We start from the raw sequence: 111,290 nt of genomic DNA, 5'->3' as shown, positions 1-111,290 counted from the left end.
ACTCGGACTCCTCGGCATCGGCCCAGTCCCAGCCGGACACCACCGGACCACCGCACTGGGGCGGGAGCGAGGCCGCGATGCTGCCGAAGCAGGCCCTGGGGTCCTGACCGTCCTCCTGCAGGATCATGGCCTGGCCGGTCAGGTCCTCGGACGAGGTCGGCTGGGGCAGCTCGGTTGCAGTACCCGGTTCAGCGCCCGGTGTGGTGCCGCCGTCCTGCAGCGCGGACTGCACGGCCACAACGCCCGGGCCGAACTGCTCGTCGAAGAATTTCTGCACCGAACCGTCATCGTAGATGACCGACACCCAGAGGTAGCCGTTTCCGGTCCAGCTGGACAGGATCGGCGCCTCGGACCAGTCGGTGAAGGTGCCCGGGTTGTAGTCCGCGGCGTTCAGCTGGTCGTGCAGCCGCGACAACGTGTCCGCATCGCTCGCCCCGGAGTTGACCGGATCGAGTCGGGGGTCGAACCGGGCGAGCGGGTCGTAGAGCGAGAGCGGCACCGGAGGCTGAGTCACGGTGAACGCGGTGGCATCCCAGGTGCCGGTGACGGCGTAACTGCCCCAGGTGACGCCGGATGCGCTCTCGGCCTGCGCGGCGGACGCCCAGTCCCAGCCCAGGATCGGTGGGCCGCCGCACAGCGGCGGGTACGAATCCGCAACCGCGCCCAGGCAGAGCTGGGGCTCCTCACCCTCTTTCTGCAGCACGGTGCCCTGCGCGAGCACCTCGCCGGCAGCGGCGGGACGGGGGAACTCGCCTGGGGACGCGGTGGACGCGCCGCCCGGCGCGGGGTCGCCGGCGCATCCGCTCAACGACACCAGGCCGGCGGCGGCGCAGGCGAGCAGGATGAGGCCTCGGCTTCTCATGACCGCAGTGTGACAGGCGACCGCGCGAAGCGCCAGTATCCGGCCCGCCACGGGCGCTGTGGGCTCGGTATCGTGAGCAAAAATCCCCTATGGTCGATCCATGACTTTCAACGACGACGCCAAGTACTCCGGCAAGGGTGTACGCAAATCCGGCCGCCGCACCGGCCTCGCCGTCGGCGGCGGAGGCATCGGCCTCGTCGCCATCGTGCTGCTCTCCCAGCTGCTCGGCGTGGACCTCACCGGGCTGGTCGGCGGCGGCACCGACACCAGCAGCCAGGGCGAGGGCACTGCGCTGACGAACTGCGAGACCGGCGCCGACGCCAACACCGACGTGGAGTGCCGGGTCGGTTTCACCCGCGACTCGCTCGAGGACTACTGGGCCGAGCAGGCGCCCGCGATGGGCATCAGCTACTCCTCACCCACCATCAACCTGTTCACCGACGGGATCGACACCGGCTGCGGCGCGGCCACGAGCGCCGTGGGCCCGTTCTACTGCCCGGCCGACCAGCAGATCTACCTCGACACCGCGTTCTACGACACCCTGCGCACCCAGTTCGACGCCACCGCGGGCCCGCTGTCGCAGCTGTACGTGGTGGGTCACGAGTGGGGCCACCACATCCAGAACCTCGCCGGCACGTTCACCAGCGCCGACACCTCCCAGACCGGTCCTGCCTCCGACGCTGTGCGCCTCGAGGTGCAGGCCGACTGCTTCGCCGGCGCCTGGCTGGGCTCGGCGACCGAGACGACGGATGCCGACGGCAACCGTCTGCTCGACCCGATCACCGACGCCCAGATCGCGGATGCGCTCAACGCGGCGTCCGCGATCGGCGACGACCGCATCCAGGAGAAGACCCAGGGTCAGGTGAACCCGGAGACCTGGACCCACGGCTCGAGCGAGATGCGCCAGAAGTGGTTCCAGACCGGCTACACCGGCGGCGCGGAGGCCTGCGACACGTTCGCCGTGGCCGACGCCGACCTGTAGTCGCGCTGGCGAACCGCTACTTCGGTTCGGTGAGGTCGACGACGCGGCCCTTGGCATCCGCCTTGACGATCTCGATGCCCTTGAGCGCATCCGCCTTGGTCTGGTAGCTCTCCGAGGTCATCAGAACCTGCCCGTTGTGGGCTTTGAGCTTGAAGATATAGCCGCCGGATCGATCTGCGGTCAGTTCATACTTGCCGGACATGTCACGCTCTCTTCGTCGAGATGGAACTCCGCCGGCTACGAGGCCGGTGGCTGAACCTTACCGCGATGCGCGGGGTCGGGCTCACCGGCGACCAGGCCGAGCGCCGGCAGCAGCACCCCGTCGATGAGGGAGATGAGGAAGTCCCGGTCGACGGGCTTCCGCTCGATCAGGGTGCGAAAGGCCGCCATCGACGGGGTAACCAGGCACAGCGTGTCGATGTCGCATCCGGCCGTCACTTCGCCACGGTCGATGGCCCGCTGGATGAGGAAGCGGTTCACCTCCGCCCGCGGCTTGACCAGGGCGGCGTTGGCGGCATCGGCGAGCTCGGGCGCGGTCGAGAGCATCGACATCAGCCCGGCCATGATCTGCATCTTCTTCTCGCCGTCTTCGATGGAGCGCGGCTTGATCATCGCCACGAGGTCGCCGCGTAGCGTGCCGGTGTCGGGCAGCTTCGCCAGGTCCAGGTCGCCCTGCTTCATGCAGGCGACGGCATCGATGACGAGTTCGTTCTTCGACGGCCAGCGGCGGTACAGCGTGGCCTTGCCGGCCTTGGCCCGGGTGGCGACCATGTCGATGGTCATGCCGTCGAAGCCGGTCTCGGCGAGCACCTCGAGCGCGGCGGCCAGGATCTCCGGATCGCGGGTGTGGTCACGCTTGCGGCCGAGCTTGGTCTCCACGGCAGCAGGTTCGAGCTGCGTCATTGCGTCGATCTCCTTTCTGCCCGGCGGACGAATCCTGTATTCCTCCACATGTTACCGGCGCGTAAATTCAGGAACTGTTAAGATCCGGAACTCCACAGTATCGTATATAGTCGCGTTTATGTCTAAAACGATCCCCGCTCCGTCTCCCGCGACGAGCACCCCCGTGCCACATTCCCGCCGGTGGTGGACCCTCAGCGTTGTCGCCCTCGCTCAGCTCATGGTCGTGCTCGACTCCACCGTCGTGAACATCGCCCTTCCGTCCGCCCAGGCCGACCTCGGATTCTCCAACGGCGACCGCCAGTGGATCGTCACCGCATACTCCCTCGCCTTCGCCAGCCTGCTGCTGCTCGGCGGCCGGCTCTCCGACCTCATCGGTCGCAAGCGCACCTTCATCATCGGCCTGATCGGGTTCGCCATCGCCTCCGCCCTCGGCGGCGCGGCCGGCACCTTCGGCTGGCTCGTCGCGGCCCGCGCCCTGCAGGGTGCGTTCGGCGCCCTGCTCGCCCCGACCGCCCTGGCCGTTCTCACGACCACCTTCACCATCCCCAAGGAACGCGCCCGCGCGTTCGGTGTCTTCGGTGCCATCGCCGGTGCGGGCGGCGCCGTGGGCCTACTGCTCGGCGGGTACCTCACCGAGTACTTCGACTGGCGCTGGAACCTTTACATCAACGTCTTCATCGCCATCGTCGCGGTCATCGGCGCCGCGATCTTCGTCGACCACCTGCAGCGCACCGGTCCCAGCCCCAAGCTCGACATTCCAGGCACGATCCTGGTCTCCGCCGCGCTGTTCGGCCTGGTCTACGGCTTCTCCAACGCCGAGACGGATGGCTGGGACTCGCCTATGACCTGGGGCATGCTCGCCGGCGCCGTGGTGTTGCTCGTCGGCTTCGTGCTGTGGCAACGGAAGGCGGCGCATCCGCTGCTGCCGCTGGCGATCGTGCTGGACCGTAACCGCGGGGCCGCCTACCTGTCGGTGATGATCGCCGGCGCGGGCATGTTCGGCATCTTCCTGTTCGTCACCTACTACCTGCAGGCGTCGCTGGGCTTCACGCCCATGCAGACCGGTTTCTCCTTCCTGCCGATGATCGCGATGCTGGTGCTCGCCGCGCAGCTCTCGACGAACATCTTCGTGCCCCGGTTCGGGCCCAAGATCATGGTTCCGTTCGGCATGTCGCTGGGCGCGATCGGAATGATCCTGCTCACCAACCTCAACCTCGACAGCACCTACGCCGCCAACGTGCTGCCGCCGCTGATGATCCTGGGCTTCGCGATGGGCTCGATCATGCCGGCGTCGATGCAGACCGCCACCCTGGGCGTCGACCGGCAGTTCGCCGGCGTCGCCTCGGCGATGGTGAACACCAGCCAGCAGGTCGGTGGCTCGATCGGCACGGCGCTGCTGAACACCCTCGCCGCCACCGCCGCGGCCGACTACGTGGCTGCGCACCTGCCCGCCACCGCCGAGGTGGCCGCGCAGGCCGCGGTTGACAGCTACGCGGTCGCGTACTGGTGGGGCGCCGGCTTCTTTGCCGTCGGCGCCATCATCGCGGCGCTGCTCTTCCGCCGGAAGGGCCAGGGCCTCTCCCTCTCGAATGCGCACCTCGCCGCCGACGCCGAGCCGGTGGTCGCCCACTAGCCGTGCGGGCGGCATAACTCCTGCAGAATCTCGCCGGTGGTGCGCTCACCCGCGTGATTTCGGCATCCGCTGCCGGGGTTCTCAGAAATTGCAGGAGTTATGCAACCTGCCGGTCGATGTCGTCGGGGACGGCGGGAACGACGGGGACGGCGGGGACGGATGCCGGCTCGATCGCGGCATCCGTCTTCTCGGAGCGTACGAAGGCGATGCCGATGAGGATCAGCAGCCCGCCGAACAGCTGCGGCACGGTGAGCTGCTCGCCCAGCAGCAGCCAGGCGTAGAACGTGGCCGCGACCACCTCGAGCAGCCCCACGAACGAGGCCAGCCGGGATCCGAGCATCTCGCTGGCGGCGATGCTCGTGGAGTAGGCGATGGCGGTGGCTACGATCCCGATGAGGAGCAGCGGCAGCCACCAGGGCAGTTCGGTGCCGAACATCGACACGTCCGCGGTGGAGGTCGTGAAGGGCACCAGGCCGGACAGCCCGACGAGGCCCAACAACACCCCGCCGAGCAGCAGGCCGAACCCGGCCAGCGCCACGGCGGGAAGACCGTCGCTGGGCTGCGCCGCCACCAGGTAGTAGATCGCACAGCCCACCATGGCCGTCAGGGCCAACGCGTAGCCGAACAGGTCGAAGCCGCCCGAGCCGCCCGGGGACACCACCAGCACCAGGCCGCCGAGCGCCACGACGGAGCCGATCAGCACCACGGCCTTGGGGCTCCGCCGCGTGCGCGCCCACGCCAGCCCCACCAGCAGCAGCGGGGCCATGTACTCGATGAGCACCGCCGAACCGACCGGGATGCGCTCGATCGCCGCGAAGTAGGCCAGCTGCGTGCCCGCCACGCCGATCAGTGCCATCGCGAGCACCCGCCAGCGGGCGCGCCAGAGCGCCGCCCAACGGCCGCGGAGCGACATCACGGCCACAGGGGCCAGCACGAGGCCGCCGATCAGCACGCGCACGGTCACGGCCGCGGCCGGGCTCCAGCCGCTCTCCAGCACCGGCTTGGCGAGGGCCCCGGAGAGGCCGAAGGTGGCCGCGGCGATGACCGCGATGACGAGGCCAAGCGAGGTGGACGAGCGGTTCATTGCGAGCTCCAGGCGGACGGGCATTTTGACGGGCTTGTGGGTGGTCTGATCCCGAAGATAGTGTTGTTCTGAGTAAGGAGTCAATTTGCATTTTGCCCCTGACACCGAGGCGAGTCTGGCGTTCACCGTCGACCTCGCGAACACCGTCGCCGGCGCCACCAAGAGCGGCACGGACGAGCTCCTCACCCCACCCCAGCTGACCGGCCTTTTCGTGACCCACCGGTTCTCCGGCCGGCTGGACCGGGACGCCGCGGAACTGGCCGAGGTGCGCGACACCCGCGATCTCCTCCGCCATATTTGGACCCTCGACCGCGACGCCGCCGCGCTCGAGGTGAACACCATGCTGCAGAGCGCCCTGGCCCGGCCGCGGCTGATGCGTCACGACGGCCTGGACTGGCACCTGCACGCCACCGACCCGGACGCGCCGCTGGCCGAGCGCATCCGGGTGGAAGTCGCCCTGGCCCTGGTGGACGTGATCCGCACCGATGAGACCGGCCGGCTGCGCGCCTGCGCGGCTGAGGACTGCGACGGCTTGCTGGTGGATCTCTCCCGCAACGGCTCCAAGCGGTTCTGCAGCGTGCGCTGCGGCAACCGGATGAACATGATCGCGTTCCGGGAACGCGCGGCCGGGCTCAGCTCGGATGCCGCAGGAACACCTGCCGCAGCGCCCTGATGAGCAGCACGAACCCCACCAGCCCGATCGTGGCGCCGAGGAACGCGTACAGTCGCACACCCTCCACCAGCTCGGGCCCGGTGTCGGACACCACCAGCACGATGCCGAGGGTGGCCGCCGCGATGCCGATCAGCGCCCCGACCGACTCGACCACGATCGAGCCCAGCCACCAGCGGTCGTCGGGTTCGGCGAAGGCGCGGATCCGCACACTGAAGGTGCCCTTCTCCAATCCGGCGCTGATCGATTCCAGCCGCCGCGGCAGCCGCCTGGCCGTGGCCCGCAGCACGGCACCCTGAGCCTGTACCGAACCGAGCAGGGATTTCGGCGTTACCAGCCGGCGCAGGAAATGCGGCACCCGGTCCAGCGCCTTCTCCACCATGTCGAAGTCGGGGTCCAGGATCGCCAGGCTGCTCTCCAGCGTCACCAGGGTGCGGAAAGCCATGCCCAACGACGTCGGGATGGCGAGGTGGTGTTCCCGGATGGTGTCGAGCATGGCCGTGAAGATCGAGCCCTCAGCCCCGCTGTGCCGGGTGATGGTGAGGATGCGGCCCAGGTCGCGTTGCAGCGCCGCGATGTCGGCATCCGCCGGCGCCTCGACCACCAGCAGCAGCGCATCCGTGGTGGCGATGTCGTCGTCGGCCGCCGCCGCCAGCAGTAGCGTCACCAGCCCCTCGCGCATGCTGCGCTCGAGCACGCCCACGTTACCGAAGTCGATCAGGCCTAGGCGGCCGTCCTGGCGCAGCATGAGGTTGCCGGGGTGCAGGTCGCCGTGGAAGATGCCGGTCACGATCACCTGCTCGAGGACCGCGTCGAGCAGGGCATCGGCGAGCGCCGCCCGTTCCTCCGGCCACAGTTCGGAGAGTCGGTCCTGCGCCGCGCTGAGCGGGACGCCGTCGATGAGGTCCATGGTGAGCAGCCGGCGTGAACTCGCCTCCGCGTACACCCGCGGCACCACCAGGATGTCGGACGCGCCGGACTCCGCGACCACGCTGCCGATCTGCCGGGTGCTGCCGAACTCGATTCGGTAGTCCAGCTCGTCGCGCAGCGATCGCGCGAATCCCTCGGCCAGGGTCACCACCCCGAAGTCGCGCCCCCAGCTGGTCTGCGCTTCGATGCGCTGGGCGAGCCGCACGATGATGTCGACGTCGGCGGCCACCTGCGCGCCCGCGCCCGGCCGCTGCACCTTCAGCACCACCCTGGTGCCGTCCAGCAGCGTGCCGGTGTGCACCTGCGCCACGGATGCCGCCGCCAGCGGTGTTTCGTTCACCTCGGTGAACACCGTGTTGAGCGGCGCCCCGATCTCGGACTCGATCACGGCGCGGATCGCCGGCCACGGCAGGGTGGTCGCCCGGGACTGCAGCGAGGCGAGCGCGAGGGTGTAGTTGCGGGGCAGCAGGTCACGGCGGGTCGAGAGCAGCTGGCCGAGCTTGACGAAGGTGACGCCGGCCTCGTTGATCGCGGCCACCAGCGCGGCCGGGGTGCCGCCGCGGCCGCCACGGCCTCGTTGCGGCCAGCCCGGCCGTTCGCTCAGGATCCAGCCGATGCCGTGCCGGGACAGCAGGGTGAGGATCTGCAGGTACCGCTTGGTGCGCCGCCGGCGGTGCAGCGCCGCCCGGATCGCATCCACCGGGTTGGTGGCCGTCGTCGGCCAGAGCGCCTCGGCCGCCACCAATAGGGCGATCCCGAAGGCGAACACCCAGCCGAAGGCGAGTGCGACGAACAGCACCACCACCAGCAGCGGTGCCCGCAGCGTGCCGTCAGTCGCGACCACCCGGGCCTGGGTCGCCACGAAATAGGCGAACGGCCAGCTGGCCACGAACACGAGCAGCCCCACTAGGAAGGTGCGCAGCCAACCCACGTTGGTGCCCAGCAGGGACCGGGTGGCGAAACCGACCGAAACGGCGAACACAAAACCGACCAGGCCGAACACAATCCATGCCCACAACGATTCGAACAACCCGTGCCCCACAATCTGTCGACCTGTTGGCGCTCAGGGTAGCGCGCTGGCATGGCAGGCGGCCATATGTCACACTGGAGCAGTCCCGTCCCAGCAGAGTCAGGCTCAGCCAGTGAAGTTTTTCGTCGTTTCCGCGCACACGCGCTGACCCGTCGATTCGCCGCGCCGCGGCTCCGGTGTCAGTGCAGCCACTGACGACGAGGAGCCCCATGGCTACGGCACACGCTTCAACAATTCTGCTCACGGATGTCGGCCTCACCTGGCCGGACGGATCCACCGCCTTCACGGGTATCAGCGCCGCGTTCGGCCGTGGTCGCACCGGCCTGGTCGGCGCGAACGGCTCGGGCAAGTCCACCCTGCTGCGGCTGATCACCGGCCAGCTGCGTCCCACCACGGGCACCGTCACGGTGTCGGCCGATGTGGGCTACCTGCCGCAGACGCTCACGTTGGACGTCGGCGCGACGGCGGCCGACCTGCTCGGGGTGCGGTCGAAACTCGACGCGCTCCGAGCGATCGAGTCCGGCGACGTGGACGAGCGCCACTTCGAGGTGCTCGGCGACGACTGGGACCTGCCCACCCGATCCGGTGAGGCGCTGCGGTCGGCCGGCCTGGCCGAGGCCGACCTGGACCGGCCGGTCGGCGCGATGTCCGGCGGGGAGGCGATCCTGGTCGCGATCGCCGGGTTGCGCCTGACTGGTGCCCCGATCGCGGTGCTCGACGAACCCACCAACAACCTCGACCGGGCCGCCCGGCACCGGTTGTCGGCGATGGTGCGCTCCTGGCCGGGCGCCCTCGTCGTGGTCAGCCACGACTCCGCGCTGCTCGAGCTGATGGACGACACTGCCGAGCTGCACGGCGGCGCCCTCGCGGTGTTCGGCGGGCCATACAGCGCCTTCCTCGAGCACCGGGACCGGGAGCAGAACGCCGCCGTGCAGGCGCAGCGCAGCGCGGACCAATCACTGCGAAAAGAGAAGCAGCAGCGCATCGAGGCCGAGACGAAACTCGCCCGGCGCGGCCGGTTCGCCCGCACCGAGTTCGAGAACAAGAGCGTGCCCAAGATTGTGATGGGGCTGCGCAAGTCCGCGGCGCAGGTGTCGGCCGGCAAGCTGCGAACCGAATTCGACGGCAAGGTGCAGGATGCCCGTGCGGCGGCGGCCGCCGCATCCGCTCGGGTGCGCACCGACGACAGCATCCACGTGGACCTGCCCGACCCGAACGTGCCCGCCGGCAAGCGGCTGGCCGAGCTGCACGGCGTGAACCGCAGCGTCCTGCTGCAGGGTCCGATGCGAGTGGCGTTGACCGGGCCGAACGGGGTGGGCAAGACCAGCCTGCTGGAGTCGCTCGTGCATCCGCTGACGGCGCGCGCCGGCCTGGCCACGGCGACGGCGTTCACGAGCCGGATCGGCTACCTCGGCCAGCGGCTGGATGGGCTCGACGAGGCGGCCAGCGCCCTGGAGAACCTGCGGCTGGCCGCCCCTGCGGTCTCCCCCGGCGAGTTGCGCAGCAAGCTGGCCCGGTTCCTGCTGCGCGGCGATGCCGTCGGCCGGCCGGTGCGGAGCCTGTCCGGCGGCGAACGGTTCCGGGTGTCACTGGCGCGGCTGCTCCTGGCCGACCCGCCGGCGCAGCTGCTGGTGCTGGACGAACCGACGAACAACCTCGACCGGCAGAGCCTCGACCAGCTGGTCGGGGCGCTCGGCTCCTATCGCGGCGGCCTGCTCGTGGTCAGCCACGACGACGCGTTCCTCGGTCGGCTCGGGCTCACCGACTGGCTCGCCCTTGACGCGGGCGGCCAGATCACCGAGGAGGATCCGTCGGCCGGGCGGGCGTGAGAGCCGGCCAGGGCGGTGAAGGCTGCGGCGGCTCGGGGGTTGTCGGCCGGGAGTTCGCTGCGGAACCGGCGGGTCGCCACCCCGGCCTCGTAGGAGGCGAACTCGATGTCGAAGGCGGCGCCCAACTGCACCGCCAGCCGGTACGCCAGGGCGACGCCGTCGGTCGTGAAGGCGCGAGCGAGGGCGGGGCTGCGCCAGTCGAAGTCGGCGTCGAGAGCGTCGTAGTAGTCGATCTCCCACCGGATCAGGTCGGCGACGAGGCCGCCGTCGAGCCCGGTGGCCGCGTAGGCGACCGGATGCGGGAACCAGAGCACCGACCCGGCGTAGTCGGGAAAGAGCCGCACGACGCTGTCGTGCCCGGCAGTCGGCCCGAATTCGCCCCGTCCCCACGGCGGCCTGTGCGGCATGATCGCGCTCTCTCCGTTGTCTTTTCGGACTTCGCGCTCGAAGCCCCCCACTCCATACGATTTCATCTGAACGCCGGCAATGCAATTTGAGCGTCGGCACCTTCGTTTACGATGCTGCTATGACGCACCCGAATGACCTGGCCGCCACCTCCGCAACGATCACCGATGTGGCCCCGGAGGTGCCGACCACGGCCGGCCGGGTCCGCGGGTACTGGCGTGGGGCCTCCGCGGCGTTCCTGGGCATTCCGTTCGCCGCCGCACCTGTCGGCGAGCACCGGTTCCTCGCCCCGGCGCCCGTTCAGCCCTGGACCGGGGTGCGTGAGGCCGTCGCCTACGGCCCCACCCCGCAGCGCCGGGAATCCGCCACCGTGACGACCATCCCCGAGCCCTCTGTGCCCGGCGACGGCATCCTCAACCTGAACGTCTTCACCCCCGCTCCCGGCACCGGCGAGCCCGGACTGCCGGTGCTGGTGTGGATCCACGGCGGCGGGTACGCCGCCGGCTCCCCCGCCAGCCCCTGGTACGACGGTGTCGCGTTCAACCGGGATGGCGTCGTCGTCGTCACGATCGCCTACCGGCTGGGTTTCGAGGGCTTCGGCTGGATCGACGGGGCCCCGCTGAACCGGGGCATCCTCGACCAGATCGCCGCGCTGGAATGGGTACGCGACAACGTCCGTGCCTTCGGCGGCGACCCGGCCCGGGTGACCATCGGCGGCCAGTCGGCCGGCGGCGGCAGCGTGCTGGCCCTGCTCTCCTCGCCGCGCGCGCAGGGCCTGTTCCACGGCGTCATCGCTCAGTCGGCTCCCGCCTACGGGCTCTCCCCCGCCGACGCCGAGGCGATCGGCCGGCGCTTCGCCGCCGCGCAGGGCATTACACCCGACCTGGACGCCTGGCGCACCGTGTCCGCGGAGACGATCCTGGACGCGGAGCCGGCGGCCCAGCTCACCGGGCCGGGCATCCTCCACCCCACCATGCCGTTCGGCGCGCTGATCCGGGCGGCGGACGATCCGGATGCCGACATCACGGGCATCCCGTTCGCCCCGGTCGTAGACGGTGACGTCGTGGTGGCGCTGGGATCGGCCATCGCGGCCGGGCACAACGCCGGCCTGCCGCTGCTGATCGGCACCACGGCGCACGAGTTCACGTTCCCGTCGAATGAGAGCCTCGACACCGTCGTGGGCGCCCTCGAGGAGGCCGGCGTCGACGCGGCCGGGGTGGCCGGCTTCCGTACGGAGGCGGAACGGATCGGCGGCTCCTTCGCGCGCGGCCAGCTCTCGACCGCGGCGCTGTTCCGGATGCCGACCCTGGTCTGCGGCCGGCAGCGCGCCGCGCACGGGGCGGGCTCGCGAACCTGGTTGTACGACTTCGCGTTCCGGGCTCCCGCCACCACCCTGGCCGGGCACTGCATCGACCTGCCGTTCGCCTGGGACCTGCTCGACGCTGCCGGCGTGCCCGTCTCGATCGGGGATACCCTGCCGCAGCCGCTGGCCGACACCATGCACGCGGCCTGGGTGCGGTTCATCCGCCAGGGCGACGCGGACTGGCCATCGGCCGGCACGGAGCCGGACGGGGCGATGCGGTTCGACACGCGGTCGGGGTATGACGCCGACGCCTATGCGGTCGAGGCCGCACTGGCCGCCAGCGGTGGCGCCGGCGGGTAGTGCCGTCGGTCAGCGCCGACTGGTCAGTGCCGGGTGGTCAGTGCCCGCTGGTGCTGACCACGGGGGTGTCGGCGCAGGTGGACGCGCGCGCCAGGGCGACCCGGCGGTCGTCGGCCGCGAGGGCGGGCTCCACGGCCGTGTAGCCGTTCATGGCGGTCAGTCCGTCGGTGGAGACCGTGATGCCCGTGGACATCAGCGAGAAGCTGTCGTCCCGGTTCTCGCTGATCTGCAGCCCGTTCAGTTCGAGTCCGCCCTCCACCTCGAGGCAGCCCACGCCGGTGCCGAAGCCCCGCAGGTTCTGCATGTCGAAGGTGTACGGCCGGGCGTCCACGCCGATCGGGGTCACGAAGGCGCAGTCGACCAGCGCGTGCAGCGCGGCGCCGCGGCCGTCGTCGAGCACCGTCACCACCACGCCGTTGTGCAGTTCAGCCGTCCAACCGCTGTGCGAATTGGGGCCGGCCAGGCCGTCGGTGATGGTGATCGTGGCGCCGGATGCGGTGGTGACGCCGTAGACGAACGGCACGGTGGCTTCCGAGTACCACTCGGTGTCGTCCTTGCCGTCGCCGTCGATGTCGGCGATCTCGGCGGTGACCGCGCCGTCCGGAACCGTCTTGTCGGTGGCGGGGCAGCCCTCCGACTCGGTGGGCGCGGTCGCGGTCGGGGTGTCGGTGGCCGTGGCCTCCGTGTCACCCAGCTGGGCCGACGCCGACGCGCTGCCGCCCGCGCCGCCGAGGGCGGAGCATCCGCTCAGGGTGAGCGCCAGAACGGCGACGACAACGAAGGACCGACCTACGATCCTGGCGGTGGTGTGAACGGTTGACATCAGCCTGATGCTACCCACGTTGTCTGGGCGACCTCCGTGATAACCGCGCGCTTTGGGGGGCGATTGCCAGCGTCGGCCGACCCGCCATTGTCCGCGGCAGGTGTTAGCGTGCCCGCATGAAGCAGAAAGAGCTCTTCCTCCAGGCGGATGCCGCGTTGCGCTCCGTTATCGACCGGATCACCCCCGACCAGCTCAGCCAACCCGCGCCGGCGGAATGGTCGTTCACGCCCGACCCCACCGTGCGCGACATCCTGGCCGCGCACGCCCGCGACGAGGCCTGGGTGCCCGACGTGCTGCTCGGCCGCACCATCGAAGATGCCGGCGGCACCTACGACGGCGACCTGCTCGGCGACGACCCGATCGCCCGGTACGACCGCATCAACGACATCGCCACCGCCGCCGTGAACGAAGACCTCGACCCCGACAAGACCGTGCACATGAGCTACGGCGACTACCCGCTCAGCGAGTACCTCGAGCACATCAGCATCTACCGGGCCTTCCAGGCCTGGTCCATCGCCCGTCATCTCGGCTGGGACTACTCCCTGCCGGAGCCGTTGGTGGAACTGCTCTGGGAGGTGGTCGGCCCGCACGTCGAAGAGTTCCGCGCGATGGGGGTGTTCCCGCCGGAGATCGAGGCCCCGGCGGGTGCCGACCGCGAGACGCTGCTGCTCTGCCGGGTGGGCTACTGGGTGCCGCCCACCTGACACTCTGCAGCCTGACACTCTGCAGCCTGACACTCTGCAGCCTGACGCTCTGCAGCCTGACTACCCGGCGGCGGCCAGGCGGCCACGCCGCGCCTGGTCGGCCAGGGTGACGGCGACGACGAACACACAGATCGCGGCGACGATGACCACTGTCGCGGTCACGCCCACGGTGCCCGCCGGGAGCGGGACGAGCAGCACGATCGCCGCCGCCGGAAGGATCACGGCCGGCCGGATCTGGGACCGGGTCTGCAGCACGGCGTGCACCGCCCAGAGCAGGAGCAGGAAGATTCCCACCGGCAGGGCCACGGCGTATCCCAGCGCCACCGACGACACCTCGAGGTGATGGCCGGCCTCGGCCACCGCCACCTCGAGCCCGGCGCCGAGGGCGGCAAGGGCAGCGAAGACACCGTAGTGCCCGTACCCCCACAGGTATGACCGGCTGCGCTTGACCGAGAGTCCCTCCCCCGCCGGCTCCAGGAAGTACAGCCACCAGAGCGCGAACAGTGTCACCAGTGCCGCCGCGGACACGAGCACCAGGTCGCCGCTGACCCCGCCCGCACCGAGGGCCTCCTGCACGCCGGCGGTCGCCGCCAGCACGCTCTCGCCGAGCAGGATGATGGTGAACAGGCCGTACCGCTCCGCGATGTGGTGCGGGTGCCAGAAGGTGGAGCCGGTGCGTTCCGCCCAGAACGGAACCGTGACGTCGAGCAAGGCGAGCACCACGAAGGACGCGACCCCGAGCTCTTCCGGCAGGGCGAGGCGGGCCAGCCAGCCCAGCTGCACGACGCTCACCCCGGCGGCGTAGCGCCAGGCGGTTGTGCGGCTCTCCGGATGCTCGAAGCCGGCCCGCAGCCATTGCGCGACCAGGCCGATCCGCATGATCAGGTACCCCAGCGTGATCGCGCGAAAATCCTGTTCGGCGAAGGCGGCCGGCACGCCGGCCGCCAGGACGAGCACCCCGCCCATCTGCAGCATGGTGAGCAGCCGGTACGGCACGTCGTCGGTGTCGTACGCCGAGGCGAACCAGGTGAAGTTCATCCAGGCCCACCAGATGGCGAAGAACACCATCAGGAACGGGCCGACCTCCTCGGCACCGTGCCCGCCCTCGATGCCGTGCGCCAGCTCGACCACGAGTTGCGCTACCGCCACCACGAAGGTCAGGTCGAAGAGCAGCTCAAGCGGGCTGGCCACCCGGTGCGACTCGTCGGGGTTCCGCGCGGTCATCCGCCGGTGGAGCCTGAAGCCGAACGCATCCGTCATGCGCATAGCCTAGGGAAAATCGACGGCTAAGAGCGCACCAGCCGGGCGATGGCGTCGCCGGCTTCCTTGAGCTTGAGTTGCGCCTCGTCGCCGCCGGTGGCGACGGCGTCGACGACGCAGTGGCTGAGGTGGTCGTTGAGCAGCCCCAAAGCCACCGACTGCAGGGCGCTGGTCATGGCGGAGACCTGGGTGAGGATGTCAATGCAGTACTTGTCGTTTTCGACCATGCCCTGGAGGCCGCGGGCCTGACCCTCGATGCGGCGCAACCGCTTGAGGTAGTCGTCCTTGTTCGAGATGTAGCCGTGCGGGCCGTCGTGGGAGTGGTCTGCGGCGGGCGCGGCGGCGGGGACGGTCGTCATGGTGTGCTCCTGGCTGTCGGCTGACCCTATACCCCCTCACGGTATCACGATCGATGCGCTAGAGTACCCGGAGGGGGTATCCGCATTGCGGTGCCCCGCGCAGCATCCGCTTGAGCAGAGAAGGTTCGCACCATGGCACACACCGACACCACCGACTACCTCGTCACCGGAATGACCTGCGGCCACTGCGTCGCCAGCGTCATCGAGGAGGTCTCCCTGGTGCCCGGGGTCAGCGCCGTGACGGTCGACCTCGTCGTCGGCGCCGCAAGCACGGTGCACGTCACCAGCGCCGCCACGCCCCCCACCGCCGACATCCGCGCCGCCATCGACGAGGCCGGCTACGAACTGCAGGACACGGCAGCGTGAACGAGCCCGTCGACCTCCTGGTCGGTGGCATGACCTGCGCCTCCTGCGCCGCGCGCATCGAGAAGAAGCTCAACCGCCTGCCCGGTGTCGAGGCCACCGTGAACTACGCCACCGACAAGGCCACCGTGCGCCTGCCGGCCGGCACCAGCGTCGATGACGCCATCGCCACCATCGTGGCCACCGGCTACACCGCGCGGCTGCCCGAGCCACCCGCCGCCGAACCCGTGGTGACCCTGGATGCCGACACCCTGGCGCTGCGCCAACGACTGCTGGTCTCCACCGCCCTGGCGATCCCGGTCACCCTGCTCTCCATGGTTCCGGCCCTGCAGTTCACCAACTGGCAGTGGCTCGCGCTGATGCTCGCCGCGCCCGTCGCCGTTTGGGGGGCTTGGCCGTTCCACCGGGCCGCCTGGGTCAATGCCCGGCATGGCGCCGCCAGCATGGACACCCTGATCAGCGTAGGCGTGCTCGCCGCGTTCGGCTGGTCGCTCTACGCGCTCTTCTTCGGCGACGCGGGCATGCCGGGCATGACCATGCAGCTGAGTTTCAGTATGACCGGCAGCGGGTCCACCGAGATCTACCTCGAGGTCGCCGCGGCCGTGACGGTGTTCATCCTGGCCGGGCGCTACTTCGAGGCCCGGGCCAAGACCCGCTCCGGAGCGGCCCTCACCGCGCTGGTGAACCTGGGCGCCAAGGACGTGGCGGTGCTCCGCGGCGGCGCCGAGCGGCGCATCCCGATCGCCGAACTAGTCGTGGACGACGAGTTCGTGGTGCGCCCCGGCGAGAAGGTGGCCACCGACGGGGTGGTCACCGATGGCGCGTCGGCCATCGACACCAGCCTGCTCACCGGCGAGACCGTGCCGGTGGAAGTGGGTCCCGGCGACACCGTCGTTGGCGCCACCGTCAACGCCGGCGGCCGGCTCACCGTGCGCGCCACCCGGGTGGGCGCCGACACCGAACTGGCCCGCATCGGCAAGCTCGTGGAACAGGCGCAGTCGGGCAAGGCCCCGGTGCAGCGGCTGGCCGACCGGGTGTCAGCCATGTTCGTGCCGATCGTCTTTGCGATCGCGCTGGGCACCCTGGCCACCTGGCTGGTCCTCGGCGCCGGCGCCGAGCAGGCCTTCACCGCCGCCGTCGCCACCCTCATCATCGCCTGCCCGTGCGCGCTGGGGCTGGCCACGCCCACGGCCCTGCTGGTGGGCACCGGCCGTGGCGCGCAGCTGGGCATCCTCATCCGCGGGCCGCAGATCCTGGAGTCCACCCGCCGGGTGGACACCATCGTGCTCGACAAGACCGGCACCGTCACGACAGGGCGGATGGCGCTGCTCGCCGTGCACGTCGCGGCGGGAGTGCCGGCCGACGCCGCCGGCACTGCCTTCATTTCGAGCTCTACCGCGGCCGAATCCGAGCTGCTGCGCCTGGCCGGTGCGGCCGAGGCCGGCTCGGAGCATCCGATCGGCGTCGCCATCGTCACCGGCGCCACTGAGCGGGTGGGCGTGCTGCCGGCCGCCACGGCCTTCGCCTCCGCGCAGGGCTTCGGCGTGCAGGCCACCGTCGACGACCACCTCGTGCTGGTGGGCCGGCCGCGCTGGCTGGCGGACGAGTGGCAGGTGGCCCTGCCGGCCGACCTCGCCGAGGCGCTGGCCGGCATCGAGGCGCTGGGCCAGACCGCCGTGGCGGTGGCCTGGGACGGCGTGGCCAGGGGCATCCTGGCCGTGGCGGACGAGGTCAAGCCCTCCAGCGCCGCGGCCGTGGCGCAGCTGATCGCCCTCGGCCTCACCCCGGTGCTGCTCACCGGGGACAACCCCACCGCCGCCCGTGCCGTGGCCGACCAGGTGGGCATCAGCGAGGTCTTCGCCGGCGTCCTCCCGGCCGACAAGGTCGACCGGATGCGCGCCCTGCAGGCCGCCGGGCACGTGGTGGCGATGGTGGGTGACGGCGTGAACGACGCCGCCGCGCTGGCCGCCGCCGACCTCGGCATCGCGATGGGCACCGGCACCGACGTGGCCATCGAAGCCAGCGACATCACCCTCGTGCGGGCGGACCTGCTCGCCGTCGTCGACGCCATCCGCCTGTCCCGCCGCACCCTGCGCACCATCAAGGCCAACCTGTTCTGGGCCTTCGCGTACAACGTTGCGGCCATCCCGCTGGCCGCGCTCGGCCTGCTCAACCCGCTGATCGCGGGCGCGGCCATGGCGCTGTCGTCGGTGTTCGTGGTGAGCAACAGCCTGCGCCTGCGCGGCTTCCGGTCCGCCTCCCCCGCCGCGCCCAGGGCATAACTCCTGCAGGATTCCGCCGCCACTGTGCACATCCGCAGGATTCCGGCATCCGCTGGTCACCCTGGTCAGAAATTGCAGGAGTTATGCAGCGCCATGGCGGGCGGCCGGCAGCCGCCAGGCCAGGATGGCGGTGGCCGCGCCGACGAGACCGAAGACGGCCTGCAGCGGGTGGAAGCCGATCACCGAGAACTGCACGACCTCGAAGAGCACCAGGCCGACGCCCGCGGCCAGTGAAACGTAGCGGGCGTGCGAGCCGCGGCGCCACTGCCAGCCGGCCGCGACCGCGAATCCGACGCCCACGAAGAGGGTGAGGGCGGCACCGGGCAGGAGCCAGTCGTCGAACGGGGTGCCCTCGAGCGCGGCGGGTTCGGCCATCAGCAATGACCCGTCCGGGGCGAGCATCAGCAGGATGCCTCCGGCCAGGGCGGTGACGCTGGTGACGGTTTCGAGCGTGAGGAGGGCCCTCTCGACACCGGCTCGCGCCGGTGTTCGGCCGGGCGCGGATATACGGTCGGTACCGAGAGGGCCCATGCTCCGAGTATCACCCCAAGCCGGGCAGCCCGCGAGGGCCCGCTCGCCTCGAGTTGCCCCAAGATGCCGTTCCCGGGCAGCCAAGGGGCACTTGGGGCGAAGTCGATGCGGCCCACGGCCGCGACGTGCCGCGAAGTGCCCCGTGGCGGGCGTCCAAGGGGCAGTTCGGGCGAAGTCGGCGGGCCGGCACCCAGCTAACGGGTGCGGCGCGGGCGCATGCTCAGCTGCACGGCCGCCGCGGCCGTGAGCATCAGCGCCACGGCGATGATGGAGGTCAGGCCCACGCCGCTATCGAACGCCGCCCGGGCCGATTCGGTGAGCGCCGCGGCCTGACCGGCCGGCAGGCCCTCCGCCACGCCGAGCGCCCCGCCGAGGGTCTCGCCGGCCTGGCCGGCCGCTCCCGCGCCGAGGCCGTCGGGCAGCACCACGGCGGCCCGGTAGGAGGCCGCGAGGATCGCCCCGAGCACGGCCGTGCCCAGCACCGCGCCGAGCTCGTACGCGGTCTCGGAGACACCGGCCGCTGCCCCGGCCTTGTCGGCCGGCACCGAGCTCAGGATGGTGTCGTTCGAGATGGTCTCCGCCGCGCCGACACCCACCGAGAGGATGCCGAACGCCAGCGCCACCACACCGGCCGTGAGGTTCTCCCGCAGCAGCACGATCAGGGCGAAGCCGAGCGCCGAGAGCAGGATGCCACCCACGATCACCAGTCGCGGCGGCACCCGGCGCACCACGTAGGCCGCGCCCAGGCCGGCCACCACCGACAACACGGCACCGGGCAACAACAGCAACCCGGCGTCCAGCGGGTCGAGGCCGAGCACCAGCTGCAGGTGCTGGGAGACGAAGAATAGGAAACCGACCAGGCTGAACACGGAGAGGAAGTTCGCCAGCACCGACCCGGCGAACGGGGCATGCCGGAACAGCGCCAGGTCGAGCAGCGGGTTGTCAATGCGCAGCTGGCGACGGAGGAACAGGGTCCCCCCGACCAGGCCGACCGCCAGGGCACCGAGGCCCAGCACGGTGACGCCGTCGTGACTGAGGGTCTTGATGGCGAACACCAGCGGGGTGAGCGTGGCCAGCGAGAGCGCCACGCTCGGCAGGTCGATCTTCAGCGGCGCCGGGTCCCTGGACTCCGGCACGAGCAGGCGGGCGAACGCCACGAGCGGCAGCAGGAACGGCACCGCGATGAGGAACACCGCGCCCCACTGGAAGTGCTGCAGCACCACCCCGCCCACGATCGGGCCGAGGCTCGAGCCGGCCGCGAAGGCCCCGGCCCAGACCGCGATCGCCAGGGTGCGCTGGCGGGCATCCAAGAACAGGCTGCGCAGCAGCGACAGGGTGGACGGCATGATCATGGCGCCGAAGAAGCCCATCACCGCCCGGGCCGCGATGAGCGACTCTGCCGTGGGCGCGAACGCCGCGAGCACCGACACCACCCCGAACCCGGTCGCACCGATCAGCAGCAGCCGGCGCCGGCCCACCCGGTCACCGAGCGTTCCCATCGCCACCAATAGACCGGCCAGGACGAGCGGATAGACGTCCACGATCCAGAGCAGGGTCGTGCTGCTCGGCCGCAGGTCGAGGCTGATCGCCGGCAGGGCGAAGCTGAGCACGGTGTTGTCCACCGAGATGAGCAGCACCGGCAGCATCAGCAGCACGAGGCCCAGCCACTCGCGGCGTCCGGCTCGGGGTACGGCCGGTCCAGTGGTTCCGGTGTGGGTGCGGATGCTGTCTGTCGTGCTCATGTCTACCTGGCTGAAGAACGCGGTTCCGTGCGGAACCGCTAGTTTTACTGCACCATCCGGTACAGCAGACTACGACTATACCATCAAGTACAGTAAAGTGGCCGGCATGGCCCAACATCGCGATAGCGCGCGGGAGAGCATCCTCACCGCGTTCCAGGAACTGCTCATCGACACGAGCGGTTCCGGCGCCTCCCTCGACGCGGTGGCGAAGGCTGCCGGCGTCACCAAGGGCGGCCTGCTCTACCACTTCGGCTCTCGCGACGGCCTGGAGACGGCCCTGATCGAACGGCTCGAGGCGCTGGCCGTGCCGGAGTACGAACGGATGCGGGCGGCACCGCGCGGCGCCGCCGCCTACTACGTGAGCCTGGCCGAGTACGTCAACAGCCCGCTCGACCGGGCGATGCTGGCCGGCGGGTCACTGGCCCGCCGGAACCCCCGGGCCCGCGCCGTGATCGTGGAGATGCGCCAACGCTATTTCGACATCCTCAACGACGACCTGCACGACCCCGAACTGGCCCGCGCGACGATGCTCCTGGCCGACGGGCTGTACTACGACGCGACCACGATCGGTGAACCGTTCGAGCACGAGCTCGACGTTCCCGCGTTCCTGGCCCGGGTGCGCCCCCGAACCGTGGCTTAGGCCGCCTGGGCGACCTGGGCGGCGGCGAGCGCGTTCTGGAGCGACGCCAGCAGCAGGGGCAGCTGGGCGGCCGGGGAATCCGGCGCCTCGGGGTGCCACTGCACGCCCGTGATCGGAACACTGTTGTGCTCGACGGCCTCGATCAGGCCGTCCGGTGCGGTCGCGACGGGGACCAGCCCATGGCCGAGCCGGCCGACGCTCTGGTGGTGCGCGCTCTGCACCGAGATGCGGGTGTCGCCGAGCGCCGCGGCGAGCGTGCTGGTGGCGAGCAGCGTCACGTCGTGGGTGGAGAGGATCTCGTCGATGGGCACGCCGACGTTGCGGTGGATGCCGTCGTCGATGTGCTGCACGATGTCACCGCCGAGGGCGACGTTGATGATCTGCAGCCCGCGGCAGATGCCCAGCAGCGGGGTGCCCCGGTCGGCCGCGCGCTGCACGAGCGCGATCTGGCCGGCGTCGGCGTCGGCGAAGTGGGCGGTCTCACCCTCGTAGCCGGCCTGGGCGCCGTAGAAGCTCGGGTCGATGTCTTCGCCGCCGACGATCACGACGGCGTCGGCCGAGTCGGTGAGGTCGAGCAGGGCGGCGGGGTCGAGGTCGGCGGCGGCCAGGCGCACAACGCTCCACCCGCCATCCGTGCCGGCGGCCACGACGGTGGCATTGAGGGTCTGCACCTTGGCGTGGTACGCGGGCCGGTCGGGCCGGCTGCGGGTGACCTCGACAACGGCGAGGGTGGGCCGGGTGGTCATGGTGGCGAGATCGTGGGTGGTCATTCTCGCCTCCGTGACGGGGAATGGGTGCGGATGCGACGCTTGCCGCGGATTCCAGTGTGCCCGAGGCGGCTCCCCCGCACCCGGTCGGGGGTAACAGAGTGCAACAGTCCGGCCGTGCGCTTCCTAGCCGCTCCTAGCCGGGGGTTCTATGCTCGATGGGAATCTGCCGCACGTCGCGGCACCTCAAGGAAGTGGACCCCATGCAGCCAGGCCGCCCGCGCATCCGACCGACGATAACCGGGCTCGCCGCCCGCACGGCGGCGCTGGCGGCGGCCATCGCGCTGGCCACGGCCGGCCTGGTCGGTGCCGCGTTGGCGTCGCCGTTGCCGGCCAGGGCTGATGACCCGGTGACGTTCGAGCAGAGCCACATCGTCGACACCGTCGGTGCGGTCGACGGCCGCGAGGACGAGGTGACCGCCGCGCTGGACCAGCTGTTCGCCGACACCCAGATCGACCTGTACGTGGCCTACGTGTCGAGCTTCGACGGGGTGGACGACGTCTCGACCTGGGCCGACCAGACCGCGGTGGACAACGGTTTCGGCGACAACGACGTGTTGCTGGCGGTGGCGACGGAGGACCGGCAGTACCAGTTGTCGGTCGCGAGCGATTTCGTGCTCGACGACGCCCAGCTGGCCGAGGTGCAGAACACCGCGATCGAACCGTCGCTGCGGGAGAACGACTGGGCCGGCGCCGCGATCAACGGGGCCACCGCCCTGCAGCAGAGCGTGGACGGCGAACCGCTCACCGATCCGGTGGTCACGCCCGGCGAGCCCGATACCGGCTCCGGCGGCCTCGCCGGCTGGGTGGCCGTGCTGCTGGCCGTCGTGGTGCTCGGCGCCGTCGTCACCGTCGTGATCGTGCTGCTCCGCCGTCGCGGGAAGGCTGCGGCCGTGCGGACGACGACGGGTGCGCCCGAGGTGCCGACGGCCGAATTGAAGCGGGACGCATCCAGTGCCCTGATCGAGACCGATGACGCCATCAAGACCAGCGGCCAGGAGGTGGGCTTCGCCGTCGCGCAGTACGGCGTGGCCGCGGCCGAACCGTTCCAGGCTGCGGTGAGCACCGCGGCGGGCAAGCTCAGCGAGGCGTTCACCCTGCAGCAGCGCCTCGACGACGCCGAACCCGACACGGCGGAGCAGGTGCGGGCCTGGTACCGGCAGATCATCGCCCTGTGCGCCGAGGCCAACCATGCCCTGGACGAGCAGGCCGAGGCCTTCGACGAGCTGCGCCAGCTGGAGGCCAATGCGCCCGCCGCCGCTGCCGAACTGGAGACCGAGCTGGCCGCCATCGACGCCCGGCTCGACCAGGCCGAAACGGGCGTGGAAGCACTCGCCGGCCGGTACACCCCGGCGGCGCTGGCCACGGTGGCCGACAATCCCGACCAGGCCGCCGAGCGCCTGACCTTCGCCACCAACGCGCTGGCCGAGGCGCGCAGCCGGCTCACCGCCGGCGAGCCGAGCGCGGCGGCCGTGGGCATCCGCGCGGCCGAGGAGGCCGTCGATCAGGCGAAGCTGCTCGTCGACGCCGTCGACCGGTTGGCCGCCGACCTGGAGCAGGCGGAGGCCGGCATTCCCGCGGTCCTCGCCGATCTCGAGACCGACCTGGTCAGCGCTCGCGCCCTGCCCGCCGGCAGCGCCGCGGTTCCCGGCGCCATCTCGCAGACCGAGCAGACGCTCGCCGCGGCGAGGGCCCGGCTGGCCGCGCCGCCGATCAACCCGCTCGAGCTGATGCAGAACCTCGAGGCCGCGAACGCCGCCATGGATGCTGCGCTGCAGGGCGCGCGGGACGCCCAGCTGCAGGCGCAGCGCCTGAACCAGGCGTTGAACCAGAGCATGCAGGCCGCCCGCAGCCAGGTCTCGGCGGCCGACGACTTCATCACCGCCCGGCGCGGAGCCGTGGGCGCGGAGGCCCGCACCCGGCTGGCGGAGGCGGCCCGGTTGACCGCCCAGGCCGAGTCCCTGGTGCCGACCGACCCGGCCGCCGCGCTGGCGGTCTCCCAACGGGCGGGCTCCCTCGCCGCCGAGGCCACCGCCATGGCCCGGCGTGATGTGGAGGGCTTCTCCACCGACGACGATGACGACTTCAGCGACTTCTTCGGCGGCGGCGGCACCAGCCGGCGCGGTGGCAGCAACGGTTCGATGGGCGCCGTGCTCGGCGGCATCCTGATCGGCCAGATCCTCGGTGGCGGAGGCGGGGGCGGCGGCATGTTCGGCGGCGGGGGCGGTGGCGGCTTCGGCGGGATGGGCGGAGGCGGCCGGCGCAGCAGCGGTGGCGGCTTCGGCGGCGGCGGTTTCCGGCCCGGCAGCTTCGGCGGCGGAGGCACCCGCGGCCGGCGCGGTGGCGGCGGCCGCTTCTAAGCTGCCGCACCCGCGAGAGGACAATCACGCTGCGGGTATCCTGCGCTGAGAAGTCAGTTGGGGTGGGTGTGGGGCCCAAGGACCGACCTCAACTGCCCTCTCGCGATGCTGGCCGCAGGTGAGTTGCCAGTTGGAGCCCATTGCGCGCCCGGGAAAGGGCATCAAGTGGCAACTCAGGTGCGCGCCCGGGGGTGAGATGGCAGTTGGCGCCCATCGCGGGGCACGGAGGGGGCGCGAAGTGGCAACTCGCGCCGGGCGCTACCTGCCGAGGGCGAAGAGGGGCGGGGCGGGGATGTCGACGGTAAGGTCGGCGAGGATCCGGCCGACGGTGGGCGTGAACTTGAAGCCGTGGCCGGAGAAGCCCGCGCCGACGATCACCGGGCCGCGCCGGTCCAGCACGAAGTTGGAATCCGGGGTGGTTGTGTAGGTGCAGCTGATCTCGGTGAAGTCGTCGGGGTCGGCGCCGGGCAGCCATTCGCGGGCGTAGCGGCGGAGGGCCAGGAGCTGCTCCGGCTCCGAGACGTAATCGCGACGGTCGGGGTCGACGACCGGGCCCACCCCGTGCCAGCCGGCCTTGATGCCCTCCCCCGGGGTGTGCATGCCGTAGACCGGTGAGCGCCAATACTCGTAGCCGGGCGTGCCCGGCCGGTAGCCGTGGTTGAAGCCGGGCCAGACGAAGCTGGTGTCGCGGGCGGCGAAGTGCGCGGGCTGCTCCTGTGTGACCACCAGTTTCGGCAGTGGCAGCAGGGAGCCGACCAGCGAGTTGGTCCAGGCGCCGAGGGTGACGATGACGCGGCGGGCCTCGAACTGCTCGGTGGAGGTGTCCACGAGCACCCTGTCGTCGTCCAGAACGGTGAGGCGGGTGGCGGGCATCTCGTGCTCGATCCGCGCGCCGTGCCCGGCCGCGGCCTGCTGCAGCGCCGCGACCGAGGCGTTCGCGTTCAGCCGGCCGGCCTCCGGTGTGTACAGCACCTCGGTGTCGAAGCGGATCCCCGGCCACCGCTCCTCAGCCGCTGCCACCGAGAGCAACTCCGGGTCGAACCCGACCCCGTCGAGGGCGGCGTGCACCGCGGCGAACGGCTGGCCCTGGCCATGGTTGACCAGGCCCACCTGGTCGAGCAGCCGGGTGTCGGTCTCGTCCTCGAGTTCGCGCCACAGCCGCAGCGCCTCGACGAGCATCGCCACGTAGGTGGGGTCGGAGTAGCTGAGGTTGAAGTTGCGGGAGGCCCCGTGCGAGGCGCCGTGGGTGTGGCCGGGCGCGAAGCGTTCGAGCAGGGTCACCTCGCGGCCCCGGCGAGAGAGCTCCCAGGCGGCCGCCGAACCCATGGCGCCGCCGCCGATGACCAGGGTGTCGACGCGGGTGGTCATGCGGTCAGCACCCGTTCATAGCACCGGGAGAACCAGATCGCCTCGTACGGCGGGTAGATCGGGATGGGCTGGTAGCCGAGGTGTTCATAGAGGCGCACCGCCTCGGGCTGGCGGTCGCCGGTCTGCAGGATCAGCCGGCGGGCACCACGGGCGGCGGCGGCATCCTCGACGGCCTTGACGAGCGCCTTGCTGAGGCCACGGCCGCGGTGCTCGGCCAGGGTCACCAGCCGCTTGAGCTCGTATTCCGAACCGAGCATGCGCAGGGCGGCGTGCGCGGCGGGCACCCCGTCGACCGTGGCGATGAGGGTGACCACCATGGTGTCCGGGTCGATGGCGAACGCTGCGGCGCGGACGGCCGCGTCCTCGGCAGCAGCATCGGCACCGGAACTGTCCGTGTCGAACCGGTCCGCGTAGCGCGGCATGATTTCCTCATCCATCGCTGCGCGCAGCGCGACGGCACGGGGGTCGGCCCAGTCGACGGTGAGGATCTCGACGGTTTCCGGGCGGGCGCTCATCCGAGGACCTCCCGCACGGTGAAGTCCAGGGCGGCGACGGTGAGAGCGATCGAGTCGACGTCGATGCGTTCGTCGTTGCCGTGGAAGAGCATCCGGAACGTGCCGTAGTCCCAGCGTGGGCTGAGCAGGCCGAACCCGTAGGCGGGGATGCCGCGGCGGCGGTAGAACCGGGCGTCGGACCCGCCGACGCTGAGCACCGGCAGCAGGTCGGCGTTGGGGTAGGCGCGGGCCACGGCCGAACTGAGCGCGGCGAACAGTGGGGTGTCCACGGGTGAGCGGGTGGCGGCCTCGAAGTTGACGCCGACGATGTCGATGTCCACCATCAGCTCACCCAGCGCGTGGCGGAGGTAGCCGTCGACGTCGACGGCGTCGACTCCGGGCAGCACCCGGATGTCCAGTTCGACGGTGGCCAGGGACGGGATGACGTTCTGCTTCTCACCGGCGCGCACGATGTTGGGCGAGATGGTGGTGTGGCTGGAGGCGTGCGCGAACCCGGCCAGGCTGCCCAGTTCGTGCACGGCGCCGTCGATGCGGTTCGGGTCGACCAGTCGGGCGGACAGCTCGGCGGGCAGGCCGAGCACCGACACGTAGTGCCGCCAGTCGTCGGTGATCTGCACCGGCGCCTCGAAGCGGGCCAGCCGCACCACGGCCTCCGCCGCGGTCACGGCGGCGTTGCGGGCACCCCACGGGGCGGAGCCGTGCCCGGGGGTGCCGTGCACCACCAGGCGCCGGCCGGCGATGCCCTTCTCCCCCACCGTGGTGGTGATCGACGGGCGCACGCCGACGGGAGCCCCGCCGGATTCGGTGAGCACGAAGTCGGCGTCGATCAGGTCGAGCCGGTGCTCGGTGAGCCAGCCGACACCCCAGACGCTGCCGCTTTCCTCGTCGGCGACCGCCGCGAAGATCAGGTCGCCGCGCGGCCGGAACGGGCCGGTGGCGAGGTCGCGGATCACGACGGCGTAGCTGGCGGTGAGGTAGAGCATGTCCAGGGCGCCGCGGCCCCAGATCTCGCCGTCGACGAGTTCGGCGCCGAACGGGTCCCGGCTCCAGCCGTCCCGGTCCACCGGCACGACGTCGATGTGGCCGACCAGCGCCAGCGACGGCGCCAGCGACGGCGCGGCCGGATCGGTGCCGCGGATGCGCGCGATCAGCGACGCGCGGCCCGGGTGGGGTTCCACCACCTCGATTTCCAGCCCGGAGCCGGCGAAGAAGCCCTCCAGAGTGCGGACGCTGCGGATCTCACCGCCGGAGTCGGGGGTGCCGTCGTTCACGCAGGCGTTGCGGATGAGGTCGCGCAGGAGGTCCACGGTCTGGCGGGTGAGCACATCCGGGTCGGTCATCAGCGCACCGCCCCCGCCAGGCTCTGGGCGAAGTCGTCGAGGATCGCGCGGCCGGCCGGCCAGGCGCCGAGGTTGCTGGCGGCGTTGATGTGTCCGGCGCTGCCGACCTCGACGAAGCCGGCGCCCCACGCACCCGCCAGGGCCCGGGCGGTGCCGAGCGGGCAGTACGGGTCGTTCGCGCTGGCGACCACGAGCGCCGGCACGCCCAGCACGGCAGGCTCCGCGGCACGGAACGTCGGGGCGGCCTCCGGGAAGCCCGCGCCGAACCGGTCGGGCGGGGCCACCAGCAGGGCGCCGCGCACCCGGCCGGGGTTCCGGGCCAACCAGGTCGCGGCGGCCAGGCAACCCAGGCTGTGCGCCACGATGATGGTGTCCGGCGAGCCCACGGCCGCGTCGACGGCGGTGATCCAGTTCTCCAGGTCGGGCTCGTCCCACGAGTCCGGGCGGATGCGCACGGCATCCGACTGCGTTGCCTGCCAGCGGGTCTGCCAGTGCTTCTCGTTGGAGTCGTTGATGCCCGGCACGATCGTCAGGCTCAGGGGGGTCGGCATGGTGATGATCCTCGACAGTTGTTCGGCTGGGCGTTTCGGCGTGTGAACACACACTATCCGTCGAATATCGATCCCGGCCGGACTGGAAGTCACACAGGCACATGTGGAGGTGAACGCGGTAGTTTCTTAGCGTTGACACCCCTTCGAAAGGACACTCACATGACCAAGCAGTCGATCTTCGGCCGCATCGCCCAGCTCACCAGGGCGAACATCAACGCCCTGCTGGACTCTGCGGAAGACCCCGAGAAGATGCTCGACCAGATGGTGCGGGACTTCACCAACAGCATCGCCGACGCCGAGAGCGCGATCGCCGAGACCATCGGCAACCTGCGGATGCTCGAAGACGACCACCGCGAAGACGTGCAGGCCGCCGGCGAGTGGGGCCGGAAGGCCCTCGCCGCCAGCCGCAAGGCCGACGAACTGCGCACGAGCGGCAACGCCGTCGACGCCGACAAGTTCGACAATCTCGCCAAGGTGGCCCTCGGCCGTCAGCTGCAGTCCGAGAAGGAGGCGAAGGACGCCGAACCGCAGATCATGAGCCAGACCGCCGTCGTGGAGCAGCTCAAGACCGGCCTGAACACGATGAAGACCAAGCTCGGCCAGCTCACCTCCAAGCGCAGCGAGCTCATCGCCCGGTCCAAGACCGCGGCCGCGCAGTCGCAGGTGATGGACGCCGTGAAGAGCATCGACATGATGGACCCGACCAGCGAGGTCAGCCGGTTCGAGGACAAAATCCGTCGCGAAGAGGCGAAGGTCCGCGGCGCCAGCGAGCTCGCCGCATCCAGCCTCGACGCACAGTTCGAGAGCCTCGACGACCTGGGTGAACTCACCGAGGTGGATGCCCGTCTCGCCGCGCTGAAGTCCGGCACGCCCTCCTCGATCGAGCAGTAACACCGCCCCACCAGCACCATTCGGAACGGCCTCGGGAAGATCCCGGGGCCGTTCTGTAGTGTCACCCCCATGACTACTCTCGGAATCATCGGTGCAGGTAACATCGGCAGCCAGCTCGCCCGCCTCGGCGTGGCCAACGGATACGACGTCGTGGTGAGCAATTCCCGCGGCCCGGCCACCCTCGAGGGGCTGATCGACGAGTTGGGGCCGCGCGCCCGCGCCGCCCTCCCGGCCGAGACCGCCGCCGCCGGTGACCTGGTCATCGTCACGATTCCGCTGCACCAGATCGACACCCTGCCGCTGGCCGAGCTGGCCGGCAAGACCGTGATCGACACCAACAATTACTACCCGCAGCGCGACGGTGCCATCGTCGCCCTCGACGAGGAGACCACGACCACCGCCGAGCTGCTGCAGGCCCTGCTGCCGGACTCCCGGGTCGTGAAGGCGTTCAACCACATCTATGCCGCCGACCTCACCACGGATGGCCTGCCCGCCGGCACCGAGGACCGCCGCGCCCTCGTCATTGCCGGCAACGACCCGGAGGCCCGCGAGACCGTCACTGCGCTGCTGGACGACTTCGGTTTCGACACCGTGGACCTCGGCCCGCTGAACGAGGGATGGCGCATCCAGCGTGACACCCCGGGCTACGGCCCGCGCCTGGACGCGTTCGAGCTGCGCGAAGCGGTTAGCGCCGCCATCCGCTACCGCGACATGCCCGAAGCGGTTTAACGCCGACCCACGAACTGGCGGATGCGCCGGACGGGGCCGCGGGAGCATACTGATGGGGTGTCCCCCAACTACGTGGTCGTGCCGCAGTGGCAAGGTTCTGTTTCACCGCGCGCGATGCGCCTCGTCGACGGGGCGGAGGCGATCAGGGGCGACCTGCCCTTCTCGGTGACGTATCCCGTCGACGTGCCGGCCGAGGCCGGCGACGCGCTCGACACCGGCATCCACCGGTTCTCGTCGCTGCTGACCGTGCGCGACCGGCAGTTGACCGTGCTGCGCACCAGCACCGAGCCGGTGCTCACCATCGGCGGCGACTGCGGGGTCTCGTTCGGCGCGGTCGAGCACGCCTCCCGCCGGCACCCGGGCGACATCGCCCTGGTCTGGTTCGACGCGCATCCCGACCTGCACACCAACGAGTCCTCCCAGTCCGGCGGGTTCGGTGGCATGGTGCTGCGCGCCATCCTCGGCGAGGGCGTCGACGGGCTCGCGCTCGACCCGGATGCCCGCATCGCCGCGGACAAGGTGGTGCTGGCCGGCGTGCGCGACATCGACCCGGCCGAGGATGTCTTCATCACCGAACAGGCCATCCCGCTGGTCCCGGTGGAGAACTTCGGCACCCCCGACGCCCTCGTCGCCGCGGTGAAGCGCACCGGCGCCGCCTACATCTACCTGCACATCGACCTGGACGTGCTCGACCCGGCGACCATCGTCGGCCTGTCGAACATCTACCCGTTCGGCCTGGCCGTTGAGGGCCTCACCGCCGCGATCGTGGCCCTCCGCGCCGAGTTCACCCTCGCCGGCGCCACCATCGCCGGCTTCGCGCCGTCCTCCCCCGAGGCCGCGAACGACGACCTGCCGAGCATCCTGCGCATCATCGGCGCGCTCACCCGCTAACCCCTCCCTGCGCGCCGTGAGCCGGGCCCCGAAAACTCGCGTTTTCGGGTGCCTTTCTCACGGCTCGCGGGACCCGAACGATCGAAGGAGATCACCGTGACGGATGAACCACGCGTCGTGACCGAACGACGGGGACACCTGTTCCTGATCGGGCTCAATCGGCCGGAGAAGCGCAACGCCGCCGACTTCGCCATGCTGCAGCAGCTCGCGCTGGCGTACGGGGAGCTGGAGCGCGACCCCGACCTGCGGGTGGGCGTGGTGCACGCGATCGGCGAGCACTTCACCGCCGGGCTCGACCTCGCCGATGTCGGCCCGCGCCTCGGCCCGGACGGGCTGGACATCGTGCCGGAGGGTGGCATCAACCCCTGGCAGGTGGAGGGCACCGCGCTGTCCAAGCCCGTGGTGATGGCGGTGCAGGGCACCTGCCTCACCTTGGGCATCGAGCTGATGCTGGCCAGCGACATCGTCGTCGCCGCCGAGTCGACCCGGTTCGGCCAGATCGAGGTGAGCCGGGGCATCCTGCCGTTCGGCGGCGCCACCATCCGCTTCCCCCGGGCCGCCGGCTGGGGCAACGCGATGCGCTGGCTGCTCACCGGCGACCTGTTCGACGCCAGGGAGGCCTATCGGATGGGGCTGGTGCAGGAGATCGTGCCGGCCGGTCGGGAGTTGCACCGCGCGATCGAACTCGCCGAACGCATCGCCGCCCAGGCGCCGCTGGCCGTGCAGGCCACCCTGGCCAGCGCCCGCAGTGCCCTCCGTGACGGCGCCGCTGCCGCCGAGGCCGAGCTGCAGCCTGCCCTGGCCCGCTTGGCCGCCTCCACGGATGCCCGAATCGGCATGGAGGCGTTCCTCTCCCGCCAGCCCGCCGAGTTCCAGGGCCGCTGACAGCCATCCCGCCCAGGCCACTGAGCTGCATAACTCCTGCAATTCCTCTGCCGACCGGGCAGCGGATGCCGGAACCATGCGGATCCGCACCGCGGCCGCTGAATTCTGCAGGAGTTACGCACACCGACGGCCGAGCAACGCGCGGGGCGCTCTGGTTTCTTCCCGGGAGGGGTGGGTAGGCTGCCACGATGAGCGACGCGACCACTGCCTCCAGCACCCAGCCCTCGACATCCGGCACTGCCGGCCCCGAACCTCGCAGTTATGACGTCATCGTCATCGGGGCCGGGCCCGTCGGCGAGAACGTAGCCGATCGCACCGTGCAGGGCGGCCTGAGCACCCTCATCGTGGAGTCCGAGCTCGTCGGCGGCGAGTGCTCGTACTGGGCCTGCATGCCCTCCAAGGTGCTGCTCCGCAGCGGCGCCGCCCTGGCCGCCGCCCGCCGGGTGGCCGGCGCCGCCGAGGCCGTCACCGGGCAGCTCGACGTGGCGGCCGTGCTCAAGCGCCGCACCGAGTTCACCCACGACTGGAAGGACGACAGCCAGGTCGACTGGCTCGACTCCGCCGGCATCGACCTGCTGCGCGGCCACGCCCGGCTCAGCGGGGTGCGCCAGGTCACCGTCGACACGGCGGATGGCCCGGTCGTCGTCACCGCGAACCACGCAGTGGTCCTGAGCACCGGCTCCGACGCCCTGCTGCCCGACATCAACGGCCTGGCCGGCGTCTCGCCGTGGACCAGCCGGGACGCCACCGCGGTGACCGACCTGCCCGGCCACCTCGCCGTCATCGGCGGCGGGGTCGTGGCCGTGGAGATGGCCGCCGCCTACCGGTCGCTGGGCGTGGACGTGACGCTGCTCGTGCGCAGCTCGCTGCTACGCGACCAGGAACCCTTCGCCGGCGAGCTGGTCGGCGCCGCCCTCGCCGAGGCCGGTGTCATCGTGCTCACCGACGCCAGCCCCACCGCGGCCCGGCGCACCGAGACCGGGCAGATGGCCCTGGTGCTCGCCGACGGCCGCACGGTCACCGCCGACGAGGTGCTCGTGGCCACCGGCCGCAGCCCGCGCAGCCAGGACCTCGGCCTGGAAACCGTGGGCCTCACCCCCGGCGACTGGGTCGACGTCGACGACACCCTCCTCGTCACGGGCGACTCCGCCGCGCTGGCCGGCGACTGGCTGTACGCCGCGGGCGACGTGAACCACCGGGCGCTGCTCACCCACCAGGGCAAGTACCAGGCGCGCGCCGCCGGCGACGTCATCGCCGCCCGCGCGGCCGGCGCCGTCGTCGACGACGCCCCGTGGGGCACCCACGTCGCCACCGCAGACCACGCCGCCGTGCCGCAGGTCACGTTCACCGACCCCGAGGTCGCCTCGGTCGGGCTCACCGCCGCCGCGGCCGCGAAGGCCGGCTTCCGCATCCGGGTGCTCGACTACGACCTCAGCGGCGTGGCCGGCGCGAGCGTGCTGGCCGACGGCTACACCGGCAAGGCCCGCGCCATCGTCGACCTCGACACCGAGGTGCTGATCGGGGTCACGTTCGTGGGCGCCGGCGTGGGCGAGCTGCTGCACGCTGCCACCATCGCCGTGGTGGGCGAGGTGCCGATCAGCCGGCTCTGGCACGCGGTGCCGAGCTACCCCACCCTCAGCGAGGTCTGGCTGCGACTGCTCGAGACCTACGGCCGGCCGCCGGCCGAAACCGACCGGGGCTTCTGATGCGCCGGCTGCTGATCGACTCCCCCATCAGCCGGGCCGGCTACCTGTACGCCACCGCCGTCGGCCTGATCTGGGGGGCGATCTGGAGCACCGGCCGGGTCGAACGGCGGGGCGGCCTGGTCGTCTTCCGCGGCCTGCCCGCCTGGTCGTTCGGCCGCGGCGGCTCCTGCGTCGGCGCCGTCTACCTCACCAACCAGAACGTCACGGCGGATGTGCTCGAGCACGAGGCCGTGCACAAGGTTCAGTGGCAGCGTTACGGCATGCTGTTCCCGCTGCTGTACTTCATCGCCGGCCGTGACCCGCTGAAGAACCGGTTCGAGATCGAGGCCGGCCTGGAGAAGGGCGGCTACCTCCGCCGCCGCCGGCCGGTCCGTCCGGTGCGCTCCGTCCGGGCGGTCCGCTCAGACCAGGACTGAGGCAGCCGGCCGGGCCGCGCCCGCCTTCGGCTCCGGCCCGACCACGCAGGGCAACCCGAACTCCGAGGCCGCCAGCAATGCGGATGCAGTGCTGCGGGTGAAGACGGTGTGTGCGGTCGTGAAGGCGGAGGCCTAGGCGTGCTCGGCGCGGCCGTCGCGCCAGTAGCCCATGAAGGCCACCTGGCGGCGGTCGATGCCGACCTCGGAGACAAGGAACCGGCGCAGCCGCTTGATCACGCTGGCCTCGCCGGCCAGCCAGGCGTAGAGCTCGCCGTCGAGGGCCGACCCGTCGGGCACCTCCCAGAGGATGGTCTCGTCGACGTCGATGTCGGGGAGCACCGTGCCGGAGTGGTGGGCGGTGATGAAGCGGGCGGTCCAGCTCTTCACTGCAGTTTCGAGGGCGGAGCCGTGGCTGGCGCCGTTGCGCGGCAGCCAGGTGACGGTGACGCCGGCCGGCGCGTTCGTCTCGTGGGCGTCGCCGGACTCGGGCACCTCGATGTAGGCGCAGCCCCGGGAATCGCGGGGCAGGGCGGAGAGGATGGCGCAGATCGCCGGGGCGGCGGTCTCGTCGCCGGCGATCAGCACGGTGTTGGCGTTGCCGGGGGCCCATTCGATGCCGACGGCGGGGTTGTCGCCGTCAGCGAGGGGGCCGACGATGGCGACCTCGTCGCCGACGATCGCGGCGCGCACCCAGCGCGACGCGGGGCCGGCGTCGCCGTGGGTGACGAAGTCGATGTCGACCTCACGGTGCTCGGGGCGGGCGTGGCGCACGGTGTAGGTGCGGATGGGGTTCCGCCGGTCGTCGGGCAGGTCGCGCCAGGCCTCGTACCAGGAGTCGTGCTGCGGGAAGGAGGAGACGCCGACGCCGGGCAGCGGCAGCACGATCTTGATGCGCTGATCGAGGCCGGCGGTGCCGAACTTGTGCAGGTCGGGGCCGGTGAAGGTGACCCGGGTGAAGTTCTCGGACAGTCGTTGCACCCGGGCGACCGAGACGGCGAACGGGCGGTAGCTGGGGCGCGGCGCCCGCACACGTGCGGGGGCCTGCTCGGGAGCGACTGTCGATGTAAGCATGCCCTTAGTATGGCATGCCTAACCTTAGCCGCACCCGAGCAATTCCCCCGGCGGCGACTCCTGGCCAGCGTTACGCGGCGGTGACCCATTCGCTGGCGACGTAGCTGCCGGCGCCGCGGCGCGTGGCCGGGCTGATGTAGCCGGTGGGGATGGCGGGGGCCTGGCCGGTGCTGACGTAGCCGGCGGCCTCATCGGTGCGGTCGGTGCGGGTGGCGGGGGTGCTGATGTAGGAATTCATGATGCTCCTGTCGGGGTGGTGCTGGTTCGACGCAGAGCTTCATTGGACGCGTGCCTGGTGGTGGTGCGGGAAGCGCGCGGCCGGCCGGTGCCAGCCCCGCGATCCCAGGTTGTGTGGGTGGTGCGGGTGGTTCTGTGTTACCCCCCTAAGCCAACGGGCTCGGCGGCCACGTTTGACAAGGTGGCCTCCGCACTGCCGTCGGCCAGGTTCAGCCGGAGGCTTGCACCGAGGGTGGCGTCCACGTTCGTCCAGTACTGGATGGCGCGTTCCTTGACCTCGGGGCGGGTGACGCCGCCGACGGCGCCGGTGATGGTCTCGAGGAAGCGGGCCTTGGCCGCGTCGTCGAAGACGTCGCGGTAGAGGGTGCCGGCCTGGCCGAAGTCGCTGTCCTCGGAGCGCAGGGTGGCGGCGCTCCGCACGAGCGCACCGTCGCTCTCCCAGGTGCCGTCGCCGGCGAGGGCCTCGTCGGCGACGGGTCCACCGAGCGAGTTCGGCGCGTAGACCGGGGCGCTCGGGTCGTTGAACGTGTACCGGGCGGCACCATCCTGCGAGTAGTTGTGCACCGGAGCGACCGGGGCGTTCACCGGCAGCTGGTTGTAGTTGGTGCCCACGCGGTAGCGCTGCGCATCCGGGTAGGAGAAGATGCGCGCCATCAGCATCTTGTCGGGGCTGGCAGCGATGCCGGGAACCAGGTTGGCCGGCGAGAACGCGGCCTGCTCGATCTCGGCGAAGAAGTTGCCCGGGTTGCGGTTGAGGGTGTGGGTGCCCACCTTGATCAGCGGGAAGTCGGCGTGCGGCCAGACCTTGGTGACGTCGAACGGGTTGAACCGGTAGGTCTTGCCCTCTTCGTACGGCATGACCTGCACGTGCACGTCCCAGGACGGGAAGTCGCCGGCGTCGATGGCCTCGAAGAGGTCGCGGCGGTAGTAGTCGGCGTCGGCTCCGGCGATGAGCTCGGCCTCGGCGCCTTCCATCTCGATGTTGCCCTGGTTGGACGTGAAGTGGTACTTCACCCAGAAGCGCTCACCGGCGGCGTTGATCCACTGGTAGGTGTGCGAGCCGAAGCCGGGCATGGTGCGCCAGGAGCGCGGCAGGCCGCGGTCGCCCATCAGGTAGGTCACCTGGTGCGCGGACTCGGGCGAGAGGGTCCAGAAGTCCCACTGCATGTCGGCGTCGCGGAGGCCGGAGCCGGGCAGGCGCTTCTGCGAGTGGATGAAGTCGGGGAACTTGATGCCGTCGCGGATGAAGAACACCGGGGTGTTGTTTCCGACGATGTCGTAGTTGCCCTCCTGGGTGTAGAACTTCACCGAGAAGCCGCGCACGTCGCGCCAGGTGTCGGGGCTGCCCTGCTCGCCGGCGACGCTGGAGAAGCGCTGCAGCGTGTCGGTGCGGGCGCCGGGCTGGAACAGGGACGCGCGGGTGTACGCGGAGACGTCGCCGGTGACCTCGAAGACGCCGTGCGCCCCGCCGCCCTTGGCGTGCACGATGCGTTCCGGGATGCGCTCGCGGTTGAACTGGGCGAGCTTCTCGACCAGGTAACGGTCGTGCAGGGCGGTGACGCCGTCGGCGCCGGCAGTGAGGGAGTGCTCATCGCTCGGGACCGGGGTGCCGGTCTGGGTGGTAGTGGGGGGCAGTGTCGTCATGGTGCTCCTTCGTGTCGTGTGCTGGTCGTTCGAGTCGTTCAGAAGTCAGTAGATGTCGCGGGTTGCCACGGCCAGTTCGGCCTGGCAGTCGGGGCAGAGGCCCCAGAAGGTGACCTCGGCGGTCTGCACGACGAAGCCGGCAGTGTCGGAGGGCGTGAGGCACGGCGCCTCGCCGGTGACACACTCGACGTCGCGCACGCTCTGGCAGCGGGTGCAGACGATGTGGTGGTGGTTGTCCCCCACCCGGCGCTCGAACAGCGCGGCGGAGCCGGCCGGTTCGATCCGGCGCACGAGGCCGGCCGTGGTGAACGCGGAGAGCACACCGTAGACGGCCTGCAGCGAGGTGCCGGTCAGGGTGGCGCTGACGGAGTCGTAGAGCTGGTCCGCGGTCGCGTGCGGTGAGGCGGCGAGGCCCTGCAACACGGCCAGGCGGGGCGCGGTGACCTTCAGGCCGGCTGCCCGGATTTCGGCGGCATGGTCGGCGACGGCGTGCAGTGCCGTCTCGGCCGTTCCGTCAATGTGCATGCCTTCACGCTAGCAGTTGTTTTGAATGACTCAAAACAAGACACGCCGTTTCACAGGCCCGGCGGCACCCGGTCCTGCCAGCGCAGCTTCCGCTCCAGCTGCGCGCCGAGCGCCAGCAGGGTGGCCTCGCCGCCGGGCCGGCCGATCAGCTGGACGCCCATCGGCAGCCCCTCGGCGGTCTGGGCGACGGGCAGGGTGATGGCGGGCAGTCCGGTGACGTTCACCATCGAGGTGAACGGGGTGTACTCCACCTGCTGGGCGAAGTTGCGTTCGCCGTCGTCGGCGTCGTACCAGCCGACCGGGCGCGGGGTGAGCGCCAGCGCGGGGGTGAGCACGGCGTCGAAGCGGGCCAGTTGGCGGATGAATGTGCGCTCGTAGGCGGCCAGCGCCGACAGCGCCTCGGCGACCTGCCGGCCGGTCAGCTCGCGGCCGCGGTGCAGCAGCCACCTGGTGAGCGGTTCGAGCAGGGCCTCCTGTTCCGGCGTCTCCGCCGGGATCCGGGCGGCGCTGAGCTGCCAGAGGGACCGGAAGGCGGGCGCGTAGGTCGGGTCGGGTTCGAGGGCGGTCTGCTCGATGCCGTGGCCCATCGTGCTGAAGCCGTCCACGGCGGTGTCGAGCGCGGCGAGCGCCTCCGGTGCCAGGGTGATCTCGTAGGCGTCGTCCCAGGCCGAGGTGGTCATGACCCCCAGCTGGTAGCGACCCTCCCCGCGGATGGCGGCGCCGAGCAGCTGCTCGTCTCCCCCGGGCGCGCGCACGGCGAACGGATGCTCCGGCCGGCCACCGCCCGGCGCGATCATGGCGTCCAGCAGCAGGGCGGCATCCGCCACGGTGCGGGCCAGCGGGCCGGCCACCGGCAGGCCGCCCGGCACGTCGAGCCCGCTCGCCGCGGGGATCCGGCCGCGGGACGGCTTCACCCCGACGAGGCCGCAGGCGGCGGCGGGTATGCGCACGGAGCCGCCACCGTCGCTGCCGGGCGCGAACGGCAGCATCCGGGCGGCCACCGCCACGGCCGCGCCGCCGCTGGAGCCGCCGGCGCCCAGCCCGGGATTCCAGGGGTTGCGCGCGGCCGGGCCGGCGACGGGTTCGGTGTAGGAGGGGAGGCCGAATTCGGGGGTGCTGGTCTTGCCCAGGCTGATGCCGCCGGCGGTGTCGAGGGCCTGCACGAGCAGGTCGCTGGTTTCGGGCACGTTGTCCTGCATCAGGCGGGAGCCCAGCCGGGCGGGCACGCCGGCGCGCAGCTGCAGGTCCTTGTCGCCGAACGGCAGGCCCCATAGTGGTGCGGTCTTGGGCAGCTCGGTTTCCACGAATCGGGCCCGGGCCCGCGCGTTGTCCGCCGTGACGGTGACGAAGGCGCCGAGCCCGGGGTTCAGCCGGTCGATCCGGGCCAGGTAGTGCTCGGTGAGGTCGGTGGGGCTGATGTCGCCGCGCTGCAGCGAGCGCCACTGCTCGAGCGCGGTCAATTCGAAAAGGTCGGCCATCCCCCGAGCCTAGCCACGCGCGCCGGCCTGCCCGCCCTCCCGCCCAAACTGTTCCCGCTCCGGACAAATGGTCCCGGCGCACCGGGACCATTTGTCCGCACAGGGAACAGTTAGCGGCGGGCGGGGCGGATGCTGGCGAGGGGCAGGCCTGCCCGGGTAGCCTCGAAGAATGACCCGCACCAACGTTGCCGCGCCGTACGACCCGATGGGCACCACGGCCCTGATCACCGGAGCATCCAGCGGGCTCGGCGTGGGGTTCGCCCATGAGCTCGCCCGCCGCGGCGCCGATCTCGTGCTCACGGCCCGTCGGCTCGACCGGCTCGAGGCCCTCGCGGTGGACCTGGCGGAGAAGTACGGCACCGTGTCGACGGTGATCCCGCTCGACCTGGCCGACCCGGGCGCCGTCGCCGAACTGGTGCGGGACCTCACCGAGCGCGACATCCGGGTGGCCACCCTGATCAACAACGCCGGCTTCGGCCACTTCGGCACCCTGGTGGATGCGCCGGCCGACCGGGTGCACGACCAGGTCGCCGTGAACGTGGCGGCGCTGACCGATCTCTCCCACGCCCTGCTGCCCGGTCTGCAGTCCGCCGCGCTCGCGCATCCGCACGGCGCGGCGCTGGTGAACCTGGCCAGCACGGCGGCGTTCCAGCCGGTGCCGCGGCTGGCGGTCTACGCCGCCGCCAAGGCCTACGTGCTCAGCCTCACCGAAGCGCTCTGGTACGAGACCAGGGCCACCGGACTCAAGGTCACCGCACTCTGCCCCGGTCCCACCGAGACCGAGTTCTACGCCGTCGCCCGGCGGTCGACGGGCGGTCCGCGTCGGCTGATGAGCGTCGACGAGGTCATGCAGACGGCCTTCGCCGCGCTGGATGCGCCCCGCACTCCCCCGCACGTTGTCGCGGGCACCCAGAACCGGATCACGGCCTGGCTGGCCGGTTCGGCGCCGCGGCGGGCCGTGGTGAGCGTGACCGGGCGGCTGTCGCGGCGCTGAGCCGGTCGCCGGGTCTGCGGCTTACTTGAGGCTCTTCTGCAGCAGCACGGTGCCGAGCCAGCGTTCGAACTTGAAGCCGACCTTGCCCATCCGGCCGATCTCTTCGAAGCCGAAGTCCTGGTGCAGCTTGATCGACGCCTCGGCGCCCTGGTCGGCGATCACGGCGATGATCTCCTTGAGCCCGGCCGCCTTCGACCGGTCGATCAGCTCGGTCAGCAACGCCCGGCCGAGGCCTTTGCCGGTGGATGCCGCGCCCAGGTAGATCGAGTTCTCAACCGTGAACCGGTAGGCCTTCTTCTGCTTCCACGGGCTCACCAGGGCGTAGCCGAGCAGCTGCCCGGCGGGCGACTCGGCCACGATGAACGGCATCCCGAGCTTGGACAGGTAGTAGAACTTGTCCCGCCACTCGGCCAGGGTCATGGCGTCCTCGTCGAAGGTGACGGTGCTGTTGGCCACGTAGTAGTTGTAGATCTCACGAATGTCGGGCAGGTCGGTGACCAACGCATCCCGCATCGTGTACTCGAACGGCGCCTCGGGCACCTCGGCCGGGGCCAGGTGTCGCGGCAACCGTCGTCGCTGCTGGTATTCCTCTTCTAGCACCGGATGGGTCCTCTCCACATTGCTTCTCAGAATACCGTCGGCGACCAGTCGACGGGTTCCGCACCCTGCCCGGCCAGCAGGGCGTTGGCCCGGCTGAACGGCCGGGAGCCGAAGAAGCCGCGCCGGGCCGACAGTGGGCTGGGATGCGCGGAGACGATCGTCGGGGTGTCCGCCAGCCACGGCGCGAGGTTCTCGGCATCCCGGCCCCAGAGGATCGCGACCAGCGGGGTGCCGCGGGCGGCCAGGGCCCGGATGGCCTGCTCGGTCACGGCCTCCCAGCCGTGCCGCCGGTGCGACCCGGCCGCGCCCGCCCGCACGGTCAGCACCCGGTTGAGCAGCAGCACACCGTGCCGGGTCCACGGGGTCAGGTCGCCGGAGACCGGCGCCGGAAGGCCGAGGTCGTCCCGCAACTCGGTGAAGATGTTGCCGAGGCTCCTCGGCACCGGGCGCACGTCGCCGGCGACCGAGAACGCCAGCCCCACCGGATGCCCGGGGGTGGGATACGGGTCCTGCCCCACGATCAGCACCCGCACGTCGTCGAACGGCTGGCGGAAGGCGCGCAGGATGTCCTCATCAGCCGGCAGCACCTGCTCGCCCGCCGCGGCATCCGCCCGCGCGAACGCGAGCGGCGCGGCGAAGGGGGCGAGCGCGCTGACGTCGACCGGGGCCGACCCCGCGCCGGGCAGGCCGAAGGCCCGCGCCCAGCCGGGGTCGATCAGCGCCGGAGCGGCCGGCGAGTCGTGCGGCATCCGGCTAGGCGCCGAAGGTGCTCACCAGCACCCCGCCCTCCGACTCGCTCACGGTCCAGACACTGCCGGCGCCGGCGACGCCGAGGGTTCCCTGGCCCACGATCAGCACGGTGCCCTCGTCCACGGCCAGGCCGCCGCGGATGAGGCCGGCCTCGGTGGCCGCGACCATGCGGGAGAGGGTGCCCCACTGGGCGACGTGCACGTCGACGGTCACGTCGAGCAGGCCGATGCCGTCCTCGATGGTGATCTCGTCGAGGTCCTCGCTGGCGTCCTGCGGGCTCACCGGCACGCCGCCGATGCGCCAGCCGCCCAGCAGGGCCCGTTCGGCGGCGATCATGGCGCCGGCGGAGTAGCCGAGGTACGGGATGCCGGCGGCCACCTGGCGGCGGACCTCCCCGGCGATCGGGGCGACGGCGGTGAGGTAGGCGGGGGTGAGGCCGCCGCCGATGACGATGCCGTCGGCATCCGCCACCGCCAACAGGGTGGCCAGGCCGTCGGGCGCGAGCACCGTGATGACGGGTTCGAGCGGGCCGGCGGATTCGAGCGCCGCCACGAGCTGGGCGGCGTGGTCGCCGCCGTCGCCGTCGCGCACAACGATGATCGCGATGCGCGGGTCGGTGCGCCCGGCGGCCCCGGCGCGGAGGGTGGCTTCGGCCAGGAACGGCCCGTAGACCGCGGCGTCGTTCTCGGTGTCGTTTTCGAGGGCCCAGCCGCCGCCGACGAGGTGGATGCTCATGCGTCCACCGCCGTGGTCAGCGGGGTGGCCGTGACGGGCGGCAGCGCCGACCAGGGGAAGATGATCCAGCCGTCGGTCTCGCGCCAGGTGAAATCGGGCACGAGCACGGTGCGTGGCTTGGTGTACAGCGTGGCCGAGCGCACCTCACCGGCCGATTCCTTGAGGATGCCGACGACGAGGGCCAGGGTGTGGCCGGAGTCGGAGACGTCGTCGACCAGCAGCACGCGCTTGCCGGCCAGCGCGGGGGCGTCGAGCATCGGGCCGGACAAGACGGGCTCCGGCAGGCGCTCGTCGATGCCGGTGTAGAACTCCACGTTGATGGAGCCGCAGTTCTTGGTGCCGAGGGCGTAGGAGATCGCCCCGGCCAGCAGCAGTCCGCCGCGCGCGATGGCGATGACGACGTCGGGCTGGAAGCCGCTCGCCAACACTGTCGTCGCCAGCGATCTGGACGCATCGGCGAATTCGGTCCACTCCAGCACCTCGCGAGGCGGGTCGACGGTGGCGGGGGCTACGGAGGGCTGATCGGGTTGCATTTGTCAATGGTAGAACCTCGCGCGCCCGCGGCGCACGGACGAAGGGCCCTGGGTGCGGTGAGTGCTGCGCCGACGGCGGCGGATGCGGAAGACTGGCTACATGATCACACTGCAGCAGGATGCCGACGGTTTCGTCCGCATGAACCGGCACTTCCCCGCCAAGGCCCCCATCGCCATCGTCTTCACCGACGGCAGCCGCGGCGAATACACCGGGGCCCGCCTCAACGAGATCTACGACGTGGCCCTGGCCGAGTTCCGTGCCGAGAACCGCCTCGACGCCAAGGGCTTCTCCCGCGCGCCGGCCAAGACCGTGCACCCCACCAACAACGTGGAGTACGTGCCCGTCCAGGCCGGCATGGCCCCTTAGCCTGCCGCACCCCACCTCGTTGCGTATGCGTAACTCCTGCAGAATCTCGTCGCCGCGGCAACCTCCCGCGGAATTACGGCATCCGCTGCCCGCCCGATTCGTAAATTGCAGGAGTTATGCAATCTGCCGTGCGGAATGGCCCCCCTCGTGAGCTCCCTGCCGTTCGGCGCCGATGTCGAGATCGTCTTACTGCTGGCCTCGGCCGTGCACCGCTACGAGGGGCGCCCGGCGGACGGGCCGCTTCCGGTGGTCGGCGAGGAGAGCCATCCGAGCATCCGGCTGCGGCAGGGCCGCGGCATCGTCGGTGACCGGCATTTCGGCCAGCGTGCGCACGCGCACGCGTCGGTCACGGTGATGAACATCGACGTGCTCGACCGGGTCGCGGATGACCTCGGGCTGTCACGGACACTGGACCCCGTCGCCACCCGTCGCAACATCCTGCTGCGCGGGGTGGACGTCGACGCCCTGCGCGGCGCCACTTTCTCGCTGGACAGCGGCGACGGGCCGGTCGAGTTCCTGGCCAACCGGCCCGCGAACCCGTGCGCCTGGATGGACGTGGTGCTCGCGCCCGGCGCCCACCGGGCGCTGCGCGGCCGCGGCGGCATGCGTTGCGAACCCCTGACCGACGGGATGCTGCGGCTCGGGCCCGCCCGGCTGCAGAGCAGCATCCCACTCGCGACCCGGGGGCTGGAGACCTAACGCTCGGTCGCTTCGATCTTCTCGACGGGTGGCTCCGAAACCGCAGGCGTCGCAGCGGCGCGGGTCTGGTGGCCGGTCATGAACCGACGCTCGACCACCAGGTGGAACCCATACGCGCAGGTCAACGCCAGCGGCAGGACGACGACGACCATCACCACGAAGTGCAGCCACAGGGGCAGGCCGAGCGGCAGCAGGAGTAGGTTCCCAAGTCCGAGCAGCGGGCTGTGGATGAGGTACGCGCTGTACGACCAGGTGCCGATCCAGACGAGGACCTTCGATTCGAGCACGCGGTGCGCGAGCGTCTTCGACCCGGCCAGGCTGCGCTGCGCGAGCCAGACCAGGGCAAGCGCAACGACAACGCCCAGGATTGTCTCCGACAGCCAGTCGTAGCTGACCACCAGGCGGTTCGCGAACACGATCATCGCAACCGAGATGATGCTGAGAACGGCAACGCCGGGGCCCAGAAGGGGTATCCGGATGCCGCGGACGACCAGGTGGGCTGCCGCCATGCCGAACGCGAACAGGCCGAGGAACCAGAAATGCGCGCCGTCCACCGACGGCACCACGAAGTGGATTGCCCAACCGACGCCAACAGCGACGGCGACGGTGATCACGCCGCCGAAACGTCGCCACACCGGGAGCAGGAGGAAAGCCATCGCGAAATAGATCTGCCACTCGGTGGCGACCGACCAGGCTGGTCCGTTGATTTGGTAGAGCGTTTCCCTGGACAGGTTGTGCAGCAGCAGGAAGTGGGAGACGATCCCCCACGGCGTCACCGGGACCTTGCTGTCCCAGACCGTGCCGCTCGGTTGCTGCAGCAGGGGAATCGCCCAGATCAGGAGCAGGAACAGGATCATGGCCGCGAAGTACGGCGGCACGATACGCCGAGTCCGGCGCTTGAGGTATTGCACGGCGCCGCCGCGGAACCGGAGGTCATCCCGTCTCGCGACCGGCAGCATCAGCACGAACCCGGACAAGACGATGAAGATCGGAACGGCTGACTGGCCCAGGCGCAGCGCGGCCAGGAAGTCCGGCAGGATCTGGGTAGATCCGGTCATGCCGGTGAAGACATAGGTATGGAAGAGGGCGACCCCGAGGGCCGCGACCGCTCGCAGCCCGTCTGCGAACGCGAAATCTAGGCGGGCTGCAGCAGTAGCGTTTCTCATTTCTCATCGATCATGGCAGAGTCTTGCCCCCCAAATGACAGATTTCTTGTCCCCCGGATGTTTCGGACGTCTGTGGAGAGCGGCGTTGGGGCGGGCTAGGGGTGCCGCACGGCCGTGCCGGCGAGCACCGCGCGGTAGCCCTCCCGGTAGCCCGGGTAGCTGAAGGTGAACCCGGTCTCGAGGATGCGCCGGTTGCTGATCCGTTTGTTTCCGCCGCGGCGGCTGCCGGTCTCGACGATCTCCGGCTCCGGCAGGCCCAGCTCCCCGGCCAGGAAGGCCAGCACCTCGATGCCGGGCACGGGCGTCGAGTCGACGCCGAGGTAGAGCGGCTCGGGGGCCGGCTCCCGCAGCATCAGGTGCACGATCATGGCGGCGGCGTCGTCGCGGTGGATCCGGTTCGTGAGCCGTGCGCGGGCGGCGAGGGTCGCCCGCCCCTCGCGCACCTGGCTGATCAGGCGTTCCCGGCCGGGGCCGTAGATGCCGCCCAACCGCAGCACCACGGCGGTGGGGATGCGGCTCCGCAGCAACTCCTCCGCCTCCAACAGGATCGAGTCGGTGCCGGGACCGGGGGTGGCCGGGGTTTCTTCGTCGACCGTGCTGCCGTCGTCGATGTCGTAGACCGCGGTGGAGGACACCATCAGGAACCGGCGTGGGGCGACCCCGGCGTCGTCGAGGGCGTCGAGCAGGTTGCCCAGGCCGGTCACGTACGCGGCGCGGTAGACCTCGGGGTCGGGGTTGCCCGCGGCGATGGCCACGATGACGGTGTCGGTGTCCGGCGGCACCGCCGGCTTCGCCGTGGCGAGGTCGACGGATTGCCCGGCGATGCCGGCCGGGAGCAGCCCGGCCCGGCGGCGCAGGCCCACCACGTGAAGGCCGCTCGCGGCCAGTCGCAGTCCCACTTCGGTGCCGAGGTCGCCGCATCCGGCAATCAGTACAGTCATCCTCCCAGTATGGGTTCCGCGCTGGGTTCGACGTGCCGCTCCGGGGTGCCGTTGTAGTACGACAGCGGCCGAATCAGTGCGTTCGCGGCCAGTTGCTCCATGATGTGCGCCGTCCAGCCGGTCACCCGGGCGGCGACGAAGATTGGGGTGAAGGTGCCGGTGTCGAACCCGATCAGGTGGTACGCCGGGCCCGACGGGTAGTCCAGGTTCGGTTGGATGCCGGTGCGGGCGTTCATGCCGGCGGCCAGCGCCTCGTACAGCTCGAGCAGGTCGGGCCGGTCGTAGTGGTCGATCAGGGTGAGCAGCGCCGCGTGCATGGTGGGCACCCGGGAGTCGCCGTGCTTGTAGACCCGGTGGCCGAAGCCCATCACCTTGCGCTTGTGCGACAGGGTGTCGTCGAGCCAGCGTTCGGCGCGCTCCCCCGACCCCTCGCCCAGGCCGATCTCACTGAAGATGTGCATCACGGCCTCGTTGGCGCCGCCGTGCAGCGGGCCCTTGAGCGCGCCGACGGCCCCGGTCACGGCGGAGTACAGGTCGGAGAGGGTGGAGGTGATCACCCGGGCGGTGAACGTCGACGCGTTGAAGGAGTGCTCGGCATACATGATCATCGACACGTCGAACGCATCCACCACCTCGAGTTCCGGCACCTCCCCGAAGGTCATGTAGAGGAAGTTCGCCGAGTAGCCCAGGTCGTCCCGAGGTTCGACGAGTTCGAGGCCGTGCCGGCGGCGCTGGTCGTACGCCACGATGGCGGGCAGCTGGGCGAACAGGCGCAGCGACTTGGCCAGGTTGGCCTCCACCGACGAGTCGGGGGTGGTGAGGTCGTTGGCGCCGATCACGCTCACCGCCGTGCGCAGCACATCCATCGGGTCGGCGGAGGTGGGGATCTCGTCGATCACCCGGCGCACCGAGTGGTCCAGGCGGCGGAGCGCACGTTCGGCGACTTCGAACTCGGCCAGCTCGGCGTCGCCGGGCAGTTCACCGTGCCAGAGCAGGTACGCGACCTCTTCGAAGCTCTTCTGCTTGGCCAGCTCCTGCACCGGGTAGCCGCGGTAGAGCAGTGAGTTGGAGTCCGGGTTGACCCGGGAGACGGCCGTCGAGTCGGCAACCACCCCGGCCAGGCCGCGGTGGATCTCCGGGACGGCCGCTGGTGTTTCCGCGGTCGTGGGGGTGGGCTGATTGATGGTCATTTCGCTCCTTTGCGTCCTGAAATCCGGCCGTGCTGGTCGTGCTGTGGTGGTGCCGTGGTGGTGCTGGGCTAGCCTTCGTGACCGCTCAGAGTGAAGTTGAAAATCCCCGAATCGAAGCGATTGTAAGCCTCGTAGTCCAGCAGCGAATAGAGTTCCGCGCGGGTTTGCATCTCCGGCAACCGACCGGTCAGTGTGCCCTCGGCCACGATGGTGTCCAGGCCCCGTTCGGCGGCGCCCATCGCAAGCCGCAGCAGCGAGACGGGGAAGATGACGAGGTTGATGCCCACGTCGGCGAGCTGCTGCACCCGGAAGAGTTCGCTCTTGCCGAATTCGGTCATGTTGGCCAGGATCGGCACGTCCACTGCCGAGCGGATCGCCTCGAACTCGGCCAGGGTGCCCATGGCCTCGGGGAAGATCGCGTCGGCGCCGGCATCCACCAGCGCCTTGGCCCGGTCGATCGCCGCGGCCAGGCCGTCGACGGCGCGGATGTCGGTGCGGGCCATCACGAGCAGGTTCGGGTCCCGGCGCGCGTCGACGGCGGCGCGGATGCGCTTGAGCGCGGTGTCGGTGTCGACCACCTGCTTGCCGTCGAGGTGCCCGCAGCGCTTCGGGTTGACCTGGTCCTCGATGTGCAAGCCGGCCACGCCGGCATCCTCGAGGGTCTGCACGGTGCGGGCCACGTTCATCGGTTCGCCGAAGCCGGTGTCCGCGTCGACGAGGGTGGGCAGGTCGGTCATGCGGGAGATCTGCTGGCTGCGGCCGGCCACCTCGGTGAGGGTGGTCAGTCCGATGTCGGGCAGGCCGAGGTCGGCGGCGAGCACGGCGCCCGAGATGTAGACGCCCTCGAAGCCCTTCTGTTGGATCATCTTGGCGCTGAGCGGGTTGAACGCGCCGGGGAAGCGCAGCAGGCCGCCGCCGGCGAGGCCGGCGCGCAACTGCTCGCGCTTGGCGGCGGGGGTGAGCGTGGAGTAGAGCATCAGAAGATTCCGTTCAGGCTGGGCAGGGTGTCGAGGGCGCCGGGCCGGGCCACCAGGGTGAGGGCGCCGAGTTCGGTGCCGGTGAGCTCCGGCAGGCGCTGGGCGAGGTCGAGGAAACGCTCGATCTCGGAGGCCTCCAGGACATCGGCGGCGAGTAGCCGGAACTTGGTGACGTAGTCGGCGCGCACGAAGGGGCGGGCGCCGAGCGGATGCGCATCCGCGACGGCCAGCTCATCGACCAAGGTGGCGCCGTCGGCGAGGACGATCTCCACCCGGCCGCCGAAGGCCTTCTCGGCCGGGTCGCTGGAGTGGTAGCGGCGGGTCCATTCGGCGTCTTCGCTGGTGGTGACGGTGTTCCACAGCGCCACGGTGTCGGCCCGGCCGGCCCGTTCGGGCAGGTAGGAGTCGACGTGGTGCCAGGCGCCGTCCTGCAGCGCGACGGTGAAGATGTACGGCACGGAGTGGTCCAGGGTTTCCCGGCTGGCCCGCGGGTCGTACTTCTGCGGGTCGTTCGCGCCGGAGCCGATCACGTTGTGGGTGTGGTGTGAGGTGTGGATGACGATGCTGCGGATGGCGCCCGGTGTGAGGATCTCCGGGTGTTCGCGGTGCAGCTTCCGGGCCAGGTCGATGAGTGCCTGGGCCTGGTATTCGGCGGAGTGTTCCTTGGTGAAGCTGTCCAGGATCGACCGCTTGGACTCGCCGGCGGCCGGCAGCGCCACGTCGTAGCCGGCATCCGGCCCGTCGAGCAGCCACGCGATGACACCGTCCTCGCCCTCGTAGATCGGGGTGGGGCTGGTCTGGCCGCGCATCGCCCGGTCCACGGCTTCCACGGCCATCTTGCCGGCGAAGGCCGGCGCGAACGCCTTCCAGCTGGAGATCTCGCCCTTGCGGGACTGCCGGGTGGCGGTGGTGGTGTGCAGGGCCTGGCCGACGGCCTGGAAGATCGTCTCAGGGGGCAGGCCCAGGAGGGTGCCGATGCCGGCCGCGGCCGACGGGCCGAGGTGCGCGACGTGGTCGATCTTGTGCTTGTGCAGGCTGATCGAGCGGGCCAGGTCGATCTGCACCTCGTAGCCGGTGTTGATGCCGCGCAGCAGCTCGGCGCCGGTGAGGCCGCGCGCGGCGGCGAGGTGCTGGGCGACGGCAACCAGCGGCGGGATGTTGTCGCCGGGGTGCGAGTACTCGGCGGCGAGGAAGGTGTCGTGGTAGTCGAGCTCCCGCACCGCGACGCCGTTGGCCCAGGCCGCCCACTCCGGGGAGACCCGCACGTCGCCGGCCGGGCCGAAGACCGTGGCGCCGGTGCCGCCGGTGGAGCGGGGATGCGCCAGCGCCTGCGACCGCGCCGCCGCGACGGGGTCGCGGGTCAGGGACGCCGCGGCGACGGCCGCGTTGTCGATCACCCGGTTGATGATCATCTCGGTGACGTCGTCGTCGACCGGGACCGGGTCGGCCGCGCACGCGGCGATCTTCCAGGCCAGCTGCTCGGTGCGGGCGGGGCTGTCGTCGCTTCGGTGCACGCGCACGTGGGTGGTCTGCACGGGTGGTCCTTTCGGTCGTCGGTCGTCGGTCGTAGGTCGGGCGGGTCAGGTCGTTTCGGTGCCGCCGAGCACGGCGAGCACGCTCGCCAGGCTGAGGTGCAGGTGCACGTGGGTGGCGTGCGCGGCGAGCGCCGCATCCCCGTCGATGATCGCGTCGAGGATCAACAGGTGCTCGGCGGCCGCGGCCCGCAGCCGTTCCGGGTTGCCCCTGGCGACCCGGCGGATGCGGGCCAGGTGGGTGCGCACGGTGTCGAGGGCGCCCACGAGGAAGACGTTGTCGACGGCGGTGTCGATGGCTGCGTCGAACTCGTCGATGAGCGCGTAGTAGCGGTGGATGCCGTCCTCGCCGGCGTCCAGCAGGGCCGGCGCCGCGACGAACCGTTCGCGCAGGTTCCCGAACGCGGACCGGTCGGTCCGCCGGGCGGCGAGGGTCGCGGCGCGTTCCTCGAGGGCCTCGCGCAGCTCGTACAGGTCGTTGATGGACTCGAGGGACATCTCGGTGACCGAGAAGCCGCGGCCGCTGCGGCCGGCGACGAGGCCGTCCGCCACGAGGCGGGCCACGGCCGAGCGCAGCGGGGTGCGGGAGACGCCGAGCCGGGCGGCCTGCTCCACCTCGAGCAGCACCGTTCCGGCCGGCAGGATCCCGTCCAGGATCTCGTCGCGGAGCACCCGGTAGGCCCGGTCACTGGCCCGCTCCGGTGCGGCGCTGACGGTCTCTGTATACACAAGCGCATCCTATTCCCCTTTCCACCCCCATGTGCAAGACTGACGGCACCTTGTGTATACATGAGAGCTTCAATGGAGAGGTTCGCACCATGATCCAACGCACTGGAACCACGCGCACCGCCCTGCAGCCCGACACGCTCTACCGCGATGTCTGGCGGCACAGTATCGACGAGCGCGAAGACTTCTGGCTCGGCGCCGCCCGCGCCATCGACTGGGTGAACCCCCCGAGCACGGCGCTGACGACGCGCTCGGCCACCGACTACAGCTGGTTCGCCGACGGCACCCTCAACACCAGTTTCAACGCCCTCGACCGGCACGTCCTCGCGGGCCGCGGTGACCACACGGCGTTGATCTACGACTCCGCGATGACCGGCACCCGCCTGCGGCTGAGCTACCGCGAACTGCTGGAGCGGGTCGCCCGCTTCGCCGGGGTGTTGCGCGCCAACGGGGTGGGCCGGGGCGACCGGGTCATCGTCTACCTGCCGATGATCCCCGAGGCCGTCGTGGCCATGCTCGCCTGCGCCCGCCTCGGCGCCGTGCACTCGGTGGTGTTCGGCGGTTTCGCGGCCAACGAGCTCGCCGTGCGCATTGACGACGCCCGGCCCACGGTGATCGTCACGGCCTCCGGCGGGCTGGAGCCTGGCAAGGTGGTGCCGTACCTGCCACTGGTGCAGAAGGCCCTCGAGCTGAGCGCCGGCTCGGTGCACACCGTGATCGTGCGGGACCGCGCCACCATCGACGGCTCCGCTGCGGACTACGCCGGCGACACTGCCGTGCGCTGGCTGGACTGGGCGGCCGAGGAAGCCGCCGCCACCCCGGCGGACCCGGTGCCGGTGCAGAGCGGCGACCCGCTCTACATCCTCTACACCTCCGGCACCACCGGGAACCCGAAGGGCATCATCCGCGACAACGGCGGCCACGCCGTCGCGCTGACCTGGTCGATGCGGGGCATCTACGACATCGGCCCCGACGACGTGTTCTGGGCTGCGTCGGACGTCGGCTGGGTGGTCGGCCATTCCTACATCGTGTACGCGCCGCTGCTGGCCGGTGCCACCACGATCATCTACGAAGGCAAACCGATCGGCACCCCGGATGCCGGCGCGTTCTGGCGGGTCGTGGCGGACTACAAGGTGAATGTGCTGTTCACCGCGCCCACGGCCATCCGCGCCATCCGCCGCATCGACCCCGACCTGGCCGAGCTGGCCCGTTACGACGTGTCCAGCCTCACCGCCCTGTTCCTGGCCGGGGAACGGCTCGACCCGGAGACCTTCCACTGGGTCAACGACGGCCTGCACTGCCCGGTCGTGGACCACTGGTGGCAGACCGAGACCGGCTGGGCCATCTGCGCCAACCCGCGCGGCATCCAGGAGCTGCCCACCAAACCCGGCTCCACTGCAGTGCCGGTGCCCGGGTACGACATCGCCATCCTCGACTCGAAGGGCGAACCGGTCACCAAGCCGGGCAAGGACGGCAACATCGCGATCCGGCTGCCGCTGCCACCGGGCTCGCTGCTGGGCATCTGGGGCGGCGCGGACCGGTTCGCCAGCGCCTACCTGACCGCCTTCCCCGGCTACTACGCCACCGGCGACTCCGGGCACCTGGACGCGGACGGCTACCTCTACGTGATGGGCCGCACCGACGATGTGATCAACGTCGCCGGCCACCGGCTCTCCACCGGGTCCCTCGAGGAGGTGCTCACCCGGCATCCGGCCGTGGCGGAGTGCGCGGTGCTCGGTGTGCGCGACGCGCTCAAGGGCCAGCGGGCGGCCGGTTTCGTCACCCTCAAGGCGGGTGTCGTGGTGGACCATGACGTGCTCACGGCCGAGCTGGTCAACCTGGTGCGCGAGCACATCGGGCCGGTGGCGGCGTTTCGCGACGTGACCATCCTGGAGCGGTTGCCCAAGACCCGCTCCGGCAAGATCCTGCGGAAGACCATCCGCCAGATCGTCGACGGCGACCCGTACAAGGTGCCGCCCACCATTGAGGACCCCACCGTGCTCGACACCCTCACCCGAGCGGTCCACCCGTCCCCCGCCGTCCCCGCAGTCCCTCCAGTCCCCGACTAACTGTTCCCCGTGCGGACAAATGCACCCGGCACACCGGGTGCATTTGTCCGCATCGGGAACAGTTACGGCCGAACCACCCCACATCACCGGAGCAAAGGAGCCCCTATGAAGGAATCGCTGAGAGACGCCAGGCCGGCCGGAGGGATCGACTATGTCGAATTCGAGAACTCCGAACGCTTCATCAACCTGCAACGGAGGCGCCGGCGGTTCGTGATCCCCCTGGCCGTGTTCTTCCTGGTCTGGTACTTCGGCTTCGTGCTCGTCGCCGCCTACCTGCCCGACGTGATGGCCTACAAGGTCTCCGGCAGCATCAACCTGGGCCTGGTCCTCGGGCTCGGCCAGTTCGTCACCACCTTCGCCATCACCATCTGGTACGTCGCGTTCTCCAACCGGGTGCTCGACCCGCTCGGCGCCGAGCTGCGCGCCGAGCTCGAAGCGAAGGCCGCCGCGTGAGCGCCCTGGGCGTGACCGCGGTCGCCGCGGCGGCCGAACAGGCCGAGACCAACCCGGTGCTGAACATTTCGATCTTCCTGGCCTTCGTGGCCGTCACCCTGGTGATCGTGATCCGGGCGGGCCGCAACAACCGCACCGCTTCCGACTACTACACCGGCGGGCGATCCTTCACCGGGCCGCAGAACGGCTTCGCGATCGCCGGCGACTACCTGTCGGCGGCGTCGTTCCTCGGCATCGTCGGCGCGATCGCCGTGAACGGCTACGACGGCTTCCTCTACTCCATCGGGTTCCTGGTGGCCTGGCTGGTGGCCCTGCTCCTGGTGGCCGAGCTGATGCGCAACACCGGCAAGTTCACGATGGCGGATGTGCTCTCCTTCCGGCTGGCACAACGGCCGGTGCGGGTGGCCGCGGCCACCACCACCCTGGCGGTGTGCTTCTTCTACCTGCTCGCCCAGATGGCCGGCGCCGGCGGCCTGGTGTCGCTGCTGCTGGGCATCAACGACAAGCTCGGCCAGTCCATCGTCGTCACCGTGGTGGGCGGCCTGATGATCCTCTACGTGCTGATCGGCGGGATGAAGGGCACCACCTGGGTGCAGATCGTCAAAGCGTTCCTGCTCATCATCGGCGCCGGCGCCATGACGGTGTGGGTGCTGGTGATCAACGGCTTCAACCTGTCCACCCTGCTCGACGCCGCCGTCGCGAACTCCGCGGCCACCCCGGCCGACGCCATCCTGGCCCCCGGGCTGCAGTACGGCGGCAACCCGCTGGACTTCATCTCGCTGGCGATCGCCCTGGTGCTCGGCACCGCAGGCCTGCCGCACGTGCTGATGCGTTTCTACACCGTGCCCAGCGCACGCGAGGCCCGGCGTTCGGTGGTGTGGGCGATCTTCCTGATCGGCGCGTTCTACCTGTTCACCCTGGTGCTCGGCTTCGGCGCCGCGTCCCTGGTCGGCGCCGACACCATCCTCGCCTCCCCTGGCGGCGTCAACTCGGCCGCCCCGCTGCTCTCCCTTGCGCTGGGCGGGCCGCTGCTGCTCGGCCTGATCTCCGCGATCGCGTTCGCGACCATCCTCGCGGTCGTGGCCGGTCTCACCATCACGGCGGCCACCTCGTTCGCGCACGACATCTACGCCAGCGTGATCAAGAAGGGCAAGGGCGACCCCGACGGTGAAGTCAAGATCGCCCGGCGCACCGTCGTGGTGATCGGCATCCTCGCCATCGCCGGCGGCATCGGCGTGCAGGGGCAGAACATCGCGTTCCTGGTGGCGCTGGCCTTCGCCGTCGCGGCGAGCGCCAACCTGCCCACCATCCTGTACTCGCTGTTCTGGCGCGGCTTCACCACCCGCGGCGCCCTGTGGAGCATGTACGGCGGCCTGGGTTCGGCGATCCTGCTGATCGTGTTCTCGCCGGTGTTCTCCGGCACGCCCACCTCGATGTTCGGCGAGGGCGTGGACTTCGCGCTCTACCCCCTGAACAACCCGGGCATCGTCTCGATCCCGCTGGGCTTCCTGCTCGGTTGGCTCGGCTCGGTCACCAGCACCCGCAAGGAGGACCCGAAGCTGGCCGCCGAGATGGCGGTGCGCTCCCTCACCGGGTTCGGCGCCGAGAAGGCGAGCGAGCACTAACCGTCACCAACTGTTCCCCGTGCGGACAATTGCACCCGGTGTGCCGGGACCAGTTGTCCGCACGGGGAACAGTTGCGGGTGGGGAACCCTAGGCGCGCGGGACCAGGGGGCCGCGGGCGACCAGGGTGGTGGAGGCCTGGGCGACGGGCTTGACCACGACGAGGTCGAGGTTCACGTGCGCCGGCAGTTCGACGGCGGCCACGATGGTGGCGGCCACATCCTCCGCCACGAGCGGGTGCACCACGTTGGTGTAGGCGGCGGCGGCCTTCTCGGGGTCGCCGCCGAACCGCACCAGGCCGAATTCGTCGGTCTGCACCATGCCGGGGGCGATCTCGATCACCCGGATCGGTTCGCCGCTGAGCTCCAGGCGCAGCACCTCGGTGAGGGCGTGCGCGGCGAACTTGGCGGCGTTGTAGCCGCCGCCACCGATGTAGGCGGTGTGCCCGGCGGTGGAGGTGATGTTGACGATGTCGGCGGATGCGGCGGCTCCTTCGGCTGCGCCATCCGTCTCAGCGGCAATCGAGGCGCGCAGCAGCGGCAGCAGGGCGCTCGTGACCCGCTTCAACGCGAGCACGTTGATCTCGTACATCCAGGCCCAGTCCTCGACCGACCCGGCCTCCACCGAGTCGAGCCCCTTGGCCCCGCCGGCGTTGTTCACCAGGGCGTTCACCGGGCCCGTCGCGGCCAGGTACTCACGCAACGCATCCACGTCGGCCTGCACGGTGAGGTCCGCGGCGAACACATCCGACCCGGTCTCCGCGGCGACGGTGGCGAGCCGGTCGGCCCGGCGGGCGACGCCCACCACATCCCATCCGTGCTCGCGGAACAGGCGCACGGTGGCCGCTCCGATTCCTGAACTAGCTCCGGTGACGACGACTCTCTTTTTGCCCATTGGCCTATTCTGCCCGGAGAATGGACCTGATGAGTTCGCCGACTGACGCACCCCACAAGCACAAGCGCCGGGTTCCCCTGTGGGACAACGCCCGCTGGATCGCCATCACGCTGATGGTGATCGGTCACGCGATCCTCAAACTGATCGGGGAGTCGGACACCGCCTACGGCGTCTACCTCTTCATCTATGCCTTTCATGTTCCGGTGTTCGTCGCTGTCAGCGGGTACTTCGCCAAGTCGGGCCCGCCGGGGCCCCGGCAGATGCACCGGTTGATCACCGACGTCGTCTTCCCCTACCTGATCTTCGAGACCATCTGGACCCTGATCGTCTGGGCGCTCGGCGGCGACTTGCAGGTCGACTACTCCAGTCCCTCCTGGACGCTGTGGTTCCTGATCGCCCTGGCCATCTGGCGGGTGGCGCTGCCGTACCTGGTGCTGATGCGCTACCCGCTGCTGATCAGCATCGCCATCTCGGTGGGCGCCGGTTACGTCGGCGACATCGACAGCACCTTCTCGCTGTCGCGCACGCTCGGGCTGCTGCCGTTCTTCGTGTTCGGCTGGAAGTTGCGCCAGTGGCCGTTGACCGCCAGCTGGATGCACCTGTCCCCCGCCGCGGTGTGGCGCTGGCGTGCCGGCGCTATCGCCCTCTTCGGCGGCCTGGCACTGGCCATCGCCGCCAACATCGTCGGCGTGCGGGATCTCCGGCTCCGCAGCTTCACCCTCTACGACGAGGCCTACTGGCAGTTCGGTTACGACCAGTTCTGGGCCGGCGTCATCCGGCTGGGCCTGATGCTGGCGTCGTTCCTGTTCATCATGGCCTTCCTCATGCTGATGCCGCGCCGCGCCACCTGGTTCACTCCACTCGGCGCCGCCACCATGTACATCTACCTGCTGCACACCTTCCTGCTCTACCCGCTCCGCGAGACCGGGGTGCTCGAGGGACCGCAGCCGGCCTGGGTACTGCCGGCGATCATCCTGTTGGCCATCGCGATCTCGGTGCTTTTGTCGCTGCCGGTGGTGAGGCGGATCTTCCGTCCGCTGGTGGAACCAAGGCTGCGCTGGCTGTTCCGGCAGGAACCATCCACCCACACCGGCACCATCGTGCTGCCGCACGGGCCCGGGAAGCCCTGACCCGACCGGCCCGACCGCCGGCCGCGGCCGGCAGATGACGTCGTGTTTCGGGGGCCGTTGTCGCACGTCGCCGTCCTGCCTATTCTTGCTGCAGAGAGGCGGAGCGGCCAGCTCCGCGACACCCGCTCGGGGTTGCCACCCCGACCACGACGAGGGAGACCGACCGATGAGCGATTCCGCAGACTGGAAGTTCGAAACCAAGCAGGTCCACTCCGGGGCCAGCCCGGACCCGACCACGCACGCGCGGGCCACGCCGATCTACCAGACCACCTCCTACGTCTTCGAGAGCGCCGAGCACGCCCAGAAGCTGTTCGCGCTGGCCGAGTTCGGCAACATCTACACCCGCATCATGAACCCGACCCAGGCCGTGGTCGAGGAGCGCGTCGCCGCCCTCGAGGGCGGCACCGGCGCCCTGCTCGTGGCCAGCGGCCAGGCGGCGTCGACCTTCGCGGTGCTCAACATCGCCCAGGCCGGCGACCACATCGTGTCGTCCAGTTCCATCTACGGCGGCACCTACAACCTGTTCAAGTACACGCTGAAGAAGCTCGGCATCGAAACCACCTTCGTCGAAGACCAGGATGATGCCGCCGAGTGGGCCCGCGCGGTGCGGCCGAACACGAAGCTGTTCTTCGCCGAGACCATCGGCAACCCCAAGATCAACATCCTCGACATCGCGCTCGTCGCCGAGGTCGCGCACACCAACGGGGTGCCGTTGATCGTGGACAACACCATCGCGACGCCCTACCTGCTGCGCCCGTTCGAGCACGGCGCCGACATCGTCGTGCACTCGGCCACCAAGTTCCTCGGCGGCCACGGCACCATCATCGGCGGTGTCGTCGTCGACGGCGGCCTGTTCGAGTGGTCCGCCAACGTGGAGAAGTTCCCCGGGCTGACCGAACCCGACCCGTCGTACCACGGCGCCAGCTACACCACCGCGGTGGGCGACGGCCTCGCGTTCATCATCAAGGCCCGCGTGCAACTGCTGCGCGACCTCGGCTCCTCGATCGCCCCGGCGAGTGCGTGGCAGCTCATCCAGGGCATCGAGACGCTCAGCCTGCGCATCGAACGGCACGTGAGCAACGCCCAGCAGATTGCCGAGTTCCTCGAGAACCACCCGGACATCGCGTCGGTCAACTACGCCGGCCTGCCGTCGAGCCCCTGGTACGCCGCGGCCAACAAGTACCTGCCGTTGGGCGTTGGCGCGGTGCTCTCGTTCGAGCTCAAGGGCGGGGTGGATGCCGGCCGTGCGCTGGTGGACAACCTCGAACTGTTCAGCCACCTGGCCAACATCGGCGACGTGCGCTCCCTGGTGATCCACCCGGCCTCGACCACGCACGCCCAGCTCTCCCCGGAGCAGCAGCTCACGGCGGGCGTGACGCCGGGACTGGTGCGGCTGTCGGTGGGTATCGAGAACGTCGCCGACCTGCAGGCCGACCTCGAGAACGGACTGGCCGCGGCCCGCGCCGTGGTCCTGGACTCCCGCGCGAACGCCTGACCGTCCCGTCAGGTTCCGCGAGAGCGGCGAAACGGTCACCTCCCCGCGCGGGAGGTGACCGTGTGGCCGCTCTCGCGAACCCCTGTGGGCACACCGTGACGTAATAAACCACGGTGGGGCGCGAAAATCGCCAAGATTGAGCCATATGGAATGGCAATTCTCCGAGGACACCGTCCCGTCCACCTTCGTCACCGACGCGCAGGTGCGCTCACTGCTGGGCAAACCGCCCGTGACGGGCGGGTGGCGGGACGGCGACCCGGTTGGCGACCGCCGGTTCCTCGACGTCGGCGCGCTCGACCTGGAGGCCGGCGGCCACCTCGGCGCGGTGCGGATCGCCTACGAGACCTGGGGCGAACTCTCCCCCACCGGCGACAACGCCGTGCTCGTACTGCACGCCCTCACCGGGGACAGCCACCTGGTCGGCCCGTCCGGCCCCGGGCATCCCACCGCCGGCTGGTGGAGCGGCATTGTCGGGCCCGGACTTGCCATCGACACCGACCGCTGGTTCGTGGTGGCGCCGAACATGCTCGGCGGCTGCCAGGGCACGACCGGCCCCGGCTCCCTCGCCCCGGACGGCTCCGAGTGGGGTCCCCGGTTCCCCTACCTCACCATCCGCGACCAGGTCGCCGCGCAGGTGGCGTTCAGCGACCGGCTCGGCATCGACCGCTGGGCCGCGGTGGTCGGCGGGTCGATGGGCGGGATGCACGTGCTGGAGTGGGGCATCGACCAGCCCGACCGGGTCGCCAGGCTCGCCATCCTCGCCGCCCCGCCGGTCACCACCGCCGACCAGGTCGCCCTCAACTCGGTGCAGATCGAGGCCATCCGCACCGACCCGCTGTTCCGGGCCGGCGACTACTACGACGCCGTCCCCGGGGCCGGCCCGAGCCGCGGGCTGGCCCTGGCCCGGCGGATGGCGCTGCTGAACTACCGCAGCCCGTCGGAACTGAATGTGCGCTTCGAGCGCAGCTGGCAGAGCGGGATCAGCCCGCTGGGCGACAACGGCCGGTTCGCGGTGGAGTCGTACCTGGACTTCCACGGCAACAAATTCACCCGCCGGTTCGACGCGAACAGCTACATCACCCTGGTCGAATCGATGAACTCGCACGACATCGGGCGTGGACGCGGCGGTGTCGCCGCCGCCCTCGACCGGATCCGGGCGCGCACCCTGGTGCTCGGCATCGACAGCGACCGGCTGTTCCCGGTGGAGGGCCAGCGGGTCATCGCGGCCGGGTTGCCCGCCGGGCTGGGCCTGGGTCCTTCCTCTGACGCACCGGTTGTGCTCGAATCCGGTTACGGCCATGACGGCTTCCTGATCGAGAGCGCCGCGGTCGGCGCCCAGCTGCGGCGGCTGCTCGACTGAGCGGGTTGACAGCGGCCCCGTTCGGGAGAACGCTGACTGGGTTCGGCCCGCGCGGAAAGGATCCGTCGTCATGAAGCCCGGCCCCCTCATCTCGCTCCTGATCGGTACGATCCTGACGCTGATCGGCGTCGCATTGGTGACCGCCGGCATCATCGCCGCCATCGCCAACGGCGCCCAAGGCCAGAACGGCTACTTCTCCAGCCGCACCGCGTCCTTCGCCACCGACAGCTTCGCCCTGACCAGCCCCACCCTCGGGCCGGTGACCAGCGCGGACACCCCGGCGCCGCTGAACCTCGACATCGCCCGGATCCGGTTGGAGGCGACCAGCGCCGATTCCGCCGGGGTGTTCATCGGCATCGCGTCGCGGGCCGACGTCGACGGCTACCTGGCCGGGGTCAACCACACCGAGGTGCGCGGCATAGAGACCAACCCGTTCCGGGTGCGCTACGCCGAGATCGCCGGGCCGGAGCGCCCGGCCCGGCCGGCGGACCAGAATTTCTGGGTGGCCTCCGCTGCCGGTCCGGGCAGCCAGGAAATCACCTGGCAGGTGCAACCGGGATCCTGGGCGGTCGTGGTGATGAACGCGGATGCCTCCCGCTCCGTCGACGTCGACCTCCAGGCCGGGGTGCGCAGCGGGCTCCTCGCCCCCGCGGCGACGGCGCTGCTGCTGATCGGTGTCATCACCCTGCTCATCGGCCTGGCCCTGGTGATCCTCGGGGTGATCGGGCTCGGCCGCGGCGGGCCGGCGCCGTCGAGCCGGACCGGCCCGGGCGCGCCGGCGGTGCCCGCCGCCCCCGCCCGACCCGGGGATGACTACCCGGCCAGGCTGAACGGGCGGCTCGACCCCGACCTGTCCCGCGCGCTCTGGCTGGTGAAATGGCTCCTCGTGATCCCCCACCTCATCGTGCTGTTCTTCCTCTGGGTCGGCTTCGCCGTGAGCACCGTCATCGCCGGCTTCGCGATCCTGTTCACCGGCCGGTACCCGCGCGCGATCTTCAACTACAACGTCGGCGTGCTGCGCTGGAACTGGCGCGTGAGTTTCTACGCCTACTCGGCGCTCGGCACCGACCGGTACCCGCCGTTCAGCCTGGCCGCCACCGACTACCCGGCCGACATTGAAGTGGACTACCCTGAGCGGCTCTCGCACGGCCTCGTGCTCGTGAAATGGTGGCTGCTGGTGCTGCCGCACCTGTTCGTCGTGGCGATCATCACGGGCGGCACCTGGGCGTGGACCCGGCGGGACGGCGACGCCTGGGCGAGGACCACGGAGTCCGGCTTCTCTCTGCTGGGCCTGCTCGTGCTCATCGCCGCCGTCATCCTGCTGTTCAGCGGCCGTTACCGCTCCGGCCTGTTCGACCTGGTCCTCGGCCTCAACCGCTGGGTCTACCGGGTGATCGTATACGCGGCCCTCATGCGCGACGAGTACCCGCCGTTCCGGCTGGACCAGGGCCCGTACGATCCCGGCACCATCGCTGTGCACCATGACCGTCGATAGGCTGCCGACTCCGCCGGTGCGCCGGTACCCCGATGACAGGTTCCTGCGGTACTGGCTGTTCTGGGTCACCCTGGGCGAGAGCGTCGGGTTCCTGGCGCCGGCGCTGGCCCAGCTGGCGTTCGGCGGGTCGCCGGTGCACGTGCCCGCGCTGATCATCGCCGGTGCGCTGGAGGGGGCGGTGCTCGGCTGGACGCAGGCGACCGTGCTGCGGAGCCGGGTGCCGGAGCTGTCCCGGCCACGCTGGGTGGGCGCCACCGCGATCGGCGCGGCGGTGGCCTGGTTCATCGGGCTGTTGCCGGCGGAGTGGGCCGATGTCTGGCAGGGCTGGCCGGTCACCGGCCAGGTCGCCGCGGGCGCCGTGGCCGGCGCCCTGCTCCTGACCAGCATCGGCATCGCCCAGTGGACGGAGCTGCGTCGGCACCGCCGGAACGCCGGGTGGTGGATCGCCGGCAGCGCGGCAGCCTGGTGCGCCGGGCTGGCCGTCTTCTTCGCGGTGGCCACGCCGCTCTGGCAGCCGGGCCAGCCGGCCGTGCTCGTGCTGCTGATCGGCGTGCTCGCCGGCATCCTGATGGCCGTCACCATGGCGCTGGTCAGCGGCGTGGTTCTGGTGCGCATACTGCGAACCAAAAGGCCCCGTCAACCCGTCTAACAAAGCCACAAGGGCCGATAAGGTGCAGGTAGAGCACTCTCGAGGAGCTGTCCCCCATGCCACGCATCGCCAAAGAGCGAGACCGCGTACTTCGCCGGGCCGCCCGGGTGACCGGCGCGGCAGGTTCGGTGACCACGCTGGCCTACCTCGCGGTGCCCGGCGGGGTGAGGGTGCCCGTGATCATCGCGGTCGTCCCCGTGATGCTGGTGATCCTGGGCTGCCAGTACCTGCTCGGCCGCGGCGGCGCGATGCGCTGGGTGGTCCCGATCGTGCTGCTCGGCACCGTCGTGATCCTCCTGGTCGGGCTGATGTCCACGGCGGAGGTGGGCCTGAACCTGGTCGAGGAGGCCGTCATCGGCAGTGTGGGCGCCGCCGTGATCAGCTGTGTCGCCCCGGTCCTGGTCGTCGGGCCCCGCCGGCAGATCGTGCTCTTCGCCTCCTTCGGCGTCACGGTGGCCAGCGTGTCCCTGGTCACCATCTCGGCGGGCGGATCCGTGCTGCCGCTGGCACTGACGGTGAGCGGCTGGGCCGCGCTGTCCCTGGGCGGCTGGTGGATCGCGCAGAGCGTGCCCCGGGTGCTGCAGCGCATCGCCGCGATCGGCCGCGCCCACCAGGCCGAACGGCACGCCAGCGAGCTGGAGGCCCAGCGCCGGCAGGGCGCCCGCCTGCTGCACGACACCGTGCTGGCCACGCTCACGCTGCTGGCGCATTCCGGTGTCGGCGTCAGCCCCGCCGCCCTCCGGCAACAGTCCGGCGATGACGCCCGGCTGTTGCGGCAGCTGCGGCTGGGCGGGCTGCCCACCCCCAGCCGGTCCGGCGTGTACACCCTCGAGCCGGCCAGCACCGGGGAACTCGGCAGCACCCTGGAGTCGGTCAAGCAGCGGTTCGGCCGGATGGGACTCGAGGTCGACTGGCACGGCAGCGGCCAGGTGCTCCTGCCCAGCGACGTGCTCGACTCGTTCCTGCTCGCCCTCGGCGAGTGCCTGGAGAACGTGCGCCGGCACTCCGGGGTGACCCGTGCGGACGTGACGATCTCCGACGACGCGACGACGGTGCGCGCCATGGTGACGGATGCCGGCAAGGGCTTCGACCTCACCGCCGTCAGCACCGAACGGCTCGGCTTCGCCGAATCCGTGGTCGCCCGGCTCCGCGACGTCGGCGGCAGCGCCCGGCTGTTCTCCTCCCCTGGCGCCGGAACGACCGTGGTCCTCGAGGTGCCCAAATGAGCCAGGGCACGTCGACGACAGGGCCCGCTCCGGTCGCGCCCGGCCCCGACCCCGCTCCGCGAACCGACCGGCAGCTCCTCGATGCCCAGCGCGACGAACGCCGGCGCACCTTCCGCCGGCCCCAGCGCACCGTCAACACCACCCGCGCCAACCGCACCGGACTGGGCGGACGCCACCTCGGTGTCGGCGTCTCCCTCAGCGGCGGCTTCGTCGCGCTGTTCCTGCTCTGGCGCTTCGCGGTGCAGTGGGACCTCTACGCCGACCCGATGCCCACCCTGGCCGCCTGGGTGGTGCTGCTCGTCGCCGGGGTCACGACCCTGGTGTTCACCAACCGGGTCTCCAACCGGATGCCCACCTGGCTGTTCCTGACCGTCCTCGCCATCGGGGAGGTCATCGTCGGACTCGACCTGGCCGGGTACGGCAGCGGACACGGCGCCTATCCCACGGCCGCGGCGGCGGTCGGCGCGCTGTTCACCGCCCTGGTCACCGTGCGCCGCGGCCGGGACATCGTGGCCGCGACACTGGTGCTCGGCGCCGTGGTGGCGGCGGGATCACTCACCGTGCACCGAACCGATACCTTCGCGTTGGCCCCCGCCATCCTCACCATCGGCCTGTGTGTGTTCCCCCCAGTGCTGGGGGTATCCGTCGCCCGGGTGTTCCGGCGGATGGTGCAGCGCGAGCTCGACCTGGTGCTCGTGCAGAGCACCGTCAGCCAGCCCTCCTCCGCGGTCGGAATGCTCGCCTCCGAGGAGCTCGCCCGCATCGACCTCGACGCCGAAACCCTGCTCGATGACGTTGCGACAGGCCGAACGGCGCTGCCGTTGAGCCCCGCGAAGTCCGCGGCGGCGGCGGCGCTGGCCACTCAGCTGCGCCTGCATCTCATCGAGGGGCGACGGGAGACCTGGCTGCACCACGCGCTCACCGAGTCGGAGTTTCTCGGCCCGGCGGTGAACCTGGACGACCCCGCCGGGCTGGCCGGCCAGCTCTCCCCGGTGCAACGGGACGCCCTTCTTCTGGCAATATGGCTTCTGATCAGCGACACGGATGGGGCGGAGCCGACGGTTTCGCTCGTATTCGGGCCGTTGGGCCGCACCAGCGGCCATGCCGTCGGGGAGATGCTGCGGTTTCCGATTCAGATTGTCATCGAGGGGGTTCCTCGGCGACGCGTCGATCCGGAGACGTGGCAGGCTATCCGTGTAGTCGGCCCTCACATCGATTCGGTCCGAAGTGGACAGCTCCACGTCGACATCGAATGCAGTATTGACAATCCCGCGGATGCCTGACCCGCGCCAGCCGGCGCGGCACGGATCCGACGGGGGAACCAGCAACAGGAGGCAGCAGTGACGAACGCAGCAGTGACGCTCATCGGCAATCCCATCCGGTTGGCGTTGGTAGATGATCATCGGATGCTCCTGGGGGCGCTCACCGAGTGGATTCGCGGCGCCGCGGACGACATCAACATGGTCGCCGCCGTGACCACCTGGCCCGAACTCCTCACCCACCCGGAATTCCCCGTCGATGTGGTGCTGCTCGACCTGGACCTCAAGGACAACATCCCGGTGTCCCTCAAGATCTCGACCCTGAAGACCGCCGGTGTGAAGACGGTCCTGATGAGCACGTACTCCGAGCCGGCCCTCGTGCGCGAGGCCCTGGCTGCCGGCGCGCTCGGCTACCTCGTCAAGACCGAGGAGGCCGGCACCATCGTCGACGCCATCCACGCCGCGAACGTGGGCGAGTCCTACATCTCGGCCGAACTCGACCTGGCCCTGCACAGCGGAACCGCGGGCGCCTCGCCGCGGCTCAGCGCGCAGGAACGCCGGGTGATGGCGTTGTACGGCGCCGGTGAGCCGGTCAAGGCCGTCGCCCACCAGCTCGGCATCTCAGAGGAGACCGCGAAGTCCTACCTCAAGCGGATCCGCGAGAAGTACCGCCTGGCCGGTTTCGACGTGGGCACCAAGGTCGCGCTGCGGAAGCGCGCCATCCACGACGGCATCCTGCTGCAGGGCGACTAGGCTCCGACCACGTCGATCAGCTGGGTGCCGTACGGCACGTCCACGCCCCGGCGACGGCGGTCGCGGTCGATGGCGAAGGTGACGGCGGCCAGGGCGACGCCCAGCACGCTCAGGCCCAGGCCCACCCAGACCGGGGCGAGGTAGCCCAGGCCCGCGGCCACCACGACACCGCCGAGGTAGGCGCCGAGCGCGTTGCCGAGGTTCAGGGCCGAGTGGTTCAGCGCCGCCGCGATGGACTGGCTTTCATGCGCCACATCCATCAGCCTCGTCTGGATGGTCGGGGACAGCGCCGATGCCGCCGCGCCCACCAGGAACACCCCGATCAGCAGCCCGGCCAGGGTCTGCGCGGCGAACGCGAGCAGCAGCAGCGCCGCGAGCATGACACCGAAGAACGCGTACATGGTGCGGCGCACGCTGCGGTCGGCGAGCGCGCCGCCGACGAAGTTGCCCACCGTCATGCCCAGGCCCACCACCACCAGCACCAGCGGCACCGCCACGGCGGGCAGGCCGGTGATCTCGATCACCAGCGGCGCCACGTAGGTGTACACGGCGAACAGGCCGCCGAAGCCGACGGCCCCGATCAGCAACGCCAACCAGACCTGCAGCCGGCCGAACGCCCGCAACTCGCTGCGCATGGTGGCGCCGGGGTTGCCGGCCTGGAACGGCACGGCCACGATCACGGCGACGAACGTCACCGCGAACAGCGCGGCCACGGCGACGTAGGCGACCCGCCAGCCGGCGACCTGGCCGAGCCAGGTGATCGACGGGACCCCGATGACGTTCGCGATGGTGAGCCCGGAGAGCACGATGGCCACGCCGCGGGCGCGTTTGCCCGGGCCCATCAGCTCGGCCGCGACGAGGGACGCGATCCCGAAGTACGCGCCGTGCGGCAGCGCGGCGACGAAACGGGCCACGAGCACCAGGCCGAAGCTGGGCAGCAGAGCCGAGGCGATGGTGGCGAGGGTGAACGCCGCCAGCAGGGCCAGCAGCAGCTGTTTGCGCGGCCACCGGGCGGCCCCGGCCGCGATGGTGGGGGCGCCGACCACGACGCCGAGGGCGTAGGCGGAGATCAACCAGCCGACCTGAGCGTTCGCGGCGTCCGGCGACGAGGCGTACAGGCCGGGCAGCAGGTCGGCGGCCAGGTTGGGCAACAGCCCCATCGCCACGAACTCCGTCGCGCCGATCGCGAACCCGCCGAGGGCGAGGGCGAGCAGGGCAAGGCGGATGCGGGCCAGCGACAACGGCGCCGCCCCGGTGGTCAGTGAAGGCATCGGTCCAGACTACGGGCCGATTGTCTCGGTCAGGTTACGCGCCGGCGCCGGCGGCCGATTCGTCGGCCGATTCCTCGATAGCCGCCTCGAGCCGTTCCAGCTTGCCGGTCAACTCGCCGGTGTAGCCGGGCCGAATGTCGGCCTTGAGCACCAGCGACACCCGGGAGCCGAACGCGCCGATGGCATCCGCCGCGGCCTTGACGACGGCGAAGACCTCGTCCCAGTCGCCCTCGATGGTGGTGAACATGGAATCGGTGTGGTGCGGCAGGCCGGACTCGCGCACGACGCGCACCGCGGCGGCCACGGCGTCGTGCACGGAATCGGAGGGGCCGCCGGAGGGGGCGAGCGAGAATGCGACAAGCATGGTTACTCCTTCAGGATCGACCGGTGCCGGTCGGCACCGGCCAGGGTGGGGATGGCGGGCTTCGGGCCGGAGGTGGGGCTGCCGAGCTTCCAGATTCGCACGATCATCCACCCCAGCAACACCACTTCCAGCAGGTTCCGCACCGACAGCACCAGCACCATGAGCGGGGTGGTGGCGAGCAGGTCGTTGTAGAAGTACGGGTAGACGAGTTGAGTGAGCGCGGCCATGACCAGTGCGACGGCCGCCGGGGCCCGCCAGGCGCGCGGCCAAGTGACCAGGCCGAGGATGATCGGTGCGGCCAGCCAGGTCATGAACTGGGGCGAGCCCACCTTGTTGATCGCGATCAGGGTGAGCACCAGGGCCAGGAGCAGCGGCGGGAACAGCGAGTCCACGGCCGCGCCGACGCGTTGGGCGCGCCAGCCGAGCAGCAGCACGACGCCGACGCAGAGCGCGAGCAGTGGGGTCATGGCCGCGATGACGCCGTCGGTTCCGGCGCCGATCACCTGATAGGTGAGGATCTCCTGGTCGTAGTAGACCAGGGTGCCCGGCAGGCCCATGGCGGACTGCCAGAGCCACCAGGACGCCACCGGCGCCTCGACTTGCAGGCCGCGGTTGGTCTGCTCGGTGACGAAGCTGAGGATGGTCAGCCCGCTGCCGAAGAGCTGGGCGAAGCCGATGATCGCCAGTGAGGTGCCGGCGAACGCGGCGATGACCTGCCAACGCCGCCGGGCGGAGGCCACCGCCAGGGCGATGATCGCCGCGACCGGCCAGACCTTCACCCAGGTGGCCAGGCTCAGCAGCACCGCACCGGCGACCGGTCGGCTGCGCAGCCACAGCAGCCCCATGATCACCAGCGGCGCGGTCACCGAGTCGATCCGGGCCAGGCCGACCGGGCCGAGCAGGAGCAGGAAGGCCAGCCACCACCAGGCGGCAGCCGCAGTGGTTCGACTCGGCCGCCGGCCGGTGAGCATGCCGAACGCGACGCCGTTGATCAGGGTCACCAGGCCCAGCCAGGTCAGCGCGTACAGCGGTGCGCCGAAGACCAGGGCCGCGAGGATCGGGGCGAGGGCCAGGATCGGGTAGACGAAGGCGGTGTCGGTGCCCAGCCCCGCGGTGCCGGCGACGGTGCCCTCCGCCCAGCCGAGGTAGACCCGTTCCACGTCACCCAGCGGCCAGCCGATCCCACTCAGGTTGAGAGCGATGAGCACGAGGTGCACGAGCGCGAAACCTGCCCAGAGGGTGACGGGCCGGCGCAGCACCACCAGGCGGGTAGCCGTCATGGCCGGGCTGCGTGGGGAGCGGGAATCGGGCACGGTCCACTCTGGCACAGCGTCGTGGCGCAGCGCTCAGGCCAGCAGCGCCGCGATCGTTGCCGGTACGGCCTCGGCGATGTCCAGCGCCACGATCGGTCCGCCGCCGGAGGCCCGGTCGGCGGCCGCGGCGTGCACGAACGACGCGGTGGCGGCGAGCGCCGCGAGCGCGTCGGCATCCGCCTGAAGCGTCGCGGAGTGGGTGGCCAGCAGGGCGCCGAGGATGCCGGCGAGCACGTCGCCGGATCCCGCCGTCGCCAGCCAGGCCGGCGAGCCGGACACGGTGAGACGGATGCCGGACGGTGAGGCGACGAAGGTGGTGCTGCCCTTCAACAGCACGGTGACGCCCAGCAGGCCGGCGGCGCGGACCGCCCAGTCCCCCGGGGCGGCCGCGATCTCGGCCGCGTCGACGGTCTCGCCGGAGCGGCCCAGCAGGCCGGCCAACTCCCGGTAGTGCGGGGTGATGACCCTGGTGCCGGTGCCGTCGCCGACCAGGTCGAGGGCTCCGGCGTCCAGCAGCGCCGGTACGCCCTGGCCGAGCGCCTCCCGCATCCGCGCGGTCGTCTCTGGGCTCCGGGTGCCGGCGTCGATACCGGAGCCGAGCAGCCAGGCCTGCACCCGGCCGTCGGCGGTCACCACTTCCGGGCGGCGCTGCAACACCAGGGTGGACACCCGCCGGGGTCCCAGGTAGCGCACCATGCCGACCCCGGTGCGACTGGCGGCCTCGACCCCGAGCACGGCGGCGCCGGGATAGTCGGTGGACCCGGTGCGGATGCCGAGCACGCCGCGGCTGTACTTGTCATCGGACGCCTGCGGCACGGCGATCCAGTCGCGCGCCTCTGCGCCTCCCCATTCCAGCCATCGTCGTGGTTTCGCCATGCACTCACGATAGGTTGTTTCGGTGTCCGATATCAGCGCCGCCCTGTCCTCCATCGCCTCCGACACCGCCGCAGCGGTGTCGCTCTTCGACCCGATCAGCCTGCGCGGGGTCCGCATCCGCAACCGCCTCTGGGTCGCCCCGATGTGCCAGTACGCCGTCACCGCCAGGGACGGCGTTCCGGTCGACTGGCACCTGGTGAACCTCGGGTCGATGGCCGCGGGCGGCGCCGGGCTGATCATCACCGAGGCCACCGCCGTGAGCCCGGAGGGACGCATCAGCGACCGGGACACCGGCATCTGGAACGACGTGCAGACGGCCGCCTGGACCCGGATCGTGGACTACCTGCACGATCAGGGCGCCACCGCGGGCATCCAGCTCGCCCACGCCGGCCGGAAGGCATCCACCTGGCCGGCCTGGGGCGCCGCCGAGCGCGGCACCGTGCCCGTCGATCAGGGCGGCTGGGCCGCGCTCGCGCCGTCCGCCGTCGCGTTCCCGGGCTACGCCGAGCCGGTCGCGCTGAACCTGGCCGGGATCGACGCCGTCATCACCGATTTCGTCGCCGCCGCCCGCCGTGCGGTCAGCGCCGGCTTCGACGTGCTCGAACTGCACGCCGCGCACGGCTACCTGCTGCACCAGTTCCTCTCCCCGCTGAGCAACCACCGCGACGACGAGTTCGGCGGGTCGCTTGCGAACCGGGCCCGCCTGCTGTTGCGCGTCGTCGAGGCGGTGCGCGCCGAGGTCGGCGAGACCGTACCGCTGCTGGTGCGTTTCTCCGGAACCGACTATGCGGAGGACGGTTGGAGTGTCGAGGAGACCGCGATCGTCGCCGGCTGGGCCGCGGAGGCGGGAGCCGACTTCTTCGACGTGTCCTCCGGTGGCAACGTCACCGGGGTGCACATCCCCCTCTCCCCCGGCTACCAGGTCCCGTTGGCGCAGTTCGTCAAGGATACCGCCGACGTTCCGGTCAACGCCGTCGGTCTCATCACCACCGCCGGGCACGCGAACGAGATCGTGGCCTCCGGTGCGGCGGATGCGGTCATGCTCGGCCGGGAGTTCCTGCGCGACCCGCATTTCGCCCTCCGCGCCGCCCACGAGCTGGGCGTGCACCTGGACTACTGGCCGGGACCGTACCTGCGGGCGACCTGGCCGGAGGCTTGACGGCGCTTCCGACCCGGCGCCCGCCTGACCGGGTCAGCCGTCCTGCGCGACGCAGAGGATGTTGCCCTCTGAGTCCTTGAACCAGGCCGCGCGTTCGTTGCCGGTCGTTGCAATGCCGTCCTCGGTCTTCAACCCGGGCAGGTCGTACTCCTCGAACACGACCCCGGCCTCCTTCAACCGGTCGACCTCTGCCCGGACGTCGGGGGTCACCCAGAGCAGGGCGGTGTTCTTCGCCGTGCCCGCGTTCTCGGTTTCGTACATCAGCACCGCCGCGCCCGCTGGGGTGCGGTAGCGCAATTCGCCGTCACGTTCCTCGGCCGGCTCCAGGCCCAGCTTGTCCCTATAGAACGACTTCGCCCGCTTGAGGTCCCGGGCCGGCAGCACCGCGGCTGCTTCCAATTGACTCAACATGAGACACCTCATTTCCTTTCCTGCCGAACAGGGTACGCCGCGCGACACCGGCCAGCGAGGGGGTGCCGCCCGCCCGCACGGGCATCGCCGGGGTCGCTGCGGTTACCCTGAGAAGATGACCCACCCGCCGAAACCCGCCGACATCCGCCTCATCGCCTCCGACATGGACGGCACCCTGCTCGACGCCGACGGGCGTGTGCCCGAGCGGTTCTGGCCGGTGCTGGACAACCTGCTGGCGGCCGGAATCGTGTTCGTGCCGGCCAGCGGACGGCAGTACCAGACCCTTGAGGCCGTCTTCGGCCACCGGGACGGCTTGGTCTACATCGCCGAGAACGGCACCAACATCGTCAAGGACGGGGTCAGCATCGCCCTGGAAACCGTCGTGCCGTCGATCATCTCCCCCGTCGTGGACTGGGTCAGGACCACGGCGGCCGCCGGGGCGGATCTGGGCATTGTGGTGTGCGGCGCCCGGAGCGCCTACATCGAACGCGCCGACGACGGCTTCGTGTCGAAGGTGCGCCCGTATTACGCCGCCCTGGAGATCGTCGACGACGTCGTCGCGGCCGCGGCGGACGACGACGTGCTCAAGCTCGCGATCTTCGACCTCGGGCAGGCGGAGACCCGCACCGGGCCCGCGGTCCTCGCGCTCGGCCTGACCGCCGACGTCGTGATCTCGGGCGAGAACTGGGTCGACATCATGCGCCCCGGCGCGAACAAGGGCAAGGCGCTCATCCACCTGCAGGAGCACCTCGGCATCAGCCGGGAGCAGACGATGGCGTTCGGCGACTACCTCAACGACGCCGAGCTGCTCGACGCCGCCGGGCACTCCTACGCCGTCGCGAACGCCCACCAGAGCATCCGCGAGCGGGCCAGGCACCAGGCACCGTCGAACACCGATGAGGGCGTGATCACGAGCATCCTCGATGCCCTCCCTGAGCTCGCGCCCGTCCCGGCCTAGAGCCGGCGGGTGGCGTCCTGCACTTCGCCGACGAGCTCCTCGATGATGTCCTCGAGGAAGAGCACCCCGGTGGCGTCACCGGTGGCGGTGAAGGTGCGGGCCAGGTGGGCTCCGGAACGGCGCATGGTCGCCAGGGCGTCCTCGAGGTCGGTGTCCTCGAAGATCGACACCAGCTGGCGGATCAGCTTTGCGGGGATGGGGTCGGTGTAGCCGTTGCGGCCGGTTTCGACCGGGTCGACGTTGAGGCCGAGCACGTCCTTGAGGTGGATGTAGCCGACCGGTTCGCCGGTGGGGCCGTCCAGCACGAAGCGGGAGAACCCGTGCCGGGTGACGGCCTTCTCCACGTCGGCGGGCGTGGCGGATTCGGGCAGGCTGACCAGCTGGTCCAGCGGCACCGCGATGTCCTTGGCCTTCCGGGTGGTGAACTCGAACGCGGCGGACAGCGCACCGGAGTCGTCGCTGAGCACGCCCTCCTTGGTGGACTGGGTGACGATGGTGGCCACCTCGTCGAGCGTGTACGTGCTCGTGGCCTCGTGTTTGGGCTCGACGCCGAACAGGCGCAGCACGCCGTTGGCGGTGGAGTTCAGCGCGATGATGACCGGCTTGACCAACCGGCCGAAGAACACCAGCGGCGGCGCGAGGATCAGCACGGCCTGGTCGGGGATCGAGAACGAGAGGTTCTTGGGCACCATCTCGCCGAACACGACGTGCAGGTAGGACACGATGAACAGCGCGATCACGAAAGCGATCGTGCCGATCGCCTCTTCCGGCAGCCCGGTCAGGTTCAGCGGGATCTCGAGCAGGTGGTGGATCGCCGGTTCCGACACGTTCAGGATCAGCAGCGAGCACACGGTGATGCCCAGCTGCGAGGTCGCCAGCATCAGGGTGGCGTGTTCCATCGCCCAGAGCGCGGTTTTGGCGCTGCGCTTGCCGGCCTCCGCGAGGGGTTCGATCTGGGAGCGGCGCGCCGAGATCACGGCGAACTCCGCGGCGACGAAGAAGGCGTTGCCGATCAGGAGCACGACCAGCCAGCCGAGCCCGGCCCAGTCGCTCATCGGCCGCTCACCCCCTTCTGGGCTGTGGGTTGCTTCACGTCTGCCTTCTGGATGGTGCGCACGGCGCCGGTGGCCCCCGGCGCGGGTGCGGCGGGGTCTGGGGTGTAGCGCAGCCGGTCGATGCGCCGGCCGTCGAGCCGTTCCACCCGAAGTTCTCCGGAGGAGATGCGCACGGTGTCCCCGACGACGGGCAGGCGGCCGAGCTCGCTCATCACGAAGCCGGCCACGGTTTCATACGGGCCGTCGTCCGGCACCGACAGTCCGGCGCGCTCGTCGAGCTCGTCGGGCCGCAGCATGCCGGGGAAGGTGAGGGAGCCCGGCGAGCGCACGATGCCAGCCCGGGTGCGGTCGTGCTCGTCTGCGACCTCGCCGACGAGTTCCTCCACCAGGTCTTCGAGGGTGACCACGCCGGCGGTTCCGCCGTATTCGTCGACCACGACGGCCATCTGGAAGCCTCGCCCGCGCAGCTCGCCGAGCAACCCGTCGAGTTTCATGGTCTCCGGCACGCGGAGCGCCTCGGACTGCAGGGCCGACACCGGCACATCAGCCCGGCGGAACCGGGGCACGGCAACGGCCTGCTTGACGTGCACCAGCCCGACGACGTCGTCGGCGCTCTCGTCGATGACGGGGAAGCGGGAGTAACCGGTCTGCCGGGTGAGGTCGATGACGGCCTGGGCACTGGCGTTCCGCTGGATGGACGCGAGCCGGGGCCGCGGCGTCATCACGTCGGAGGCGGTGTGGCCGGAAAAGAGCAGGGTGCGGTGCAGCAGTGTCGCCGTGTCGGCCTCGAGCAGGCCGGCGCTGGCGGAGCGGCGCACGAGCGAGGATAGCTCCTCCGCGGTGCGGGCGCCGGAGATCTCCTCCTTGGGCTCGATGCCGACGGCGCGCAGCAGTCCGTTGGCGCTGCCGTTCAGCACGGTCACGGCGGGCTTGAACACGGTGGTGAACACGGTCTGGAACGGGATGACGAGCTTCGCGGTCTGGATCGGCAGGGCGAGGGCGAAGTTCTTGGGCACCAGCTCGCCGATGATCATCGAGATCAGGGTGGCCAGGACGATGGCGACGGCGGAGCCGACGACCGGGACCGCGGCGGCGGGCAGCCCGATCAGGGCGAGCGGGCCGGACAGGAGCGTGCTGATGGCCGGTTCGAGCGCGTACCCGGTGAGAAGGGTGGTGAGGGTGATGCCCAGCTGGGCGCTGGAGAGGTGCGTCGAGGTGATCTTCAACGCGGCGATGGTCATCGCCAAGCGGGTCTCGCCGCGGTCGCGACGGGCCTCGAGGTCGGAACGGTCGAGGTTGACCAACGCGAATTCGCTGGCCACGAACAAGCCCGTGCCGAGGGTCAGGATGAGGCCGAAGCCGAGCATGATCCACTCATACACGGGCAGCACCGCCGCAGGTCACGGGCGAGGGTTTGTGTTCGGGCGAATGCGCAGGGGGGTCGTCCATTAGAGGGTCAACTATACCGGCAGCGCCTGGGGGTTTCCGCTCCCGGTTACCAGGAAACCACCAGTGCCTTGCCCTCTTCGTAGCCTGCGGCCGACTGGATGCCGACCTTCGCCTTGTCGTGGAATTCGGCGACACTGGCCGCCCCCGCGTAGGTGAACGAACTGCGCACCCCGGAGGTGATCATGTCGAGCAGGTCCTCGAGCGAGGGCCGCAGCGGGTCGAGGTAGATCTTCGAGCTGGAGATGCCCTCGGCGAAGAGGGTCTTGCGGGCGAGCTCGTACGCGTCGAGCCGGTCGAAGCGCTCCCGCACGGCCTTGGTCGACGCCATTCCCCAGCTCTCCTTGTAGAGCGCGCCGGTCGGGTCGGTGTCCAGCGTGCCCGGCGCCTCGATGGTGCCCGCGAACCAGGACCCGATCATCACCGAGGCGGCGCCGGCGGCGAGCGCCAGGGCCACGTCGCGCGGGTAGCGCACCCCGCCATCCGCCCAAACGTGCGCGCCGAGCTTGCCGGCGGCCTCTGCGGTCTCGAGGACGGCGGAGAACTGCGGGCGACCGACGGCGGTCATCATGCGGGTGGTGCACATGGCGCCCGGGCCGACGCCGACCTTGATGATGTTCGCGCCGGCGCCGACGAGGTGCTCGACGGCGTCGGCGGTGACGACGTTGCCGGCGACGATGGGGATGCCGAGCTTCAGTTCCGCCACTGTGCGCAGGGCCCGGATCATGCCGGCCTGGTGCCCGTGCGCGGTGTCGAGCACGAGCACATCGACGCCGGCGGCGGCCAGGGCGCGGGCCTTGGCGGCGACGTCACCGTTGATGCCCACCGCTGCCGCGACGAGCAGCCGGCCGGACGCATCCACGGCGCTCTGGTACAGGGTGGAGCGCAGCGCGCTCTTACGGCTGAGCGTGCCGACGAGCTTGCCGCGCCGCAACACGGGCGCGAAGTCGAGGTCGGCGGCGGTCATCACGTCGAACGCGCCGCGGGGGCTGTCGATGTCTTCGGCGTCCAGGGAGGCCAGCGGGCCGTGCAGGAGGTCGCCGAGGCGCGCATCCGGCAGCGCACTCGCCAGCCGGGCGGCGTCGATGCAGCCCAGGTAGGTCTCCGACCCGTCGTGGATGACCAGGCCCTGGCCCTCCACCGGCGGCACCTGCCGCAGGGCGTCGGCCACGGTGGCGTCCGGCGCGAACACGAACGGGGTGTCGAACTGCACGGGCTGCGCCTTCACCCAGCGGATGGCCGCGTCGAGGTCCTGCAGGTGCATGTCCTGCGGCAGCACACCGAGGCCGCCGCGCCGGGCGAGGGAGGCCGCGAGCCGGGGACCGGTCACCGAATTCATGTTCGCGGACACGATGGGGATGGTGGCGGCGGTGCCGTCGCCGGGGGCGAGGGAGACGTCGAGTCGGCTGTTGACAGCCGATTGGCTGGGCACCAGGAAGACGTCGGAGTAGGTCAAATCGTGGGCTGGTACCGCTCCATAGAACTGCATGTTTTAACGCTAGTCCCCACAAGCCGTACCGGTGCAGCACCTCGATGGGATTAGTCTTGATATCAACACACTGACCCGGCGGTTGTGATCGCCATGGACAATCAGAATCAACGAAGAGAGTGGGCGATCAGCTGTGTCGAACCAGTTGACCGGCGGCGGGTCCGAAGAGACGGCCGCTGCTGAATTCGGAGCCAACGAGTGGCTCGTAGACGAATTTTACGAACGTTACCTCATCGACAAGAATTCGGTGGACCAGTCCTGGTGGCCGATTCTGGACAGTTACCACCAGACGGCGACGGCTGAGAAGTCCGCCGGCGAGGCGCCAGCCCCGGCCGCAGAGCCCGCTGCCGAGCCCGCCTCTGAGGGCACCGCCTCCGCCGCCGCTCCGGCCGCGGCCGAGGTTCCCCCGCTGGCCGAGGCCCCCGCGACTCCGACCGCTGAGGCGCACCCGGTCACCGCGCCGATCCCCGTGATCGGTGGTCCGCGCACCGCGCGCACCACCTCGATCGCGCCGAAGCCGGAGCCGGTCCCGGCCGACGCTCCCATCACCAGCCCGCAGCCGGTGGTCACTGATGTGGCCCCCACCCCGCCGCAGGATGTCGCCACACCGCTTCGCGGCATGGCGAAGAGCCTGGCCGCGAACATGGCCACCAGCCTCACCGTGCCCACCGCGACGAGCGTGCGCACCATCCCGGCGAAGCTGCTCATCGACAACCGCATCGTGATCAACAACCACATGAAGCGGGCCCGTGGCGGCAAGGTGTCCTTCACCCACCTGATCGGCTGGGCGTTGATCCGCGCGCTCAAGATGTTCCCCAGCCAGAATGTCTTCTACGACGAACTGGACGGCAAGCCCTCCGTCATCGCTCCCGCCCACGTGGGCCTGGGCATCGCGATCGACCTGCCCAAGCCCGACGGCACCCGGTCGCTGATGGTCCCGGCCATCAAGCGCGCCGACACCATGACCTTCGGCGAATACCTCTCCTCCTACGAAGACCTCGTCGGCCGGGCCCGCAAGGGCAAGCTCACCGCGGACGACTTCTCCGGCGCGACGGTGTCGCTCACCAACCCCGGCGGCATCGGCACCGTGCACTCCGTGCCCCGGCTGATGAAGGGCCAGGGCTGCATCATCGGCGCCGGCGCGCTGGACTACCCGGCCGAGTTCATGGGCGCGAGCGTCAAGACGCTCACCAGCCTCGCCATCTCCAAGACCATCACCCTCACCAGCACCTACGACCACCGCGTCATCCAGGGCGCCGGGTCGGGTGAGTTCCTCAAGATCGTGCACGAGCTGCTCATCGGCCAGCACAACTTCTACGAGGACATCTTCGCGGCGATGCGGATCCCGTACGACCCGATCCACTGGGCCCCGGACATCAGCGTCGACCTCGCCAGCGCCGTCGACAAGACCGCCCGGGTGCAGGAACTGATCAACGCCTACCGCGTGCGCGGCCACCTGATGGCCGACATCGACCCGCTCGAGTACAAGCAGCGCACCCACCCCGACCTCGACATCGCCAGCCACGGCCTCACCTTCTGGGACCTGGACCGCGAGTTCATCACCGGCGGTTTCGGCACTCGGCGCACGATGCTGCTGCGCGACATCCTTGGCGTACTCCGCGACTCCTACTGCCGCACAACGGGCATCGAGTACATGCACATCCAGGATCCGGCCCAGCGCAAGTGGGTGCAGGAGAAGATGGAGAAGACGTACGTCAAGCCCACCCACGACGAGCAGATGCGCATCCTCGGCAAGCTCAACGAGGCCGAGGCGTTCGAGACGTTCCTGCAGACCAAGTACGTCGGCCAGAAGCGGTTCAGCCTCGAGGGCGGCGAATCCACCATCGCCCTGCTCGACCAGATCCTGCAGGGTTCGGCGGATGCCGGCCTCGACGAGGTCGCGATCGGCATGGCCCACCGCGGCCGGTTGAACGTGCTCACCAACATCGCCGGCAAGACCTACGGCCAGATCTTCCGTGAGTTCGAGGGCACCCAGGACCCCCGCAGCGTGCAGGGCTCCGGTGACGTGAAGTACCACCTCGGCACCGAGGGCACCTTCCGCGGCGAGAACGGCGAGGAGGTGGCCGTGTACTTGGCCGCCAACCCGTCCCACCTCGAGGCCGTCGACGGTGTGCTCGAGGGCATCGTGCGTGCCAAGCAGGACCGCAAGCCCATCGGCACCTTCTCCACCCTGCCCGTGCTCGTGCACGGTGACGCGGCCATGGCCGGCCAGGGCGTGGTGCTCGAGACGCTGCAGATGTCGCAGCTGCGCGGCTACCGCACCGGCGGCACCATCCACATCGTCGTCAACAACCAGGTCGGCTTCACCACGCCTCCCGGCGAGGGCCGCACTTCGGTGTACTCCACCGACGTCGCCAAGACCATCCAGGCGCCGATCTTCCACGTGAACGGCGACGACCCCGAGGCCGTCGTGCGGGTCGCCGAGCTGGCGTTCGCGTACCGCCAGGAATTCAAGCGCGACGTGGTCATCGACCTGGTCTGCTACCGCCGACGCGGCCACAACGAGGGCGACGACCCCTCGATGACCCAGCCGCTGATGTACAACCTCATCGAGGCCAAGCGCAGCGTGCGGAAGCTCTACACGGAGGCCCTGGTCGGACGTGGTGACATCACCCAGGCCGAGTTCGAGGCGGCGCACGCCGACTTCCAGGACCGGCTGGAGCGCGCGTTCCTGGAGACCCACGCGGCCCAGACCTCCTCGATCCCGATCATCACCGACGAGGTTGCGGCGGCCCAGCGCGGCCTGGCCGGCAGCGGCCCCCAGGACGACGCGATCGGCGAGCCCGTCACCACGGGCGTGCCGGAGAGCGTCGTGCACCTGATCGGCGACACCTTCAACAACAAGCCGGCCGGCTTCACCGTGCACAACAAGCTGCAGCAGCTGCTGCAGAAGCGCCTGGACATGAGCCGCAACGGCAACATCGACTGGAGCTTCGGCGAACTGCTGGCGCTCGGCTCGGTGCTGCTCGAGGGCACCCCGGTCCGCTTCGCCGGCCAGGACGCCCGCCGTGGCACGTTCGTGCAGCGCCACGCGGTGCTGCACGACCGGATGAACGGCCAGGAATGGTTGCCGCTGGCGAACCTGAGCGAGAACCAGGCCCGGTTCTGGATCTACGACACCCTGCTCAGCGAGTACGCGGCAATGGGCTTCGAGTACGGCTACTCGGTGGAACGCGCCGACGCCCTCGTGCTCTGGGAGGCCCAGTTCGGCGACTTCGCCAACGGCGCCCAGACCATCATCGACGAGTTCATCTCCTCGGCCGAGCAGAAGTGGGGCCAGCGGTCATCCGTTGTGCTGCTGCTGCCGCACGGCTACGAGGGCCAGGGCCCCGACCACTCGTCGGCCCGGATCGAGCGTTACCTGCAGATGTGCGCCGAGAACAACATGACCGTTGCCCGGCCGTCGACGCCTGCGTCGTACTTCCACCTGTTGCGCCGCCAGGCGTACATGCGTCCGCGCCGTCCGCTGATCGTCTTCACCCCGAAGTCGATGCTGCGCCTGCGCGGGGCCACCAGCCCCGTCGCCGACTTCACCACCGGCAAGTTCGAACCGGTGATCGATGACGCGCGCATCCAGGACAAGGCCGCCGTCAAGCGGGTGCTGTTCATGGCCGGCAAGCTGTACTACGACCTGCTGGCCGACCTGGAGAAGAACCCCAACCCGGAGATCGCCCTCGTGCGGATGGAGCAGTTCTACCCGCTGCCCGGCGCCGAGCTGAAGCAGCTCGTCGAGCAGTACCCGAACGCCGAACTGGCCTGGGTGCAGGACGAGCCGGAGAACCAGGGCGCCTGGCCGTTCTTCTACCTGCAGACGAACAAGCTCGGCACCCCGCCGATCCGCCTGTTCTCGCGCGCCGCATCCGCGTCGCCCGCCGCCGGCTCCGCGAAGCGGCACGCCGCCGAGCAGGCCGACCTGATCAAGAACGCGCTCACCCTCTAGGTTCCACGCACGAAGAAGGGCCGCACCCCTCGGGGTGCGGCCCTTCTTTCGTTGTCTCCCCCACCTTGACTGGCCCACTTTTGCTAGTGCGGGAGGCTCTCCGACTAGCAAAAGCGGGCCAGTCATGGTTCGGTCAGGGGCGCTCGCTGGGTTCGGCGGTGGCGAGCTTGCTCGGCCACCAGATTTTGGGGCCGATGTCGTGGGCCAGGGCCGGGACCAGCAGGGACCGCACGATGAAGGTGTCCAGCAGCACGCCGAACGCCACGATGAACGCCAGCTGGGCCAGGAACAGGATCGGCAGGACCCCGAGGGCGGCGAAGGTCGCGGCGAGCACCAGGCCGGCCGAGGTGATCACTCCGCCGGTCGCGACCAGGCCGCGCAGGATCCCGGTCCGGGTGCCGAACCGGATGGATTCCTCCCGCACCCGGGTCATCAGGAAGATGTTGTAGTCGATGCCGAGGGCGACCAGGAACACGAACCCGTACAACGGGACCACCGGGTCGGCGCCGGGGAAGCCCAGCACCCCGTCGAACACCCACGACGACACCCCCAGGGCGGCCGCGAACGACAGCACCACCGTGGCGATGAGCAGCACCGGTGCGAGGATCGAGCGCAGCAGCAGCATCAGGATCACCAGGATCACGCCGAGGATGATCGGGATGATCAGGTTGCGGTCGTGGATGGCGGTGTCGGTGGTGTCCACGGCGATGGCCGTGGTGCCGCCCACGAGCACGGTGCCGGCCACGTCCTCGAGCGAGACCCGGAGCTCCCGCACCGTCGCCTCGGCCGGGGCGGAGTCGCCCACGTCCGTCAGGGTCGCCTGCAGCATCACGTCACCGTCGATGACCGTCGGGGCGCCGACCGTGGTGCCGGGAGGGCCGAACGCCTGCACGCCGTCGCCGGTGACCGGCAGGGATCCGCTGACCGAGTCGGCGGAGAGCACGGTCACGGAGTCGACGCCGTCGTTGGCCAGCAGCACGTCGGTCATCGCCTGCAGCTGGCCTTCCGGCCCGATCACCACGGCCGGTGTGCCGGAGCCGCCCGGGAAGTGCTCGCCGACCACGGCCTGGCCGTCCCTGGCCTCCGAGGTGCCCAGCACGAACTCGCTCTGCGAGACCCCATCCGCCTTGAACTGGAACGCGCCGATCGCGGCGACGGCCAGCAGCAGGGTGCTGGCGATCCAGATCAGCCGGGCGCGACGGCCGATGAGCCTGGCCAGCCACGGCCACACACCCCTGGCGTTCGCCCCGTCCAGGCCGGGGTGCGCCGAGCCGAGCTTGGGGCGTACCGGCCAGAACGCGGCCCGGCCGGCCCACAGCATCAGCGCCGGCAGCAGGGTGAGCGCGGAGAGCAGCGCGAATCCGATGCCGATCGCGGCGACGGGTCCGAGGGCCTTGTTGGAGTTGAGGTCGCTGAACAGCAGGCACAACAGGCCCACGATCACGGTGCCGCCGGCGGCGAGGATGGGCTCGAACGAACCACGCAACGCCACCAGGGTCGCGTCCCACTTCTTCGCGTTGTCCCGCAGGGCCTCCCGGAACCGGGACACGTACAGCAGCGAATAGTCGGTCGCCGCGCCGATCACGAGGATGAACAGGATGCCCTGCGTCTGGCTGGTCAGGATCAGCACGTCGGCGCTGGCCAGCGCCACGACGACGAGCACGGAGGCGCACAGCGCCGCCAGGCTGGTGAACAGAACGATGAGGGGCAGCAGCGGCGACCGGTACACGATCACCAGTATCACCAGCACGGCGGCGAGGGCGGTGAGCAGCAGGATGCCGTCAATGCCCGCGAACGCGCCGGTGAGGTCGGCGATCAGGCCGGCAGGGCCGGTCACATAGGTCTCGACCCCGTCGATCGGGTTGTCGGCGAGGTAGGCGCGGATGGACTCGACGGTGTCGGCCGGTTTGATGGAGCTGTCCAGGGTGAGGATCGCCTCGGCTGCCTCGCCGTCGTCGGAGAAGATCGCCGGCGACACACTGTCGGTGACGACGCCGTCCAGCACCGAGAGGTCGGCGATCTGGTCGGCGATGGCGGCCTGGTCGGCGTCGGTCAGACCGCCGGCACGCTCGTAGATCAGCACGCCGGGGAGCACGTCGTCGCCGCGGAACTCGGCCTGCAATGCCTGCACCCTGGTCGCGTCGGCGCTGGCCGGTAACTGCTGCACCTGGTCGTTGGTGGACACGTCGCTGATCCGGCCGAACGAGGCACCGCCGGCACCGAACATCACGAACCAGACCAGGATCAGAATCGTCGGGATCAGGATCCGCAGCCACAGCGGGACCCGGCTGGTCGAGCCCGGCCGGGGCGTCTGGCGCCCCCGGTCGGCGTGCGGTCGTGGGGCAGTTGTCTTCATCACAGTCCCGAGACTAGGCCCGCCGATGCGGCCACGGCGTCGTCCGAAAGTTGGAACATCCGCCCGACAAACGCGAAAAGGCGGCACCCGGACTGTGTCCGGTGTGCCGCCTGCATTCCCTGGGGTTAGCCGGGAGGAATTACGCCTTACGACGGTTCACGAGGAGACCGTAGATGAGGAGAACGATGATGGATCCGCCGATGGCCAGGAGCCAGGTCTGGATGGAGAAGAAGTCTTCCAGCGGTGCGTTGAACAGGAGGCTGCCGAGGAAGCCACCGAGGAGTGCACCGACAACGCCGAGGAGAAGCGTGATGAACCATCCGCCGCCCTGGTTGCCCGGGAGGATCAGCTTGGCAATGGCGCCGGCGAGAAGGCCGAGAAGAAGGAATCCGAAGAACCCCATGGAGTGTCTCATTTCTGTTGGTGGTTGGGTGCTGCTGGTGATTCGGACGTGCTGGGCAGTCCGACCTGGCTCCACGGAGCCGGGCTTGATTACGCGGCCGGGAACTCAGTCGACGTCATTGTCGTCTGGCTCCTCGGCCACGTAAATGTCTGTGATGGTCACGTTCACGGCGGTCACGGTCATCCCGACCAGGCCCTCGATGGCCTGGCTGACGGATGTGCGCACCCGGTCGGCCAGCTCCGTGAGCTGGACCGGGTAGTCGGCGACGAGCACGATGTGCACGGTGACGCCGTCGTCACCGAGTTCGATGGTGATCCCCGGGTTGACCTCGGCGCGGCTGATCGTTTCCACGATCGCGCCGATGGCCCGAAGCGGCGTGCTGCCGAGGGCGTGCACGCCGGGGATCTCCCGCACGGCCAGGCCGGCGACCTTGCCGATGACGCTGTCCTTGATGGTTGTGGCGCCCTGGCCCACCCGGTGGGCGGCGGCGTCGCTCACCGCGCCGGCATTCGCCGGCAGGGCGGTTGACGAGCTGGGCTCGCCGGGAAGGATGTTAACCATCTGGGGGTCTCCTTGGTTCGGTCTGGGTCCTCAGCGCCCGTTCGGGGCTGGCGTCTGACGAAGGTGGGGAGGAAAGTGGGGAAGAATGACGATTTCTCAAGGCCGATTCCCAGCCGCTCACGGCGGGCAGGATTGGCATCGTCACAGTTAGGACGGGACGACCAGCCGATTCGTCACGGAAATTGTCGGAAAGATTTTTCGGGGGCCAGGATCTACACTGATCTGGGTCCCACCGTTCCGTCACCTGGAGGCGATTATGAGCACCACCGCGAAGCAGACCGAGGAACTCGCCGCCGCCGTCGAGCAGGTCCCGGGCGTCGACGAACTGTACCCGGCCGTGCCCGTGCTCACCGCCGTGGTGCACAAGGTGGTCGGTGCGATTACGCAGAAGCCGACCCAGCCCGATTACGTCGCCGTCACCGAAACCGACGACGGCGTCACGGCATCCGTCTCGATCGGGATCTCAGACGTGGAAGCGGCCACGGAGGTGTCCCGGCAGGTGTACGACACCATCGACGCGTACTTCGCCGCGTCGCGCGAGCAGACCGTGAACCGGATCGAGGTCACGGTGGCCCGCATCGGCTGAGCCGCCGACCGGCTGACGCTGGTTCTCGTGCTGGTGCTAGTGCGCTGACTGGATGGCGCGCAGCCGCAGCAGGACCTGGTCGCGCAGGTCCTCGGGGGCGGTCTCCTTGCAGGCGCGCTGCACGACCTCGGTGAGGGTTCGCCCCACCATGTGCTCGGTGCTGCAGTCGTTGCAGTGCTCGAGGTGCTCACGGATGTCGATGGCGTCCTCCTTGCGGAGTTCGTTGTGCAGATACTCTTCGAGCTCGGCCTTGGCCTTCTCGCAACCGCAATCGGTCATTTTCCTGTACTCCCGGATTTCTTCTTGGTCGTGGCGGCCTGGCCGGTGCCGAGTCCGCGCTCCAGCGCGTACCCCGCCAGCAGGTCGCGCAACAGCCGGCGGCCGCGGTGCAGCCGGCTCATCACCGTGCCGATGGGTGTTTTCATGATTTCGGCGATCTCCTGGTAGGAGAAGCCTTCGACGTCGGCGAAGTACACCGCCAGGCGGAAGTCCTCCGGGATCGACTGGAGGGCGTCCTTGACGGCGCTGTCCGGCAGGTGATCGATGGCTTCGGCTTCCGCGGAGCGGCTCGACGTCGCCGTCGTGGATTCCGCACCGCCCAGCTGCCAGTCCTCGAGGTCGTCGATGGTGCCCTGGTAGGGCTCGCGCTGCTTCTTGCGATAGGTGTTGATGAAGGTGTTCGTGAGGATCCGGTAGAGCCACGCCTTGAGGTTGGTGCCCTGCTCGAACTGCTTGAACGACGCGAAGGCCTTGACGAAGGTTTCCTGAACCAGGTCCTGGGCGTCGGAGGGGTTGCGCGTCATCCGCATCGCCGCTGCGTACAGCTGGTCGATGAACGGCATGGCCTGTGCTTCGAACAGGTCCCGCATGTCAGTCGTATCTGTTGTCATCACGGGCAATTCTAAGCCGTGCGCGGCGCCGGGCGCCGCGAGCGTTCGCTCCATGAGCATGGATGCTGCCACTCGTGACCTCCTGATGAACTGCCTGCGAAGTCGGTCCCCGTTGAACGATCCCGACTATTCTGATAACCGATGTTGATCTCGAGATATTCCAAGCCGGAGTTCGATCCCTACGGCGACAGTGCGCCGGAAGAGACGGATGCCCTCTGGGCGGCGCCCGTCGCGGCGCGGCCCCTGGCGGCGACCCTGTCGCTGCCCGGCTCAAAGTCCCTGACCAACCGGGAACTGGTGCTCTCGGCCCTGGCCGACTCGCCCTCCCTGCTGCGGGCCCCGCTGCACTCAAGGGACAGCGACCTGATGGTCGCCGCGCTCCGGCAGCTCGGCACCACGATCGAGGCCGTGGACGGCGCCGGCGAGTACGGCCCCGACCTGCGCATCACGCCGGGCGAACTGTTCGGTTCCACCACCATCGACTGCGGCCTGGCCGGCACCGTCATGCGGTTCCTGCCCCCCGTTGCCGCGCTGGCGCTGGGCCCCACCACCTTCGACGGCGACGCCGGCGCCCGCCGCCGGCCCATGGGCACCACTATCAGCTCGCTCCGTGCCCTCGGCGCCGACATCAACGACGACGGCCGCGGCGCCCTGCCGTTCACCGTGCACGGCACCGGCAGCCTCGACGGCGGCGAGGTCACCATCGACGCGTCCTCGTCCAGCCAGTTCGTTTCCGGGCTCCTCCTGGCCGCCGCCCGGTTCAGCTCCGGCCTCGCTCTCCGCCACGACGGCGAGCGCCTGCCGAGCCTTCCGCACATCGAGATGACCATCCACACTCTGGCGCAGCGCGGCGTGACCGTCACCAGCCCGGAGGTGGGCGTGTGGTCCGTCCAGCCGGGCCCGATCCGCGGCACCGAGGTGGACATCGAACCCGACCTCTCCAACGCCGCCCCGTTCCTCGCCGCGGCGCTCGTGGCCGGTGGCACGGTGACCATCACCGGCTGGCCCGCCACGACCACCCAGGTGGGCGCCCACCTCGCCGAGCTGCTGCCGTTGTTCGGCGCCACCGTCACGATCGACGGCGACCGGCTCACGGTAACCGGCACCGGCCGCATCACCGGCGTCGACCTTGACCTCTCCACCGGCGGGGAGCTGGCTCCCACCCTGGTGGGCCTGGCGGCGCTGGCGGACTCGCCCAGCACCATCACCGGCATCGGCCACATCCGGCACCACGAGACCGACCGGCTCGCCGCCCTCGCCACCGAGATCAACAACCTCGGCGGCCACGTCACCGAGCTCCCCGACGGGCTGGCCATCGAGCCACGGCAGTTGCACGGCGGCACCTGGCAGAGCTACGACGACCACCGGATGGCCACCACCGGCGCCCTGCTCGGCCTCGTCGTTCCCGGCGTCGAGGTGGAGAACATCGGCACAACCGCCAAGACCCTCCCCCAGTTCGCCGAGCTCTGGCACGGCCTGGTCGCCGCGTCCGAACTGGGCACAGCCGGACTGGGCACAGAGTGACCTGGTGGTCGACCCCGGACGATGACGAGCCGGAGTACGACGAGTCCAGTGTGCGCATCCGCCCGGGCCGCAAGGGCACCAAACCGCGCACCAAGACCCGCCCGGAGCACGGCGACGCCCTGACCGGCCGCATCCTCTCGGTCGACCGGGGCCGCTACACGGTGATGCTGGACGAGAACGAGCCCACCGAACGCCGGGTCACCGCCGCCAGGGCGAGCGAGCTGCGCAAGCACGCCGTCGTCACCGGCGACCGCGTCGACATCGTCGGCGACACCACCGGGGCTGAGGGCAGCCTGTCCCGCATCGTGCGGATCGTAGCCCGCGAGACCCTGCTGCGGCGCAGCGCCGACGACACCGATGCGGTGGAGCGCGTGATCGTGGCCAACGCCGACCAGATGCTCATCGTGGTGGCCGCCGCCAACCCCGAGCCGCGCATCCGGCTCGTCGACCGCTACCTCGTCGCGGCCTACGACGCCGGGGTCTCCCCCATCCTCTGCATCACCAAAACCGACCTCGCCGACCCGGCCGAGTTCCTGAACAACTTCGCCGGCCTCGACCTGCCGGTGTTCCAGAGCCGCGACGACGCCATGCCACTGGAGGCCATCTCCGCCGCGCTGATCGGGCACGACACCGTGTTCGTCGGCCACTCCGGCGTCGGCAAGTCCACCCTGGTGAACGCGCTCGTGCCCGACGCGCACCGCGCCGTCGGCGTCGTGAACACCGTCACCGGCCGCGGCCGGCACACCTCTTCGTCGACCATCTCGCTGCGGCTCGAGACGGATGCCGGCCGCGGCTGGGTGATCGACACCCCCGGGGTGCGCTCGTTCGGCCTTGGCCACATCAACACCGACAACATCCTGCGCGCGTTCACCGACCTGGCCACCATCGCCGAGAAGTGCCCGCGCGGCTGCACCCACCTGCCGTCCTCGCCCGACTGCGCCATCAACGAGGCCGTCGCGGCCGGAACCCTGGGTGAGACCGGCAAAGCCCGCCTGGACTCGCTCCAGCGCCTCCTGGAGACCTTCGCGGCCGCACCGGCACATCGTCCGGGCGAGAACTGAGCGGTACCGTAGTTTCCATGACGGATTCCCCCCGGCTCGCAGCCGGCGACACTGCCCCCCAGTTCACCCTCACCGACCAGGACGGCCGCGACGTCAGCCTGGACTCCTACCGCGGCCGGAAGGTCGTGGTGTACTTCTACCCGGCGGCCATGACGCCCGGCTGCACCACCCAGGCGTGCGACTTCCGCGACAACCTCGGCTCGCTCGCCGCGGCCGGCTACCAGGTGCTCGGCGTCTCCAAGGACGGCACGGCGAAGCTGGCCGAGTTCGCCGCGAACGACCACCTCACCTTCCCGCTGCTCAGCGACGAAGACCTCGCCGTGCACCGCGCCTACGGCACCTGGGGCGAGAAGAACCTCTACGGCAAGATCGTCACCGGGGTGCTGCGCTCCACCTTCGTGCTCGACGAGGCCGGCGTCATCACGCACGCGCTCTACAACGTGAAGGCCACCGGGCACGTGGCCGGCCTGCGCAAGAAGCTCGGGCTCTAGCTACGCGGTCGGGTGCTCCGGTCACTGCGACTGGCGCAACTCCTGCAATTCGTCGGAGTGAGCATCCGCTGACCCCGGAATCATGCGGAAGTACGCCCAGCGGCAGAAATTCTGCAGGAGTTATGCTCACCGCGCGCTCCGACCGGGCTGCGACGCCGGGGATGCGGCGGTGCCGCTCACCCTGCCGCTGCAGCACACTCCGCGTGCATAACTCCTGCAATTCGACAGGACGACCGGCAGCGGATGCCGAGATCACGCGGCAGTAGGCCAGGGAAGCCACATTCTGCAGGAGTTGTGCTCACTGCTCGGGCTGATCGGGGCGAGGCCCTAGCGCGCGGGTTCGGGCTCTCGCTACGGCTCGCGGCGGCTCGTCGCCTCGACCACGCTGCGGGTGAAGAGCAACACCACGACCAGCACCGAGGGGACGAGCAGGGCCCAGCCGAGGTCGGGCCTGGCGTAGAGGCCTTGGAAGCAGCCGATCGCGATGAACACCTGCACAAGCTGCCAGGTCACCGCCGCCGCCCTGATCCACGACCGCCCGCGGAGGGTGGCCACCGTGATGGTGGTCACCCAGGCGGCCGCGATGAGCGCGATCAGCAGGATGGCGATGGCGCTCGCGAACGACGTCGGCTGGTCGGTGAGCAGTTCGAGGATCAGCCAGATGACGACGCCCCAGAGCAGGGCCGCCTCGGCGCCGAGGAGCAGTACGAGGACGTTGTGAGCCCGGGATCGTCGTCCGCGCCGGGGCCCGAGCGGGCCGTCCTGGCCGGGGTCGAACGATTGGCTCACAGCGATATCCCATACAAAACTATTGATTTGACACCCCTATTATGCAACGATATTTGAGGCCCGGTTCACGCTCACAGGGTAGTGAGCGGATCTCCACTGCAGATCCGACCTTCCTGAAACCTGGGCTTCCCGCATCTTCGGCCGATCGGCCAGGCATCCCCCCGCAATAAAGGAGCACCCCTATGGACTGGCGCGATAAAGCTGCCTGCCTCACCGCTGACCCGGAACTTTTCTTCCCGGTTGGTAACACTGGTCCCGCAGTCGACCAGATCGAAAAGGCCAAGTCCGTGTGCGCCCGCTGCAATGTGACCGAGGTTTGCCTCCAGTACGCCCTCGAGACCGGTCAGGACTCGGGCGTCTGGGGAGGACTCAGCGAAGACGAGCGCCGCGCGCTCAAGCGCCGCGCCGCCCGCGCCCGCCGCGCCTCCTAGAACACCTGGTTCAGCCCGAAACGGGCGGGCAGCTTCGGCTGCCCGCCCGTTTCGCTGTCCGGCGACGAATACGGCTCAGTCGAATTCCATGAAGCGCAGCGGAATCTCGATGGTCACCTCTGTGCCGCTGTCCATCATGGTGTGCCAGTCGATGGTGCCGCTCAGCTCACCCTGGATCAGGGTGCGCACGATTTGGGTGCCGAGACCGGAACCGACCTTGCCCTCCGGCATGCCCGAGCCGTTGTCGCGCACACGCACGGTGAGGGTCTCCTCGTTGCGCTCGGCCTCGATGGCCACCTCGCCCTCCCGGCCGGCGAGCCCGTGCTCGACGGCATTGGTGACCAGTTCGGTGAGCGCCAGGGCCAGCGGGGTCGCGTAGGCGCTGGGCAGGATGCCGAAGCTGCCGGAGGACTTCGGGTGCGCCGTGGTGTTGTGCGCGGACGCCACCTCGGCGATCAGCAGCAGCACCCGGTCGAAGACAGCGTCGAAGTCCACGTTCTGGCTCAGCCCGGATGACAGGGTGTCGTGCACCACGGCGATGGCCGCCACCCGGCGCATGGCCTGGTTGAGGGCCTCGCGGGCGGTGTCGGAGTGGGTGCGCCTGGCCTGGATCCGCAGCAGCGAGGCCACCGTCTGCAGGTTGTTCTTCACCCGGTGGTGGATCTCCCGGATCGTGGCGTCCTTGGTGATCAGCTCGCGCTCCTGGTGTCGCAGCTCCGTCACGTCCCTGGACAGCACGATGGCGCCGATCCGTTCGCCGCGGTTGCGGATCGGGATCGCGCGCAGTGACACCGTCACCCCGCGGGCTTCGATGTCGGTGCGCCAGGGCGCCCGGCCGGTCACGACCAGGGGCAGGGATTCGTCGACGACGGCCTTGCCCGTGAGCAGGCTTGTCGTCACCTCGGCGAGCGATTCGCCCTCGAGCTCGTCGGCAAAGCCCATCCGGTTGAACGCTGACAACGCGTTCGGGCTGGCGAAGGTGGTGACTCCGTCCAGGTCGAGCCGGATCAGGCCGTCGGATGCCCGGGGGGCGCCGCGGCGTGGACCGGTCGGGGCGCCGAGGTCGGGGAAATCGCCGGAGGCGATCATGGCGAAGAGGTCGTTCGCGCAATCGTTGAAGGTCAGTTCCTGGCGGCCGGGGGTGCGGGTTTCGCTCAGGTTGGTGTGCCGGGTGAGCACGGCGATGGGCTCGGGGGTGATCTCCGCGCCGCTCGCGCTGATCCGGCGGCGAACCGGGATCGCCCGCACCCTGGTCGGGGTTTCCTCGTACCAGTCCGGTGCGGTGGTGTCGATGATCTTGGCGGTGTCGAAGGCTTCGGTGACCTGCTTGCGCCACTCCGCCTTGATCTCCTGGCCGACGAAGTCCCGGTAGAACAGGGTCGCGGCGCTGGACGGCCTGGCGTGCGCGACCGCGACGAAGCTGCCCCCGACGGTGGGCACCCACACGACGATGTCGGCGAAGGCGAGGTCGGCCAGCAGCTGGCCGTCCGCGACCAGCATGTGCAGCCAGTCCACGTCTTCGGCGTTGTTGCGGCCCTGGGCACGTACGAGATCACTGAGCGTCGACACGAGACCAGCCTACGGCCGCGGCTGCTGGCGTCGCGACCGCGGATGCGGCATGCTCGCCGTATGAGCTCCGCCGATCCCGCCCTCGTCCCCAAGCGCGACCCGACGTTGCTCGTCATCCTCGGCGCTCTCGGGGTGCTCGTGCTCGTCGCGCTGATCGTGGTCTTCACCCGCGGCGAGCCCGCACCGCTGGACGCCGGAACGCCGGGCGGGGTGGTGCAGCGCTACGCCACGGCCGTGCTCGACGGCGATGAGGATCTCGCGGCCGGCTACCTCACCGAGGAGGCCACGGCCGGCTGCGACGGGTCCTCCCCGTCCGCCACCGAGGATGTCCGGCTCACCCTGCTGGGCACCACCGAGCGGGAGACGAGTGCCGACGTCCGGGTCTCCATCGTCACCTCCTACGAGGGTGGCCTGTTCGGGCCGAACGAGTACGAGTCCGAGGACGTCTTCGACCTGGTCAGGGTCGACGGGGACTGGCTCATCGACCAGGCGCCGTGGCAACTGACCGTGTGCCCCGACACCCGGAAGGACCTCCAGTGAGCCTCACCGCACCGGCCAGGGCATCCGCCGCCCCGGTGGTGCGGCGGGTCGTGGTCTACACGATCCTGTTCGTGCTGGTGCTGCTGGTCGCGAACGGCCTGAGCACCCTGCTGACCCGACTGGTCGACCAGGTGACGGGCGCCACCATCGCGGGCTCCGGCACCGACGGCCTCGCCATCTCGCTCACCTTCACCCTGATCGGCGGTCCGCTGGCCGCACTGCTGGGCTGGTTCGTCTGGCGCCGGCTGGCCGACCCGGTGGAACAGCGCTCGCTGGCCTGGGCGCTGTACCTGGTCGGCATGCTCACGGTGTCCGTGATCGTCGCCAGCATCACCCTGCTCACTGCCGTGGCCGGTGCCGTGACGGGCGAGAGGTTCGGCGCGGACGCGGTGACCGGCCTGGTCTGGGCGTTGGTCTGGGCCGGGCACAGGCACATCCTGGTGCACACCGCTCGGCGGCCCTCTCGCCTCCCCGGCACCGCCGCCGTCCTCGGCGGAACGTTCGGTCTGGTGCTCGGCGCGAGTGGGGCCGTCATGACCCTGACCATCCTCCTCGACACCGCCATCGGCGGCCAGGGTGACGCCGTCGCCGGCGACCCGTGGTGGCTGGGCGCCGTGCGCACCCTGGTCGGGGCGGTCGGCGGCGCCGTTGTCTGGTGGTGGCACTGGCAGCACGAGGGCAGCCGGGCCGCGGCCACGCCGCTCGCCCAGGTGGCGCTGGTCGGTGTCGGCATCCTCGGCGGCTGCCTGCTCACCCTGGCCGGGGCGGGCACCGTCCTGTTCGTGCTCCTCCGGCTCGCCGCCGACCGCACCGACCCGGTGCCGGTGCTGGTCGATCCACTCGGCGTCGCGATCGCTGCCGCCCTGGTCGGCAGCCTGGTCTGGGTGTACCACCGGGGCGTGGTCCGCAGTCGCAGCGTGCCGGTGCGGGATGCCGGCACCCTGGTCACGAGCGGGATCGCGCTGATCGCGGCGGCGACCGGGATCGGCGTCATCGTGAACGCCCTCCTGGCCGCCCTGACCACACCGCTGACGGCGACGGACCCGCGCACCCTGTTGCTGGCCGGACTCAGTTCGGTGCTGGTGGGCGGGCCGCTGTGGTGGGCCGCCTGGCGTCCGACCCGGGCGCTCGACCCCGACCGGCGACGCGCCACCGGCCGCAGCGTGTACCTGGTCGTGGTGTTCGGGATCAGCGCCGTCGTCGCCCTGATCACCCTGCTCGTCATCGGCTACCGGGTGTTCGACTCCGTCCTCGGCGGGGACGCCGGCCTGCTGGACCGGGTCCGCGCCCCGCTCGGCCTGCTCGTGGCGACCGGTCTGGTCGCCGGTTACCACTTCAGCGTCTGGCGCGGCGACCGCGCGGCCAGCCCCGGCACACCTGCCGCGGGCGGTCCCGCCGCTCCGGTTTCGGCCGCGCCCGCCATCGCCGAGCTCGTGCTGATCATGGGGCCAGGCGAGGAACCCGTTGTGACGCACCTGCGGGAGCTCACCGGCGCGCAGGTGCGCTACTGGCGGCGGAGCGACGAGGCGACGGCGCTGCCCTCCCCCACCGCCGTGGTCGAGGCACTCGCAGGCGTCTCCGGCGAGCGCGTGGTGCTCCTGGTCGACCCCGCCGGCTCTGTCACCGTCGTTCCCGTCGTCACCGGTTAGGTCGCGGATGCCGGGCCGCGCCAGCGGGCCGTCCGGCTCCACGGGCGCCAGCGGGGCACCGGGTCCCCAGCGGGAGCCGGCAGTAGTTCGTCCCGCACGAACGCCTGGATGCCGAGCCTGGCGGGTGAGCGCGGCGCGGCATCCCGCAGGGTGCGTCCGGTCAGCACCGCCGCGTCGAGTCCGGCCTGGTCGTGCGGCACCAGCGCCGCGGCGTCGATGCCGCCGAATCGTCGCAACGCGCTCTCCACCTGGCCGGCGGCACCGAGGCCGACGGCGCTGGCGCGCACCCGGTTCATCACGACGTGGACCCGGTTGGTGGTGATCACCTCCGTGAGGTCCGCCCAGGCGCGCAGGAACCGGGCCATGCCGACGGGATCGGCCAGGCCGCAGGCCACCACCCGGTCGGCGGAGCCCAACGCGGCCAGGGTCGCGGCATTCCGGCGCGGGGCGAACAGGTCGCTCGAGATCTCCTCGTCGCTCTCCAGGCTGAAGCCAAGGTCCAGGACCACGTAGTCCGCCCATCGGCGGAGCGAGGAGATAGCCCCGCCGACCCGCTCGGCGGACAGTTCGGGCCAGCGCGACGGCTGCCCGATCCCGGTGAGCACCCAGAACGCTCCCCGCGGGGAGTTGTAGCGGTGGGCGATCCGTTCGAATTCGCTCCGGGTGAGCGCGTCGGATCCCGCCAGCCGGCAGGCCGCCGCGAAGCCGGGCGCCTCGTCGAGCAGGCCCAGGCTAGGGGCGATGGAGCCGCTGTAGGTGTCGACGTCGGCGAGGACCACGGTGTGCCCGGACGCGGCGATCTCCGCCGCGATGTTGATCGCCAGGGTGGTGCGGCCCGGCGCCCCGGCCGGGCCCCACACGGCGATGACCGTGCCGGCCCCGGTGAGGCCGGCGCTCTCGTCGTCCACCTCCGCCGGGGCATCCACGGGCGGGTCGGCCGCGGCGCGGTGGCGGGAGCGCTTCTGGCGTGCCGCGCCGGGTTCGGCACTGGCGCCCGTGTTCGCCCGCCTGGCGGCGCGGGCTCGGCGCTGCGAGCCAGGCGCGACGCCCGCCTCGTCGGTGTGGTCGGGTTCCGGCTGCGGGTCCGGCTCCCGGTCGATGCGCAACGGCAGGTCGCCGCCCAGCATCAGGACCGCCTCGATGACCGGCCAGTCCGCGTCGGCGGCGACCACCTCGTGCAGCCCGAGTTCGGCCACGTACCGGCGTTCCTGTTCGGTGGCGGCGAGGGCGACGACCCGGATGCCGTTGGAATCGCTGGCCGCGAGCAGCTCCGCGGTCAAGGTGCCCCTGGTGGCGCCGACGATGAGCGCCTCGGGGGCGTGCCGGTCGATGGCGGCAAGCAGCTCCCGCACGTTGGCGGGGCGGGCGACGATGACATGGCCGTGCTCGACGATGTCAGCGAGCAGCCGATCCTCGGTGTCCCGGTCCAGGGCGAGTGCGAGCAGGGTCATCTCAGCCCCCGATCGGCGTGTTCACGGCGATCAGCGAGACCGCCTCGTCGTTGGCCACGGCCTCGAGCACCACGGCGACCTTGTCCTTGGGCACCAGGACCTCCACCGCTTTGGCGCCGTCGGACTGGATGAGGCCCGTCGGTTCCAGGATCCGGACGATCGCGGCCTCGCCCACGAGAACCGACGGCGGACCGAAGCCGCCGTCGTCGGTCGGTGCCGCCGACCAGACGTCCACGATCGAGCCGGCCGCCAACCCGGCGGACAGCCGCCCGCTCAGGTCGAGGACGATGCTCGTCACCGCTTCGCCGGCGTGGGTTCCGACGGCGGCGGCGGGGATGAGTTCCCCCGCGGTGATGGTGCGGGTCACGACCAGGCCCTCGGCGGGAAGCCTGGCGGCGCTGAGGTAGAGCGTTCCGGCCACCCCCAGGCTCACCCGGGTCTCCACCAGGTCGGCCGGGTCGAGGTCGTCACCGACCGCGAGCGGCACCCTGGCCGCGTACACGGCGACGGTGCGGTCGTTGCCCGCGACCACGACGCTCACGCCTACGATGGACGCGACGACGAGGACCAGCCCGAGCGCGAACCGGGGATCGACCCAGAACCGGGTGCGGGTGCTGGCAGACGCCTTCGGCCGGCCGGGCCCTGGTCCTCGTCTCATCCGTCCACCCCGTTCGTTCCGTCCGTCTCCGGTCGACTGCCTGGGTACCATCGTCGTCGGCCGGCGCGCACCGCGCTGAAGTTATCCACAGCTCTCGGCCGCACCGCGCGCACCGGCAGGAAGCGACGGATAATCGTGCCATGAGCGATCCCGTCTCCTCCGCCTCCGTCGGCCGCTTCCTGACCCTCGCTGACACGGCGCAGATCCTGAATGTGTCCGTTGCCGCCGCCCTCGACCTGGTGCGCACCGGCGAGCTTCCCGCCATCCGCATCGGCGCCACCGGCGCCTGGCGGGTGGAGCGGGTGGTGCTGGAGTCCTACATCGAGGCGAAATACGAAGAGGCCCGCCGGATCTCGCTCTGGGAGCAGTCCGACTTCGCCAATATCCCCGAACTCTCCGAGGGCAGGATCCTGCGGCCGGGAACGCCCCCGGACGGCGAGCAGCCCGGCTGACCATCAGGCTCAGCCCGTACCGCTCAGTCCAGCCGCACCAGCTCGATCTGGCCGAGCGGAATGATGCGGTACTGCTGCACGTCCGCGGCCCGGCGGGCGGTGCCGCCGGCGTGCACCGCCAGGTCCAGGTGCTCGCGTCCCACCCTGTCGATGGTGCCGGTGACCGTGCCCAGCGCGGTCTGGATCCCCAGGCTCTTCCGGCGCCGGCACAGGTCGCGCAGGACGAACGGCAGACCGATCCGGTCGACGAGCCTGGCGGTGGACTCGGGTTCCGGCTCCAGGGACAGCGCCACCTGCTCCGGCAGCAGGATCACGGCCGCAATGGCCGTGAACGGCACCAGGCACTGCGGGTTCCCCGCGCCCGCATCGAGCAGGTCCGCCGCCAACCAGTCCCGGCCGAACGTCGTCGGTCGAATGACCACGGTCTGGCCGCCGACCAGGAGGATCCGGGTCACCCGGGATTGGGCGGGGCCGTGGCTCACGGCGGTGAGCCGTTGGCGCAGCGACAACCGACCCAGGCGCAGGCGTTCCTCCTCGGCGCGCAGGTCGAGGTCCTCGGCGTTCAGCTCGTTCTCGAGCTGACCTTCGAGGTCGTCGAACAGGTTGTCCCAGCGCACACCCCGACGGTAGTCGGCGAACCGGCCGGATGCTGACGTTATCCACAGGCGGTAGCGAAGCCTAGACAGGTTCGATCCCCGGTGCTTGAGTGTCGGCCAAGGCCCCACCCCGCCCTGTCGTCGCACCACGGATCCACCACCTGGGAGACCCATGAGCGATCCACTTGCCGAGCCCCACGGCAGCCGCCCGCCGCAGGCGAACGCGCCGAACCTGCCGGAGCCGCCGGATGCGGCATCCGGTCGTGCGGCGCGGGAAACGGCGGAGGGATTCATCGCCGATGACTTCTTCGGCCACCAGCCGAGCTCGCGCAGTACCCTGCCCGACCCGGAGCCGCTCCTGATCAACCTGACCCGCTGCGTCATCGAGGTCCTGGCCGGGGCCAGGGAACTGGACCAGTTGGCCCGGTGGGTGAGCGACGACGTCTACCGGCACCTGCTCAAACGCGTGGTGCTGTCGGCGAGGGCGCGCGCGGTGAAGGGCCAGCGGGCGCAGCGCCCCACCATCACGATCGGCCGAGTGACGATCAATGAGCCCAGGGACGGCATCATCGAGGCGGTCGTCATCGTGCACAGCAAGGTGCGGGTGCGTGCCGTGGCCGTGCGGCTCGAGGGGCTCGACAACCGCTGGCGGGCCAGCGCCATCAACGTCCTCTGACGCCCGGCGCTCTCCCGACCCGCGGCCGCCAACTGTTCCCCATCCGGACAAATGGTCCCGGCACACCGGGACCACTTGTCCGCACGGGGAACAGTTGCGGCGGGCGGGTTACTTCTTCTTGCCCTGGGTGCGACGCTCGGCCCGGTTCACCGGCACCGGCTTGTCCGACTCCGGACGCTGGCCGAAGGCTCCGCGCTGGGGCGGGCCGGCCGGTTCCGCGGCGGGTTCCTCCGGCGTCGCCGTGACGGCCGCGCGGCGGGCGCGGTCGGTGGCGGCCTGCTGGATCTGGCCGCGCTGGTCGCGCACCTCGACCCCGCCGGAATCGCTCGGTGCGGTGTAGCTCAACTTGCCGACGGCCGATTCGGGCGGCGGCGTGAGGCCCTTGGCGGCGACGACGGGGGCGTCGACCGCGCCGGCGCCCTGGGACACCTCGACCTCGAGGTTGAACAGGAACCCGACGGTCTCCTCGCGGATCTGGCCCATCATCTGCTGGAACATCGCGAAGCCCTCGCGCTGGTACTCGACCAGCGGGTCGCGCTGCGCCATCGCGCGGAGGCCGATACCGTCCTTGAGGTAGTCCATCTCGTAGAGGTGCTCGCGCCAGCGGCGGTCGATCACGGAGAGGACGACGCGGCGTTCGAGCTCGCGCATGGCGGGTGAGCCGAGCTGCTCTTCGCGGCGGGCGTATGCGACCTTGGCGTCGGAGATGATCTCCCGGCGCATGAAATCGCGGTTGATCTTGCCCTTGTTGCCGGCCTCGGAGATGACCTCGTCGATGGTCAGTCCCACCGGGTAAAGGGTCTTCAGCTCGGTCCACAGGGCGTCGAAGTCCCAGTCGTCGCCGTTGCCCTCGCCGGTGTGCACGTCGAGCACCTCGTCGATGACGTCTTCGAGGAAGTGCTGGGTGCGCTCGTGCAGGTCGTCACCCTCGAGGATGTGCCGGCGGTCGCCGTAGATCGCTTCGCGCTGGCGGTTGAGCACATCGTCGTACTTGAGGACGTTCTTGCGAATCTCGGCGTTGCGGCCCTCGACCTGCGACTGGGCGCTGCGGATGGCGCGGCTGACGACCTTGGACTCGATGGCCATGTCGTCCGGCACACCCTGGCGGCCCATCAGGCTCTCGGCGGCTCCGGCGTTGAACAGGCGCATCAGGTCGTCGGTGAGGGACAGGTAGAAACGGCTCTCCCCCGGGTCGCCCTGGCGGCCGCTGCGTCCGCGGAGCTGGTTGTCGATGCGGCGGGACTCGTGGCGCTCGGTGCCAAGAACGTACAGTCCGCCGGCCTCGATGACCTTCTCGGCTTCGGTGGTGACCTCGGCCTTGACGGCGGCGAAAACGTCGTCCCATTCCTTCTCGTACTCGTCCGGGGTCTCGACGGGGCTCAGGCCCTTGGCGTTCATCGCGGCGACGGCGAGGAACTCGGCGTTGCCGCCGAGCATCACGTCGGTACCACGGCCGGCCATGTTGGTGGCGACGGTGACGGAGCCGAGGCGCCCGGCCTGGGCGACGATGGCGGCCTCACGCGCGTGATTCTTGGCGTTCAGGACCTCGTGGCGCACACCCTTCTTCGCCAGCAGCCGGGAGAGGTATTCGCTCTTCTCGACGCTGGTGGTGCCGACCAGGACCGGCTGGCCCTTTTCGTGGCGCTCGACGATGTCCTCGACGACCTGGCCGAACTTGGCCTCTTCGTTCTTGTAGATCAGGTCGGACTGGTCGATGCGCTGCATCGGCCGGTTGGTGGGGATCGCCACGACGCCGAGCTTGTAGGTGCTCATGAACTCGGCGGCCTCGGTCTCGGCGGTTCCGGTCATGCCGGAGATCTTCGAGTACAGGCGGAAGTAGTTCTGCAGGGTCACGGTGGCGAGGGTCTGGTTCTCGGCCTTGACCGCGACGCCTTCCTTGGCCTCGATCGCCTGGTGGATGCCCTCGTTGTAGCGGCGGCCCATCAGGATGCGGCCGGTGTGCTCGTCGACGATGAGCACCTCGCCGTTCATCACGACGTAGTCCTTGTCCTTCTTGAACAGGGCGTTGGCCTTGATGGCGTTGTTCAGGAACGAGATCAGCGGGGTGTTCGCGGACTCGTAGAGGTTGTCGATGCCGAGGTAGTCCTCGACCTTTTCGATGCCGGGCTCGAGCACACCCACGGTGCGCTTCTTTTCGTCGACCTCGAAGTCCTCGTCGACGACGAGGCGCTTGGCCAGGCTGGCGAACTCGGTGAACCAGCGGTTGGCCTCACCCGATGCGGGGCCGGAGATGATCAGCGGGGTGCGGGCCTCGTCGATGAGAATCGAGTCGACCTCGTCGACGATGGCGAAGTAGTGGCCGCGCTGCACCATATCGGTGGCCTGCCACGCCATGTTGTCGCGCAGGTAGTCGAAGCCGAACTCGTTGTTGGTGCCGTAGGTGATGTCGCAGGCGTACTGCTCGCGGCGCTGCGCGGGGGTCTGTCCGGAGACGATGCAGCCCGTGGTCATGCCGAGGGCACGGAACACGCGCCCCATCAGCTCGCTCTGGTAGCTGGCCAGGTAGTCGTTCACCGTGATGACGTGCACACCACGGCTGGTGATCGCGTTCAGGTAGGCGGCCGTCGTGGCCACCAGGGTCTTGCCCTCACCGGTCTTCATCTCGGCGATGTTGCCGAGGTGCAGCGCGGCCCCGCCCATCAGCTGCACGTCGAAGTGACGCAGCCCCAGGGTGCGGGTGGAGGCTTCGCGCACGGCCGCGAACGCCTCGGGCAGCAAGTCGTCCAGCGACTCGCCACCCGAGTAGCGCTCACGCAACTGCACGGTTTCGTTCTTCAACTCCTCATCGCTGAGGCTGCCGAAGTCGTCCTCCAGCGCATTGATGGCCTTCGCGTAGCTCTCGAGCCGGCGCAGAATGCGCCCCTCGCCAACGCGTAGAACTTTTTCCAGGATTGAGGCCACGAATGCACTCCACTAGTCGTCACGGCGTGCGAACACGCCTGTCGTCCGGTCGGACGCACGTAGCGCCGACCTAGCCGGCAACTATAGCAATGCTAGTTGGTCAGGAGCTGGACTCGCTGGTCGCCGACGCCAGCTCCTTGGCCTGGTCGGAATTGGGATCGAGTTCGATGACGCCGTAGTCCCATCCCTTGCGGCGGTAGACCACACTGGGGCGGCGGGTTTCGGCGTCCTGGAACAGGTAGAAGTCGTGTCCGACGAGTTCCATGAAGTAGAGCGCATCGTCCACGGTCATGGGTGCGGCCGCGAAGACCTTCCGGCGGATGACGACGGGGGTGTAGACCTCGTCCGGCTCGTCGGCCTCGTCGACGGTGGTGTCCTCCGACACGACGTTGATGGCACCGGTGCGCACCCGCTCCAGGGTGTCGCCGTCGGCGGGAACGATGTCGATCACGGCGAAGCCGGAGGCCGAGGCCTCGTGCAACGACGTTGGACGGTGGGCGCCGCCACGGTGCACCTTGCGGCGGTCCTTGGCACGGCGGACCCGTTCGAGCAGCCGGCCGAGCGCGATGTCGAATGCGGCGTACTTGTCGCTTCCCTCGGCCTCGGCCCGCACGATGGGGCCCTTGCCGATCAGGGTGAGTTCGACGCGGTCGTTACCAGCGGCGCCGCTCTTCTCGGTGTGACGACTGACCTTGATTTCCAGGGCGAGGGCCTTCTCGGCGAGGCCGGCGATCTTCTCGGCCTTCTCCGTCGCATATTCCCGGAAGCGATCAGTGATCCCCAGGTTTCGTCCAACGATGTTAGTTTCCATGACGACCTCCAGATCTGGCGAACCGCCCCTGATCCGGGCGATTGGTACGCGCCTTTGGCACAACCGTAGTCGTGCCAGCTGGATAAGTCACAGGTTTTGTCAATCTGTTTCCGGTGAACGTGAGTTGTCACTCTGGTGCCGCCGGGTTTCCGCCACGGTGGCCGCGCCGAGCACCTCGGCCCCCGCCGCGACGAGAGCGCGCCGGGCCTCGAGGAGGGTGGCGCCGGTGGTGACGATGTCGTCCACGAGGAGAATTCCCCGGCCCGGGAGGGGGCGGGTGGCGACGAGGGTGTCCCGGCGATTGTCGAGGCGTTGCTCCCGCCCCAGGCCCACCTGGTCGGCGACGGCCGCCTTCCGGCGGGGTCGCAGCAGCCGCACCGAGCGGAGGCCCTCCCGGGCCAGGAGCAGGTCGACGGGGTGGAACCCCCTGGCCCGCCAGGCCCGGCGTGAGGACGGCACGGTGACCAGCACGATGCCGGATGCATCCGGCCCGAGGGCGGCGAGCGCCGCCGCCACGGCGGCACCGAGCGCGGCGCCCAGCGGCGCTGCAGCGTCGGTGCGGCCGCCGTCCTTGTACGCCACGAGCACCCGGCCGACCACGTCGGTGTAGTCCAACGCCGACCAGACGGTGAGGATGTCGCGCCGGGCCGGCCGGGGCTCGGCGACCAGGGCGGACGTGCAGGCGGCGCAGAGCGCCCGGTCGGCCCGGCCGCAGCCGCTGCACTCCGTGGGCATAAGCACCGCCCAGCCGTCGAGCAGGGCGTCCCGCGCCCTGTCGAGCCCGCGCCCGGCCCAGCCGTCCCTCGTCATCCGCCCAGTGTCGTGCGGGCGCATGCGCCGAGCGGATTCACGGGCAACTCTGGGCACAACCGCTCGCGGCCGGGCCTGTGGAGGAGCGCGGGTCAGCCGCCGATGCCCTGCTGGGTCGCGACCAGGGTGACCCCATCGATGCGTTCCTGCCAGCCGACACCGCGCTGCACCAGCAGGGACCCGTCGGCCGACAGCGCCCGCAGGTCCCTCAGCAGGTTGCTACCGGTGATGGTCGAGATCCCGGTGGACGACTCGAGCGGCGTGCTCGTTCCGCCGATCTCGTGGGCTACGATCCGGTCCTCGCCGTTGGGCTGTACGGTCACGTAAGCCACGGTGCTCTGGTCGATCCAGGTGGCGTCCAGCGGGGCGCCGCTGCCGGTCGCGAGTTGCACGGCTTCGCCGAGGCTGGTGGGCACCCCGTTCTCCCGCATCACCGCGGCGACCACGAGCCGGCTCTCACCGGCTGCGCTCAACAGCGCGATCACCCGGGTGCCGTCCCTGGACACCTGCAGGGCCGCGATGCTCGACGCATCCTGCCAGGGAGTCGGCAGGGCGACGGCCGCACCCTGGGCGCTGTAGACGAACAGTTCGTTCGGCCGGTCCGCCGGCACCGACCAGACGAACCCGGACCCGTCGATGGACGGTTCGATCAGGTTCTGGCGGGGATCGAGCAGGACGGCGTCATCACCGACCCGGATGCCGTAAACCCCGGCGGGGGTCAACGCGGCCGCGGCGGTCTGCGAGGGCGACAGCGCGACGGCGGTCGGGGCAAGGGCGATGACTCCCTCCGACAGGCCGGCGAGCGGGGTGATCGTCCGGCCGGTGGCGGCAAGGAAACCGAACTCCCCGTCGCGCAGCACCAGGGCGCGCGCGTCGACCCGGGGATTCACCTCGGGTTCGCTCGCTCCCAGCTCGTCGATGTCCTGGGAGTTCTGGTTGATCGTGATCGAGACGGTGAGGCCGCTCGGCAGGCTGTTCTCCAGTTGGCTGCGCATCCGTTGCAGCGTGATGGTGTCGGCGTTCAGGGCCTCGCCGTTGAGGTCGACCTTCGCGTCCCTGGCGACCACGGTGACGGAATCGGCGGTCAGCGCCGTGCCCTCGGGGAACGCGCTGGTCACCGCGCCGGCGAGCCATTCGCTGGGGCCGTTCAGCACCCCGTTGACGATCTTGGTCGGCGTCGACGCCCCGCGCGGGAACCAGCGGACGTCCGGGACCAGGTAGCGGTAGTCCGGGTCGAAGAAGTACAACGATTGCGCGCTGAAGACGTCCTTGAAGGTGCTCTGGTCGAGCACCGTGCCGTTCGGCGCCGCGCTGATCCGCCACTGGCCGTTGACCTGGGTGAACGAGTACCGCAGCCCCAGGCTCGAGGTCGCCCCCTCCTCGTGGTACTCGCCGTTCGCGTTGACCTCCGCGACCGGCCTCACCTCGAAGGCCATGGTGGCCTCGTCGACCGGAACGAAGCTGCGTTCGGAGCCGTCGTACACCGTCACGCCGGAATCCGATTTCCAGGAGTCGCTGAACTCCGGGGTGAGGAATTCCCTGGCGATCTCGTAGTTGTTGTCGGGGCTGGTGGCGGCGTCGATGAACCCGGCGAGGATCTCCTCCATCGTCGCGTCGGCCCTGGGGCCGAACGGCAGGAAGATTGGCGCCGGGTTCTCCCCCGTCACGGCATCCTGCCCGGCCTGCACGGCGCCGCTGCGCGGGATGCTGGAGCACCCGCCCAATACCAGGGTCAGGGCGGCAACGACGGCGACGAGCCTGATGCGGTTACGCATGGTGGTCTCCCCTCGTGTCGGTTCGGGTCGAAACGAATCCGGTCACGTCCGCGTCTTCCGGCGGCAACGGGTTCGGGGATGTCGTCAGCACACCCCTGGCCTGCCGGGGAAGGGTCAACCGGAAGCAGGAACCGGCGCCAGGACCCGACCAGACCTGCAGCCAGCCGCGGTGCGCGATGGCGTCTTCGAGGGAGATCGCCAGGCCAAGCCCGGTGCCGCCGATCGTGCGTTTCCGGGACGGGTCGGCGCGCCAGAACCTGTCGAACACGTGGGCGATGTCCGCCTGGCTCATCCCCATGCCGTAGTCACGCACCGAGAGGGCCACCGCGGATTCGTTGCTGTCCACCGAGACGATGATGGGCTTGCCCTCGCCGTGCTCGATGGCGTTGCCGATCAGGTTGTTCACTATCCGGCGCACCCGGCGCGGGTCGACCTCGGCGTCGAGGTGCCCGCCGGGCGCGACCAGCATGACCGGGGTGCCCTTGGACTCGCTGAGCGAACGCATGCCGTCGATGACGTCCTCGGCCAGGTGCACCAGGTTGGTGGGTTCGGCTTCGAGCTCCACCGACCCCGCGTCGTACCGGCTGATCTCTAGCAGGTCGGCCAGCAGCAGCTCGAATCGTTCCACCTGGGTGTGCAGCAGTTCGGCGGTGCGTTCGGTGGCCGGCGGGAACGTGGCCCGCTGGTCGTAGAGCAGGTCGCCGGCCAGGCGGATCGTGGTGAGCGGGGTGCGGAGTTCGTGCGACACGTCGGAGACGAAGCGCTGCTGCACCTCCGACAGTTCGGCGAGCTCCTTGATCTGGCTCTGCAGGCTGTCGGCCATGCCGTTGAACGACCGGGCAAGGGTGGCGATCACGTCCTCGCCCTTTTCGGGGATACGCACGCCGAGGTCGCCGGAGGCGAGTTTCTCGCTGGTTTCCGCGGCGACGCGGATGGGGGTCACCACGAACCGCACGACGATCCAGGTCACCGCCCCGATCAGCACGATCAGGGCCAACCCGGCGCCGCCCAGGGTACGTTGCACGAACAGGAGCGTGGACTCGGCGTCGGCAAGGCTGTAGCCGATGTAGAGCTCGTAGCGGCCGGCGACGGGCACGGTGATCTGCGAGCCCACCACGATCCCGGGCACGAACGAACCGTCATCCGAGGCGAGCGTCACCGATTGCCAGAGCTGACCGTCGCTGTCGTCCTGCACGGATGCGCGCAGTTCCGGCGAGATGACCGAGGTGGAGGTGCCGAAGGTGGAGGAGTCCTGGGGCGCCACCGTGGAGGCTTCCTGACCCGGGACGCGGAAGAGCGCGACCAGCCGGCTCGACGAGGCCGCGGCGATCGAGGTGCGCGCAGCCTCGAGGAGCGTCTGCACCTGCACCCGGTCGGCGGCGTCGGACGAATCCAGGATCCCCTGGGCGGCCGTGGTGGCGCGGTTGGAGTCGACGAGCACCTGGCTGAGCCGGGACTGGAAGAGGTCGTTCCCGACGCTGACGGACATGTACACGCCCACCAGGCCGATCGCGGCACCGGAGGCGACAACGGTGATCGCCACGGTGCGCCACTGCAGCGACGCCCGCCAGCTGCGCAGCATCCGCCCGGTCAGGTAACGCCACGACGTCCACGACCGCCAATTCAGACTGTTCACGTCGAATCGTCTGCCCTCGTTGAACCGCTCCGACACCCGCGCCTAGCTTGCCGCGCCGGCCCGGTAGCCCACGCCGCGCACGGTCATCACGATGCGGGGGTTGTCCGGATCGTCTTCGACCTTCGCCCGCAGACGCTGCACGTGCACGTTGACCAGCCGGGTGTCGGCCTTGTAGTGGTAGCCCCAGACCTGCTCGAGGAGCATTTCCCGGGTGAACACCTGTTGCGGCTTGCTCGCCAGCGCCAGCAACAGGTCGAACTCCAGCGGGGTCAGGTTGATGCTCTGCTCGCCGCGCTTCACCTCGTGTCCGGCTGCGTCGACCACGAGGTCGCCGATCTGCAGGCTGGCCGGGGATTCGACCGGAACCGGGCGGAGCCTGGTGCGGATCCTGGCCACCAGTTCCTTGGGGTTGAACGGTTTGACCATGTAGTCGTCCGCGCCGGACTCCAGTCCCTTGACGACATCCGTGGTGTCGGACTTCGCGGTGAGCATGATGATCGGGGTGCCGGACTCGGCGCGGATGAGGCTGCACACCTCGATGCCGTCCATGCCCGGCAGCATGAGGTCGAGCAGAACCAGGTCGGGAGCGACGTTGTGGAACGCGTCGAGCGCGAGCGAACCGTCGGCGCAGAAGTGCGGCTCGAAGCCCTCGCCCTGCAGGACGATGCCGATCATCTCAGCCAGTGCGGGGTCATCGTCGACGACCAAAATGCGTGGGTTCATTCTTCCGTTTTCCGCCCGTTCATCGGGCAATAACCCGGCAACGCGGGCAATCTCTGGCACCAGAATAGTCGACGTGGCCCCGAGAGTGCTGACAGGCCCCCGCGCGGGGTCAAGGTATGCCAGCATGGAGGCGTGACGGACCCAGACTGGCACCCCCCGGCGAACGACCCCGACCGGCCCCGCTACGGCGAATACGTTCCAGGCGCCCAGCCCGGACCCCCTCCCGTCGACCCGGCCTACGGCTACCGGCCGGCTCCGCCCCCGGCCTGGACGCCTCCGCCCAAGCCCGGGCTCATCCCGTTGCGACCGCTCGGTTTCGGTACCCTGCTCGGCGCGCCCTTCCAGGTGTTGCGCCGCAACCCCAAAGCCACGTTCGGCAGCGCCCTGCTGGTGCAGGGGGTGACGGTGCTCGTCACGCTCCTGGTGGTGGGCGCGGTGACGTTCTTCGCCCTCGGCCGCGTTGCTGCGGCGCCGGTCGACGAGCAGGACGCCGTCGAGGCGGGCGCGATCGTCGCCATCGTGTTGTCCGCGCTTGTGCCGCTCGCGCTGTCCGTCGTCGCCGCCGCGCTCCTGCAGGGGGTCATCGTGCTCGAGGTCGCCCGGGCGACCCTCGGCGAGAAGCTGCGCCTGGCCGCCCTGTGGCGCCAGGTGGGCCGACGGGTCTGGCCGCTGGTCGGCTGGACGCTGCTGCTGTCGGCAGCTCTCCTGGTGGCCGTGCTGCTCGTCGGCGGCCTTGTCTTCGCCTGCGTCCTGCTCGGCGGCGGGTGGATCGCGTTGGCCGTCATCATCGGCGTCATCGGCGGGTTGGGGCTGATCGCCCTGTACGCCTGGGTGAGCACCAAGACCGCCGTGGTTCCGAGCCTGATCGTGCTGGAACGCCAGCGCATCTGGTCCGCCGTCCGGCGCTCCTGGTCACTCACCGGCGGGTTCTTCTGGCGCACGCTGGGCGTGCTGCTGCTGATCTCGCTGATCGTCGGCGTGATCTCACAGATCGTCACGACACCGCTCACCCTGCTGTTCAGTGCGGCGACCGCCCTGATCGACCCGAACGCGAGCTTCGAGGCGTACATCCCCGCCGGGGTGCTGTACCTGCTGACGATCCTGGTCACCCTGGTGATCGGCGCCGTGACCGCCGTCGTGCAGTCGGCGGCCGTCGCGCTCATCTACATCGACCTGCGGATGCGCAAGGAGGGCCTCGACCTCGAACTCCAGCGGTTCGTCGAGGCTGCCCCCGGCAGCGGCACCGTAGACCCCTACCTGCCGCACGGCACAGCCGCGGCTGCCGACGAGTCCCCTCGCGCCGACCCGGGAGCGCCCTGGGCATGATCACGGCGTGGGGGCTCGGCGTGGCATGGTCGGGGATCCCGGTGGACCCCGACGCGCCCGAAGCACAGCAGTGGCTGCGGGACGAGCTGGCCAAGGCCCCCTACCAGGCGGCCCAGCCCACCTGGTTCGACCGGCTGTCGCAGGCTGTCTTCGACTGGTTCGCATCGCTGTCCTTCACCGGCGATGGGAGTGACGGCTGGCTGTCGGTCGTCGGAATCCTCGTCGGCGTGGCCGTGGTCGTGGCCGCCGTGCTCATCTTCGGCCTGCCGCGCCGCTCCCGCCGTCGCCGCCAGCAGGCCGCGGGCCTGTTCGCCGACGACGACCGCCGCACCGCAGCTGAGCTGCGCCGGGCCGCCGCGTCGGCCGCTGCGGCCGGCGACTGGACCCTCGCCTGCGAGGAGGCCTTCCGGGCATGCGCTCAGGCGCTGGTGGAACGCACCATCGTGCGCCCCACCCCTGGCACGACCGCGCACAGCGTGGCCGAACTGGCCGCGGTGGCCTTCCCCGCCCAGCGGGACCGGTTGCGCGAGGGCGCGAACGTGTTCGAGAGTGTGCGCTACCTCGGCGGCTCCGGCACCGAGGCCGGATACCGGGCGCTGGTCGACCTTGATGCCGACCTGCAGGCGGCCCGCCCGCAGTTGCCGGCACCGGTGGGGACACCGTGAGCGCCGCCGTCGCGACCCCTGTGGACTCGAACAGGGTCGAGTCGAGCACCCCCACGGTCCGCACGGTCATGCGCCGGTCGGTGTTCTGGGTGGTGGCCGGGGTCGGCGCGCTGCTTGTCGCGGTGATCGCGTTCATCGGCACCAATGCCACCGGGTCGGCGGGTCCGCCGCTCGCCGCCGACAACCCCGCCCAGGCCGGCAGCATGGCCCTGGTCGAGGTCCTCCGCCAGCAGGGCGTCACCGTGCTGCCCGTCGACACCCTCGACGAGGCCGCTGCCGCCACGGAGGCGCATCCGGACGCGACGCTGTTCTTCGCCGACGCCGAGGGGTACCTCGAGGCCGGCCAGCTGACCGAGCTCGGCACGCTCTCCTCGCGCATCGTCGTGGCCGACCCGAACTTCGCCACCCTGCAGGCGTTGGCCCCCGAGGTCGGCTTCGGCGGGGTCTCCACCGCGGAGTCCCTCACCGCCCAGTGCGCCGTGGACGCGGCGGAGACGGCGGAGAAGATCGCGCCCGGCGGCAAGACCCTGGGCCTGGACTCCGACGCGCCCGGCTACACCGGCTGCTTCCCCGGCGAAAACGGCACCTTCTCGGTGGTGCAACGGGTGATGGATGGCCAAACCCTCACCCTCGTCGCCGACACCGCGGTCTTCGCCAACGACGAGATCGCCACCTGGGGCAACGCCGCCCTGGCGCTGAACCTGCTCGGCGCCGAGGACACGCTGGTCTGGTACCTGCCGACGCTGGCCGATGTGGCCGTGACCGGTCCGCCGTCGCTCGGCGCCCTCACGCCGGGCTGGGTCACGCCCGTTCTGGTGCTGCTGGTCGTCACCGCGGTCGCCGCCATGGTCTGGCGCGGCCGGCGCTTCGGCCCCCTGGTTGCCGAGAACCTGCCCGTGGTGGTCCGGGCCAGCGAGACCATGGAGGGCCGCGCCCGGCTCTACGCCCGGGGGAATGCCCGGTTGCGCGCGATCGACGCCATCCGGATCGGCGCCGTGACCCGCATGGCCCTGGCCGCCGGGTTGCCGCGCACCGCGCCGCTGGAGAGGGTGGTCAGCACCGTCGCCGCCCTCACCGGGCGGGCGCCGGAGCAGGTGCACGCCGTCCTCGTCGGCGAGATTCCCCAGAACGACGCGGCGCTGATGGCGCTGTCCGCGGCGATCGACGACCTCGAGGGCGCAACCGTCCTGGCTGCCCGGCCGGCCGGTTCCGGCCCCTCACCCGCAGCTCCCCCGTCAACCGGAAGAATGGACCCATGACCAGTCACGCCACGACATCCGCCGAGACACCGCCCGCCGACGCGTCGGTCGACACCCTGCGCCGCTCGCTCGCCCAGGTGCGCACCGAGGTGGGCAAGGCCGTTGTCGGCCAGGACGGCGCGGTCACCGGCCTGATCATCGCGCTCCTCGCCCGTGGCCACGTGCTGCTCGAGGGCGTGCCGGGCGTCGCCAAGACGCTGCTGGTGCGCTCGCTCAGCCAGGCGCTCAGCCTCGACACCAAGCGGGTGCAGTTCACACCGGACCTGATGCCCGGCGATGTGACGGGGTCGTTGATCTACGACGCCAAGGCCGGCGAGTTCGAGTTCCGCAACGGCCCGGTCTTCACGAACATCCTGCTCGCCGACGAGATCAATCGCACCCCTCCGAAGACCCAGTCGGCCCTGCTCGAGGCGATGGAGGAGCGCCAGGTCAGCGTGGACGGGATGTCACTGGCGCTGCCGGAACCGTTCATCGTCGCCGCGACCATGAATCCGATCGAATACGAGGGCACCTACACGCTGCCGGAGGCGCAGCTGGACCGGTTCCTGCTCAAACTCGTGCTCGACATCCCCGAACGCGACGTAGAACTCGAAGTGCTGCGCCGGCACTCCACCGGGTTCAGCCCACGCGACCTCACCGCCGCCGGGGTCACCCCCGTGCTCGGCCCGGCCGAACTGGCGGCCGCTCAGGCGTCCGTCGCCGCCGTCGGTGCGAGCCCGGACGTGCTGGCGTACATCGTCGACCTGGCCAGGGCCACCCGGCAGAGCCCGTCGGCCAAGCTGGGCGTCAGCCCGCGCGGCACCACCGCCCTCCTGGCCAGCGCGAAGGCGTGGGCCTGGCTGAGCGGGTACGCATCCATCACGCCCGACCACGTACAGGCGATGGTGCTGCCGGTCTGGCGGCACCGCATCCAACTGCGCCCGGAGGCCGAACTCGAGGGCATCACCGTCGACGCGATCCTGCACGGCGTGCTGACGCAGGTCCAGGTGCCGATCTAGCCCATGGCGCTGACCGGCAGGTTCGTTCTCCTCGTCGCCCTCGGCGTCGTGCCTATCGTGCTGCTCGGGGACACCCCCGGATCGGCCTTGGCCGTGCTCGGCGCCTGGCTGCTACTGGCCGTGCTGCTCGCCGGCATCGACCTGGCATTGGCCGCATCGCCCCGCACCCTCGCCGTCGCCCGGGTGCTGCCGAGCCGGGTGCGGCTGGGCGAAACCGTCACCAGTGAGCTCTATCTCACCAATGAGGGCCGGCGCCGCCTGCGCGGCGTCGTGCGGGACGGCTGGCAGCCCTCGGCGGGCGCCGGGAACAACCGCACCGCCGTGACCCTTCCCCCCGGCGAACGACGTCTCATCGCGCTGCCGCTTCGCCCCACCCGGCGGGGCGAGCGCACCACGGCCCACGTCACCGTGCGGTCGACCGGCCCACTTGGGTTGGCGGCCCGGCAGGCCACTTTGCACGCCCCGGCGCGCATCCGGGTGCTCCCGCCGTTCCATTCCCGCAAGCACCTGCCCTCCCGCATCACTCGACTGAAAGAGCTCGACGGCCGCACCAGCGTGCTGGTGCGCGGGCAGGGCACCGAGTTCGACTCCCTCCGCGAGTACGTGCGGGGCGACGATGTGCGCTCGATCGACTGGCGCGCCACCGCCCGCCGCAACGACGTCGTGGTGCGCACCTGGCGGCCGGAGCGGGACCGGCGGATTGTGATCGTCATCGACACCGGTCGCACCTCGGCTGCACGCGTGGCCGACGAGCCGCGCCTGGACACCGCGTTCGAGGCGGCATTGCTCCTGGCCGCGCTCGCGTCGCAGGCCGGCGACCGGGTCGACTTCCTCGCCTGGGACCGCCGGGTGCGGGCCCGGGTGCAGGGAGCCTCCGGCGCTGAACTGCTCAGCCGGATGGTCGACGGCATGGCTCTGATCGAACCCGAACTCATCGAGATGGACTGGACAGCGCTCCCCGGGCAGATCCGCTCCATCACCGGTCAGCACGCGCTGGTGGTGCTGCTCACCCCGATGGATGCGCCGGGCGCGTCAACGGGCCTGCTGTCCGTCCTCGGCCAGCTCACCCAGCGGCACACCGTCGTCGTGGCCTCGGTGACCGACCCGTCGGTGACCGGGCTGACCCGCACGCGCGATGACCGCGAAGCGGTCTACCGGGCCGCATCGGCGGAACGCACCCTCCTGGACGCCGCCCGGGTCGCGGCCGCCGTCCGCCAGCTCGGAGCCGACGTGGTCACCTCCGCGCCCGACCAACTGCCGCCCGCGCTGGCCGACCGCTACATCGCCCTCAAGGCCGCCGGCCGCCTGTAACCCCACGTTCGCGAGCCGAGACCTGAGCACCCGAAATTGCGCGTTTTCGGGGCCCAACCCACGGATCGCGAGCCGGCTCAGCCGGCGTAGACCCGGGCGCTGCCGGCCTCGAACTCGGCCAGGTCGCCGGTCTCGCCCGCGCGTGCCGCCCGCCCGCCGAGCACCAGCATGTAGCCGAGGAACGCGAGCAACGCCGCGGCGCCGATTCCGATTTTCACCGGCCACGGCCACGGCGCCGGGGTCACGAACCCCTCGAGCACGCCCGAGACCAGCAAAACGAAGACCAGCCCGATGGCTACCGTGAACAGCGCCCGCGCGTCCTCGGCGAGGGCCTGGCCCCTGGTGCGCGCGCCGGGGGCGATCCACGCCCAGAATATGCGCAGGCCGGCCGCGGCGGCCACGAAGATCGCGGTCAGTTCGAGCAGGCCGTGCGGCGCGATGAAGAGGAAGAAGGTGTCGCCCTCGTCGTAGGCGAACATCACGGCGGCGGTCACCCCGAGGTTCTGCGCGTTCTGCAGCACGATGTACGGCACATAGACGCCCAGGATGCCGAAGGCCACGCATTGGGCGGCGATCCAGGCGTTATTGGTCCACACCCGTCCGGCGAACGAGGCCGCGGGGTTCTCGGAGTAGTACGACACGAAGCCCTGGTCGGCGAGCTGTTCGAGCTCGGCCGGGGAGCCGAAGTTGGCCAGCACGGCGGGGTTGTTCGTCGCCCAGACCGCGTACAGCGTTGCGACGAGAGCCGTGACCACCGCCACCGCCAGGGTGAGCCAGCGCAGCCGGTAGAGCGCGGCGGGCAGCTGGGCGAGGAAGAAGCGTGGCACCTGGGCTAGCACGTTCACGCCGGCGCCGGTGAAGCGCAGCCGGGCCCGCGACAGGATCACCGAGAGCCGGTCGCCCTGCACTGTAGAGCCGGCGGAGGTCTTGATGACGGAGAGTTGGGTGGCCCCGGATTGGTAGCCCTCGATCAATTCATCCGCCTGGGCACCATCAAGCTGCCGCCGGCGGCCGAGTGCGGCCAGGCGGTCCCACTCGGCGCGGTGCGCCGCTGAATACGCGTCGAGATCCATCTGGTTCAATAGTAGACATGGCGCAGCCCTGGAAAGCGGCCGATCATGGTGAAGATTCCCTGGTCGAGCACGAGCTGGTAACCGGAGAGGCCGTTGCCCTCGACGTACGGTCGGCGAGTGTGATCCTGCGCGGGGCCGGAACGATCATCGACTGGGTGGCCTACGTGGGCCTGTTCGTGCTCATGGTCCTGGTCGTCACGGCCCTCTTCGGCGACGAGATCGACGAAGCGCTGGCCCAGGCGCTGGGCATCGCCGGCCTGGTCTTCTCCCTGTTGATCGTGCCGATGCTGGTGGAGACGCTCTCGCACGGCCGGTCACTGGGCCGGTGGGCGATCGGTGCCCGCATCGTGCGCGACGACGGGGGTGCCACCGGGCTGCGGCACGCGTTCATCCGTGCGCTGATGGGCGTGATCGAGATCTTCCTCACCTTCGGTGGCCTCGCCGCCACCTGCGCGCTGTTGAACTCGCGGTCGAAGCGGATCGGGGATCTGTTGGCGGGCACCTACAGCCAGCACGAGCGAGTGCCCCGGTTCAGCGAACCCAGCTTCGTACTCCCACCCGTGCTGACGACCTGGGCAGCGACCGTGGATGTCGCGCGCCTGCCCGACCGGCTCTCCCGCCGGGTAGCCCAGTTCCTTCGCCAGGCCCACCAGCTCTCCCCGGACACCCGCGTGCGGCTGGCAGAGAGCCTCGCGGCCGAGGTGGCACCGTTCGTGTCCCCGTTGCCGGCTGTGCCGCCGGAGTACCTGCTCATCGGTGTGGCCGAGGTACGGCGCAACCGCGAGTACGCCGGCCACATGCTCGAGCGCGACCGCCTGGAGAACCTGTCCCCGGTCCTCACGGGCCTCCCCCACGACTTCCCCACCCGCTGACGCACCCGCTGACGCATCCGCTCAACCAACGCTCGTCCCGCGAGCCGTGACCTGAGCCCCGAGATCGTCACGTTTGGCGTGCCCTGCTCACGGTTCGCGGATGCCTGCGGGCGTTCCCGAGGCCGGCTCGCGGACGCCTGCGGGTCGCGACTCCACACGCTGGTCGAGCTTGTCGAGACCAGGTGAGGTGCGCGTGTGACGCTGCCGCCGCATCCGCAGGCCGGCTCGCGGGGTCTCGACAACCCCGACCGATGTGGGGGTTAAACGCAGAAAAGCCACCCCGTGGGGTGGCTTTTCTGGTGTTGCTAAGTTAAGTCCGGCGGTGTCCTACTCTCCCACAGGGTCCCCCCTGCAGTACCATCGGCGCAAAGAGTCTTAGCTTCCGGGTTCGGAATGTGACCGGGCGTTTCCCTCTTGCTATAGCCGCCGAAACACCTG

The 111,290-nt window shown here is 70.4% G+C and carries 104 protein-coding genes and 1 rRNA gene (1 of these 105 running past the window's edge); 48 read left to right on the top strand and 57 right to left on the bottom strand.

Going from position 1 to position 111,290, the window contains the following annotated elements:
• Nucleotides 1-862: the 5' portion of a hypothetical protein gene (locus ACU5E9_RS17915; protein WP_456811243.1), read on the bottom strand. The gene continues 374 nt to the left of window position 1, outside the view; only the first 862 of its 1,236 coding nucleotides appear in the window; it begins with the start codon at nt 860-862; its stop codon lies off the left edge, out of view.
• Nucleotides 863-962: 100 nt separating this feature from the next.
• Here ACU5E9_RS17915 and ypfJ point away from each other — a divergent pair, with 100 nt between their 5' ends.
• Complete coding sequence (ypfJ, locus tag ACU5E9_RS17910) at nt 963-1,844, top strand: KPN_02809 family neutral zinc metallopeptidase (protein ID WP_456811242.1); 882 nt, start codon at nt 963-965, stop codon at nt 1,842-1,844.
• A gap of 16 nt (nt 1,845-1,860) precedes the next feature.
• On the opposite strand, the gene ACU5E9_RS17905 is transcribed toward ypfJ, so the two are convergent.
• Both ACU5E9_RS17905 and ACU5E9_RS17900 read right to left on the bottom strand, forming a co-directional pair.
• Nucleotides 1,861-2,046 carry a YegP family protein gene (locus ACU5E9_RS17905; RefSeq protein ID WP_456811241.1) on the bottom strand — a complete coding sequence of 62 codons (186 nt, stop codon included), beginning with the start codon at nt 2,044-2,046 and terminating at the stop codon, nt 1,861-1,863.
• Nucleotides 2,047-2,081: 35 nt separating this feature from the next.
• On the bottom strand, nt 2,082-2,747 hold the full coding sequence (locus tag ACU5E9_RS17900) for a TetR/AcrR family transcriptional regulator (protein WP_456811240.1): 666 nt from the start codon (nt 2,745-2,747) through the stop codon (nt 2,082-2,084).
• A gap of 118 nt (nt 2,748-2,865) precedes the next feature.
• On the opposite strand from ACU5E9_RS17900, the gene ACU5E9_RS17895 reads away from it, so the two are divergent.
• Nucleotides 2,866-4,380: an MFS transporter gene (locus ACU5E9_RS17895; protein ID WP_456811239.1), complete on the top strand. Its 1,515-nt coding sequence runs from the start codon at nt 2,866-2,868 to the stop codon at nt 4,378-4,380.
• Nucleotides 4,381-4,477: 97 nt separating this feature from the next.
• Here the strand turns inward: ACU5E9_RS17895 and ACU5E9_RS17890 are convergent, their stop codons facing one another.
• Complete coding sequence (locus tag ACU5E9_RS17890; protein ID WP_456811238.1) at nt 4,478-5,464, bottom strand: EamA family transporter; 987 nt, start codon at nt 5,462-5,464, stop codon at nt 4,478-4,480.
• A gap of 85 nt (nt 5,465-5,549) precedes the next feature.
• On the opposite strand from ACU5E9_RS17890, the gene ACU5E9_RS17885 reads away from it, so the two are divergent.
• Nucleotides 5,550-6,137 carry a CGNR zinc finger domain-containing protein gene (locus ACU5E9_RS17885; RefSeq protein WP_456811237.1) on the top strand — a complete coding sequence of 196 codons (588 nt, stop codon included), beginning with the start codon at nt 5,550-5,552 and terminating at the stop codon, nt 6,135-6,137.
• Here ACU5E9_RS17885 and ACU5E9_RS17880 read toward each other — a convergent pair.
• Nucleotides 6,097-8,046 (bottom strand): ABC1 kinase family protein, encoded by a 1,950-nt coding sequence (locus tag ACU5E9_RS17880; protein WP_456811236.1) that lies wholly within the window; start codon nt 8,044-8,046, stop codon nt 6,097-6,099. The two genes, ACU5E9_RS17885 and ACU5E9_RS17880, sit on opposite strands and share 41 nt — an antisense overlap.
• Before the next feature lie 257 nt (nt 8,047-8,303).
• Between ACU5E9_RS17880 and ACU5E9_RS17875 the strand changes: the two genes are divergently transcribed.
• Nucleotides 8,304-9,923, top strand: a complete 1,620-nt coding sequence (locus tag ACU5E9_RS17875) for an ABC-F family ATP-binding cassette domain-containing protein (RefSeq protein ID WP_456811235.1) — start codon at nt 8,304-8,306, stop codon at nt 9,921-9,923.
• A gap of 526 nt (nt 9,924-10,449) precedes the next feature.
• Complete coding sequence (locus ACU5E9_RS17870) at nt 10,450-11,991, top strand: carboxylesterase/lipase family protein (protein WP_456811234.1); 1,542 nt, start codon at nt 10,450-10,452, stop codon at nt 11,989-11,991.
• Nucleotides 11,992-12,028: 37 nt separating this feature from the next.
• Here the strand turns inward: ACU5E9_RS17870 and ACU5E9_RS17865 are convergent, their stop codons facing one another.
• Nucleotides 12,029-12,814: a hypothetical protein gene (locus ACU5E9_RS17865; RefSeq protein ID WP_456811233.1), complete on the bottom strand. Its 786-nt coding sequence runs from the start codon at nt 12,812-12,814 to the stop codon at nt 12,029-12,031.
• A gap of 116 nt (nt 12,815-12,930) precedes the next feature.
• Here ACU5E9_RS17865 and ACU5E9_RS17860 point away from each other — a divergent pair, with 116 nt between their 5' ends.
• Nucleotides 12,931-13,518 carry a hypothetical protein gene (locus tag ACU5E9_RS17860; protein ID WP_456811232.1) on the top strand — a complete coding sequence of 196 codons (588 nt, stop codon included), beginning with the start codon at nt 12,931-12,933 and terminating at the stop codon, nt 13,516-13,518.
• Between the two features lie 60 nt (nt 13,519-13,578).
• Here ACU5E9_RS17860 and ACU5E9_RS17855 read toward each other — a convergent pair whose 3' ends face one another.
• Together ACU5E9_RS17855 and ACU5E9_RS17850 are read right to left on the bottom strand one after the other, a co-directional pair.
• Complete coding sequence (locus ACU5E9_RS17855) at nt 13,579-14,778, bottom strand: low temperature requirement protein A (protein ID WP_456811231.1); 1,200 nt, start codon at nt 14,776-14,778, stop codon at nt 13,579-13,581.
• A gap of 26 nt (nt 14,779-14,804) precedes the next feature.
• Entirely contained in the window at nt 14,805-15,137 is a 333-nt protein-coding gene (locus ACU5E9_RS17850) for a metal-sensitive transcriptional regulator (protein ID WP_456811230.1), read from the bottom strand.
• A gap of 132 nt (nt 15,138-15,269) precedes the next feature.
• Between ACU5E9_RS17850 and ACU5E9_RS17845 the strand changes: the two genes are divergently transcribed.
• A complete protein-coding gene (locus ACU5E9_RS17845) occupies nt 15,270-15,503 on the top strand; it encodes a heavy-metal-associated domain-containing protein (protein ID WP_456811229.1) in 234 nt (77 codons plus the stop codon).
• Nucleotides 15,504-15,532: 29 nt separating this feature from the next.
• Nucleotides 15,533-17,782: a heavy metal translocating P-type ATPase gene (locus ACU5E9_RS17840; RefSeq protein WP_456813572.1), complete on the top strand. Its 2,250-nt coding sequence runs from the start codon at nt 15,533-15,535 to the stop codon at nt 17,780-17,782.
• A gap of 81 nt (nt 17,783-17,863) precedes the next feature.
• Here ACU5E9_RS17840 and ACU5E9_RS17835 read toward each other — a convergent pair whose 3' ends face one another.
• Together ACU5E9_RS17835 and ACU5E9_RS17830 are read right to left on the bottom strand one after the other, a co-directional pair.
• Nucleotides 17,864-18,313 (bottom strand): hypothetical protein, encoded by a 450-nt coding sequence (locus ACU5E9_RS17835; RefSeq protein WP_456811228.1) that lies wholly within the window; start codon nt 18,311-18,313, stop codon nt 17,864-17,866.
• 194 nt (nt 18,314-18,507) lie between these two features.
• On the bottom strand, nt 18,508-20,055 hold the full coding sequence (locus tag ACU5E9_RS17830) for an MFS transporter (protein ID WP_456811227.1): 1,548 nt from the start codon (nt 20,053-20,055) through the stop codon (nt 18,508-18,510).
• A 106-nt stretch (nt 20,056-20,161) separates the two neighbouring features.
• Here ACU5E9_RS17830 and ACU5E9_RS17825 point away from each other — a divergent pair, with 106 nt between their 5' ends.
• A complete protein-coding gene (locus tag ACU5E9_RS17825) occupies nt 20,162-20,695 on the top strand; it encodes a TetR/AcrR family transcriptional regulator (protein ID WP_456811226.1) in 534 nt (177 codons plus the stop codon).
• Here ACU5E9_RS17825 and ACU5E9_RS17820 read toward each other — a convergent pair.
• A complete protein-coding gene (locus ACU5E9_RS17820) occupies nt 20,692-21,465 on the bottom strand; it encodes a gamma-glutamyl-gamma-aminobutyrate hydrolase family protein (RefSeq protein ID WP_456811225.1) in 774 nt (257 codons plus the stop codon). The two genes, ACU5E9_RS17825 and ACU5E9_RS17820, sit on opposite strands and share 4 nt — an antisense overlap.
• A 200-nt stretch (nt 21,466-21,665) precedes the next feature.
• Here ACU5E9_RS17820 and ACU5E9_RS17815 point away from each other — a divergent pair, with 200 nt between their 5' ends.
• Complete coding sequence (locus ACU5E9_RS17815; RefSeq protein ID WP_456811224.1) at nt 21,666-23,822, top strand: TPM domain-containing protein; 2,157 nt, start codon at nt 21,666-21,668, stop codon at nt 23,820-23,822.
• A 258-nt stretch (nt 23,823-24,080) separates the two neighbouring features.
• Here the strand turns inward: ACU5E9_RS17815 and ACU5E9_RS17810 are convergent, their stop codons facing one another.
• From ACU5E9_RS17810 to ACU5E9_RS17795, 4 genes are read right to left on the bottom strand one after another with little or no spacing between them, the layout of a single operon-like run.
• Nucleotides 24,081-25,190 carry an FAD-dependent oxidoreductase gene (locus ACU5E9_RS17810; RefSeq protein ID WP_456811223.1) on the bottom strand — a complete coding sequence of 370 codons (1,110 nt, stop codon included), beginning with the start codon at nt 25,188-25,190 and terminating at the stop codon, nt 24,081-24,083.
• A complete protein-coding gene (locus tag ACU5E9_RS17805; RefSeq protein ID WP_456811222.1) occupies nt 25,187-25,705 on the bottom strand; it encodes a GNAT family N-acetyltransferase in 519 nt (172 codons plus the stop codon). Before ACU5E9_RS17805 ends, ACU5E9_RS17810 begins: the two co-directional genes overlap by 4 nt.
• Nucleotides 25,702-27,045 carry a M20/M25/M40 family metallo-hydrolase gene (locus ACU5E9_RS17800; protein ID WP_456811221.1) on the bottom strand — a complete coding sequence of 448 codons (1,344 nt, stop codon included), beginning with the start codon at nt 27,043-27,045 and terminating at the stop codon, nt 25,702-25,704. The genes ACU5E9_RS17805 and ACU5E9_RS17800 overlap by 4 nt, the downstream gene beginning before the upstream one ends.
• Nucleotides 27,045-27,596: an RBBP9/YdeN family alpha/beta hydrolase gene (locus ACU5E9_RS17795; RefSeq protein ID WP_456811220.1), complete on the bottom strand. Its 552-nt coding sequence runs from the start codon at nt 27,594-27,596 to the stop codon at nt 27,045-27,047. The genes ACU5E9_RS17800 and ACU5E9_RS17795 overlap by 1 nt, the downstream gene beginning before the upstream one ends.
• Before the next feature lie 159 nt (nt 27,597-27,755).
• On the opposite strand from ACU5E9_RS17795, the gene ACU5E9_RS17790 reads away from it, so the two are divergent.
• The 6 genes from ACU5E9_RS17790 to ACU5E9_RS17765 all read left to right on the top strand — a co-directional run bounded on the left by ACU5E9_RS17790 (nt 27,756) and on the right by ACU5E9_RS17765 (nt 33,114).
• Nucleotides 27,756-28,487, top strand: coding sequence for a PspA/IM30 family protein (locus ACU5E9_RS17790; RefSeq protein WP_456811219.1), 732 nt, complete (start codon nt 27,756-27,758; stop codon nt 28,485-28,487).
• Nucleotides 28,488-28,556: 69 nt separating this feature from the next.
• Nucleotides 28,557-29,216: an NADPH-dependent F420 reductase gene (locus tag ACU5E9_RS17785; protein WP_456811218.1), complete on the top strand. Its 660-nt coding sequence runs from the start codon at nt 28,557-28,559 to the stop codon at nt 29,214-29,216.
• A 57-nt stretch (nt 29,217-29,273) separates the two neighbouring features.
• The gene (locus ACU5E9_RS17780) at nt 29,274-30,107 is read left to right on the top strand and encodes an arginase family protein (RefSeq protein ID WP_456811217.1); all 834 of its coding nucleotides are present in this window, start codon (nt 29,274-29,276) and stop codon (nt 30,105-30,107) included.
• Between the two features lie 96 nt (nt 30,108-30,203).
• Nucleotides 30,204-30,992 carry a crotonase/enoyl-CoA hydratase family protein gene (locus ACU5E9_RS17775; protein ID WP_456811216.1) on the top strand — a complete coding sequence of 263 codons (789 nt, stop codon included), beginning with the start codon at nt 30,204-30,206 and terminating at the stop codon, nt 30,990-30,992.
• Between the two features lie 188 nt (nt 30,993-31,180).
• Complete coding sequence (locus ACU5E9_RS17770) at nt 31,181-32,698, top strand: dihydrolipoyl dehydrogenase family protein (protein ID WP_456811215.1); 1,518 nt, start codon at nt 31,181-31,183, stop codon at nt 32,696-32,698.
• Nucleotides 32,698-33,114 (top strand): Fe-S oxidoreductase, encoded by a 417-nt coding sequence (locus ACU5E9_RS17765; RefSeq protein ID WP_456811214.1) that lies wholly within the window; start codon nt 32,698-32,700, stop codon nt 33,112-33,114. Before ACU5E9_RS17770 ends, ACU5E9_RS17765 begins: the two co-directional genes overlap by 1 nt.
• Nucleotides 33,115-33,246: 132 nt before the next feature.
• Here ACU5E9_RS17765 and ACU5E9_RS17760 read toward each other — a convergent pair whose 3' ends face one another.
• The 5 genes from ACU5E9_RS17760 to ACU5E9_RS17740 all read right to left on the bottom strand — a co-directional run bounded on the left by ACU5E9_RS17760 (nt 33,247) and on the right by ACU5E9_RS17740 (nt 38,069).
• Nucleotides 33,247-34,185, bottom strand: a complete 939-nt coding sequence (locus ACU5E9_RS17760) for a siderophore-interacting protein (RefSeq protein WP_456811213.1) — start codon at nt 34,183-34,185, stop codon at nt 33,247-33,249.
• Between the two features lie 70 nt (nt 34,186-34,255).
• The gene (locus ACU5E9_RS17755) at nt 34,256-34,423 is read right to left on the bottom strand and encodes a hypothetical protein (RefSeq protein WP_456811212.1); all 168 of its coding nucleotides are present in this window, start codon (nt 34,421-34,423) and stop codon (nt 34,256-34,258) included.
• 137 nt (nt 34,424-34,560) lie between these two features.
• Nucleotides 34,561-36,066 carry a catalase gene (locus ACU5E9_RS17750; RefSeq protein WP_456811211.1) on the bottom strand — a complete coding sequence of 502 codons (1,506 nt, stop codon included), beginning with the start codon at nt 36,064-36,066 and terminating at the stop codon, nt 34,561-34,563.
• 45 nt (nt 36,067-36,111) lie between these two features.
• Nucleotides 36,112-36,591 (bottom strand): Fur family transcriptional regulator, encoded by a 480-nt coding sequence (locus ACU5E9_RS17745; RefSeq protein WP_456811210.1) that lies wholly within the window; start codon nt 36,589-36,591, stop codon nt 36,112-36,114.
• Nucleotides 36,592-36,641: 50 nt separating this feature from the next.
• Nucleotides 36,642-38,069 (bottom strand): amidase, encoded by a 1,428-nt coding sequence (locus ACU5E9_RS17740; protein ID WP_456811209.1) that lies wholly within the window; start codon nt 38,067-38,069, stop codon nt 36,642-36,644.
• 169 nt (nt 38,070-38,238) lie between these two features.
• Here ACU5E9_RS17740 and ACU5E9_RS17735 point away from each other — a divergent pair, with 169 nt between their 5' ends.
• Nucleotides 38,239-39,063, top strand: coding sequence for an SDR family NAD(P)-dependent oxidoreductase (locus ACU5E9_RS17735; RefSeq protein WP_456811208.1), 825 nt, complete (start codon nt 38,239-38,241; stop codon nt 39,061-39,063).
• Nucleotides 39,064-39,084: 21 nt separating this feature from the next.
• On the opposite strand, the gene ACU5E9_RS17730 is transcribed toward ACU5E9_RS17735, so the two are convergent.
• From ACU5E9_RS17730 to ACU5E9_RS17715, 4 genes are read right to left on the bottom strand one after another with little or no spacing between them, the layout of a single operon-like run.
• Nucleotides 39,085-39,663, bottom strand: coding sequence for an N-acetyltransferase family protein (locus ACU5E9_RS17730; RefSeq protein ID WP_456811207.1), 579 nt, complete (start codon nt 39,661-39,663; stop codon nt 39,085-39,087).
• Between the two features lie 26 nt (nt 39,664-39,689).
• Nucleotides 39,690-40,412 (bottom strand): uracil-DNA glycosylase, encoded by a 723-nt coding sequence (locus ACU5E9_RS17725; RefSeq protein ID WP_456811206.1) that lies wholly within the window; start codon nt 40,410-40,412, stop codon nt 39,690-39,692.
• Between the two features lie 4 nt (nt 40,413-40,416).
• Nucleotides 40,417-41,148: a Type 1 glutamine amidotransferase-like domain-containing protein gene (locus ACU5E9_RS17720; protein WP_456811205.1), complete on the bottom strand. Its 732-nt coding sequence runs from the start codon at nt 41,146-41,148 to the stop codon at nt 40,417-40,419.
• The gene (locus tag ACU5E9_RS17715) at nt 41,145-41,681 is read right to left on the bottom strand and encodes a phosphoribosyltransferase (RefSeq protein WP_456811204.1); all 537 of its coding nucleotides are present in this window, start codon (nt 41,679-41,681) and stop codon (nt 41,145-41,147) included. The genes ACU5E9_RS17720 and ACU5E9_RS17715 overlap by 4 nt, the downstream gene beginning before the upstream one ends.
• Nucleotides 41,682-41,781: 100 nt before the next feature.
• On the opposite strand from ACU5E9_RS17715, the gene ACU5E9_RS17710 reads away from it, so the two are divergent.
• Together ACU5E9_RS17710 and ACU5E9_RS17705 are read left to right on the top strand one after the other, a co-directional pair.
• Nucleotides 41,782-42,048, top strand: a complete 267-nt coding sequence (locus tag ACU5E9_RS17710) for a hypothetical protein (protein ID WP_456811203.1) — start codon at nt 41,782-41,784, stop codon at nt 42,046-42,048.
• 135 nt (nt 42,049-42,183) lie between these two features.
• Entirely contained in the window at nt 42,184-42,747 is a 564-nt protein-coding gene (locus ACU5E9_RS17705) for an MOSC domain-containing protein (RefSeq protein WP_456811202.1), read from the top strand.
• Here the strand turns inward: ACU5E9_RS17705 and ACU5E9_RS17700 are convergent.
• The 6 genes from ACU5E9_RS17700 to ACU5E9_RS17675 all read right to left on the bottom strand — a co-directional run bounded on the left by ACU5E9_RS17700 (nt 42,744) and on the right by ACU5E9_RS17675 (nt 49,282).
• Nucleotides 42,744-43,913 carry an acyltransferase family protein gene (locus tag ACU5E9_RS17700; RefSeq protein WP_456811201.1) on the bottom strand — a complete coding sequence of 390 codons (1,170 nt, stop codon included), beginning with the start codon at nt 43,911-43,913 and terminating at the stop codon, nt 42,744-42,746. The two genes, ACU5E9_RS17705 and ACU5E9_RS17700, sit on opposite strands and share 4 nt — an antisense overlap.
• 95 nt (nt 43,914-44,008) lie before the next feature.
• Nucleotides 44,009-44,854 (bottom strand): NAD-dependent epimerase/dehydratase family protein, encoded by an 846-nt coding sequence (locus tag ACU5E9_RS17695; protein ID WP_456811200.1) that lies wholly within the window; start codon nt 44,852-44,854, stop codon nt 44,009-44,011.
• Nucleotides 44,851-46,044, bottom strand: a complete 1,194-nt coding sequence (locus tag ACU5E9_RS17690) for a bifunctional 2-methylcitrate synthase/citrate synthase (protein WP_456811199.1) — start codon at nt 46,042-46,044, stop codon at nt 44,851-44,853. The genes ACU5E9_RS17695 and ACU5E9_RS17690 overlap by 4 nt, the downstream gene beginning before the upstream one ends.
• Before the next feature lie 68 nt (nt 46,045-46,112).
• Nucleotides 46,113-47,021 (bottom strand): methylisocitrate lyase, encoded by a 909-nt coding sequence (prpB, locus tag ACU5E9_RS17685; protein ID WP_456811198.1) that lies wholly within the window; start codon nt 47,019-47,021, stop codon nt 46,113-46,115.
• Complete coding sequence (locus tag ACU5E9_RS17680; RefSeq protein ID WP_456811197.1) at nt 47,021-48,556, bottom strand: MmgE/PrpD family protein; 1,536 nt, start codon at nt 48,554-48,556, stop codon at nt 47,021-47,023. The genes prpB and ACU5E9_RS17680 overlap by 1 nt, the downstream gene beginning before the upstream one ends.
• A 45-nt stretch (nt 48,557-48,601) precedes the next feature.
• Nucleotides 48,602-49,282 carry a GntR family transcriptional regulator gene (locus tag ACU5E9_RS17675; protein ID WP_456811196.1) on the bottom strand — a complete coding sequence of 227 codons (681 nt, stop codon included), beginning with the start codon at nt 49,280-49,282 and terminating at the stop codon, nt 48,602-48,604.
• An 89-nt stretch (nt 49,283-49,371) separates the two neighbouring features.
• On the opposite strand from ACU5E9_RS17675, the gene ACU5E9_RS17670 reads away from it, so the two are divergent.
• The 3 genes from ACU5E9_RS17670 (at nt 49,372) to ACU5E9_RS17660 (ending at nt 53,426) form a co-directional block, all read left to right on the top strand.
• Entirely contained in the window at nt 49,372-51,348 is a 1,977-nt protein-coding gene (locus ACU5E9_RS17670) for an AMP-binding protein (RefSeq protein ID WP_456811195.1), read from the top strand.
• 105 nt (nt 51,349-51,453) lie between these two features.
• On the top strand, nt 51,454-51,801 hold the full coding sequence (locus ACU5E9_RS17665; RefSeq protein WP_456811194.1) for a DUF485 domain-containing protein: 348 nt from the start codon (nt 51,454-51,456) through the stop codon (nt 51,799-51,801).
• Nucleotides 51,798-53,426, top strand: coding sequence for a solute symporter family protein (locus ACU5E9_RS17660; RefSeq protein WP_456811193.1), 1,629 nt, complete (start codon nt 51,798-51,800; stop codon nt 53,424-53,426). Before ACU5E9_RS17665 ends, ACU5E9_RS17660 begins: the two co-directional genes overlap by 4 nt.
• An 88-nt stretch (nt 53,427-53,514) precedes the next feature.
• Here the strand turns inward: ACU5E9_RS17660 and ACU5E9_RS17655 are convergent, their stop codons facing one another.
• Entirely contained in the window at nt 53,515-54,318 is an 804-nt protein-coding gene (locus ACU5E9_RS17655) for an SDR family NAD(P)-dependent oxidoreductase (protein ID WP_456811192.1), read from the bottom strand.
• Nucleotides 54,319-54,347: 29 nt separating this feature from the next.
• Between ACU5E9_RS17655 and ACU5E9_RS17650 the strand changes: the two genes are divergently transcribed.
• The 8 genes from ACU5E9_RS17650 (at nt 54,348) to ACU5E9_RS17615 (ending at nt 63,685) form a co-directional block, all read left to right on the top strand.
• Nucleotides 54,348-55,448: an acyltransferase family protein gene (locus ACU5E9_RS17650; RefSeq protein ID WP_456811191.1), complete on the top strand. Its 1,101-nt coding sequence runs from the start codon at nt 54,348-54,350 to the stop codon at nt 55,446-55,448.
• A 166-nt stretch (nt 55,449-55,614) separates the two neighbouring features.
• Nucleotides 55,615-56,943 carry a bifunctional o-acetylhomoserine/o-acetylserine sulfhydrylase gene (locus tag ACU5E9_RS17645; RefSeq protein WP_456811190.1) on the top strand — a complete coding sequence of 443 codons (1,329 nt, stop codon included), beginning with the start codon at nt 55,615-55,617 and terminating at the stop codon, nt 56,941-56,943.
• 145 nt (nt 56,944-57,088) lie between these two features.
• Entirely contained in the window at nt 57,089-58,303 is a 1,215-nt protein-coding gene (metX, locus tag ACU5E9_RS17640; protein WP_456811189.1) for a homoserine O-acetyltransferase MetX, read from the top strand.
• 70 nt (nt 58,304-58,373) lie between these two features.
• Nucleotides 58,374-59,798: a DUF4389 domain-containing protein gene (locus tag ACU5E9_RS17635; RefSeq protein WP_456811188.1), complete on the top strand. Its 1,425-nt coding sequence runs from the start codon at nt 58,374-58,376 to the stop codon at nt 59,796-59,798.
• Nucleotides 59,785-60,447: a hypothetical protein gene (locus ACU5E9_RS17630; RefSeq protein ID WP_456811187.1), complete on the top strand. Its 663-nt coding sequence runs from the start codon at nt 59,785-59,787 to the stop codon at nt 60,445-60,447. The genes ACU5E9_RS17635 and ACU5E9_RS17630 overlap by 14 nt, the downstream gene beginning before the upstream one ends.
• Before the next feature lie 56 nt (nt 60,448-60,503).
• Nucleotides 60,504-61,673, top strand: a complete 1,170-nt coding sequence (locus ACU5E9_RS17625) for a sensor histidine kinase (RefSeq protein ID WP_456811186.1) — start codon at nt 60,504-60,506, stop codon at nt 61,671-61,673.
• Nucleotides 61,670-62,956, top strand: a complete 1,287-nt coding sequence (locus ACU5E9_RS17620; RefSeq protein ID WP_456811185.1) for a hypothetical protein — start codon at nt 61,670-61,672, stop codon at nt 62,954-62,956. Before ACU5E9_RS17625 ends, ACU5E9_RS17620 begins: the two co-directional genes overlap by 4 nt.
• 57 nt (nt 62,957-63,013) lie before the next feature.
• The gene (locus tag ACU5E9_RS17615) at nt 63,014-63,685 is read left to right on the top strand and encodes a response regulator (protein ID WP_456811184.1); all 672 of its coding nucleotides are present in this window, start codon (nt 63,014-63,016) and stop codon (nt 63,683-63,685) included.
• On the opposite strand, the gene ACU5E9_RS17610 is transcribed toward ACU5E9_RS17615, so the two are convergent.
• The 4 genes from ACU5E9_RS17610 to ACU5E9_RS17595 form a co-directional block, all read right to left on the bottom strand.
• Nucleotides 63,682-64,956 carry an MFS transporter gene (locus tag ACU5E9_RS17610; protein ID WP_456811183.1) on the bottom strand — a complete coding sequence of 425 codons (1,275 nt, stop codon included), beginning with the start codon at nt 64,954-64,956 and terminating at the stop codon, nt 63,682-63,684. The two genes, ACU5E9_RS17615 and ACU5E9_RS17610, sit on opposite strands and share 4 nt — an antisense overlap.
• Before the next feature lie 34 nt (nt 64,957-64,990).
• Nucleotides 64,991-65,320 (bottom strand): thiamine-binding protein, encoded by a 330-nt coding sequence (locus tag ACU5E9_RS17605; RefSeq protein ID WP_456811182.1) that lies wholly within the window; start codon nt 65,318-65,320, stop codon nt 64,991-64,993.
• 2 nt (nt 65,321-65,322) lie between these two features.
• Entirely contained in the window at nt 65,323-66,600 is a 1,278-nt protein-coding gene (locus ACU5E9_RS17600; protein ID WP_456811181.1) for a glycosyltransferase 87 family protein, read from the bottom strand.
• Between the two features lie 66 nt (nt 66,601-66,666).
• The gene (locus ACU5E9_RS17595; RefSeq protein ID WP_456811180.1) at nt 66,667-67,509 is read right to left on the bottom strand and encodes an ADP-dependent NAD(P)H-hydrate dehydratase; all 843 of its coding nucleotides are present in this window, start codon (nt 67,507-67,509) and stop codon (nt 66,667-66,669) included.
• A 22-nt stretch (nt 67,510-67,531) separates the two neighbouring features.
• On the opposite strand from ACU5E9_RS17595, the gene ACU5E9_RS17590 reads away from it, so the two are divergent.
• On the top strand, nt 67,532-68,668 hold the full coding sequence (locus tag ACU5E9_RS17590; RefSeq protein WP_456811179.1) for an NADH:flavin oxidoreductase/NADH oxidase: 1,137 nt from the start codon (nt 67,532-67,534) through the stop codon (nt 68,666-68,668).
• Between the two features lie 33 nt (nt 68,669-68,701).
• Here ACU5E9_RS17590 and ACU5E9_RS17585 read toward each other — a convergent pair whose 3' ends face one another.
• Nucleotides 68,702-69,079, bottom strand: a complete 378-nt coding sequence (locus tag ACU5E9_RS17585) for a VOC family protein (RefSeq protein WP_456811178.1) — start codon at nt 69,077-69,079, stop codon at nt 68,702-68,704.
• Between the two features lie 115 nt (nt 69,080-69,194).
• On the opposite strand from ACU5E9_RS17585, the gene ACU5E9_RS17580 reads away from it, so the two are divergent.
• Complete coding sequence (locus tag ACU5E9_RS17580; protein ID WP_456811177.1) at nt 69,195-70,037, top strand: Cof-type HAD-IIB family hydrolase; 843 nt, start codon at nt 69,195-69,197, stop codon at nt 70,035-70,037.
• Here ACU5E9_RS17580 and ACU5E9_RS17575 read toward each other — a convergent pair.
• The 3 genes from ACU5E9_RS17575 to guaB1 all read right to left on the bottom strand — a co-directional run bounded on the left by ACU5E9_RS17575 (nt 70,034) and on the right by guaB1 (nt 74,027).
• Nucleotides 70,034-71,092, bottom strand: a complete 1,059-nt coding sequence (locus tag ACU5E9_RS17575; protein WP_456811176.1) for a hemolysin family protein — start codon at nt 71,090-71,092, stop codon at nt 70,034-70,036. The two genes, ACU5E9_RS17580 and ACU5E9_RS17575, sit on opposite strands and share 4 nt — an antisense overlap.
• Nucleotides 71,089-72,459, bottom strand: coding sequence for a hemolysin family protein (locus ACU5E9_RS17570; RefSeq protein ID WP_456813571.1), 1,371 nt, complete (start codon nt 72,457-72,459; stop codon nt 71,089-71,091). The genes ACU5E9_RS17575 and ACU5E9_RS17570 overlap by 4 nt, the downstream gene beginning before the upstream one ends.
• Before the next feature lie 128 nt (nt 72,460-72,587).
• Nucleotides 72,588-74,027 (bottom strand): GMP reductase, encoded by a 1,440-nt coding sequence (gene guaB1 / locus ACU5E9_RS17565; protein ID WP_456811175.1) that lies wholly within the window; start codon nt 74,025-74,027, stop codon nt 72,588-72,590.
• Nucleotides 74,028-74,160: 133 nt separating this feature from the next.
• Between guaB1 and ACU5E9_RS17560 the strand changes: the two genes are divergently transcribed.
• On the top strand, nt 74,161-77,988 hold the full coding sequence (locus tag ACU5E9_RS17560; protein WP_456811174.1) for a multifunctional oxoglutarate decarboxylase/oxoglutarate dehydrogenase thiamine pyrophosphate-binding subunit/dihydrolipoyllysine-residue succinyltransferase subunit: 3,828 nt from the start codon (nt 74,161-74,163) through the stop codon (nt 77,986-77,988).
• A gap of 133 nt (nt 77,989-78,121) precedes the next feature.
• On the opposite strand, the gene ACU5E9_RS17555 is transcribed toward ACU5E9_RS17560, so the two are convergent.
• From ACU5E9_RS17555 to ACU5E9_RS17545, 3 genes are all read right to left on the bottom strand, one after another.
• Nucleotides 78,122-80,344 (bottom strand): MMPL family transporter, encoded by a 2,223-nt coding sequence (locus tag ACU5E9_RS17555; protein WP_456813570.1) that lies wholly within the window; start codon nt 80,342-80,344, stop codon nt 78,122-78,124.
• A 139-nt stretch (nt 80,345-80,483) separates the two neighbouring features.
• On the bottom strand, nt 80,484-80,747 hold the full coding sequence (locus ACU5E9_RS17550; protein ID WP_456811173.1) for a GlsB/YeaQ/YmgE family stress response membrane protein: 264 nt from the start codon (nt 80,745-80,747) through the stop codon (nt 80,484-80,486).
• Between the two features lie 105 nt (nt 80,748-80,852).
• Nucleotides 80,853-81,308, bottom strand: coding sequence for an Asp23/Gls24 family envelope stress response protein (locus tag ACU5E9_RS17545; RefSeq protein ID WP_456811172.1), 456 nt, complete (start codon nt 81,306-81,308; stop codon nt 80,853-80,855).
• Between the two features lie 256 nt (nt 81,309-81,564).
• On the opposite strand from ACU5E9_RS17545, the gene ACU5E9_RS17540 reads away from it, so the two are divergent.
• Entirely contained in the window at nt 81,565-81,894 is a 330-nt protein-coding gene (locus ACU5E9_RS17540) for a hypothetical protein (RefSeq protein ID WP_456811171.1), read from the top strand.
• A gap of 36 nt (nt 81,895-81,930) precedes the next feature.
• Here the strand turns inward: ACU5E9_RS17540 and ACU5E9_RS17535 are convergent, their stop codons facing one another.
• Nucleotides 81,931-82,173, bottom strand: a complete 243-nt coding sequence (locus ACU5E9_RS17535) for a zf-HC2 domain-containing protein (RefSeq protein WP_456811170.1) — start codon at nt 82,171-82,173, stop codon at nt 81,931-81,933.
• On the bottom strand, nt 82,170-82,784 hold the full coding sequence (locus ACU5E9_RS17530; protein WP_456813569.1) for a sigma-70 family RNA polymerase sigma factor: 615 nt from the start codon (nt 82,782-82,784) through the stop codon (nt 82,170-82,172). Before ACU5E9_RS17530 ends, ACU5E9_RS17535 begins: the two co-directional genes overlap by 4 nt.
• A gap of 141 nt (nt 82,785-82,925) precedes the next feature.
• Between ACU5E9_RS17530 and aroA the strand changes: the two genes are divergently transcribed.
• The 3 genes from aroA to bcp are packed head-to-tail and all read left to right on the top strand — an operon-like array spanning nt 82,926 to nt 85,860.
• Nucleotides 82,926-84,308: a 3-phosphoshikimate 1-carboxyvinyltransferase gene (gene aroA, locus ACU5E9_RS17525; protein ID WP_456811169.1), complete on the top strand. Its 1,383-nt coding sequence runs from the start codon at nt 82,926-82,928 to the stop codon at nt 84,306-84,308.
• A complete protein-coding gene (rsgA, locus tag ACU5E9_RS17520) occupies nt 84,305-85,369 on the top strand; it encodes a ribosome small subunit-dependent GTPase A (protein WP_456811168.1) in 1,065 nt (354 codons plus the stop codon). Before aroA ends, rsgA begins: the two co-directional genes overlap by 4 nt.
• A gap of 17 nt (nt 85,370-85,386) precedes the next feature.
• The gene (gene bcp / locus ACU5E9_RS17515; RefSeq protein ID WP_456811167.1) at nt 85,387-85,860 is read left to right on the top strand and encodes a thioredoxin-dependent thiol peroxidase; all 474 of its coding nucleotides are present in this window, start codon (nt 85,387-85,389) and stop codon (nt 85,858-85,860) included.
• 351 nt (nt 85,861-86,211) lie between these two features.
• Here bcp and ACU5E9_RS17510 read toward each other — a convergent pair whose 3' ends face one another.
• Nucleotides 86,212-86,649, bottom strand: a complete 438-nt coding sequence (locus ACU5E9_RS17510; protein ID WP_456811166.1) for a hypothetical protein — start codon at nt 86,647-86,649, stop codon at nt 86,212-86,214.
• A 182-nt stretch (nt 86,650-86,831) separates the two neighbouring features.
• Between ACU5E9_RS17510 and ACU5E9_RS17505 the strand changes: the two genes are divergently transcribed.
• Nucleotides 86,832-87,080 (top strand): WhiB family transcriptional regulator, encoded by a 249-nt coding sequence (locus ACU5E9_RS17505; RefSeq protein WP_035837005.1) that lies wholly within the window; start codon nt 86,832-86,834, stop codon nt 87,078-87,080.
• A 75-nt stretch (nt 87,081-87,155) separates the two neighbouring features.
• On the opposite strand, the gene ACU5E9_RS17500 is transcribed toward ACU5E9_RS17505, so the two are convergent.
• Nucleotides 87,156-88,649 carry a sensor histidine kinase gene (locus ACU5E9_RS17500; RefSeq protein WP_456811165.1) on the bottom strand — a complete coding sequence of 498 codons (1,494 nt, stop codon included), beginning with the start codon at nt 88,647-88,649 and terminating at the stop codon, nt 87,156-87,158.
• Nucleotides 88,650-88,709: 60 nt separating this feature from the next.
• Here ACU5E9_RS17500 and ACU5E9_RS17495 point away from each other — a divergent pair, with 60 nt between their 5' ends.
• Nucleotides 88,710-89,189 (top strand): hypothetical protein, encoded by a 480-nt coding sequence (locus ACU5E9_RS17495; RefSeq protein ID WP_456811164.1) that lies wholly within the window; start codon nt 88,710-88,712, stop codon nt 89,187-89,189.
• Complete coding sequence (locus ACU5E9_RS17490) at nt 89,186-90,838, top strand: DUF5671 domain-containing protein (protein ID WP_456811163.1); 1,653 nt, start codon at nt 89,186-89,188, stop codon at nt 90,836-90,838. The genes ACU5E9_RS17495 and ACU5E9_RS17490 overlap by 4 nt, the downstream gene beginning before the upstream one ends.
• Here ACU5E9_RS17490 and ACU5E9_RS17485 read toward each other — a convergent pair.
• Together ACU5E9_RS17485 and ACU5E9_RS17480 are read right to left on the bottom strand one after the other, a co-directional pair.
• Complete coding sequence (locus ACU5E9_RS17485) at nt 90,835-92,289, bottom strand: AAA family ATPase (RefSeq protein WP_456811162.1); 1,455 nt, start codon at nt 92,287-92,289, stop codon at nt 90,835-90,837. The genes ACU5E9_RS17490 and ACU5E9_RS17485 overlap by 4 nt on opposite strands.
• Before the next feature lies 1 nt (nt 92,290).
• Nucleotides 92,291-92,947 (bottom strand): hypothetical protein, encoded by a 657-nt coding sequence (locus tag ACU5E9_RS17480; RefSeq protein ID WP_456811161.1) that lies wholly within the window; start codon nt 92,945-92,947, stop codon nt 92,291-92,293.
• 140 nt (nt 92,948-93,087) lie between these two features.
• On the opposite strand from ACU5E9_RS17480, the gene ACU5E9_RS17475 reads away from it, so the two are divergent.
• Nucleotides 93,088-93,399, top strand: coding sequence for a helix-turn-helix domain-containing protein (locus tag ACU5E9_RS17475; protein ID WP_456811160.1), 312 nt, complete (start codon nt 93,088-93,090; stop codon nt 93,397-93,399).
• Between the two features lie 23 nt (nt 93,400-93,422).
• Here the strand turns inward: ACU5E9_RS17475 and ACU5E9_RS17470 are convergent, their stop codons facing one another.
• Nucleotides 93,423-94,016 carry a hypothetical protein gene (locus tag ACU5E9_RS17470; protein WP_456811159.1) on the bottom strand — a complete coding sequence of 198 codons (594 nt, stop codon included), beginning with the start codon at nt 94,014-94,016 and terminating at the stop codon, nt 93,423-93,425.
• A gap of 151 nt (nt 94,017-94,167) precedes the next feature.
• Here ACU5E9_RS17470 and ACU5E9_RS17465 point away from each other — a divergent pair, with 151 nt between their 5' ends.
• Nucleotides 94,168-94,671: an Rv3235 family protein gene (locus ACU5E9_RS17465; protein WP_456811158.1), complete on the top strand. Its 504-nt coding sequence runs from the start codon at nt 94,168-94,170 to the stop codon at nt 94,669-94,671.
• A gap of 108 nt (nt 94,672-94,779) precedes the next feature.
• On the opposite strand, the gene secA is transcribed toward ACU5E9_RS17465, so the two are convergent.
• The 6 genes from secA to mtrA form a co-directional block, all read right to left on the bottom strand.
• On the bottom strand, nt 94,780-97,593 hold the full coding sequence (gene secA / locus ACU5E9_RS17460; RefSeq protein ID WP_456811157.1) for a preprotein translocase subunit SecA: 2,814 nt from the start codon (nt 97,591-97,593) through the stop codon (nt 94,780-94,782).
• Between the two features lie 100 nt (nt 97,594-97,693).
• The gene (gene hpf, locus ACU5E9_RS17455; protein WP_456811156.1) at nt 97,694-98,404 is read right to left on the bottom strand and encodes a ribosome hibernation-promoting factor, HPF/YfiA family; all 711 of its coding nucleotides are present in this window, start codon (nt 98,402-98,404) and stop codon (nt 97,694-97,696) included.
• Nucleotides 98,405-98,503: 99 nt separating this feature from the next.
• Nucleotides 98,504-99,214, bottom strand: a complete 711-nt coding sequence (locus ACU5E9_RS17450) for a ComF family protein (RefSeq protein WP_456811155.1) — start codon at nt 99,212-99,214, stop codon at nt 98,504-98,506.
• A gap of 92 nt (nt 99,215-99,306) precedes the next feature.
• Nucleotides 99,307-100,989, bottom strand: a complete 1,683-nt coding sequence (locus ACU5E9_RS17445) for an LpqB family beta-propeller domain-containing protein (protein WP_456811154.1) — start codon at nt 100,987-100,989, stop codon at nt 99,307-99,309.
• Entirely contained in the window at nt 100,982-102,571 is a 1,590-nt protein-coding gene (gene mtrB / locus ACU5E9_RS17440; protein ID WP_456813568.1) for an MtrAB system histidine kinase MtrB, read from the bottom strand. Before mtrB ends, ACU5E9_RS17445 begins: the two co-directional genes overlap by 8 nt.
• Before the next feature lie 96 nt (nt 102,572-102,667).
• Nucleotides 102,668-103,348, bottom strand: a complete 681-nt coding sequence (gene mtrA, locus ACU5E9_RS17435) for an MtrAB system response regulator MtrA (RefSeq protein ID WP_456811153.1) — start codon at nt 103,346-103,348, stop codon at nt 102,668-102,670.
• Nucleotides 103,349-103,480: 132 nt separating this feature from the next.
• On the opposite strand from mtrA, the gene ACU5E9_RS17430 reads away from it, so the two are divergent.
• Genes ACU5E9_RS17430 through ACU5E9_RS17410 form a run of 5 tightly spaced genes read left to right on the top strand, consistent with a single transcriptional unit; the run spans nt 103,481 to nt 108,907 of the window.
• Nucleotides 103,481-104,674: a hypothetical protein gene (locus ACU5E9_RS17430; protein ID WP_456811152.1), complete on the top strand. Its 1,194-nt coding sequence runs from the start codon at nt 103,481-103,483 to the stop codon at nt 104,672-104,674.
• Complete coding sequence (locus ACU5E9_RS17425; protein ID WP_456811151.1) at nt 104,671-105,339, top strand: DUF4129 domain-containing protein; 669 nt, start codon at nt 104,671-104,673, stop codon at nt 105,337-105,339. Before ACU5E9_RS17430 ends, ACU5E9_RS17425 begins: the two co-directional genes overlap by 4 nt.
• Nucleotides 105,336-106,598: a DUF4350 domain-containing protein gene (locus tag ACU5E9_RS17420; RefSeq protein WP_456811150.1), complete on the top strand. Its 1,263-nt coding sequence runs from the start codon at nt 105,336-105,338 to the stop codon at nt 106,596-106,598. The genes ACU5E9_RS17425 and ACU5E9_RS17420 overlap by 4 nt, the downstream gene beginning before the upstream one ends.
• Nucleotides 106,595-107,596 (top strand): AAA family ATPase, encoded by a 1,002-nt coding sequence (locus tag ACU5E9_RS17415; RefSeq protein WP_456811149.1) that lies wholly within the window; start codon nt 106,595-106,597, stop codon nt 107,594-107,596. Before ACU5E9_RS17420 ends, ACU5E9_RS17415 begins: the two co-directional genes overlap by 4 nt.
• Before the next feature lie 3 nt (nt 107,597-107,599).
• Nucleotides 107,600-108,907: a DUF58 domain-containing protein gene (locus tag ACU5E9_RS17410; RefSeq protein ID WP_456811148.1), complete on the top strand. Its 1,308-nt coding sequence runs from the start codon at nt 107,600-107,602 to the stop codon at nt 108,905-108,907.
• 77 nt (nt 108,908-108,984) lie between these two features.
• Here the strand turns inward: ACU5E9_RS17410 and ACU5E9_RS17405 are convergent, their stop codons facing one another.
• Nucleotides 108,985-109,980 carry a stage II sporulation protein M gene (locus ACU5E9_RS17405; RefSeq protein WP_456811147.1) on the bottom strand — a complete coding sequence of 332 codons (996 nt, stop codon included), beginning with the start codon at nt 109,978-109,980 and terminating at the stop codon, nt 108,985-108,987.
• 17 nt (nt 109,981-109,997) lie between these two features.
• Between ACU5E9_RS17405 and ACU5E9_RS17400 the strand changes: the two genes are divergently transcribed.
• A complete protein-coding gene (locus tag ACU5E9_RS17400; protein ID WP_456811146.1) occupies nt 109,998-110,852 on the top strand; it encodes an RDD family protein in 855 nt (284 codons plus the stop codon).
• 314 nt (nt 110,853-111,166) lie between these two features.
• On the opposite strand, the gene rrf is transcribed toward ACU5E9_RS17400, so the two are convergent.
• Nucleotides 111,167-111,283 (bottom strand): 5S ribosomal RNA (gene rrf / locus ACU5E9_RS17395).
• Nucleotides 111,284-111,290 lie beyond the last annotated feature (7 nt).

Source organism: Cryobacterium sp. AP23, assembly GCF_054075385.1.
Note: the sequence above shows the minus strand (reverse complement) of the source record. Positions and strands in the feature narration are given on the sequence as shown.

Coding starts and splice junctions, on each gene's coding strand:
- ypfJ (WP_456811242.1), top strand. CDS start 963: ATGACTTTCAACGACGACGCCAAGTACTCCGGCAAGGGTGTACGCAAA.
- ACU5E9_RS17905 (WP_456811241.1), bottom strand. CDS start 2,046: ATGTCCGGCAAGTATGAACTGACCGCAGATCGATCCGGCGGCTATATC.
- ACU5E9_RS17900 (WP_456811240.1), bottom strand. CDS start 2,747: ATGACGCAGCTCGAACCTGCTGCCGTGGAGACCAAGCTCGGCCGCAAG.
- ACU5E9_RS17895 (WP_456811239.1), top strand. CDS start 2,866: ATGTCTAAAACGATCCCCGCTCCGTCTCCCGCGACGAGCACCCCCGTG.
- ACU5E9_RS17890 (WP_456811238.1), bottom strand. CDS start 5,464: ATGAACCGCTCGTCCACCTCGCTTGGCCTCGTCATCGCGGTCATCGCC.
- ACU5E9_RS17875 (WP_456811235.1), top strand. CDS start 8,304: ATGGCTACGGCACACGCTTCAACAATTCTGCTCACGGATGTCGGCCTC.
- ACU5E9_RS17870 (WP_456811234.1), top strand. CDS start 10,450: ATGACGCACCCGAATGACCTGGCCGCCACCTCCGCAACGATCACCGAT.
- ACU5E9_RS17865 (WP_456811233.1), bottom strand. CDS start 12,814: ATGTCAACCGTTCACACCACCGCCAGGATCGTAGGTCGGTCCTTCGTT.
- ACU5E9_RS17860 (WP_456811232.1), top strand. CDS start 12,931: ATGAAGCAGAAAGAGCTCTTCCTCCAGGCGGATGCCGCGTTGCGCTCC.
- ACU5E9_RS17855 (WP_456811231.1), bottom strand. CDS start 14,778: ATGACGGATGCGTTCGGCTTCAGGCTCCACCGGCGGATGACCGCGCGG.
- ACU5E9_RS17850 (WP_456811230.1), bottom strand. CDS start 15,137: ATGACGACCGTCCCCGCCGCCGCGCCCGCCGCAGACCACTCCCACGAC.
- ACU5E9_RS17845 (WP_456811229.1), top strand. CDS start 15,270: ATGGCACACACCGACACCACCGACTACCTCGTCACCGGAATGACCTGC.
- ACU5E9_RS17840 (WP_456813572.1), top strand. CDS start 15,533: ATGACCTGCGCCTCCTGCGCCGCGCGCATCGAGAAGAAGCTCAACCGC.
- ACU5E9_RS17835 (WP_456811228.1), bottom strand. CDS start 18,313: ATGGGCCCTCTCGGTACCGACCGTATATCCGCGCCCGGCCGAACACCG.
- ACU5E9_RS17830 (WP_456811227.1), bottom strand. CDS start 20,055: ATGAGCACGACAGACAGCATCCGCACCCACACCGGAACCACTGGACCG.
- ACU5E9_RS17825 (WP_456811226.1), top strand. CDS start 20,162: ATGGCCCAACATCGCGATAGCGCGCGGGAGAGCATCCTCACCGCGTTC.
- ACU5E9_RS17820 (WP_456811225.1), bottom strand. CDS start 21,465: ATGACCACCCACGATCTCGCCACCATGACCACCCGGCCCACCCTCGCC.
- ACU5E9_RS17815 (WP_456811224.1), top strand. CDS start 21,666: ATGCAGCCAGGCCGCCCGCGCATCCGACCGACGATAACCGGGCTCGCC.
- ACU5E9_RS17810 (WP_456811223.1), bottom strand. CDS start 25,190: ATGACCACCCGCGTCGACACCCTGGTCATCGGCGGCGGCGCCATGGGT.
- ACU5E9_RS17805 (WP_456811222.1), bottom strand. CDS start 25,705: ATGAGCGCCCGCCCGGAAACCGTCGAGATCCTCACCGTCGACTGGGCC.
- ACU5E9_RS17800 (WP_456811221.1), bottom strand. CDS start 27,045: ATGACCGACCCGGATGTGCTCACCCGCCAGACCGTGGACCTCCTGCGC.
- ACU5E9_RS17795 (WP_456811220.1), bottom strand. CDS start 27,596: ATGCCGACCCCCCTGAGCCTGACGATCGTGCCGGGCATCAACGACTCC.
- ACU5E9_RS17790 (WP_456811219.1), top strand. CDS start 27,756: ATGACCAAGCAGTCGATCTTCGGCCGCATCGCCCAGCTCACCAGGGCG.
- ACU5E9_RS17785 (WP_456811218.1), top strand. CDS start 28,557: ATGACTACTCTCGGAATCATCGGTGCAGGTAACATCGGCAGCCAGCTC.
- ACU5E9_RS17770 (WP_456811215.1), top strand. CDS start 31,181: ATGAGCGACGCGACCACTGCCTCCAGCACCCAGCCCTCGACATCCGGC.
- ACU5E9_RS17765 (WP_456811214.1), top strand. CDS start 32,698: ATGCGCCGGCTGCTGATCGACTCCCCCATCAGCCGGGCCGGCTACCTG.
- ACU5E9_RS17760 (WP_456811213.1), bottom strand. CDS start 34,185: ATGCTTACATCGACAGTCGCTCCCGAGCAGGCCCCCGCACGTGTGCGG.
- ACU5E9_RS17755 (WP_456811212.1), bottom strand. CDS start 34,423: ATGAATTCCTACATCAGCACCCCCGCCACCCGCACCGACCGCACCGAT.
- ACU5E9_RS17750 (WP_456811211.1), bottom strand. CDS start 36,066: ATGACGACACTGCCCCCCACTACCACCCAGACCGGCACCCCGGTCCCG.
- ACU5E9_RS17745 (WP_456811210.1), bottom strand. CDS start 36,591: ATGCACATTGACGGAACGGCCGAGACGGCACTGCACGCCGTCGCCGAC.
- ACU5E9_RS17740 (WP_456811209.1), bottom strand. CDS start 38,069: ATGGCCGACCTTTTCGAATTGACCGCGCTCGAGCAGTGGCGCTCGCTG.
- ACU5E9_RS17735 (WP_456811208.1), top strand. CDS start 38,239: ATGACCCGCACCAACGTTGCCGCGCCGTACGACCCGATGGGCACCACG.
- ACU5E9_RS17725 (WP_456811206.1), bottom strand. CDS start 40,412: ATGCCGCACGACTCGCCGGCCGCTCCGGCGCTGATCGACCCCGGCTGG.
- ACU5E9_RS17720 (WP_456811205.1), bottom strand. CDS start 41,148: ATGAGCATCCACCTCGTCGGCGGCGGCTGGGCCCTCGAAAACGACACC.
- ACU5E9_RS17715 (WP_456811204.1), bottom strand. CDS start 41,681: ATGCAACCCGATCAGCCCTCCGTAGCCCCCGCCACCGTCGACCCGCCT.
- ACU5E9_RS17710 (WP_456811203.1), top strand. CDS start 41,782: ATGATCACACTGCAGCAGGATGCCGACGGTTTCGTCCGCATGAACCGG.
- ACU5E9_RS17705 (WP_456811202.1), top strand. CDS start 42,184: ATGGCCCCCCTCGTGAGCTCCCTGCCGTTCGGCGCCGATGTCGAGATC.
- ACU5E9_RS17700 (WP_456811201.1), bottom strand. CDS start 43,913: ATGAGAAACGCTACTGCTGCAGCCCGCCTAGATTTCGCGTTCGCAGAC.
- ACU5E9_RS17695 (WP_456811200.1), bottom strand. CDS start 44,854: ATGACTGTACTGATTGCCGGATGCGGCGACCTCGGCACCGAAGTGGGA.
- ACU5E9_RS17690 (WP_456811199.1), bottom strand. CDS start 46,044: ATGACCATCAATCAGCCCACCCCCACGACCGCGGAAACACCAGCGGCC.
- prpB (WP_456811198.1), bottom strand. CDS start 47,021: ATGCTCTACTCCACGCTCACCCCCGCCGCCAAGCGCGAGCAGTTGCGC.
- ACU5E9_RS17670 (WP_456811195.1), top strand. CDS start 49,372: ATGATCCAACGCACTGGAACCACGCGCACCGCCCTGCAGCCCGACACG.
- ACU5E9_RS17665 (WP_456811194.1), top strand. CDS start 51,454: ATGAAGGAATCGCTGAGAGACGCCAGGCCGGCCGGAGGGATCGACTAT.
- ACU5E9_RS17655 (WP_456811192.1), bottom strand. CDS start 54,318: ATGGGCAAAAAGAGAGTCGTCGTCACCGGAGCTAGTTCAGGAATCGGA.
- ACU5E9_RS17650 (WP_456811191.1), top strand. CDS start 54,348: ATGAGTTCGCCGACTGACGCACCCCACAAGCACAAGCGCCGGGTTCCC.
- ACU5E9_RS17645 (WP_456811190.1), top strand. CDS start 55,615: ATGAGCGATTCCGCAGACTGGAAGTTCGAAACCAAGCAGGTCCACTCC.
- metX (WP_456811189.1), top strand. CDS start 57,089: ATGGAATGGCAATTCTCCGAGGACACCGTCCCGTCCACCTTCGTCACC.
- ACU5E9_RS17635 (WP_456811188.1), top strand. CDS start 58,374: ATGAAGCCCGGCCCCCTCATCTCGCTCCTGATCGGTACGATCCTGACG.
- ACU5E9_RS17630 (WP_456811187.1), top strand. CDS start 59,785: ATGACCGTCGATAGGCTGCCGACTCCGCCGGTGCGCCGGTACCCCGAT.
- ACU5E9_RS17625 (WP_456811186.1), top strand. CDS start 60,504: ATGCCACGCATCGCCAAAGAGCGAGACCGCGTACTTCGCCGGGCCGCC.
- ACU5E9_RS17620 (WP_456811185.1), top strand. CDS start 61,670: ATGAGCCAGGGCACGTCGACGACAGGGCCCGCTCCGGTCGCGCCCGGC.
- ACU5E9_RS17610 (WP_456811183.1), bottom strand. CDS start 64,956: ATGCCTTCACTGACCACCGGGGCGGCGCCGTTGTCGCTGGCCCGCATC.
- ACU5E9_RS17605 (WP_456811182.1), bottom strand. CDS start 65,320: ATGCTTGTCGCATTCTCGCTCGCCCCCTCCGGCGGCCCCTCCGATTCC.
- ACU5E9_RS17600 (WP_456811181.1), bottom strand. CDS start 66,600: ATGACGGCTACCCGCCTGGTGGTGCTGCGCCGGCCCGTCACCCTCTGG.
- ACU5E9_RS17595 (WP_456811180.1), bottom strand. CDS start 67,509: ATGGCGAAACCACGACGATGGCTGGAATGGGGAGGCGCAGAGGCGCGC.
- ACU5E9_RS17585 (WP_456811178.1), bottom strand. CDS start 69,079: ATGTTGAGTCAATTGGAAGCAGCCGCGGTGCTGCCGGCCCGGGACCTC.
- ACU5E9_RS17580 (WP_456811177.1), top strand. CDS start 69,195: ATGACCCACCCGCCGAAACCCGCCGACATCCGCCTCATCGCCTCCGAC.
- ACU5E9_RS17575 (WP_456811176.1), bottom strand. CDS start 71,092: ATGAGCGACTGGGCCGGGCTCGGCTGGCTGGTCGTGCTCCTGATCGGC.
- ACU5E9_RS17570 (WP_456813571.1), bottom strand. CDS start 72,459: ATGCTCGGCTTCGGCCTCATCCTGACCCTCGGCACGGGCTTGTTCGTG.
- guaB1 (WP_456811175.1), bottom strand. CDS start 74,027: ATGCAGTTCTATGGAGCGGTACCAGCCCACGATTTGACCTACTCCGAC.
- ACU5E9_RS17555 (WP_456813570.1), bottom strand. CDS start 80,344: ATGAAGACAACTGCCCCACGACCGCACGCCGACCGGGGGCGCCAGACG.
- ACU5E9_RS17550 (WP_456811173.1), bottom strand. CDS start 80,747: ATGGGGTTCTTCGGATTCCTTCTTCTCGGCCTTCTCGCCGGCGCCATT.
- ACU5E9_RS17545 (WP_456811172.1), bottom strand. CDS start 81,308: ATGGTTAACATCCTTCCCGGCGAGCCCAGCTCGTCAACCGCCCTGCCG.
- ACU5E9_RS17540 (WP_456811171.1), top strand. CDS start 81,565: ATGAGCACCACCGCGAAGCAGACCGAGGAACTCGCCGCCGCCGTCGAG.
- ACU5E9_RS17535 (WP_456811170.1), bottom strand. CDS start 82,173: ATGACCGATTGCGGTTGCGAGAAGGCCAAGGCCGAGCTCGAAGAGTAT.
- ACU5E9_RS17530 (WP_456813569.1), bottom strand. CDS start 82,784: ATGACAACAGATACGACTGACATGCGGGACCTGTTCGAAGCACAGGCC.
- aroA (WP_456811169.1), top strand. CDS start 82,926: ATGTTGATCTCGAGATATTCCAAGCCGGAGTTCGATCCCTACGGCGAC.
- bcp (WP_456811167.1), top strand. CDS start 85,387: ATGACGGATTCCCCCCGGCTCGCAGCCGGCGACACTGCCCCCCAGTTC.
- ACU5E9_RS17505 (WP_035837005.1), top strand. CDS start 86,832: ATGGACTGGCGCGATAAAGCTGCCTGCCTCACCGCTGACCCGGAACTT.
- ACU5E9_RS17495 (WP_456811164.1), top strand. CDS start 88,710: ATGAGCTCCGCCGATCCCGCCCTCGTCCCCAAGCGCGACCCGACGTTG.
- ACU5E9_RS17485 (WP_456811162.1), bottom strand. CDS start 92,289: ATGACCCTGCTCGCACTCGCCCTGGACCGGGACACCGAGGATCGGCTG.
- ACU5E9_RS17480 (WP_456811161.1), bottom strand. CDS start 92,947: ATGAGACGAGGACCAGGGCCCGGCCGGCCGAAGGCGTCTGCCAGCACC.
- ACU5E9_RS17475 (WP_456811160.1), top strand. CDS start 93,088: ATGAGCGATCCCGTCTCCTCCGCCTCCGTCGGCCGCTTCCTGACCCTC.
- ACU5E9_RS17465 (WP_456811158.1), top strand. CDS start 94,168: ATGAGCGATCCACTTGCCGAGCCCCACGGCAGCCGCCCGCCGCAGGCG.
- hpf (WP_456811156.1), bottom strand. CDS start 98,404: ATGGAAACTAACATCGTTGGACGAAACCTGGGGATCACTGATCGCTTC.
- ACU5E9_RS17450 (WP_456811155.1), bottom strand. CDS start 99,214: ATGACGAGGGACGGCTGGGCCGGGCGCGGGCTCGACAGGGCGCGGGAC.
- ACU5E9_RS17445 (WP_456811154.1), bottom strand. CDS start 100,989: ATGCGTAACCGCATCAGGCTCGTCGCCGTCGTTGCCGCCCTGACCCTG.
- mtrB (WP_456813568.1), bottom strand. CDS start 102,571: ATGCTGCGCAGCTGGCGGGCGTCGCTGCAGTGGCGCACCGTGGCGATC.
- mtrA (WP_456811153.1), bottom strand. CDS start 103,348: ATGAACCCACGCATTTTGGTCGTCGACGATGACCCCGCACTGGCTGAG.
- ACU5E9_RS17425 (WP_456811151.1), top strand. CDS start 104,671: ATGATCACGGCGTGGGGGCTCGGCGTGGCATGGTCGGGGATCCCGGTG.
- ACU5E9_RS17415 (WP_456811149.1), top strand. CDS start 106,595: ATGACCAGTCACGCCACGACATCCGCCGAGACACCGCCCGCCGACGCG.
- ACU5E9_RS17410 (WP_456811148.1), top strand. CDS start 107,600: ATGGCGCTGACCGGCAGGTTCGTTCTCCTCGTCGCCCTCGGCGTCGTG.
- ACU5E9_RS17405 (WP_456811147.1), bottom strand. CDS start 109,980: ATGGATCTCGACGCGTATTCAGCGGCGCACCGCGCCGAGTGGGACCGC.
- ACU5E9_RS17400 (WP_456811146.1), top strand. CDS start 109,998: ATGGCGCAGCCCTGGAAAGCGGCCGATCATGGTGAAGATTCCCTGGTC.